Here is a 115,343-nt window from a genome sequence, read left to right as displayed (position 1 = left end):
CCGACGGCATCAAGCGTCATTTCCGCTATGACTGGCGGCAGGTGGCCGCTTTCAATCCGGATTACCTGGCTTACGTCGATGGGGAGCGGGCCCGGCTGGGTGAGGATCACCCGGTTTTCCGGACCCAGTACGCTCTCCTGCCGGTGCGCGGCGGTGGCGGGTTTCTGTCGGAGGAACAACTTCTGGTGATAGAAGGCCGCCATCCGCGGCGCCGCGTGCCGGAAACGGGTAAAACCTATGTCGGCGGGCTGGACCTGGGCGGGGAGGGAACCGGTGTTGCGGATCAGACCGTTCTGACCATCGCCGAGGTACTCGATGCCCCGTTGACCGCCGTTGCCGGTGATCCGGCTGTCGCCGTCGTCCAGCATTATGCCTGGACCGGTCTGGGCGCCAACACCCTTATCCCGCGCGTTGCCGCCATCGCCCGTGATTGAGGCTTGCGCCGCCTCGCCGTGGACGCCACCGGCATGGGCCAGCCGCTCGCCGCCCTTCTGCGCCAATCACTTGGCAGTCGAATTGTTTCCATTGTTTTCACCTCCGGAAACAAAAGCGCCGCGGGCTACGATTTCCTGGCCGCGATCAATACCGGAAAATTGAAGATCTACGCTGCCGATAATTCGGAGGAATACGCGGAGTGCCGCCGCCAGCTGGAGAACGCCTCGGTGGAATTCAGGGGTAACCGGATAATGAACTTCTGCGTGGATCCCGCCCGCGGCCACGACGACTACCTGATCAGCCTCGTCCTCGCCTGCACCGCCGCCCGAGCCCACCGCCCCCGCATCGCCCGGGGGACCAGAACATGACTTCCACACCACCCGCCCCGCCACGCCCCCAAATACTAAATCCTGATATCTAAATACTAAATAAACTCAAAGGACCGAATACCAGAAACTCCAAACCACGAGCCTAAACCTGAGTCTGGCATTCTAGCCGTATTTAGCCTCCCCCTTTCGCGAAAGGGGGACTGAGGGGGATTTTCCCGGATGCCCGCCAGTGGATGATCCAATTCCTTATAAAACAACCAATAAACAGAACCCGCAACTGGCAACTATCAACTATTAACCGGTAACTCGCCCTACCCCTGCGGCGGCAGCTTCTCGTCTTCGGCCGGATGCTTCGGTGCGGGTCCTGGGGCGGCGTCTTGCTCCTTAGCGACGGCGGCGATATCCGCCAGGCGGGCCAGAGCGGCATATTTTTCCATCTGGGCGTTGTCGAAGAACAGCTTGGTGTGCGGGAAGGGGATCTCGATGCCTTCTGCATCGAAAGCGTACTTGAGGCGGCGGCGAAGTTCGCCGGTCACCTGCCACTGCTTCATCGGCTTGACGTCGCCCAGTATCTTGATCTCGATGCCGGAATCGGCGAACTTGTCCACCCGCAAAACCTGTGGTGCGCTGATGATCATGGGGCAGAACTCATTGGCTTTGGACAGTTCGAGGCCAACCCGGTTGATGACGGCAATGGCCTTGTCGAGGTCCGTGGAGTAGGCTACCGGCACGTTCAGGTTGACCCGGGCCCATTCGCGGGTGTAATTGGAAACGGTCAGAATCTGGCCGTTGGGAACGATATGCACGATGCCGTCCAAGTCCCGCAGGACGGTGCGGCGCAGGTTGAAGTCTTCCACCAGGCCGGAGATGCCGGCCATCTTGACGATGTCTCCGTTATTGAACTGGTCTTCCAGCACGATGAATAAGCCGTTCAGGGCGTCCTTGATCAGGCTCTGAGCGCCGAAGCCGATAGCGACGCCCGCGACGCCGGCGGAAGCGATCAGCGGCCCGATGTTGACGCTCAACTCGGACAATATCATGAAGACGGCCATGGCTGTTATCACCGCGCCGAGGGTGCCGACCACCATGCCGGTGAGTGTCTTGACGCGGCGGACGTCTTCTTCCTTGTCATGGTGGGAGCGCTTGCGGAAATCTATGTAGCGCTGAACGACGCGGGTGACGAAAACCTTGACGATATTGTAAAAGAACAGTGAGCCGGCGGTGATGAGAAGTATCGTCAGGCCGTGATCGCCCATCCATGCTGTGAAGTCGTCAAAAAGTATGCCCCAGTCCATTTATACCTGCCTGTCGTGAGTTGATGACCGTACCATTATAGCATCACTGCCCAGCCATGCCACCCATCCAAATCCGAAATCCGAATATCGAAATCCTAAACAATATCCAATGACCAAATACCAAAGGTTCAAAACTGGCCGCTGATTCCGTCTTGGTAGTATTCGTCCCCGTCGTAGGGCGCGGGTCTCAGACCCGCCCGCCAGCACGCCCATTATACCTGGAAAAACCGAACGGGCGCCGATTCGCCACCCTATTGGAAATTTGAATTGGGACTTTAGATATTTGAATTTGTTTAGATATTCGAATTTAGTGCTTCGTCCCTAGTGCTTCCCCTTCGGCGAACTAACATCTTCCCCCAGCCGGTTGACGGATGTAACTCCCTTGACCCCCTCCATCTTGGAGATGAGTCGCGCCAGTTGGGAAAGACCCTTGGTCTCGATGTTAAGCACGATGGTGGTCACCCGGTCCGGGCTTTCCGTGACGTTCATGTTGGTGATGTTGACCTTCTCGTCGGCGATGAGGGTGGAGATGTCGCGCACCAGGCCTACCCGGTCCCAGGACTGCACCTGTAGCTTGGCGGGATAGAGCCGGTCCTGGTGGCCCCAGGCCACGCGGATGAGGCGCTCCGGTTCGTCCTCCCGGGCGACGTTGTGGCAGTCCGCGCGGTGGATGGTCACGCCCTGGGAGCGGGTCACAAAGCCTACTATGTCATCGCCCGGCAGCGGCTGGCAGCAGCCGGCCATCTTGGTCAGGATGTCGCCCAGGCCCATGACCGATACGCCGGCGGCGTCGGGTTTGGTCGGGGCGGTGATCGAAGGCACGAAGGCGGTTTCCGGCGCCGTGGGGCGGGGACCCTCGGCCAGCGTGGCCTGGGTCATGGCGACGGTGTGCGCCGACAAGCCGCCGTAACCGATGGCGGCCAGGAAATCGTCGGTGTTCTCGTAGCCGTGCTGGTGGGCCAGTGACTTGAGTTCCGGTATCTTGATGGCGACATGCCGGAATTCTTTTTCCAGCAGTTCGCGGCCCTTGTCGATGTTCTCCGCCCGTTCCTCTTTCTTGAACCACTGGCGGATCTTGGTGATGGCGTGGGAGGTCTTGACGTAGCCCAGGTTGGCGTTCAGCCAGTCCCGGGACGGCCCTTTGTCCTTCTTGGTGGTGACGATCTCCACCACCTCGCCGTTTTTGAGCTGGTAGTCCAGGCCGACCAGCTTGCCGTTGACCTTGGCGCCGACGCAGCGATGCCCCAGTTCCGTGTGCACCCGGTAGGCGAAGTCCAGCGGCGTGGCTCCCTTGGGCAGGTCCTTGATCTCGCCGCCGGGGGTGAAGACGAAGACCTGATCGTTGAAGATGTCGGTCTTGACCGATTCCAGGAATTCCTCGGCGCCGGAAAGGTCCCGGTGCCAGTCCACCAGCTGCCTCAGCCAGGAGATGCGGTCCTCGGACCGGTCGACGATGCGTTCGCCTTCCTTGTAACGCCAGTGGGCGGCAACGCCGTATTCCGCCAGCCGGTGCATGTCGTAGGTGCGGATCTGGATCTCCAGCGGCGTGCCGGAGAGCGACAGCACGGCGGTGTGTAATGACTGATATCCGTTGGGCTTGGGGTTGGCGATATAATCGTCGAAGGAGCCGGGGATGGGGTGCCACAGGTTGTGGACGGTCCCCAGGGCGGTGTAACACTCGTGGACGTTGTTGACCAGGACGCGGATGGCCAGCAGGTCGTAGATCTCGTCGAAATGGCGGCCGTGGGAGGCGTATTTTTCCGCCTTCTGGTGCAATGAATAGATATGCTTGGCTCGGCCGGTGATCTCAGGGCGGATGCCGGCGCTCTCGAACTCAGCGCGAAGGATGTCGATGACCTTGGCGATGAACTCCTCGCGCTGGGCGCGCTTGCCGGCGATCAGACGGGCTAGGGATTTATAATGCTGCGGCTCCAGGAAGCGGAAAGCCAGGTCCTCCAGCTGCCACTTGATCTCCCAGATACCGAGGCGGTGGGCCAGGGGGGCGTAGATCTCCAGCGTCTCCCGGGCGATATCCTTCTGCTTGTCCGGCGACATAGCCTCCAGGGTGCGCATGTTGTGCAGGCGGTCGGCCAGCTTGATGAAGACCACCCGGAGGTCCTCGGCCATGGCCACCAGCATCTTGCGCAGGTTTTCCGCCTGGCGCTCATAGGTGGTATTGCCGGAAAAACGGGTTTCGCCGGGGGCCGCCAGGGAAAGTTTGGCCAGCTTGGTGACTCCGTCTACCAGTTTGGCCACTTCCTTACCGAACCGCTCTTCGATGTCGGCCAGGGTGACGGTGGAGTCTTCAGGGACATCGTGCAGGAGCGCCGCCTTGATTGCGGTGGTATCGAGCTGAAGTTCGGCCAGCACCAGGGCCACGGACAAAGGATGCTCGATGAACGGTTCACCGCTCTTGCGGACCTGACCTCGGTGGGCTTCTTCCGCAAACCGGTAAGCCGCCTCGATCAGTTCGATCTTGTCCGGAGGCAGGTAGCGGGCGCAGGCGTCGAGTAGTGCGGTTACTTCCATCGATTTACCATAAAGATGATTGGTTCAAGTATAGCGTAAAGGGTTGCCGCCTGTCAGCTATCGATGGACTACCAGCTTCTTAATCAACAACCGATCGATAATTGTAAAACAGAAAAGGGGCTGATTCAGCCCCTTTTCTCCGAAAAAACTGATTTCGACTATTATATATCGAGGTTCTTAACCTGCTGCGCGTGAGCCTGGATAAAGGCCTTGCGCGGCGGAACCTCGTCGCCCATGAGCAGGTTGAAGGTGCCGTCGGCGCGGGCGGCATCCTCCACCTCCACCACCAGCAGGGTGCGGGTGGCGGGATTCATGGTGGTGCTCCACAGTTGTTCGGCGGACATTTCACCGAGACCTTTGTAGCGCTGGACGTCCACGTTCTTGCCCTTGAATTCCCTGAGCGTCTCATCTTTTTCGGCGTCGGAATAGACCCAGCGCTCGTTTTGGCCCTGCTTGATGCGGTAGAGCGGCGGCTGGGCGATATAGAGCCCGCCGGCTGCGATGAGCTTAGCCATGTGGCGGAAGAAGAAGGTTAAAAGCAACGTTCTGATATGGGAACCGTCCACGTCGGCATCGGTCATCAGCACCACGCGGTGATAACGCAGCCTGCCGTGATCGAAATCATCGTCGATGCCGGCGCCGAGGGCGGTGATGATGGCCCTGATTTCCTCGTGTGACAGCATCTTGTCCGGAGCGGCTTTCTCCACGTTCAGGATCTTACCGCGCAGGGGCAGGATGGCCTGGAAGCGGCGGTTGCGGCCCTGCTTGGCCGAGCCGCCGGCGGAATCACCCTCGACCAGGAACAACTCGCACAGGGAAGGCTCTTTCTCGGAGCACTCCGCCAGCTTGCCCGGCAGCGCGCCGCCGTCGAGGGAGTTCTTCTTGATGATGAGGTCCCTGGCCTTGCGCGCCGCGTCGCGGGCGCGGGCGGACATCAGGACCTTGTCGATGATCTTCCTGGCCTCGTCGGGGTGCTCTTCGAAGTACAGCGCCAGTTGATCGACGACGGCGCTTTCCACCAGGCTTTTCATCTCGGCATTGCCCAGCTTGCCCTTGGTCTGACCCTCGAACTGAGGCTCCGGCAGCTTGACCGAGACGATGCTGACCAGACCTTCGCGGGCATCGTCGCCCATGATGTTGGGGTCGGAGTCCTTGACCAGCTTGTTTTTGTAGGCGTAATCGTTGATGACGCGGGTCATGGCGGAGCGGAAGCCGGTCAGGTGGGTGCCGCCGTCCTGGGTATTGATGCAGTTGGCGAAGGCGAAGTTGGTCTCCGTGTAACCGTCGTTATATTGCAGAGCGACCTCGACGATGGAGGTGTCGAATTTCTTGTAGATGGCGATGGGCAGCTTGTGGATGGTGACGCGGTTGTGGTTCAGGTGCCGCACGAAGCCGGTGATGCCACCCTCGAAGTAATAGGTCTGCTCCGCGTCGGTGCGGCGGTCGATGATGGATATCTCCAGCCCCTTGTTGAGATAGGCGATCTCCCGGATCCGCTCGGCCAGTGTCTTGTAATCGTAGGACGAGTCGCCGAAGATCTTGGGATCGAACTTGAAGGTGGTGGTCGTTCCGGTGCCGCAGGATTCACCGACGATGGCGATGGGCGCATCCGGTATGCCTTCTTTATAGGACTGGCGGTAGAGCTTGGCGTCCCGGCGGACTTCCACTGAGAGCCATTCCGACAGGGCGTTGACCACGGAGGCGCCGACGCCGTGAAGGCCGCCGGAGACCTGGTAGGTTTTGCCGCCGAACTTGGCGCCGGCGTGCAGCACCGTCATCACCGTTTCCAGCGCCGAAACGCCGGTGTTCTTCTGGATGTCCACCGGGATGCCGCGGCCGTTGTCCTCGACCGAGATGGACTCGTCGCCGTGGATGATGACGTTGATCTTGTCGCAGTAGCCGGCCATGGCCTCATCGACGGAGTTATAGACGACCTCGTACACCAGGTGGTGGAGGCCGCGGTAATCCGTGGAGCCGATATACATGCCGGGGCGCTTTCTAACCGCCTCACGGCCGCCGAGCACCTGGATATCTTCGGCGGTGTAGCTGGAGGAGCCCTTGGACGCGCCGTTTAGGAGTGTTTCTTCAACCATAGTTTTACCTTAATACGAAATCTATCGGGGTTTGTCCCTGATCCCTGCGGGCAGGGATCCCTTGGTGGGGCGTCGGGTGAGATAATTGTTCGTAAATCATGCTTTTATAGCTATAAGATTATAGCATTTTGGGGCAGGGCGGGGCAATGCGGGACGGATTGGGGAAGCTTGGCTACCAGGTTACGGCTGAATGGCGTCAGTTCAAACCGGGAGGGATCAGGGTAGCACCCACTCCTCGAACAGCGCGTCGAGGTTCTGACTGGAAATGTCTTCGAACCAGTCCTGGAAACCGTCGGTAGTGACGATCTCCCACTTGTGTTCCTGGTAATACTTGCGCAGGTAGGAATCGAATGACAGGCCGAGCGTTTCAGCCAGTTCGACGAAGAACAGCGGGCCGCGGGAATAGACGATGGCTCCGTATTCCAGGCTGGAGTAGTAGGCTGCCGGCATACCGATGGGTATATCTGCCGCGCCCACCCGGTCCCAGCGGTTCTGCCAGTCCCCGGTAGAGTATTCCCAGCCCGGGTCGCCGTAAACGTCCAGGAAATATAACCCGGTGACGTATTGGGTGAGAGACTCATCTATCCAGGGCTGGTTGATCTGGTCGTTGCCGACGGCGTTATAGAACCACTGGTGCCCCGTCTCATGGGCCACCGTCGTCTCCAGTACCAGGTCCAGGTTGTAGATGCCCATGGAGATGCCGAACACCCCGGGGTACTCCATACCGATGCCGCCGCCCTGGAGCGCCAGGGGCAGGATATCCAGCTCGGTATATGGGTATGTTCCCAGCCGCGCGTTGAAACTTTCCAGCGCGTCACGGGTGACATCGAGCGAAAGCTTTGCGCCTTCATTCAGTTCCGATAGGAAGTAGCTGTTGACGGTGGTACCTCCGACGGTGCCGGTAAGCTTTTGGAAACTGCCGCTACCGCCAAGGTAGAAATCCCGCGACGGACCGGCCGCGAAGGTGACGGTCTGCGTCCCGTTATTCACTTCCCGTTCCACTTCGTAGCCGGAGGCGATAAGCGTCAGGTCTTGCGGCGCGTTGACGCGCACCCGGTAAAAAGAGGCATCCAGGAAAGTCTTGTCGCCGTAGGGCGGGGGCGGGTTCAGTCGCCAGCCGGTCTGGTCGTACACCGGTATGACCGGATAGACCGTATCCAGCGACAGGATATCGTTGTAGAAGGCGAACAGTCCAGAACTGGCCGCCGGTGAAGCCGGGATGACAACGGTGAACACCAGTTCCAGGGTTACAACCTCACCGGGAGCCAGCGGCTTGGGCAGGCTCACCCTGAAGTCCCGGAAGCCGGGGATCTGGCTGAATTCCGCTTCTTTGCCATCCACCTTGAGATCAGTGATGGTGCTGCTGCCGCCGTTGACGTTGGGGAAAAGCTGAAAATATATATCGTTAAGGGACACGGTCTCGCGGTTGGTGTAGCGGACCTGTTCTTTCCCTTCCAGGGACAACAGGTCGGCGGCCAGGGTCAGGTCAATGTGATAGATACTGGCTCCCGGCAACGTTTCGAGAGCCGCACGTTCGCCGGGAACCAGCCCGGCCTCATAGACGCTGAGATCATCCCACGCACCGCCGAGCAGGGTAGGTCCGGTTGTATCCCGGGGACCGCAGGCCGCGGGCGCCAATAACAGGACAACGGCGGAACAGGCAACGAGAAGCTTTTTCGACCACTTTGTCATAACACACATAATACTACGCGCCTGGAGGATAGTTGAAATAGTACTGGTGAAGGGTAAAGCCAGGAATCGACCGGAATCGAACACCTCCCCAGTTCAGGTGGTGGGTGTAGCGCGATGGCGCAAGCCTTTGATGAGCGGCAGCCAGAAAAGCGCCATCAGGAAGACGAGACCGGCAGCGCTGTAGCTCTGTTCGGTTTGAAGAATTGGACCGATGGCACCGGGGGCAAAAAACCCCGCTGCGATGAGAGTATACCGCAACAACTTTAGCCGATCGGGTACATAGCTTATCGCGTATGCGATTCCCGTTACTAATACCGCAGCGATCCAGAACGCAGTTGCCTTGTAGTCACCACTCAGGGCAATAATTGCGATAAATCCGAAACTGGCCAGAATATTCACGATGAGAAGAGATTCAAGTTCGCCTTTAGTCGGACTTTTCTCAAATTTGTTACTTTTTGCAATATTCATTTGTGTTGATTATATCACTAGGGTCAAGGTGTATCTCACCTAAATCCCCATATTCATTAATGCCACGCTGCTATGCGGTACGACGGCCGTATAAGGTGTATAGACACGGCATTCCGTGTCCTCACTGCTCGTCACACTGTTGAAATAGGTTGGTCTCGAACCGTAAAAATACCTTATATGGTTGATATTATTCGCAGCAGGGGAAATTGCCACTGCCCATCGCTCCGGCCAGCCAGTTTGGATAGGTGATGCCGTAGCTCGCTATAACTCCGTCGATGGCTGAACGGCCGGCGCTATAACCAGCCGCCTGGTTGAAGTTGTAGTTGATTTCCTCGCCTGACACCGGAGCCAGCACCAGCCGGGAGTTTTCGGCGCCGCCCGGCAACACGAACAGCAGATAGGCCGGCTTCATCTTGATGTCCTTGGTTGTCTCGATGTTGAGTCTGCCGTCAAAGAACTCCGCCGAAGCGCAGCGGATGATGTAGGTTGCCTCAGCGGACAAGTCGCCGGTGTCGGCGTCCGAAATCGCCCTCGGCGAGACGGCGATGTTCACCTCATCGGTGGCAAATTTATCGTCGCAGGCGGCGGTACCCGAAACGGCCGCCAATACCAATATGGCCGTCAGTACCCTAACTAACAGATTTCTCATTCAGGTTTGGTACACTCCCTGCCTCAATTTTATCACCTTGGTCCGGCTTCTTCTTGCGGGAGAAGTAGACCACCAATGGCACCACCCCCAGCGCTAAGCCGCAAGATCCGCAAGCCAGGCAGTTGGCGCCGCAGCGGGAAAGCGCTGCTGGCAGCACCGCCCCCACTCCAAAGGCGTAGGAGAATACGGTGATGCTGGTCGCGTGGTGCTTCAAATGGTTTTTAATTTCAGTAGGTGTTTTCATTTTATGAACCCCTGGTGTACTTGTAGGAGCCGGTGGGACATTCCTTGACGCACTCCAGGCAGGTGTTGCAGGTGTGGCGGTTGACTGCTGGTTGTCCGGACTCGCGGTTTATCGCCCAGGTCGGGCAGACTTCCTCGCACTTGCCGCATTCGACGCACTTGGAGGTGTCGTGCTTGATCTTGTAGGTGAAACCCATCTTGGCACCGATCGAGTGGGAGATGTTGGAGATGGCCCCCAGCGGGCAACCATAGAGGCACCAACCGCGCCCACCTTTCCAGAATAACCCACCCAAAAACAACCAGCCGCCGATGACCATGATGCCACCAGAATGAAAGTAAGCCAGGCTGGACGGATCGAAGATACCGTTCACCAGAGTCTGGAGCTGCGCCGAGGCGCAGTAGCGGCAGCAGATGCTGGCCAAGGCCGAATCGGGGATGAAAGCCGCACCGGCGGCCACGGCGACAAAAGCGGCCAGGAAGCCGTAACGGATAGCTGTCGGATTGACCTTGCGGGTCAGGTTGATCTTGACCTTCTTGGGCGTCGTCCTGGAAGCCAATTCACTAGTGGTGCCCACCGGGCATAGCCAGCCGCAGAATAGTGGGCCAAAGAAGAACGCCCCCACCAGGACAACGCCGAGGAAGCCGATCAAGAACGGCCGGTCGACGAAATTGGTGACATTGCCAGCCACCAGCCAGTCGAAGGGCATGCGGAAGCAGGCTTTGTGCAGGTCGGGCATAGCCGTTGAACCCTGAGCCCAAAAAGCGGCACGGATCAGGAAGGCCGCCGGGTAGACGAATAAGGCAAAGCCAGCAGCCATGGCCACGTAGCGCCAGGGGTGTTTCTTAATGGCCGCTATTATTCGTTTCATCAGCCGTCCTCACTTCGAATTTGATGGGAATGGTGGTCAGCGTCTCTCCGGTGTCGGCATCGAAGACCTCCAAGCTGCCTTGGTACCAGATGTCTTGGGCTTGGATCTCCTTGGGAAAATGGAAGAACCAGTCGACACCCAGTTCCGGCACTTGCTCGCCGGGGGCAACCGGCTCAAGGAAGGTCTGCGTCGCAGGGTCCCAGGGGATCCCGGCATGGACATCCCAATCGATTTCAACACTGTCACTGGTGAACTTAAGACCGATGCGATGCGGCTTGTCGTCCAGGTTGATCAGCCAATGGGTGGACAGCCCCTCGATGCTTCCGTTCAGCCAGCGCTTCAGGATGCCCCGCTCGTTGACGTACACGGTTACCGGACGCACGAAAACCGTAGTACCATCGGGCTTGGGGAGCACCTGCGGCCTGATGATCCGCCCGGCTGGGAAGGGCACGAAGAAATGGGTCAGTTCGTTGGGGTTGAGGACACTCTTGGCGTACAGGCTCGAGCCGACGGTCAACACGATAATAACCACGGCGGCTGTCACTGAGTAAGTGATCCTCTTGAGTTTGGGGGATCCAGGGAATTTTAGTTTCGGCATCACTCTTGTATTTTCTCCGGTTAATAAAAATCGCCCTTTGTGGGCTATTCCCTGACAACATTATCAGCATGCGGTGATTTTGAGAATATTAGGGGAAATACGTATTTTTTCATGCGGACTGCCCTTAATTTAACTAGATGAATTCCCTAAAAATAGGCGGATGAAGACTCTGATAATTAAAGGGGCGAGAAGGGATAGGACAGAAGAGACAGTTGTTTGGAAGAGAGATTTCTGTCTTGCTCCCCCTCTGTCCTACCACGCCATCCGGTACAACCGCTGAAGATCATGCTGCTCCAGCGGCGTCGGATTATTGACGATCCACGGCGAGGACACGGGCGCCAGGCGGGCCAGTTCAGGTATCTTGTCCCTGTCCACCCCCAGCCCCTCCAGCCGCAGCCTCATACCGACGCTCTTCAGCCAGTCCTCGACGGCTTTTTGTCCGTCTCCGGCGCCGAAGACCCGCTCGCCGAGCAGCTGGACACGGTCCGCTCTGGCGCGGGCAACGTCCGCCAGCCAGGCTGGCAGCATCGCCGCCAAACCGTCGCCGTGGGTGATATCGTACAGCCCGGATAGGGGGTGCTCGATGCCATGCAGTGTCATGGAGCCGTCGCCGCCACCCAGGGAGGAAAAGGCGGAACAGGCCATGGTGGAAGCCCAGGCCAGGGCGCGGCGGGCCTCGACATTGTGCAGATTATCCCGGAGCACCGGCAGATACGTGACCACGCTGCGCATCATGGCCTCCCGCCAGCCGTCGTTGAGATCTTCCGGATTGGCGGCGGTGATATAGGGTTCCAGCGCGTGGCAGAAGATATCTACTCCGCCTGCCAGTGTGGGACCAGCCGGCAGGCTCATCGTCAGTTCCGGGTCGATAATTGCGGTTTTGGGTTGCAGTGACGGGCGGGACAGGACGCGCTTCTCATGGCTGTGCCATTCGGTTATGACCGCCCCGGAATTCACCTCGGAGCCGGAGGCGGCCACGGTCGGCACCATCATCAGCGGCGGCACCTTACCGGAGGGGTTGTCGCGGGTGGTGAGATAATGCCAGACGGGCAGATCCCCCGTGGCGGCCAGGGCAATACCCTTGGCGGCATCCATGGCGCTGCCGCCGCCAAACGCGATGACCAGGTCGATATGCTCCTTCCGGACCAATGCGGCTCCTTCATCGATGGTGGCGGCGCGGGGGTTGGGTTCGATCTTGTCGAAAAGAAACGCCTGCATCCCGGCCCGCTCCAGCATATCCGCGGCCTTATCCAGGATACCCAGGCGGCGCATGTTCTTCTGACCCGAGACGATGATAGCCCGGCGTCCCAGGACGCGGGCTTCATCCCCGAGGCGGTTGAAAGATCCTTCCCCGAAGATCACTTTGGTCGGCATGTTGAATTCGGTTAGCATGATTTTCTCCCGCTCTTGATTCTATAAGAACCAATATATCCCTCATATTTAGGTGGGTCAAATGAGGGGTAAACCGCTATCTAAATGATCTTAATTCCTGAAAGTCAATGATTATAAACAGGGTTTCGTGAGCTCAGTTCAGTTCAGTGTAACTACGAACCTTAGCATCAACAATTTAGGTGTAAAGCATCAGGTGAAATACGTAGTCGTACGGATACCAGTACCGAAAAGATGGGGGGATAATTTAGCCAATAGTACTGGTTCCATGGAACAAAGCAAAGAAAGCAACTGGAGAATTCCGAACGCTGGAAGGGAGAATACTAAAAAAATAATCATTCCATTACGAAGCAATCAAATAAAGGAGGAGTAAATGTTAAACCAACAAACAGGTGTTAGTAGAAGGGAATTCATGAGAAGGGCTGGCATCACTGCGGCAGGGGCCGGAGGCTTGCTGCTGGCTGAAAGTACGTTGATGAGAGGAGTCGCCCTCTTCGCTGCCAAGCCCCAACCCGCCGGCCAGGTCCAGCTGAAGAGCAATAAAATCCCTCAGTTTGTAGATCCGCTGCCACGCTTGAGTATCGCCGGTGGCACTATGGAAACTGTGCTCGCGGATACCGGTGAAGTCGTTCTGAACCAGCACACTTTCAGAGCGAATATTATGCCGTCTACATTCGTCCCTGCCAACGGCCAGCCATATGATGGCACCTGGACTTTCGGCTACCGCGTCGGTCCGACAGGGGCGCCTGGGGCGGCAGTGGATACCAATGTCGGCCCGGTTATAGTAGCCAAACGAGGCGTCCCAACCCAGGTACGCTATGTCAACAATCTCTATGCCGATGCGAACACCATCGCCTGGCATGATTGGACAGATCAGACGCTGCATTCGGCCTTCCACCAGGCTTTCAATATGGGGATGCCAATAGGTGCCGACGCTAATACCCATTACATGGGACCGGTACTGACGGTTCCCCATCTTCATGGAGGTGAGGTGCCAGCGCTCATAGACGGAGGACCGGAGCAATGGTTCGCCAGTGATATTCCCGGCACCCTTCCAATCACAATGAACCACGGTCCGGCGTACTACACACATCCCGGCGTGGCGGCAGCTGCCAACGAGTGTGTCTTCCGTTATCCCAACACACAGGAAGCGGCGCCGTTGTGGTTCCATGACCACCTGCTCGGTGGCACGCGGCTCAACGCCACTTTTGGCGGTCTTGCCGGTGCTTACGCCCTTATAGATACCGGGCTGGCACTACCCAACGGCCTGACCCCGGTGGGATTGGACACGACAGGTTTAGGCAATACGGTTAGCGATACTGACAACTTCCTGATCCCGCTCGTGATCCAGGACCGGATGTTCGATACCAATGGTCAGCTCTTCTTCCCCACTGTTGGCGTCAATCCTGAGCACCCATTCTGGGTACCTGAGTTCGTCGGTGACACCATCATCGTCAATGGCAAGGTCTGGCCGTACCTTGAGGTTGAGCCGAGGCGTTACCGCTTCTACATCGTAAATGGTTCGAACTCGCGGATGTACGATATGTATCTCCAGGATTCGGCTTCAGGAATTAAAGGCCCTCGGATGTGGGTTATCGCTACTGATGGTGGCTATCTAGATGTTCCTGTGGAGATAAATCCCAACGCTACCGGCCAGCAGGTGATGGCAGGGCTTGCCAAGAGCCTACCGATAAAGCCGGGAGAGCGCTACGAGGTCATCATCGACTTTGCGGGAGTGGCGCCAGGTACAAACTTGATCCTTCGTAACACCGCTCCCACTGTGGAAGGCAATCCTAAAGCCAGCACCACCGGTCGCATCATGCAATTCCGCGTGGTAGCTCCGGCTGGGGCAGCTGCGGACAACAGCTACGATCCGGCCAGCGCAATCCCCCTGCGTCCACCGATGGTACGACTGGCTAACCCGGCAACCGGCACCTTGAACGTGATTCCTTCCAAGACACGCTTCATGACCCTGAACGAGATTGTCGGTGCCGGCGGGCCGCTTGAGGCGTTGGTCAACAACTCTAAGTGGGGCGGTCATAGAATGGATATGACACCCATACCCGGCTCTACCCCGGTTGGGCCTGCGCCTTTTACCAACTACCTCACCGAGCTGCCCGTCGAGGGCGATACCGAGGTTTGGGAGATAGCCAACCTGACCATGGACTCCCACCCCATCCACCTCCATGCCATTCAGTTCCAGCTCATCAACCGGCAGCCTTTCGATATGGCCGCCTTCATGGCTGCCTATGACATGAGCTTCCCCGGCGGTATGTTCATGCCCGGATACGGGCCGCCGTTGCCGTATGATGGTTCCGACCCGGCTTCGGGGGTTGATATCAATGGAAACTGGATACTGGGTGGTAATCCCGACGTTGCTCCGTATCTTCTCGGTGTACCGTTGCCGCCGCTGGCCCATGAGGCTGGCTGGAAGGACACGGTTATCATGAACCCGGGAGAGGTGACCCGAATCGTCACCCGCTGGGCGCCGCAGGATATACCCGCCGGGGGTGTAGGCGCTTTCGACTTCACCCCAAACGAAGGCAACGGTGTTTACGTCTGGCACTGCCACATCACCGACCACGAGGACAACGAGATGATGAGGCCGGATTGGATAGAGTCCGATCCAGCTACTCTAAGGAGTTATATCCAGGGAACGGACTACTAGCTTATCCTGGTGTTTGGATAAAAGAGAGGAGGCCATTCGGCCTCCTCTCTTTTTTTCTTTGAGTTAAGTGGCGGCTGGTGGGTTTGAAATACAATGGACTCGACCTCTGCCTCAGATGATGATACACCCGGTTGCGCCCTGTCCTGCCGGGTCTTATAATTTCAGATATGAATAAAAGCGGGACGGTTCTGGTCGCGGATCTGGGCGGCACCAAGGTGCTGGCCGGGACCGTGGGGCCGGACGGCTGTCTCCGGCATCGGGTCAAAAGGGAGTCCGAAGGCGCCGGCAGCCTCGATGCTATATTGGGCCGCCTGTGCGGCGCCCTCGACGAGGTGCTCGGTGCTGCGGCCGAACCCCCCGTCGCGGTAGCCCTCGCCGTCGCCGGGGCGATCGATCTCAAGCGCGGCGTCGTCACCAATTCCCCCAACCTGACCGCCACCAATCATACCTCGCTGCGGGACATGCTGGCCGAACGCTATCATCTTCCGGCCGTGATGATCAACGACGCCAGTTCCGCGGCGCTGGCCGAACACCGGCTGGGCGCCGGGCGGGGCACGCGTCACATGATCTTTCTCACCGTCTCCACCGGCGTCGGCGGCGGCATCATCATCGACGGTAAGCTGTACCAGGGCGCCGATGGTTCCGCCGGGGAATTCGGTCATACCACGATCGACATGAACGGTCCCCCTGACACCTGCGGCTCTTTCGGCTGCCTGGAGCAGAACGCCTCCGGCACCGCCATCGCCCGTGAAGCCACGAGGTTACTTAGTGAAGGCCGGCGGTCCAGCTTGGGCCGGATACTCCTCGAGAACGATGTATTGACCGCGGAGGATGTCGCCGGAGCCGCGTCGGATGGCGACGATCTGGCCCGGGAAGTTTTCAATGAAGCCATGCGCCGCCTGGGCATCGGCGTCGCCAACATTGTGAACATTTTTAACCCGGAGATGATCGTCATCGGCGGCGGCGTCAGTCAGACCGGGGACATGCTGTTTGAACCGGTGCGCCGTTTCGTCGCCGAACACGCCTTCAAACTGCCGGCGGGGCGGGTGAAGATTGTCCCGGCTGCCCTGGGCGTTGAGGCCGGGGCCATCGGCGCCGCGTTATACGCCAGGGAGGAATTGAATCTGTGACACATGTGAAGAAAGCTGTCATCGTGGCCGCAGGCGCGGGCACCCGCTTTTTACCTATCACCAAAAGCGTACCCAAGGAGATGCTGCCGCTGCTGTCCAAGCCTCTTATCCATTACAACGTGGAGGAGATCACTTCTTCCGGCATTAAAGATATCGTCTTCATCATCGCCCGCGGCAAGGAGGCCATCGTCGATTACTTTACCCCGGCCCCCGCGCTGGAAACCTTTCTGGTAGCCAAGGGGGATGCGGCCAACCTACGTCAGATCCGCGCCCTGCCTAAGATGGCGCACTTCAGCAGCGTCTATCAGTCGGCGCCGCTCGGACTGGGGCACGCCGTGGGCACGGCAAAGGATGCGGTCGGCGATGAACCCTTTGCCGTGATACTGCCCGACGACATCGTCGATTCCGAGGTGCCGGTCCTGAAGCAGATGCTGGAAGTTTACAAAAAGCATCCCGGCAATATCCTCCTGGTGGAGAAGTGCTTGCCAGAACACACCTGCCGCTACGGCATCATCGACGCCGAAACAGTGGCGCCGGGCGTGTATAAAGTAAAGGACCTGGTGGAGAAGCCGAAATCGGAGGACGCGCCCTCCAACCTGGGCATCGTCGGCCGCTACATCCTCATGCCGGAGATCTTCGACGCCATCGCCGCCACCAAACCGGGCAAGGGTGGAGAGATCCAGCTCACCGATGCCATCCGCATCATCCTGGAAACCCAACCCGTGTACGCCTGTGAGTTCGAAGGCACCCGGTACGATACCGGCAATCCGGAAGGCTGGCTGAAGGCAAACGTTGCCTGGGCGGCGAAGGGGAAATAACCCGGCACGATTCCAATCCTTTCCCAACAACCAGTCATTGCGAGGCCTGTCCTGAGCTTGTCGAAGGGCTACGCCGAAGCAATCCAATGCCACAACAAGCAGAATGAAGCGCCGTTGAATCGAAATCCCCCTTTCCCTTATCGGTCGCTGGACCGTTGCCGAAAGCTGACAGCTTCCGGTTAAATTGACATACCCATACCCCTCGCCTACAATCTTATCTTAAATCAATCTTCGACAGGTGCTGAACTATTATGCCCATGACCGGTGACGAATTACGCCAGCTTTTTCTCGAATATTTCGCGGAGAAAGGGCACAAGATCATGCCCTCCGCTTCACTGATCCCCCACGGAGACCCCACACTGCTGCTGACCACCGCGGGCATGGTGCAGTTCAAGCCCTACTTCCTGGGCAGGGAAAAACCGCCGGCGGTTCGCCTGACCACCACTCAGAAGTGTTTCCGCACCACGGATATAGATTCAGTCGGGGATTCATCCCACCTGACCTTCTTCGAGATGCTGGGCAATTTCTCGGTGGGGGATTATTTCAAGAAAGAAGCCATCGATTTTGCCTGGGAGTTCGTCACCGAGCGGCTCAAGATACCCAAAGAGCGCCTGTGGGTAACTGTCTACCTGGACGACGACGAGGCTATCCGATTCTGGCTGGACAAGGGTGTGCCGGCTGAACGTATCGTCCGCCTGGGTGAAAAGGACAACTTCTGGGGCCCGGCCGGTGATTCCGGTCCCTGCGGCCCCTGTTCCGAGATTCATTACGACTTCGGTGAGGAAGCCGGTTGTGATGATCCGGCTTGCGGTCCGGCCTGCAAATGCGGCCGCTTCTGCGAGATATGGAACCTTGTGTTCATGCAGTTCAACCAGGACACCGCCGGTGCCCGCACCCCCCTGCCACGCCCCAACATCGACACCGGAATGGGGCTGGAACGCCTCACCGCCATCATGCAGGGCAAGTCCACCGTCTATCAGACCGATCGCTTCGACTACCTGCTCGGCAGGGTCGCCGAGGTCTCCGGCAAAAAATACGGGGGGAACGGGGAGACCGACCGGGCGATGCGCATCATCGCCGAGCATTCCCGCGGCATCACCTTCCTCATCGCCGATGGCGTCATCCCATCTAACGAAGGCCGGGGTTACGTGCTGCGGCGGCTGCTGCGCCGGGCGGCGCTCTTCGGGCGCATGATCGGGTTGAAACAGCCGTTCATGGTGCCCCTCATCGAGGCGGTCATCGAGCACATGGGCAAGGTATACCCCGAACTTACGTCACGCCGCGATTTCATCATCGAACTGGTTGCGCGGGAGGAATCCCGCTTTGCCGAGACCCTGTTCACCGGTATGCAACTCCTGGAGGACATGATGGCCGGGGATGAGAGCCGGCTGCGGCGCAAGGTCACCGGCGAGCAGGCGTTCAAACTGTACGATACCTACGGTTTCCCGCTGGACCTGACCGTGGAGATCGCCGCGCAACACGGCTTCGAGGTCGATTCCGAGGGCTTCAACTATGAGATGGCCCGCCAGAGGGAGAAGGCCAGGGCGGGGGCCAAGTTCGTACTGGATAAGGAAAGCCACGGCGGCCATGTTTTCGGCGCCACCTGTTTTACCGGCTATGACCGCCTGTCCCAGTATGGCACCGTCGACGGCTTGATTAAGAACAACGATCAGGTCGATTCACTCAGTGAAGGCGAACAGGGCGGCATTATCCTGGATAAAACGGCCTTCTACGCCGAGATGGGCGGCCAGGTAGGCGATATCGGAGAGATCACCGTCGGCGATAATACCTTTGTCGTGACCAGCGCCATGCCGTTGAGTCCCGGCGTAACCGTACACCAGGGCTATGTCAGCCGCGGCATCATCCGCATGGGCGACGAGGCCATGTCCCGCGTGAACGGCCCCCGCCGCTATGACATTGCCCGCAATCACACCGCCACGCATCTGCTGCAGGCAGCCCTGCGTGACGTGCTGGGGGAGCACGTGCAGCAGCGGGGATCGATCGTCACCCCTGACAGGCTGCGATTCGATTTCTCCCATCTTAAAGGCGTCTCCCCGGAGGAGATCGTTCGTGTGGAAGACCTGGTCAACGAGCGCATCCGGGAGAATCATCCGGTGTCCGCCACCGAGACCGGATACCAGGACGCGCTCAAACAGGGCGTAACCGCGCTTTTCGGCGAAAAATACGGCGAGAAAGTGCGGGTGCTGTCCATCGGCGCTAACAAACCGGTTTCCGCCGAGCTATGCGGTGGCACCCACATCAAATCCACCGGCGAGATCGGCCTTTTCAAGGTTGTGAGCGAGTCCAGCGTCGGCGCGGGACTCCGCCGTATCGAGGCGGTCACTGGCCGCGGCGCCGAGGCTTACCTACGGGATCATTTCAAGTCGTTTAACGAGAAGATCGCGCATCTTCAGGCGGAGATCGACGCTGAAAAAAGTGCCATCACCGGTCTGCAGCGGGACCTGGCGAAGAAAGACGCTTTATCCCTAATCGGCAGCGCCCGTGACGTTGTGGGCGGCAAGCTCCTCGTCGCTTCTGTTGCCGAAGCCAACATGGATACCCTGCGGGATATGACCGACGTTTTGCGTGAAAAACTCGGTTCTGCGGTGATCGTCCTCGGCTCGGTCTGGGCGGACAAACCGGTATTCCTGGCCGCGGTCACCCCGGATATGGTGGATAAGGGCTATCATGCCGGTAACATTATTAAGAGACTCTCGCAGATCGCCGGGGGCGGCGGTGGTGGCAAGCCGAACCTGGCTCAGGGCGGCGGCCGGGACAAAGAACAGCTTCAGACCGCTCTGGCTGCGGTCAGTGAGTTCATCAGGTAGTATTTCGTGCTTGAGCGCGTCATCGGTCTGGACGTCGGCGATAAGTGGGTGGGTGTTTCGCTTTCCGACCCGATGGGCATCATCGCGCGGCCGCTGACCATATTGGAGCGCAGGGATGAGATCACCGACGCTGAGGCGGTGGTGAAACTCATCGACGAACACCGGGCAAGCAAGGTGATCGTCGGATTGCCGCGTATGCTTACCGGCGTCGTCGGCACCCAGGCTGAACGCGTGCAGCAGTTCGCCCAGCGTCTGGCGTCCCTGACCGACTCTCCGATCCTTTTCCAGGACGAACGATTTTCAACCGCGGGTGCCAAAGAGATCATGAAAGCCAACCGCAAAAAGAAAAAGGGTTTTTATTCCAAAGAGAGGGATGATGCCGTCGCCGCGGCGGTCATCCTTCAGGACTGGCTGGATGAGAACCGGCCTCCGGGGATTTGAGCTCATGGAGTTGATCGACCCCCATTTTAAAAAGAATCCCCGCCCTTACATCATCCAGAGTCTGCTTGGGTTAGGGGTCTTTTTCCTGGTTCTCCTGCTGGTGGAACGGATGACCCAGGTAGTCATCGTCGCCGCGCTTGGCGCCAGTGGCTTTATAGTTTTTTCCATGCCACATTCAATTACCGCCCGTCCGCGGCGACTCATTGGCGGTCACGCGGTTGGGCTGGTTTCCGGCACCGCCTGTCATTTGCTCTTCAGCGGACAATTAACGGGTTTAATTGAAGGTTCGACACTGGTGACTGCCTTTGGCCTTGCCGTAACTTTTGCCCTGGCTATGTTCCTGATGGCCGCGACCAATACGGAGCACCCTCCCGCGGCGGCCACATCGATCGGTCTTTTTATCGCCGGGTGGAGTTGGGGGACCATACTGTTCGTGCTGCTTTTCGCTGTTTTACTGGCGGTTATTCACTACCTCCTGAGGCGTTACCTGGTGGATTTATTTTGAGGATAATATGACGGCGATATCTTTTGATCTGGTAAAAACCGGACCCACCCGCGCGGGTAACCTGCACACCCTCCATGGCAGCGTCGAAACGCCGTGTTTCATGCCGGTGGGTTCTCAGGCTACTATCAAGACGCTGACCCCGGATGAGGTCAGGGACATGGGATATGGTTTGATCCTGGCCAATAACTATCATCTCTACCTGCGACCGGGTACCAAAGTGGTCGAGAGTTATGGCGGGCTTCACAAATTCATGGGTTGGGACGGCGTGCTGCTGACCGATTCGGGCGGTTACCAGGTTTTCTCGTTGTCGCCGTTACGCAAAATGAGCGACGAGGGCGTCACTTTCCGCTCTCATATCGACGGATCGGAGCATTTCTTCAGCCCGGAGCTGGCGGTAAAATACCAGGAATCGTTCGGTGCCGATATCATCATGGCGCTGGATGAGTGTCCGCCGGTGGAAGGTTCGCGGGAGGTCATCGCCGCCGCGGTCGCCAGGACCCACTCTTGGGCATTGAGATGCCTGAAAGCTAAGACACGGGATGACCAGGCTCTTTTTCCCATCGTGCAGGGCGGCTTGCACGCCGATCTGCGGCGGCGCTCGGCGGAGGGGCTGGTGGCGGAGGATTTCCCCGGTTATGCCATCGGCGGTTTGGCTATCGGTGAGAGTAAGGATCAGACCATAGAGATCACCGCCGAAACTACCTCCGTCCTGCCGGCCGGCAAGCCGCGTTACCTCATGGGAGTCGGCTCGCCGGAGGATATCGTCCGGGCGGTGGGCGCCGGCATCGACATGTTCGATTCGGCCCTGCCGACGCGGGTGGCCAGGAACGGCGCGTTATTCACCCGGCAGGGGCGTATCGATATCGCCAACGCCCGGTATGAAGGCGATAAGAACCCGATCGATGCCGGTTGTGGCTGTTATACCTGCGCTCGTTTCTCGGCGGGTTATGTGCACCACCTGTTCCGGGCTAAAGAGTTGCTGGCTTACCGGCTGGCGACACTGCACAACCTTTACTATATGCGGCGCCTGATGACAGAGATCCGCCAGGCGGTCATCGATGACCGGTACGATGATTTTGCCCGGGACTTTTTGTCGACTTATCGTACCACCGATGAGGCGGTGCGTCTGAATCAGAAACGGCAATGGCTCAAGGATCGAAACTCCGAAACCTAGTGGCGTATCGATGCAATTGTCGAAATCGGTATAAAAATTGGATTCCGAAAGTAAAACTGAAGAAGCTAAAAAAGACTCCGCCCATTGGGCGGAGTCTTCAATTACTGATCGAAAAGGCAGGTTGCAGAGTTATCTGGTCCTGCCCGCCGCTTTGCGGGCGGCTTTGATGGCGGCACGGCGGGTGGCCGTTTCCTTGCGTTTGCGGCGGGTTAGCGGCTTTTCAAAACGGCTGCGGCGCCGTGCTTCGCGGATGACGCCGTCAAGCTGCACTTTGCGGTTGAAGCGCTTAAGCATCCCCTCGAAAGTTTCATTATATTCCGGTCTGACTTCGGTCAAAAAGAATCACCTACTTCCCGCGTCCAAATAAAAGAGTTGCCGTTAAAGACAACAATATATTCTGGGACTTTCAGCGGATGATGTCAAGCCAGCGCCCGCGCCACCGCCGCCGTAACGTGCAACCGGGAAGTGTCGAATACCGGCACCATCACATCGGACTGTTTGATAAGCAGTGGAAGCTCGGTACAGGCCAGGACGATACCTTCTGCGCCTCGGCTGACCAGGTTTTCGATAATCAACTGGCAGGCCCAGCGTGAAGCATCCTGGATACAGCCGCGGCAGAGTTCGTCGTAGATGATGCTGTTGATAATCTGCTGCTCGTTCGCATCAGGTACCAGTACCTCGATTCCGAACTTTTCAGTTAGTCGGCTGCTATAGAAACCTTCGCTCATCGTAAAACGTGTGCCTAGTAAGCCAACCTTCTTTAATCCCATTTTCTTGACACTTTCGCCTGCAGACTCGGCGATATGAAGCATTGGTAATCCGCTCGCCGACTCCACTTCGTCAGCCACTTTATGCATTGTATTGGTGGCGATAACGAGGAATTCGGCGCCGGCGCTTTTCAGGGATCCTGCCGCTTCGGACAGTTTCACCGCGGCCTCAGCCCACAGCCCGCCGCTCTGTAGCTGTTCGATTTCATCAAAATCGAAACTATGCAGAATGATTTTTGCTGAGTGAAGACCACCCAACCTGCGGGCGACACCTTCGTTGATGAGACGGTAATAGTCCGCCGTGGAGTTCCAGCTCATGCCGCCGAGGAGACCGATGGTCTTCATACAATTCACTCTCTGTGCTTATGGTCTTGCCAATACTCCGGATTAAACGGGATATTTAAATCGAATCGATTCCTAATGAGAAATCTTCGAGGATTCGGGCGTGTTTCGAATTCCGCATTTCATGCTTCGGATTTTATCACGCAAGGTATATTATAGCTATACCGCAGGCGATCATCATGGTGGCCGCCAGTCGCACCATATTCGCTCTTCGTCCGGTATCGGTGCGCAGTAAAAATCCGGGGACCAATCGGTTCATCAATAGAGCCAGGAAAAAGACGAAAATCGGCCGGCTGCCCGTAATGGCCGAGACCAGCGATACCGGTCCGGAGGCCATTGCGTTGAACACCAGCAGGATGCCTGCCATCGCCAGCGCTTCATTAAGCATTATCAGCACCGCGGTGCGGCCGCGTTGGGGTAGCGCCAGGAGTTGCCGGATCACCGCCGGCCGGAGCGAAAAAGCGAAATACATAGTCACCAGGCAAAGCGAGCCTATCCAGTACATGTTCCAGAAGCTGATCTCGCCTAGCGCATACTTGCTCAATACATCCGCGGTAGCACTCAGTAGGGCTGCCGTGACCAGCAACATGATCGGACGTCCCCGCCATTTAATACCCCCGCCGGCCCCCCGCTGAGCCGAAAGCACCACTGTGCCGCCGACGATGACGGCTATCGCCAGCCAATGCAGCCAGGCCAGCGTCTCGCCTAATAGAGGCACCGCCATCAAAGCCACGAACACCGGATAAGTGTGATAGACCGGTATGGCCCAGGAAACTTCCTCGGTGCGGAAGATATTGAGCAGCAGGCCCACGGACACCGCCCGGATGATTCCCGCGCCCACCGCCGCCAGCAATGGACCCATCCCGATATTCTCCGGCAGCGGGAACAGCACCATGGTTGCCAGCGCGAAGATCAAAACGACAGCGCTCACCGGCACCAGAAAAGCCCGTAGCGATGGCATCCGCCGGCCGATGAGGTGGGAGTCGATGATGTTCACCCCCGCCACGGCAACTGTTCCTATCACCGCGATAATCACCCAATCGGTCATGATCGATAAATCCGAAATCCGAATATCGAAGCTCGAAATGGATCCGAATTACCGAAAAATGAGTCACCGAAACACTCTCGGGCTTTAACCATTGGAATTTTGAATTTGTTTTGTATTTCGGATTTCGTGTCTCGAATTTCCGGGGCTGGCGGTCTGGCATTTCGGGCACAGATAGGTTCCCCTCCCCCGCACAACAATCCGTTGTAACGGAGTCCCGCATCTGGGGCAATTCTCCCCGCGCTTGTGTGCGACTTTGAAAGCGAAATGCGCATGCCCCAGTTCGCCGCCGGGGCGGATATAGTTGGCGATGCTGGCGCCTTTGCTCTCGATGGCGGCTTTCAGTATGTGCTGTATGGCGGCATGCAGTTCGCGATATTCTCCGGGGGTCAGGCTGTCCGCCGGCCGTAGCGGGTGGATCTTTGCCTCGAATAAAGCTTCATCGGCGTACATGTTGCCGATGCCGGCGATCAGCGTCTGGTCGAGGAGCGTCGGCTTAATGGGACTCTTGCGTTTTTTTAGGATCGCTTCGAATACCTGAGGGGTAAACTCCGGCTCGAGCGGTTCTGGTCCGAGCTCGTCCAAAACCCCATCACCGTCGATCAGCTTCATCCGGCCGAACTTCCGCGGATCACGAAAGAACACCTTCCCACCGTCGTCCAGGGTGATTTCAACGCGATAATAAGGCGGCGGTTCACCGCCGGCCGCGGCCGCGATGAGAGAACCGGTCATCTTGAGATGTGTCAGCAACCGTTTTCCGTTCGATAGTTGCCAGACGACGAACTTACCCCTGCGGAAGACTCCGGTAACCGTTTGCCCTCTCAGTCCAGCGACAAACTCATCGACGACATGCCCTTTCACCGTCCCCGGCCAGTTGACCGCGACATCTGCGATACGGCGGCCCAGGACGTAAGGCCGTATCTCATTGGTTACCGTCTCAACTTCAGGTAATTCGGGCATGTGTTTACCTCAATTTCCAAATCAATTATTTTTCATTTACGACGAAAATCCCACCCAGTCTCGTGTAGGGGCCCTCTAAGACCTGCCCGCCCCGATCATCGCCAGTTTCGCGTTCGTATACCGAACTGATTATGTCGCAGTCCCGTCATCGTAATCAAGCCGCCACAATACCGGAACCAGGACGATAACGCCCAGAAGAAACCCGCCCAGCACATCCGTCGGCCAGTGAACGCCGAAGTATAGCCGTGAAACACCAGTCAACACCGCCGGCATCACGAGCCCCCATCGCCAGGCAGTAAACCATCTCTGGTCGGAAACGATCGATTTCAACCGGAAGAATAAAAACCCGCAGAAGACGGTAAAATACCCGGTATGCCCCGATGTGAAACTGAAATACCCGCCGTCCGGCCGGGTGCGGTCGACCACACCTTTTACGACGGCGCCAGCCAGCGCTACTGTCGCCAGGGCGGTTACCAGCCACAGCGCTTCGCGCCGGTAGCCTTTTACCCAGAACCAGACCGCGGCCATGCCCGGGAGGATGATGGACGGCCAGGTGTCGCCGATGAATTCGACCGCCCGCATCGGTACATCGAGCGGTGCGGACTGCAGTCCCCGAAAAACATCGAGCAGGACCCGGTCCAGGCGTTGAGCTCCGAAGCCGGCATTGATCGCCAGCAGAGTGAAAATAAACAACGCCAGAATATAAACGGCTGCCGGGAAGGGGCGCAAGGTTATTCCATCTCTCCCCAGTTGACGCCGTATTTAAGATCAACTTTAAGGGGTACGGCCAGTTTCACCGCCCCGGACATCAGCCGTGAGGCCAGCTCGGACATGAACATCAGCTCGTTTTGCGGCACTTCGAAGATAAGTTCGTCGTGCACCTGCAGGAGGAGGCGGCTCTTCAATTTGCGTTCGATCATCTCCCGGCGGACATGCAGCATCGCCACCTTGATGATATCCGCCGAGGTTCCCTGCACCGGCATGTTGATGGCCATCCGCTCGGCCGCCTCCCGCACCTGGCGGTTGGAGGCGTTGATGTCGGGAATATAGCGGCGGCGGCCCAATATGGTCTCCACGTAGCCGCGCGAGCGCGCCTGCTCCTTGGTGGCTTCCAGGTAGCTTTTGATGCCGGGGTAGCGTTCGAAGTAAGTGGCGATGAATTTGGAAGATTCTTCCCGCGTCATCTCGGTCGCCTGTTCCAGACCGTAACCGCTCATACCGTAGATGACGCCGAAGTTGACCGTCTTGGCGAAGCGCCGCATCTCCGGAGTGACCTCTTCCTTCGGTATGTTGTACAACCTTATGGCGGTCGCGGTGTGGATATCCTCGTTATTCTTGAAAGCGGTAATGAGGTCGGCATCGCCGGCCAGGTGCGCCAGCGCCCGCAGGTCGATCTGGGAATAGTCGGCGGCCAGCAATACATAACCGGGCGGAGCCACGAAGGCCCTGCGTATCTCCCGCCCCAGTTCGCCGCGCACCGGGATGTTCTGCAGGTTGGGATCGCTGGATGACAGGCGGCCCGTGGCGGTGCGCGCCTGGTTGAAGCTGGTGTGCAGCCGCCCGTCGCAGGCGTCGACCATCTGCGGCAAGGTATCCACGTAGGTCGATTTCAGTTTGGCTAACGTGCGGTATTCCAAGATGAGGCGGACGATGGTGTGCTGGTCCTTGAGTTCTTCCAGTACCGCCGCGTCGGTACAGTAGCCGGTCTGTGTCTTGCGCCCGGCGGGGAGATGCAATTCACCGAAAAGGACGTCTCCCAGTTGTTTGGGCGAGGCGATGTTGAAGGGGTGACCGGCCTGTTCATGGATATCCTGTTCGAGAGCGTTCAATTGCACGGCCAGGCGTTCCGACATCCGCCCCAGCATCTCCGAATCGATGGCGATGCCGGTGCGCTCCATGTCCATGATTACCGGGACGAGAGGCATTTCCACTTCAGCGAACAGTTTTCGCTGGTTCTCCCGGTCCAGTTCCGGTGCCAGGAGTTCAGCCAGACGGAAGGTCATGTCGGCATCGGCGCAGGCATATTCCGCTGTCTCTGTGAGCTGGCATACGGAAATGCATTTCTGATTCTTACCCTCGCCGATGAGCGCGGTTATGGGAGTCATCTCCACCCCCAGGCGGCTGAAAGCCAGTCCCTTGAGCGAGAGCGATTTTTCCCCTAGCAGGTGTGCCGCCAGCATGGTGTCGAAATCGAGTCCGTTCACCGTGAAACCGGCGTTTTGCAATATCTGGAGATCGAATTTGGCGTTGTGGGCGATCTTGACGATCTTCCGGTCGGCCATGACACCGGCGAGCGCCTTGACCACCTCCGAAAGCTCCAATTGCGCCCCTTCGACCCCGACATGTCCCACCGGCAGGTAGTAACCCTCCCCCGCCGCCGGGGATAGAGATAATCCGACGATCTCCGCCGTCAGCGTGTTCAGGCCGGTCGTTTCGGTGTCCAACGCCAGTTTCTCGACGCGCGATAGTCGCTTCGCCAATTCGGCTAGCTTCTCCATCGTATCGACAAGCGTATAGCGGCATTCGATCGCCGGCGGCTGTGGTACGGGCGTCACCTGTAGGGGCGACCCATTGGGTCGCCCGCCCGGGGTGGCGGTTTCAACTGTCCCGATCCTCGGCAACCGGTTGATCAGCGAGGTGAATTCGAGTTCCTGCAGCAAAGGGATAACCTTATCGCGTTCGAAGCGGCTGATCCGGCATTCTTCGAGGATGAAGGCGATCGGCAGGTCGGTGACGATGGTCGCCAGCGTCAGGCTCTGCCGCGCCGCCGCTTCTTCGCGACGCAGCAGTTCTCTAAGTTTTTCCGGCCGGATGAGTTCGATATTCTCGTAAATGGCGTCGATGCCGTCGAATTCGGTGAGCAGCTTCACCGCCGTTTTCTGGCCGATGCCAGGAACGCCGGCTATATTATCGGAAGCGTCACCGACCAGCGCCTTGTAATCGGCCACTCGGTGCGGCGGCACGCCGAATTTGACCATCACCGTTGCCGCATCGAAGAGCATGGTGTCGGAAAAGGTGCCGCCGGGTTTGGGGTACAACACCTTGACCGCGTCATTCACGAGTTGCATGGCGTCGGCGTCGCCGGTGACGATGATCACATCCGCCCCCGCCGCCTCGGCCCGCCGCGCCAGGGTGCCCAGGAGGTCGTCGGCTTCATAACCCTGCTGCTCGAAGACCGGCATGTCGAAGGCATCCACCAGTTGCCTGACCCGGCCCATCTGAGCGATAAGCTCCGCCGGCGTCTCCGGGCGGTGGGCTTTGTAGGCTGTCGAAAGTTCGTGGCGAAAGGTCGGCCCCTTGCGGTCGAACGCGATAGCGTAGCAATCCGGTTTGAGGTCGGAAAGCACTTTCAAGAGGATATTGGTAAATCCGAAAACGGCGCTGGTCACCTCGCCGGTCTTGCTCACGGTTAGCTGGCGGCTGTACTTGAAAGCGTGGTAAGCGCGGTGCACCAGGGCGCTGGCATCGAAAAGGACTAAACGGGGTTTACTCATGAGCGAATTATATCAGAAAAAGGCGGGGAAAAGAGCAGTGGTGTCACTGTTACATCAGGAATGAACTCGGCTTTGTCCCTCTCGATGGAGGAATAATACCGAGAAAAAGTGCTTTTAGACTGGTGAAAGATGCATCGAGTCGTTCGCCGTGGATAAAATACCCTGATAGCATCCCTCGCGGGCCAGGATGGAGGTGGAGATGGATGGTAGTCCCATATCTAATTCATGGGTGTAGGCGATAACCAGGTTGCCGTAATGGCAGAAAAACTGCCGTGTCGCGGCATCGAACCGGATATTACCCCGTCCCACCACGCCGGTCATCAATCTGGAGTAGCGCAGGCTGGAGTATACGACCGCCCCGGCCTTACCCCATACACCGGAAAAAAATAGCCTGGCGCGGAAGTTCTCCAGCCGGCCGTGATTGAAAAGGACATCGATGGTACCACCGCGGGAGGCGGACTCCTTGAATTGATAGATACGCTGATCGCCGCCGTCGTACAGACGCACCGTTGCCTCGCCTTCTATCTCCGGGGTGTGGGTGACATCTGTCAAACGGTTAGCGCCCACCGTCTTCAGAATGTCTTCCGGACGACGCAAACCGTCGTATTCGTGAAGAACGATGTCGATCAGATTCAGGTAAGAGACCGGCTTCGGAGGATCGTATTGTTGCAGGCGCAATCTTTTACTCCAATGAAATCATGTTAGCACCGAGGGTTGAGAAAATCAAGACTTGGTTATTTATATAACCCGTGTTTGGGTAAAAGATTCTTCCGGCTATGCCGGTGGTGCCTCATCCATCTTCTCTACTTCAATTGTACATTCGGTGACCAGAGCGGCGAAAGCGCCTACCGCCGCTAGCAGCGGCGCCGCCAGTATGCCCACTGCGGCCGCTGGAGCCCCGACAGAAAGAGGGATATCGATTATCGGTCGGCCTTCGTGCACTAGGCGGACCCGTCGGATGTTGCCCTCGCGGATGATCTCCTTGATCTTGGTCAGCACCTTATCTCCGGCAATGGTGAATTTCTCGGTTGACATAAAAACCTCCTTAAAAAGTCTCCTCTTCATCTTATCACTGCGGCGGGCCATTTCATATACCCGGCGAAACCTGAAATGAGAACGCTGCAAACGCACTTCGCTGGATATAAAAAATCGACGACAGAACAAGTTGTTAATGGTTCACCCGCCGGGTGACTCATCGGTTCGGGCTGATTTCGAACGAGGTGCGGTTGCTATCGGCCCGGTTTCAAGCTAGAATATTCAGACTCTTTCCGCATCGCATCTGAGAGGCTTTGATATGGCTATTGAACTCGTCCACATAGGTTTCAGCAACATCCTGGCCATGAACCGCATGATCGCTATCGCGCCACCCGGGTCGGCGCCGATCAAGCGCATCATCCAGGAAAGCCGCAACAAGGGCACTCTCATCGATATGACTAACGGCCGCAAAACCAAGGCGGTCATCTTTATCGACTCGGGACACGTGGTCCTGGCCGCTCTGGCGCCGGAAACCATCACCGGCCGCGTCACCATCGGCCGCGGCGCCGCCAAGACCGATGTCGCCGAGGTACCGCTTGAACTTTAGGCCGCCGGCACCCTCTCCTGTTCTGGTGGTCTTGTCCGGCCCGTCCGGTGTCGGCAAGGACGCTGTACTGGCCCGGATGAAGGAAAACCGGCTGCCTCTGCAATATGTTACTACCGTGACCACTCGCGCTCAGCGTCCCGGCGAGCAGGATGGTTTGGATTATCACTTTTCCAGCCGTGAAGAATTTAAAAAGCTTCTTGATCAGGATGAGTTATTGGAATGGGCGGAAGTGTACGGTAATTTCTACGGCGTACCTAAGGCACCGGTGCGCGAGTCCTTGAAACAGGGGCGGGATGTGGTGGTGAAAGTGGACGTGCAGGGCGCCGCTAGCATTAAAAAGATTGCCCCGGACGCGGTTTTCGTATTCCTCCTCCCGCCGTCATTGGAAGAGCTGACCCGGCGTCTGTCACGGCGGCTCACTGAGTCACCGGAAACCCTTAAGAGACGCTTGGATACGGCGCCCCTGGAACTGGCGCAACTGGGGATGTTCGACTATTTCGTGGTCAACAATGAGGATAAAATCGATCAGGCGGTCGCTGAGATTTCTGCCGTCATCACCGCTGAAAAAGCACGGGTCCACCCCAGGCACGTCATCCTTTAGCCAATTCCTACGCGACCACCGCTAGGGCGACTGCCGGTCGCCCTCCTCGCTCCAAATCGCGATCCGTAATCTGCAATTGCTTTGCCACGACCATCCCGCGACAGATAATCGTCTGAAAACTGAAAGCTGACAGCTGATGGCTGACAGCTTTCCTAAAACAGCTTCAATATAGAAGCCACCGCGTAAGCTATTGCGCCACAGATGGGGAAGGTCACCAGCCATGCGGTCAGGATGTTACCCGCCACGCTCCAGCGTACCGCGGAGAAGCGCCTGGTAGCCCCGACGCCCATGATGGCGGCGCTCATGGAGTGGGTAGTACTGACCGGAATACCCAGATTGGAAGCCAGTTCGATAACGCTGGCCGCCGACGTCTGGGCTACAAAACCCTGTGCCGGTTTCAGATTGGTCACCCGGAAACCCAGCGTCTTCATCACCCGCCAGCCGCCGATAGCCGTGCCGGAGCTGATGGCTGCCGCCGAGACGATGATGACCCACCACGGAATGCCTTCCCATAACCCGGCGTTTCCGCTGTAGATAACCAGTGCCATGGTGATGACGCCTATGGGCATCTGGCCGTCATTCTTGCCGTGGGTATAGGCCATGAAAGCGGCGGAAAGAATCTGTCCATTGGAAAAGATCGCACGCAGGCGCGCCGGCAGGCTGTCTTTGAAGAGCCAGTAAACCCCCAGCATCAAAATAAAACCCCCGACGAAGCCTAGCATCGGTGCCGTCACTACCGCGGAGATGATTCTTCCCATTACCGCCAGGTTGACCGCGTCGAAACCGCCTGCCGCCAACCCCGCGAAGGCCAAACCGGAAACCAGGCCATGAGTCAGGCTGATGGGCAGGCCGAAATAGGTGGCTAACCCGCCCCAGATGACGACAGCCATCAGAGCGGCGATGATGACGCTGAAACTGATGAACTCCGGGTGCAGGATGCCTTTGCCGATGGTAGCGGCTACCGCGGTGCCGGTGGCCGCGCCGGCCAGGTTGGCAAAAGCCGCCATGATGATAGCCGCTCTTGGCGACAGTACCCGGCTGCCGATAGTGGTGGCGATAGCGTTGGCGGCGTCGTTCATGCCGTTGACGAAACCGAGGCCGATGGCCAGCGCCACAATCAGGATAAGAACGCCTAAAGCGGCATCAGGCATTCTTGAGAGCTACCCCCTCGAAGACATTGGCCACGTCCTCGCAGCGGTCGGTGGCGCTTTCCATCGCTTCATAGATCTCGCGCCATTTGATGACATCGGCCATCTCATGCTCTTCGAACAATTCAACTAAAGCCGCCCGGTATTCCTGGTCGGCAAGGTTTTCCAGCCGGTTGATCTCGATACAGTTTTCCAGGACTTTTTTCATGGTGGCTGTTTTGCGCAACTTGGGTGCCGCGATGGCCATTTCCTTGGTCGCCGCCACGATGATATCGGCCAGCACGCGGACGCGCGGCCCCGGGAGGCCTACCTTATAAAGAACCATGTAATCCGCCGCCGAATGGATGAAATCGGTCACGTCATCCAGGGAATGCGCCAGGAGAGCGATATCCTCCCGATCGAACGGCGTTACGAAGCTGCGGTGAAGCATGGCGATGATCTGGTGTGTAACCGAGTCACCGGCATGTTCCAGATCGGCTATCTTCATCACTTTTTCCGGCACGTCGCGCCAGTCGTCGACCAGATCCTTGAGCGCTTCGGCGGTGCGCACGGCGTTAGCCGCGCCGGCTTCGATCAGATCGAAGAATTTTTCCTCACGGGGCATGAACGATAGCTTGACCACGGGTGCCTCCAGGTTACCGATTAGACAAATCAGAAATTGTTGTTATGATAATATGGCGGAGTCAAAAAAACAACCGGCCGCGATATTGAGCGAGCGTCAACATGCATCAGCACCAACACGCCCATCCAACCGCCGGTGGCCGGCTCAAGCTGGGCATCATCATCTCCAGCGTGATCTTCGTCGCCGAAGTAGCCGGCGGCCTGATCTCCAACAGCCTCGCCCTGTTATCCGACGCCGGTCACGTCTTCGCCGACATCGTGGCTTTGTCGTTATCGGCCTACGCGCTGCGGCAGGCTCAGCGACCGGCCTCCCACAAGATGACCTTCGGTTATCACCGACTGGGCGTAGTGGTGGCGGCAGTCAACGCCTTGCTCATCTTCGGCATCGCCGGTTTCATCATTTACGAAGCGGTACAGCGGCTTCAATCGCCGCCAGAAGTGAACAGCCCGGTCATGCTGGCGGTAGCCTTTATCGGCCTGACCGCCAATCTGGTGGTCGCCTTCTGGCTGCGTGAAGCCCAGAAAGAGAGCCTGAACGTCAAGAGCGCCTTCTGGCATGTCCTGGGCGACGCCCTGGCCTCGGTCGGCGTCATCATCGGCGCGCTGATCATCATGTTCACCGGTCTGAGCGCCGCCGATGCCGTGGTCAGCGCCCTCATCGCCGTCATCATCGCTGTGTCCGCCTGGGGCATTCTCTCGGAGGCGCTGGCGGTGCTTTTAGAGGCCACCCCGGCACATATCCGGCTGGATGAACTGGCGGAGGCGCTCAAGTCTGTTCCCGGCGTCGAAGAGTTGCATGATCTGCACGTCTGGAGCCTGACGCCGCAGCTTCACGCCCTGTCCAGCCACATCGTCATCGCCGACCGGCTGACCTCGGAAACGGCCAAGGTCCGGGCCGCGGTGGAGAAGATGCTGGCGGAGCGCTACAGCATCACCCACACAACGCTTCAAATGGAATGCCAGTCCTGCGCCCCCGGCGGCCTGTTATGCTCCCTGGAACCGGGCGCCTGCCCCCTGACTCCCCATCCCTACGAAAACCCTGAGCACTAATTTCTAATCACAAATATCTAATATCTAAACAATGTTCAAATCCAAAGACTCGAATGTTCAAAGCCTGAAAATCGCAAACTTTTGAAATTGGATTAATTTGTTTCGGATTTCGATATTCGTGCTTCGAATTTCCCCAACGGGGCCTTGGGTTGACATCGGCAAGGTTTAGCCCTAAAATGCGCCTTCAGTTGGACCAGCATTGCTTGGTAAATCGCTTGAGAGGGTCATGAAAGCAGAATTACCCAGTCCGCAGCCCCGCAACCCCATCATTACTCGTCCCGGCGACCGTGTCATCCGGGTCTCCCGTCGACCTCGCGGCAAGGTTTCCGGTTTCCTGAACGCTTTGGCGTCCTTTTTTAATCCTGGGAGAACGACGAGGACCCGCTAGGTGTATATCATCATCGCCGGCGGCGGTGTCGTCGGCTCCAACATCGCTTCATTACTCTCGGTGGAAAACCATGATGTCGTAGTCATCGAAGAGTCCGCGGCGTGTATTGAAGATATTCGTCGCCATCTTGACGTCCGCGCCATTAGAGGCAACGCCGCCACGCCCCGTATCCTTCGGGAGGTCGAGGCTCATCGCGCCGACCTGGTGCTGGCCGTTACCGACTCCGATGAAACCAACATGGTCATCTGCTTCATCGCCAAGGAGATGGGCGCGGCGCGCACCGCCGCCCGTATCCGGAATCCTGATTACACCGGTTATTTCCAGTTGCCGGCCAAGAGCCCGGGCGGCACACGCCGCATCGTCCGCCCTAAGAGCCTGGGTATTGATATATTCATCAACCCGGAAGGGGAGATGGCCGCGGAGATCTTATCCATCTTGGCCGGTTTCTATTCCACCCCTGCGGAACAGTTCGGCGACGGTGCTGTGCAGATCCGGGAGTTCAAGGTGGAAGATGACAGCCTGTTTGACAAAAAACTCTCGGAGATCACTCCGGGTATTCCTTTTCATATCGTCGCCATCGGACACGCCGAAGGCGGTGTTATCGCTCATCCGGACGAGGTCCTTCATGAGGGTGATTCCGTCTACGTGGCCGCCACCGGCTCCCAATTGGAACGTATGGGTCGGCTGTTTGCCACTCCCAAGCGTCCTGCCCGCAATGTAGCTATTATCGGCGGTGGCCGCATCGGTTTCCTGGTTGCCGAGGGTCTGGAGCGTCAGGGCGTCCGGGTCAAGATCATCGAACGCGACCAGGAACGGGCGGAGGAGATCGCCGCCAAGTTGGAGCACGTGTCTGTCATTCAAGGCGAACCTACCGAGCGGGAGTTTCTGGTGCAGCAGGGCATCGAAAACGCTGACGCTGTGGTAGCCGCTACGGAAAACGACGAACTCAACATCCTGGCCAGCCTGCTGGCTAAAAATCTCGGTGTCGGCCGTACGCTGACCGTTATCAACAAGCCGGACTACATTCCCCTCGCGGAGGCCGCCGGCATCGACGTGGCTGGTTCACCCGCCATTATCACCGCCCGCAAGATCGCCCATTATGTGCTACGCGGTGGAGCCATCGCCGCTGCGGTGCTGGAACAATCCACGCTTGAGGCGATCGAATTCGTCGTCGCCCCCGGCGCTCAATTCGCCGGTAAGACTATGGCAGAGATATCGCTGCCTGCCGACGCCATCATCGCTGCCTTCATCCGCAACGGCCGCGCCGTGGTGCCTCCGGATGAGGGAACCGTCGAGCCGGGGGATCACGTCGTCCTCGTGTCCACCCTCGCCGCCATCCCGGACGTGGAAAACCTCTTCAAGTAAAGCCGTTATGAGTCTGATATCCATCGTCCATTTTCTTGGTTTGTTGACTGCCCTGGTTGGTGGCGCTATGGCCGTGCCGGCTGTCTTCAGCCTGACCCAGGGAGACAGGGCTGCCGGCGCTCTGGCCGCCGCCGCCGCGCTGACGATTCTTTGCGGCAGCCTGATGTTTTTCCTGACTCGTGAAGGTAAAAAACAACTCGCTCAAAGGGAAGTCTTTGTCCTGGTGGTCGCCGCCTGGTTTACCGCAACCGCCTTCGGCGCCCTGCCTTTTTATTTTTCCGGGGTGCTACCAAACTATCTGGACGCCTTCTTCGAGACGATGAGCGGCTTCACCACCACCGGCGCTACGGTGATGACTAGCATCACCGGCCAGTCGGAAGGCATCCTGCTCTGGCGCTCCCTGACCCAGTGGCTGGGCGGTATGGGTATCATCATGCTTTTCGTCGCCTTGTTTCCTTTACTCGGCATCGGCGCCGCCCAGATGGCTGAGGCCGAGATGTCGGGGGAAAAAGGCGAGCGTCTGACATCCCGCATCCGGGACACCGCCAAAGCCCTGTGGATGATCTACGTTGCCTTCACCCTGTTGTGTTTCGCTGCGTTGGTGGCGGCCGGCCTTCCGCTTTTGGACAGCGTCAATATATCGCTGACCACTATGCCTACCGGCGGTTTCGCACCGGTAAATCTCAGCATCGAAGACTACGGGAGTATCCCAGTACAGTTCGTCGTCAATTTCTTCATGTTCCTCGCCGGAATCAATTTCGCACTTTTCTATTATCTTTTCATGAAACGGCGCCCGGGTAAGCTGTTTCGCAATCCGGAATTCCAGCTCTATGCCGGCTTGATGGGGGCGGCAGCTCTGATCCTCACCTTCAATCTGGTGTCGAACGACGTCATGCCTTTCGCTGACGCGTTGAGGCAAGGCGCTTTCCAGGCAACCGCAATCATGACCTCTACCGGTTATTCAACCGCCAATTTCGACGAATGGCCCGCTCTTAGCCGCGCGCTCTTATTAATGCTCATGGTTATCGGTGGTTCGGCCGGTTCCACCGCAGGCGGTCTCAAAGTCATCCGTCTCCTGGTACTGTTCAAGTACTCCTACCGCCGGGTCATCCTGGCCTTCAATCCCAATGCCGTTATCCCCCTCAAGGTCGGCGACACCGTGCTCGCTGAAAAGACCGTTTCCCGAATCATCAGCTTAACCGTGATTTATTTTGCCGTTATGTGGGGCGGGTTTCTCATCATGAGCGCGCTGGGACTGGACATCGAAACGGCGCTTTCTGCCGTCGTCACTACTATCAGTAATATCGGTCCCGGTCTGGGTGGGGTCGGTCCTTATGAGAGTTTCGCCTGGATCCCGGACCCGGGTAAGATGGTGCTCATCGTCCTGATGCTGGCCGGCCGCCTGGAGATATTCACTCTTATGGTCATTTTCGTCCCGTCGTTCTGGCGACGTTATTAACCGGTTCTACCCTCCCGTCATCGTCTTTGCCCCGATGAAATCGGGGATCCCTCTGGTGAAACGATCTAGACGTTCCATCACATCGCGTGCTGTGCTTGACTCCAACCTGACCTGCAATCTCCCTCGTATAATTCTCGTCGTTCTCCGCGGGAGAAAACGATTCTGGTTTCAATTCGCGTCTCTCCCTTTCGTAAAGGGAGATTAAGAGGGATTTACGGCGCCACCATAATACCGAATGATATCGCATAAATATTTTGAAAACCCGCCAAAATCCCATTGACAATAGCACTACGACGGGCTTATCATATGTTCTCTATCTCCCATATCCAAGCACCGATACCGTGTCTCCGAGTCATTCCAAACCATTTAATAAGGAAAACAATTGAATCAATTGTCGTACAATCACGCCAACCCTCATTACTCGCCACCCGCGGCTCGTAACTCACGACCCGCCAAGGGAATTGTTTTATTTGATTCTATTATTGATTTGGAACAATCTCACGTTTGGACAGCCGGGTGCCCAGTCGTGAAAAATCGGATTGTTTCCAAAAAAAGGATCTGTGAAAAAACAAAAAACAATTCCCGCGAGCGTTTTACGTTCGATGATACGCATTAGATTCGCAAGTTCATACACGGTTGTTGTCAAACCGGCCATGGGCGCTTATAATACCCTTACGTGTGCAAAGACACTTTAATACATGACTGAATACCACACACTGCTGGTCCCGGTAGCCGGGCGAGCTGAAGATGAGGACGCGCTGGAGCTGGCCTGCCACCTGTCACGGTGCGCCGGCAATGCCCGGGTGGTCGTCACCCATATCATCTCGGTGGACCGTTCGCTGCCGCTGGACGCGGAGATCGATTCCGAGATCGCCAAGGCCGAGGGTGTCCTGTCGAGATTTGAAAACTTGGGAAAAAAATACAACTGCTCCGTCGAGACCAACCTCCTCCAAGCCAGGGCGGTGGGCCCGGCCATCGTCGACGAGGCGGTGGAACAGAAAGCCGACACCATCGTCATCGGTTCCGACTACAAGACCCACTTCGGGGAGTTCAGCCTCGGCGAAGTGGTGCCCTACATACTCCAGAACGCCCCCTGCCGGGTCATTCTCAGTCACCGGCAGCAGTCCATTTAAGGAGTTTTCCGGATGAAAGTGATCATTATGGGCTGCGGACGTGTCGGCGCTCAACTGGCGTCCCTCCTCGACAAGGAAGGACACAGCGTTGTCGCCTTGGATACCGACGCCTATTCCTTCCGCCGTCTCCCGGCAGATTTCAAGGGCACCGCGCTACTGGGTAACGGGCTTGACGAGGATGTCCTTAAAAAAGCCGGCATCGAAGAAGCTGACGCCTTCGTGGCGGTGACCCAGGGCGACAATCGCAACGTCATGGCCGCGCAGATGGCCCGTAAGATCTTCAACGTTAACAAGGTGTTGTGCCGCATCTATGACCCGCTGCGCCGTGACCTCTACACCATCCTCGGACTGGAAGCCCTCAGTCCCACCACCATCTTCGCCGAAATGCTGAAAGAGAAGCTGGAGACCTAGATGTATATCATTATTGTCGGCGGCGGCCGCCTGGGCTATTCCCTGACCAAAGCCCTGCTGGCTGAAGGGCATGAAACCCTGCTCATCGAACGTAATTTCGAGGTCTGCGAAAAGATCAATAAGGAACTGGGCAACATCTGCCTCCGCGGCGATGCCTGCGAGACGGGCATCCAGGCCGAAGCCGGTACCGGGCGCGCCGACATGCTGATCGCTGTCACCGGCGACGACGAGGACAACCTGGTGGCCTCCCAGGTGGCCAAATACCGCTTCAACGTCCCCCGCACCATCGCCCGCGTCCGCGACCCCCGCAACGAGTCGATTTTCAAGAAGCTGGGTGTGGACGTGACGGTCAACTCCACCAACATAATCCTGGAACGCATCGAGCACGAGGTCCCTTCCCATCCCCTTACCCATCTCTTCTGCATCACCGGCGATCAGCGGGATCTGGAGATCATGGAAGTCCGAGCCCGTTCCGGAGTGGCGGTGGGCAAATCGCTGAATGAAATCAACCTGCCGGATAAGGTGGTATTAGGATTGGTAATCAGGGACGGCGGGAAACCATTTGTGCCTAGGGGAGACACTGTTTTCCAGTCCGGCGACCACATAATCGCGGTAGCGCCAGCCGCCGTCGGGGAAGACTTGCGTCTGTTGTTCAACGGCGCTTAAGTCTTAACCCGATTTTGCGGTCGGACAACCCGCTAAAGAATACGCTACCCTGTGATAGAGGATCCTATTTTGCGCTATCTCCTGGCCGGGCCGGACGATTTTTCGCTCAAAGCCAAGCTTAATTCCATCAAAGCATCGCTTGGTGACCCGGCGATGCTTTCCACGGCGACCAATATTTTCGATGCCGCCCGGCTCAAGCCGGCGGAGTTCCGGTTGACCGTGCATGCCGCGCCCTTTCTGTCACCGGCGCGCCTGGTCGTTGTCAGCGGGCTGTTTAGCCGTTTCCAGCCGGCCTCAGGCGACGCAGGCGGCAAAAAGAAGACCAAACCCGAGGACATCGAGGAATTCGCCGGGATCGTCCGTTCATCGCCCCCGTCGACGACGCTCATCCTGACCGAAACGTCACTCAACCGCACCAACCCGCTCTTCAAGTCCATCTCCGACGTTTTGGAGATGCATGAGTTTCCGCCGCTGGATAAGCCCCAACTTAAGGAATGGATCGGGCGGCGGGTGTTGCATGCCGGTGGACAGATCAGCCCCGGTGCCATTAACCTGCTCGTCCAGTATGTCGGCGCCGACCTGTGGTCCCTAGCCACCGAGATTGATAAACTGACTCTCTTCGCCTGCGAACGAGTCATCACCGAAAATGACGTAAAAGCTCTGGTAGGCTCAGCTCAGGAGGCCAATATCTTCAGCTTGGTGGACGCCATTTTCGAGCAGCGCCTCAAAACCGCCACTACTTCGCTGGAAAGTCTCAAGGCCAGCGGCTTCTCCGCGGGTTATGTCCTTTCCATGCTGGCTCGGCAACTCCGGCTGGTAATTCAGATCAAAGACCTGAAAAGTCGCGGTGAGAAAGATATGGAAATCAGACGTCGTTTGGGCCTCAACGCGGATTTTGTCTGGAAGAAAGCTTTAGATCAGGCAGGACGGTTCTCTATCGACCGTTTCAAAGACATTTACAGGCAACTCCTCGAAGCTGATATTGCCGCCAAGACCGGCCGTATGGACGAGACGATGTCCATAGACCTCCTGGTGGCCGAATTGGCGACCAGGTCTTAGACTATAGTCTCAACCCTGCTTTTGAGGTAAAAAAGAAGGGGGAGTCTCTCGACTCCCCCTCTGTGGGACGATATTAAATTGTTTGGGTTTAGGCGTTCTTGTGGCGGACGACCAGCTGCCAAGTTACGGCCAGCAGGATTATGGCGGGCAGGCCGGTGACCAGGAGGAACATGTTGGCGGCGGTGGGTTCCAGTTCAGCCAGCGAACCGAAGTAGTTCTGGACGGTGAAGAGGAGCATGGCCACACCGATGAGACCGATGATCCATTCGTACCACTTCATGCTGATGCCTTTGCCCTTCATGAGGCTGACCAGCCAGATGAGAGCCGCGCCGAGGAGAAGACCAATTACTAACCACATAGTTCCGGGACCTCCTTACTATTTCCTTATTATTCCCTAACTTTTCACTTATTATAAGGGCTTTTTGCTGGCGTGTCAATACCCCATGGCTTAACAAAATGAACGTAAACCATATTTTACGTCTAAGCATTTATGCTGAATTTTTCAAAAACCTCCGCTTCAGTGCTCCTAATTATTAGGTCTTTGATTCCTCCTTGTTGTTCAACCTTTCGGGTAATCGTTTCCTTTTGATTGATGTCATGGTTGAAAAAACAGGATCCTTGGCTTCGGGGCGCGGTCGTGATATAATGCCAGTTCAGTTTGTCAGACGGAGATTATTCAGATATGACTAAAAAAGCAACTGTTGAGAAGAAACCGGTCGATCTCAAGACGTTCATCGAGAATGTGAATAAGAAGGACGAGGTCAGCGGTCACAAGATCCACTTCGCCTTCTGCAACCGCAAACGCAAGGGCGGATAACCCTTCGTTTCCCCTTCCCCCGGGACATACACGACGCTGGCAAGATCAATTGCCGGCGTCGTTTAGCTTCTCTCGAACGGGTGCCCCTCGCGGCTGAAGTCCGGTAAGTAAAAATCCCTGGCGCTGTCATCCTGCAGCCAGCCGTTCTCCATCCCCAGTACATCCAGTAAATTCACCACCCGGCGGTACTCCGCCGCGGTGATGCTGCGCGCCAGTATCGGCATTTCCATCGCCCGGTGGCGCGGGGTGTATTGAGCCATGATGCTCACCGGTACCGATGTCGAAAGCTCTGAGGCGATCCATTTCATGGAAGCCTCACTGCCGGCCAGCTCATCAGGCAATATCAGGTGGCGGATAATCAGCCCCCTGACGGCGATATCGTCATCATCGAGTTCCAGTTCCCCCACCTGCCGGTACATCTCCCTGATGGCGGCGCGGGCTGTTTGCACGTAATGCGGCGCTTCCGACAGCCTGGCAGCCACCGTGTTATCGGCGTATTTCAGATCCGGCAGGTAGACACTGACGACGTCTTCCAATTCCGCGAGCGTCTCCAGTTCGTCGTACGCATTGGTATTGTAGACGATGGGTAGAGTGAGTCCCCGGGGCACCGCCTCGCATATTGCGCGCATGATCTGAGGCACGTAGTGCGACGGCGATACCAGGTTGATATTGTGGCAGTTAAGCTCGTTCTGGACATAAAGCATGCGGTTGGCCAGGCGGGACGGGGTAACCTGGTTGGGGCGCTGGCGTTCCGGATCCTGGGATATCTGGGCATTCTGACAAAAGACGCACCTCAGATTACAGTTGCCGAAGAAAATGGTGCCGGAGCCCCGGCTGCCGGACAGCGCTGGTTCCTCGCCGTGGTGGGCGCAGACTGAGGCCACCGCCACCAGTTTGCCGGCGTTGCATGAGCCGATCTCATGACTCAGGCGGTTGGCGCCGCAGCGCCGGGGGCAGATGTCGCAGCTTTCCAGCCGGGCTTCCAGCCGTTCGACGCGGCGTTCAAGTTCTCCCGATTCAAATAATGCAACATACGGTGGCAGTTCAACCAAAATGATTCCTCAACTTAGGTAGTCGTTTAAAGCAATTTGCCCTGCTCCCGTAGCAGGTGTTCAACGTTCCGGCGCACCGTGGCGCAGTCGGCTTCGGTCTTGAGATCAAGGAGCTTGATGACGCCCGGCCAGACCTGTTCCTCGGTTTCACGGCTGATGAAAGCCACCGAGCCTTTTTTAACGTCAGCCTTGCGGAAAAGAGGTTTTTTGTCGATGGAATCCCAGTAGGGGATGACGCCAAATTTGACCAGCCAGTTCATGGCATCCTGACGTGTGAGAGCGACGCTCATATTACAGTTCCGCCTCCTTTTTTGCGCGCCTTAACTTTAGCGTTAAACCATTTCGGGACGCAAGCTCATCGAACGAATGACGCAGCATAATGGCCCGGGCTTTAACTTCCGGCGTCCGGGACAACTCCGCGGACAGGCGGTTTACCGCCGCCTGCAATTCAGCCAGCGGCAGCAGTTGCACCGCCAGGCAATAAAAACCCTTGCAGCGGCCGTCGTTGTGGGTCTTGAGCAGCCCTTCGAGAAAACTCACCCGGGCGTCCTGCCGCCGGGCGAATTCAACGATGCCTAACTCACGGATGAGCTGGTGGTTGGTCGGCACCGGCTGGTAGGAAATAAAGGAATCCACTCTGGCCGATTCTTTTATCACCCGTTCCAGCGCACTGCAGCCGTCAGATTCCGGACACTGGGCGCAGCACTCCAGACCGTGACCCTGGACGCAGCATTTCTGGAGAGCGCAGCCCCATGCGCCGAAGTCTTTAGCCGCGCAGCCGGGGCAGCGCGAAGAGCCGTCGGTGTGGTGGCGGGGGCACAACCCGCAATCCAGACCGCAGGCACCGACCGTCGGGAAACGTTTGACTGCTGTTTCAACCATGGCTACTCCGGCAGCTTCCAGGATTTGGAGACGGCCTCACGTAAACGTTTGAGGCATTGTTCCCGTCCCAGCACGATCATCGTCTGGAAGAGCGGCGGTGAGACGATCAAGCCGGTGAAGGCTACGCGCAGGCTACCGAAGAGTTGCCCCGGTTTGAGTTCCAGTTCCTCCGCCAGGCTGCGCAGATCTGCTTCCATACTCTCGACGGTGAAATCGCCGAGCTTTTCTAGTCGCTCAAGCGAACGCTCCAGCGCCGTTCGCGTGGAAGCCGCCGTCATCTTCTTGCCCAGCAGCTCGATCGGTTCATATTCGAGGTTTTCTATGAAAAAGAAACGGGTCATCTCCGGCTGATCGCGGAATTCTCCCAGTTTTTTCACCCGCTCCTGCACCAGCGCCAGCGCACTCTTGATATAATCCCGGTCGAAAGCACGGGACTCCGGCACCCCCGCCTCCAGGAACGGCCGCGCCCGGTCCGTGAACTCATCGAGAGTCAGCGCCCGGATATAGGAGCCGTTCATCCAATCCAGTTTTTCGACATTGAAAATGGCGCCGGTCTTTGAAATGCGTTCAATGGAGAAGTTATCGATGATCTGCTTGACGTCCATGATCTCGGTTTTATCGTCGAGCGACCATCCCAGGAGCGCCAGGAAGTTGACCATGGTCTCCGGCAGGTACCCTTGTTCCTCGTAGTCCATGATGGAAACCGCGCCGTGGCGCTTGGACAATTTGGAGCGGTCGGTGCCCAGGATCATCGGCAGGTGGGCGTAGAGAGGCGGTTCGTAACCCAGGGCCTGATACAACAGCACATGCCGCGGCGCACTGGAGACCCATTCCTCCCCCCGGATGACATGGCTGATGCGCATGTCATGGTCGTCCACGATATTGGCCAGGTGGTAGGTGGGGAAGCCATCGCTCTTGAGCAGGATGAAATCATCCAGCAGGGCATTCTCGAAAGAAACCTCGCCGCGGATGAGGTCGTTGAAGACCGTTCTTCCCTTCAGTGGTACCCTGAACCGTACTACCGGGGTTATGCCTTCCGGCGTAATCTCGCATTTGTCGCGACAGTGCCGGTCATATCCCGGCGGCTGTTTGGCGGCGGTCTGCGCAGCCCGCATTTCCTCCAGGCGCTCGGACGAGCAGTAGCAGCGGTAGGCATGGCCGCCGGCGATAAGCTTTTCCGCCGCTGCCTGATACTTTTCCAGACGCTGTGACTGAAAATATGGCCCGTAGTCCCCGCCCTTTTCCGGCCCCTCGTCCCAATCCATGCCCAGCCAGCGCAGTCCGCCGAGGATGGCTTCCACCGAGCCCTCGACGTATCTGGCTTGATCGGTGTCCTCAATACGAACCAGAAATTTACCGCCCTCATGACGGGCGAACAGCCAGTTGAAAAGGGCGGTACGGATATTGCCCACGTGGGGGTGGCCGGTGGGGGAGGGGGCGTAACGCACGCGGATATTATTGTTCATAAATGCGGACCTCGATAAAATTCAGATACCGGCCGGAGGAGCGCTGGCGCTGACTTCCGGCATCGGCGGTAGTTTGACGACGTAGGTTTCAGCGAACTTGTCATGCCAGCCTTGACTCCGTTCGTCGAAAGCGATCCATAAGAAACCTAAAAATAATGGCAAGGCTGATATGATGTAGCCTAAATAGCGTATGATGCTGCGGTTTAGATTGATATCGGTGCCGTCGATATGGATGACTTTAATCCCCCCAACCATCATGCCCAATGTCTGGCCCCGCCAGATCCAGAAAGCGATGAAATAGACGCCGGAGAGGACGATGGAGACCGGGTTGATCAAAGCAGCGAACGGCGAGAGTAAAATAGGGACTTCGATGAATCGAGTAATGTCCCACAAGTTCCCAAACCCGAACCAATGGAAAGGTGTGAGAAAGGATGAAATTGAAAGCAACACCGTGACGTCGATGATTAAGGAACCAGCTTGCCGCCAGAAACCGGCGAATTCCAGGGCGATAGGGCCTTTGGGACGTTCTGACATAAAAAGGAGAGACTCCTCAAGACCTTATAGGTCAATCGGCGCTTATTATACAACGGGGACTGCCCGGTGGCTAGATGAGGCTGGAAAGCGGGACGGCCAGATCTGGCGGTAACTCGGAGGTGAAATCCAACGCCTGGCCGGTAGACGGTTGTTTGAAGCTCAAGCGGTGAGCGTGGACGAACTGCCGGGGGAAGGACTCCGATTTGACACCATAGGTCTCGTCGCCGACCACCGGGTAGCCGATAGCCGCCAGGTGCACCCTGATCTGGTGAGTCCGGCCGGTAAAGATACGGACTTCAAGCAAAGTGTAACCCTTATAGTACTCCACGACATTGAACTGGCTCCGTGCCTCGCGCCCGTCTTCAGTGACGGCCATTTTTTTACGGTTGAGTTTATGGCGGCCGATAGCCGCCTCAATGATGCCGCTGGATGGTTCCACCCTGCCCTTGACCAGCACCAGGTAGACTTTGGTCACTTCACGGCGTTTGAATTGATCGGAAAGGGCGGCCTGCGCCCAACGCGAACGGGCCACCACCATGAGTCCCGAGGTATTCTTGTCCAGGCGGTGAACAATGCCCGGCCGGTCGCCTTCTTCCCCAGCCAATTCCGGAAAGCGGGACAATAAAGCATTCAGAAGGGTGCCGGAAGCGTGTCCCGGCGCCGGATGAGTGGTCAGCCCGGCCGGTTTGTCGATGACCGCCAGGTCATCATCCTCGTAGAGAACTTTCAGGGGGATGTCCTCCGCGATGATCTCGCTCGGTGGCGGGGGCGGGATGTTGACTTCGACCCGGTCGCCCGATTTGAGAGGATGAGATGGTTTGACGGACTTGCCGTTGACGGTGACCTTATCGCCGTCGATAAGCTCCCGGACGTGGACGCGTGACAGTTCTGGTATTTGGCCGGCGATGAATTTATCCAGGCGGGCGCCGGGGACCCCGACGGTCAGTTCTACTGTTTTGGTCAACTATTGGCTCCTTGGGTATTCAGACCTCAGGTAAAGGAAAACGAGAATGGTCATGCCGATCACCATCGACGCATCGGCGATATTAAAGGCCGGCCAGATGCCGGCCTTGAGGAAATCAGTGACGTAGCCATAATAAGCACGGTCGATCAGATTGCCCAGCGTTCCCCCAGCTATAAACCCGAGCGTCAGCCGCCCCCAGATATTATCCAGGAAGCCGATGCGGCGGGAAATCGCAAGCCAGATGATGATCACGAGAGCGATAGAGCTGACCGCGATAAGCCAGGGGCGGGCATCATCCAGGATGCCAAATGCGGCGCCGGTGTTTTGGATATGGACGAGACGGAGAAAACCTTCAGCCGGTATCGACTCTCCAAGCGCCATCCCGCCGCGCACCAGGTGCTTGGTCAACTGGTCCAAGGCGATAACCGTTAAGAATACGAGGGGGAACATGCGTCTCAGCTAGGTGAATCTCTGCTTGGCCTTGCAGGCGACGCACAGCCTGGCATAGGGCAGCGCCGTCAGCCTTGCCGGGTCCATCGTCTGGCCGCACATCTCGCATTTGCCGAAGGTGCCTTTTTCAAGTTTATGCAGGGCATGTTCAACCTCAGCGATCTGATCCAGGACGCGTTTTTCCAGCGCCAGCCGATTTTCCAGGTCGGCGGTTTCGGTGGCTTCTTCCTCCCGTTTGCCGAACGGGGAACCCTCACGCCGGTCTTCCTGCGGCGCGGTCGCTTTCAGCGCTTCGAGCTGTTCTATCAGCCGTTGATGATCGCTCTTCAGCCGGGTGTTGATCTCCCCGTAGAAGCTCGCTTCTTTTTTGGTCGTCATGATCGTCCTCTCGGATTTTAAGATGCCGGTCTATGCGGCTGCGACTGACTATATCAAAGTGTTCGGAACAATGGATGAACGATGATTATGCAGGGCGCCGGTTATCTATGGCCGGTCGAAGCGTTGAAACGGGGGACGCTATTCCACCGGATTAGGAAACCGGTTACTGCGCTCGAACCGTTCGGGTTCACGCCCCATGAGTTAGGATAATGCATCGTATCTTAAGTGTAAACGATAAAAGCCGTTATAGCAACAGCCGTTTGGTATAAGGAAGGACCTCAACGTTTATCGCTACCATGTGCTATACTATGACATCATTTTTTTAACGGTGAGCCTATGAGATCCAAAGACCTGTTGTCCATTACCGACCTCGAAAGCCATGAGATCCGGCTGCTCTTGTCCGATGCCGCCGCCATGAAAGCGGAGGGATGGCAGACCACGCTTTCCGGTAAGACGCTGGCGCTGCTGTTTGAAAAGCCGTCGCTCCGGACCCGCGTCAGCTTTGAACTGGCGATGAAACAACTCGGGGGTCAGGCTATCTACCTCTCTCCGGCAGAGGTGGGGCTGGGCAAGCGGGAGAGCATCGCCGATGTAGCCCGGGTACTGTCCCGGTATGTGGACGCCCTGGCTGTACGCACCTTTGCGCAGAGCAGTTTGGAAGAACTAGCGCGCCGGGCTGAGGTTCCAGTCATCAACGCCTTGTCAGACGCCGAGCATCCCTGTCAGGCGCTGGCCGATCTTTTAACTATATACGAACATAAGGGTGATTATCCCGGCTTGAAGCTGGTCTATATCGGTGACGGTAATAATGTAGCGGTGAGTCTTGCTCTCGCCGCGCTATCGGTGGGACTGAGTTTCACCATCGCCGCACCCCGGGGTTACGAACTGCCGGCGGAAGTGATGCGTCAGGCACAGGCATTGGCTGTCGAAAACGATTGTGTTTTCGACGCGATGACCAACCCTGAAGCAGCAGCCCGGGGAGCAGATATTATCTATACAGACGTTTGGGTCAGTATGGGGCAGGAGGCTGACGCTGAAGCTCGCCTTAAGGATTTTGCCGGTTACCAGGTCAACGAACAGCTGGTGACACTGGCCAAGTCGGATGCCATTATTATGCATCCCTTGCCAGCCCATTATGGGCTGGAGGTAGCGGAGGGACTGCTCGATATTCCGCAGTCAGTCGTCTTCGATCAGGCGGAGAACCGCCTGCACGTGCAGAAGGCTCTTCTGGCCGATATGCTGGGCGGGTTGCTCTTACCCTGGCCTATGTAAACATACCGGGGGTATGCTGGATGGATCACCGGTGGTGTCCAAACCATGGAAACCGGCGCCCTGCGCTAAACGTGGTATAATAAGATATTCAGTATTTCAAGCGCTCCCTTGTGTATGAGACTTATCGCGGATACTCCGGGTATTTGAGAGTCTGACAGGGATATCCTTGTGAATCGAACGGAAATTAGAATTTCAATATATGAATAATGTGCCCAGTGTTGCTATCGTCGGCCGGCCTAACGTCGGCAAGTCCACTCTATTGAACCGGCTGACAGGGAAACGTCAGGCCATCACCGAGGATCTACCCGGCACGACCCGGGATCGGCTTTTCATCCCTTTGAGTTACGGCGGGCGCGATTTTATGCTGGTGGATACCGGCGGTCTGGCCGGGGCTCCGGAAGATGGTATCGCCCGGTCGGTCAACGATCAGGTGAGGGAGGCCATGAAGCAAGCCTCGGTTATTATTTTCCTCACCGACGCCAAGACCGGCATTACGCCGCAGGACGAGGAAATCGCCGATGAGGTGCGCCGCAGCGGCAAAGCGGTGATCATGGCTGTGAATAAGGTCGATAATGCGCGCTTATCTGACCATGCCGTGGAGTTTCACTCGCTGGCGCTCGGTGAGCCGATGCCGGTTTCCGCCTACCACGGCCGCGGCGCTGAAGATCTCCTCGACCGGGTGGTCGAACTCTTGCCGCCACCGGAATCCGCGGTGTCCGAACCGGAGAGGCTGCGTATCGCCATCGCCGGGCGGGCTAATGTCGGCAAATCGTCGCTCTTGAACACAATTACCGGAGAAGAACGAGTCATCGTTTCCGCCATCCCAGGCACCACCCGCGACGCCATAGATACATCTATTGACTTTAGTACTGGCGGTGTGGTACTTATAGATACCGCTGGCATCAGGCGACGGGGCAAGGTCGAACGCGGCATCGAGGAATACAGCGTTATCCGCTCTTTGAACGCCATCGATCGCGCCGACGTGGTGCTGATCGTGCTGGATGCCGGTGAAGCGGCGACCGCCCAGGACACCCATATCGCCGGATACGCCAAGGATAACCATCGGGGCCTTATACTGGTGATCAACAAGTCCGACCTTTTGGAAAATGTGGACATGACCGAATACGACAGGAACATGGCGGCGCGTTTCAAGTTCATCCACTATGCCCGGCGCCTGTACGTTTCTGCCCGAACCGGTGAAGGAGTAGACCGCATTATTCCCGCCGCCTTTGAAGTTCAGGCCGAGCGCAGTAAACGCATCCCCACTCCCGAACTCAACAGCCTGGTCCGCCACGCCATGGCCAAGCATGCCCCGCCCAGCATCGCCGGCAGAACACTCAAAGTTTTATATGCCACCCAGGTGGGCGTTTGCCCGCCGGAAATAGTCTTCTTTGTCAACGACCCCGATCTGGTTCATTTTACCTTCCAGCGCTTCCTGGAAAACCGTCTGCGCGAGGTTTTCGGCTTTTCCGGCACACCCATCAAGTTTACCTTCAAGGGCAGGGGTGAGAAAAAGTAGATGTTAATTACCGAACTGATATTTGTGACCATCGCCGGGTACCTCATCGGCAGTATACCTTTCGGCTATCTTATTGCCCGGCGCAAAGCCAAGATCGATATCACTACTCAAGGCAGCGGCCGCACCGGCGCCACCAATGTGCTGCGCACCCTGGGACGCAAGATGGCCGCCCTGGTGGCCTTCCTGGACATGCTCAAGGGCGTGACCGCCGTGCTGCTGGCGGGCGTGGTGGTGGGCCATGGATACATGCTGGTCGGTGATTACCACCTTGGTATCCTGATGGCCCAGGTTATGGCCGCCCTGGCGGCGGTAATCGGGCATATCTACCCGGTATTCAACCAATTCAAAGGCGGCCGCGGCGTGGCCACCTATTTCGGCGGATTCATCGCTTTATACCCGCTGGCGGCGATTTTTGGCGGGGAAGTCTTCATCATCGGTGTCGGCCTGACCGGCTTCGCCTCCCTGGGTAGCCTGGCCGGGGTGGCCGGGGCCTATGCCATTATGATACCGTTGTCTTTGAACAACGGATTGCCTATGGAATACCTGGTCTATGCCTTGCTCGGTTCAACCATTATCATCATCATGCACCGTGATAATATCCAGCGTCTGATCGCCGGCAAAGAACGCAGGATCAGCGAAAAAGCCCGCTAATGCCCGCGCCGGCGCGTAAACCTCAAAGGCAGTTGTTGAATGGCTAAAGTTGCCGTTATCGGCGCTACAACCTGGGGCATCACTTTAGCTGCCGTGCTGGCCCGTAAGGACGCCGGGATTCGTATTTTAGCCCGGACCGAGGACGAGGCGTTCCTAGTCGGCCAGAGCGTTTTTAAAACCCCCAAATTGCCGGATAAATTTGTCCTGCCGCAATCCATCAAAGTCACCGCCGACGCCAATGAGGCGGTACATGACGCCGATGCCATTATCCTGGCCGTGCCCTCCCAAGCTATGCGGCATAATTTGAAGCTGATAGCCCCGTACCTCAATAAACGAACTCTCATCATATCCGCCGCCAAGGGGCTGGAGATAGCTACCGGCAAGCGAATGAGCCAGGTGATAGCCGAAGAGACTAAAAAAGAGCATCATGACAACATTTGCGTGCTTTCCGGCCCCAATCTGGCGTGGGAGATACTGGCCGGGCGACCGGCCGTGACCGTTATCGCCGCCGAGAAAGAGTCTCGGGCCCGGCGCGGTGTAAAGATGGTGACGGTGCCCGATTTCTGCGCTTTCACCAATACCGATGTGGTCGGCGTGGAACTGGGCGGAGCGCTTAAAAACATCATCGCCTTAGGCGCCGGCATTGTCGATGGCCTGGGATACGGTGATAACACTAAGGCCGCCCTGATGACCCGCGGTCTGACCGAGATCACGGCGCTGGGTACGGCCCTCGGCGCCAACCCGCTGACCCTTTCCGGTCTGGCTGGACAGGGAGATCTCATCGCCACCTGTTCCAGTAACCTCTCCCGCAACCACCAGGTCGGGGTGCGGCTGACGCGGGGGGAATCGCTCAAAGATATCGAGGCCACGATGAATGGCATCGCCGAAGGCGTGTCCACCACACTGGTAGCCTGGAACCTGGCGCAAAAACTGGGCATAGAGATGCCCATTACCGAACGCCTCTATCAGGTTCTTTATCAGGGCGAAGATGTCCGTGTCGCCGTTAAAGACTTGATGGCTGCGGTTGCGGGTCACGAGTTGGCTGGGCGCAAGTGGGGACTTTTCACTCTTTTTCGCCGCCGTAAGAAACCTGAGATTACTTTCTAAAGCTAACTGCATGTGCATCACCAACAACGTTAACCGTGTATAATCCGCCTTCCTAATTATTCTGATACTATCAGCGCCGCCTTTAAAAATGACCCGTAACTTGACATGTGGGGCAATCAATTCTATTATTTAGTACCATTCGTAACTATAAAGTGACCATCGCATATATCATCAACACGGCTTCCTATTATTCCGTAACGGGCCGGTCCGCGGTCGAACAACGCTGATTTAATTGCTGGGTAAGGAGTGCTCATGGAAACAATAGCGCCGGTGAAAGATCCGGGATTCGATTCGGAAGAAGCTAAAAAACGGAAAAAGTACATGGTAGACCTGTTCGTGGTACAGGCAAAGAATTATGATCTCCACGATGATATATATGGCTTCTACGCTCATCGTTTCTGGGTGCGCACCATGGTCAAGATCGTCGAGCGGTTCATGAAGGGCAAGAAGCGCGCCGATATGCTGGACATGGGCTGCGGTACCGGCTTTGTCACCTATAACGTTGCCCGGAAGATGCCGAATATCGATATCGACTCTTTCGACCTGTCGCCAGACATGATCAAGGTGGCCAAACAGCGCTATGATAAGGGGTTCAAAGGCCGCAAGATCAAGTTCTGGGTGGCCGATGCCGAGGTTCCCTTCGGTGACAGAAAATACGACATCGTGACCACTTCCTTCGCCTATCGCAACTTCGCCAACAAGCACCTGGCCACCAAGAATGTATTCAATGCCCTCAAGCCTGGCGGCATCTTCATCATCCAGGATCTGACCAAACCCGAACGGCATCCGATGAAGGGCCTGTACGCTTTTTACATGAAGTTTATTCTCCCTATCTTCGCCAGGATCCTGGGTACCGAGAAATCCGCGGCGGGCTGGCTCAAAAAGAGTACCGACATGATGCCCACCAACGCCCAGATCCAGAAAATACTGGAAGCCAACGGTATGGTCAACTGCTATCATAAGAGCCTCTCCGGTGGTATTGCCTGTATCATCGTCGGCTTTAAGCCGGGGGCTTAAGAGATGGCGACTGGGACAATGGATCAACACCTTAAGGACCCGGGCTTCGACTCTGAGGCCGCTCGTAAACGCAAGGCCTACATGCTGGAGCTTTTCGGCTACCAGGCACCGAAATATGACCTTCATGATGACATCATCGGTATGGGCATCCACCGCCGCTGGGTTAAAGACGTGCTCAAGGTCATCGGGCATTTCAAGCAGGGTAAGGAAAAGCTGAAAATGCTGGACCTAGCCTGCGGCACTGGATTCGTCACCTTTAATACCACCAGGCACTTTCCGGATATCGAGATCGATGCCTTCGACCTGGTGCCGGAGATGGTCGGAGTCGCCAAGAAACGCCAGGCAAAAAGTTTCAGCGACCGGAAGATCGATTTCTGGGTCGGCGATTCCGAGGTTCCTTACGGCGAGAACAAGTACGACGTGATTACCACTTGCTTCGCTTTCCGTAATTTTGCCAATAAAAACCTGGCGGCGAAGAATGTCTACGCAGCCCTTAAACCCGGCGGAATGTTTATCATCCAGGATATGACCAAGCCGGAAAAACAACCGCTGCGCGGGTTATACCTTTTTGCCCTGAAATATATGCTGCCTGTCGCCGGCAAGATACTAGGTACGGCTAAAGGTTCACCCCGCTATCTCTATAATTCGGTGATGCTGTTGCCCAAGAACACGGATATCGCCCGCATACTGACCGATAATGGTTTTGCAGATGTATGGCACCGTTATCAGAGCGGCGGCATGGGAACCGTTGTGGTGGGTTATAAGAAATGAAGTGTGAAATGACTGAACTTAAAACTCTGCAATACGATATCGGTGGCGGACGCTACCGCCCCATTTATATCGGCCGGGGTATTATCGATCACCTTGCGGAGTGCGCCCGGACACTTGACGCCGATAAGTTCTTCATTATCACCGATGACAATGTTGCCGGCGTGTATCTAGACGAGGTCAAAGCCCAGCTTGAGCAGGTCGCCGAAACTCATGCGTTCGTGTTTCCTGCCGGGGAGCAGTCCAAGACCCTCTCGACCCTCGAATCGCTCGGCGCCAAGGTCCTAGATGCCCGGGCTACTAAATCCAGCGTCATAGTCTGCCTCGGCGGCGGCGTCGTCGGCAACCTGGGCGGCTTGCTATCGGCGCTTCTTTTCCGCGGTATCCGTTTCTTTCATGTTCCCACCACTATGGTAGCCCAGATCGATTCGGCTATCGGCCAGAAGCAAGCGGTCAATTACAAACGGGGCAAGAATCTCTTCGGTCAGTATTACCCGCCGGAATTCGTCTTTATCGACTTCGCCTTCCTCAGGAAACTGCCGGAGCGTCAGATCAGAGCCGGTCTCGCTGAATCGGTCAAGCACGGCCTTTGCCAGGAAGAAACCTTTTTTGAGTTCATTGGTCGTTGCGCACCGAATTTTTCCTGGGAAGACATCGAATATATCTCTGCTCATACCATCGAACTTAAATTGGAGTTACTGATCATCGATCCTTACGAGGGTAAGCTCGACCCGCAACTGGAACTGGGGCACACCGTCGGTCATGCCCTGGAGATCCGCAAGAACGGGCAACTGCTGCACGGTGAAGCCATCGCTATCGGTATGACCGTCGAAGCCAAGATCTCTGCGGCGCTGGGTTTCATGTCGCCGGAGCTGGCGGCCCGAATCGAAGCCATTTTCCAAAAGATCGGCCTGCCGACCCGTATCCCAGCCGATATCTCTATCGACGAGATTTTGGAGACTCTGACCTTTGACAACAAGCGGCGCACTGCCATCAACGACTTCTTCCTTTTGGAAGCGTTCGGCTGTTTCCACAAGGAGAACGGCAAGATCGCTTGCAAGGTGCCGGAGTCACTGTTGAGGGGAGTCCTTGAGAGCGCTTACTAGCCCGGCGGCTGTACCTTTCAATTACTGGGTGCAGGCGGCGCGTCTGAAATTCCTGCCCCAGGGCGTCTTACCGGTAACCATCGGTGGGGCCGCGGCTTTTGCTGCCGGCGTTTTCAATTCGGCACATTTCATCATCGCTTTCCTGGCTGCCGCGGCGGTGCAGATCGGCTTGACCATGTTCAACGACACGTTGGACTTCAAATATGGCACTGACCGCTGCACAATCGATGCCAAGAATCCGTTTTCCGGCGGGTCGGGAGTGCTGGCCTCCGGCTGTATTAAGCCCAGGCAGGCCATGACGGTCATCGTCGGACTATATTTGGCGGCGCTTGTTGCCGCAATCTATTTTGCTGTTACCGTCGGTGTTTGGAGCCTGGGACTGGCCGGCGTCGGCGCCGCTATTTCCATCCTGTATTCCGCCAAACCTTTCCGCCTGGCCTATCGGGGGCTGGGGGAACTGGCGATGCTTATGGGTTACGGCCCGGTGATCACCGGCTGGAGCTATTACGTTCATACCGGCAGTCTTACACCCGAGATCTTGTTAATCGGCCTCATACCCGGCCTTTCGATGTGGACGATGATCATTATCAACGAGATTCCCGATTATGCCGAAGACCGGGCTGCTGAAAAACGCAACCTGACCTACCGCCTGGGGCAACAACGGGCTAAGAACCTGTTCATCATTTCGCTCGGTGCTATCTATGTTTATATCGCGGTGCTTATCGGCACCTCGGTACTGCCACCGGCAGCGGCATTAGCTTTTGCGGGGATTCCGCTGGCATTTTCAGCGGCAAAAGCCGCGCATCGGCACTATCTTGACCCCATCAAGGTCGCCGGTGCCAACAAGTATATGGTCATGGTTTACTCGGTCACTAATTTGACTGTGGCGCTCGGGTTTTTGTTAAGATGAAAGGCTGATATGGTAGAACCGCGTTTTTTTGAGACAATCGCTCCTATTTATGATTTTCTAACCAAACTCTTTATGGGCGGGACCTATGAAAGCATGCGTAAAAGGATGCTTAACGAGGATACCTCTCAGATGGAGATATTGGATCTGTGCTGCGGCACAGGGTACATCTGCAACACCATCGAGGCCAAGAGAATCGTTGGGTTGGACCAGTCCGACGCCATGCTGGCGCGGAACGCCAAGGTGAAACGGGACAACAAGACACTCATCAAGGGCAACGCTTACCAGATGCCCTTCAAAGAAGAAGAGTTCGACCGCATCTATAACTCGAGCGCTTCCCATGAATTCAAGCTCTTCTCCCGTCTGCTCAAGAAAAGCTATGAGATACTCAAACCCGGCGGAAAGATCGTCATCTTTGATATCTATCAGCCTAAAAACCCCGTCCTGTCCTTGTTCATGAACACCTTCGTTCGTTATGCGGTGGAACGAGGCATCATGTTCGTTCATACCAAAGAAGAGTGGCGCCAGATGCTGCAGGAAGCCGGATTCGTAGTCGAGGAATTGGACGTCATTCGCGGTTTGTACATTTTTGCCCGGGCTTCTAAACCACTTAATACAGCTGTCAATCAACCGAATTCCTGAGCGTCACTGTTAATTACCTTGCCGGGGATGTTATAATATCAACACATAAAAGGAGGGAACTATCAGTATTATGGGATTGACACTGGGTGAAGCCATCCGGCATATTGTCAACAAGAACTACGCGATAGTAGCCGCTGACCTTTTTGACGAATGCTTCGGACGGAAGTACGGCGAAGTTGCCAAGGTGCCCGCTAAAGAGAAAACTACCTGGCCGATCAAGATCGAAGATAAACTCAAGGCAATCCATCAAGCCAAATTGGCTGAAGGCGAATTCAAGTGGACGCGTCAGGATATCGGCTCCGATACTTACCTCGATGTCAAACTCTGGTTGGAAGATGAAATCGGCGTGCCCCATAAAGAAGTTGACCGGGACTTTAAATTAGGTGTTAAATAATACATCTTGTTTCCTACCAGCCACCAGCCGCCATCGGGCGGCTGGAAGTTTTTTCAGCCGCTTTTTTACATCTGATTTGACACTCCGGACGGCCCCGCCTAGAATCTGAATAACCCGTTCGAAAATGCGTTCAATCACCCATTTTATTAACTGTAAGGAAAATAACTGATATGAGCCTGAAAGAAAGCCTGCCGGCCGAACTCAAAGACGCACTGCGCGCCGGGAACAAGGATAAACTGGCAGTTCTCCGGTTGATCCTTTCCGCAGTGAACTATGCCGAGATTGAACAGCAAAAGATACTGGATGATCCCGGGATTCACGCCGTCATCGCCAAGATGGCGAAGCAGCGACGCGAGAGCATCGAGGCTTTCAAGGCGGGTAACCGGCAGGATCTGGTTGACAAGGAGCAGACCGAACTCGAAATCCTCGAGAGCTACTTGCCTCGCCAGCTTTCCCGCGATGAGATTACCGCTGAAGCAAAAAAGGTCATCGCCGAGGTGGGAGCCAACAAACCGCAGGACATGGGCAAGGTCATGGGTAAGCTCACCCCTTTGCTCCGGGGCAAGGCCGACGGTAAAGAGGTGGCGGTGGTGGTGACGGAGTTGTTGCGGCAGTAACTGTCTGTCGCCAGTAGATATAAGGAGGGGCTGATATCAGCCCCTCCTCCTGTTTTAACATGACGTGAAAATCCATGTGTATAGATAAAAAATTAATATATTAAGGCGGGTTAATAAAAAATACGCCAAAAGGCGTATGTACAACCCTGTGTTAAAGGAGTATAGTTTACGAGATTACGAATAATCGAATTTTAAAATCAGGGGGTGGTATCTGAATAAAGATATCTGGGATCGTTAAATAGTAGTTGAAGAAGACCACGGTATTCACAATTTTATAAGAGAGGGAAGCACTAATATGAAAAACACATTCCATTCTACCCTTAGCCGCAGAGATTTTATGAAGGGTCTGGGTCTAGCTGGTGCTGGTATAGGTGCAGCTGCTGCCGCTTCACCTATATTCCATGATTTAGATGAGGTAGCCGGCTCTTACCAGGAGAAAAAAGCATGGTGGATTAAAGAACGTGATTACGAAAACATAACCACAGAGGTAGACTGGAAAGTCTATCAAAACTATGACACAAGCGTGCATGTTCCCGTCCCTGTAGCTCAAGAAGTCAAAGATGCCACTGCTGCAAGGGTCGCGAAAGACAAAGCTGATGGTCTGGCAGGCAAACTTCCTGGTTATGACCGTCGTGGTTTAGCCTGGTATAGTGCCTCAGGTCGTGGTGGCACTGATCCGGCCTGGGATGGTGAGACCAGTTTTTGGAAACCGTCGGCTACTGATGTAACATCGCCCTATAATGAATCTCCAGAATATAATCTGCAAGTACTCAGAGCAGCCTTCCATTCTTTTGGAACAGCTGCGGTCGGTGTTATTGAAATAACCGATAACATGAAGAAGCTATTCAATAAAGACTTAATATCATGGGAGGATCGGGACGATGCCGTACAGGACGGTAAGGTCTACCGTATTCCTAACAAATGCAAATGGATGATCGTCTGGGAAACCCAGCAGCCACAGGTCCAGAGTACCTACAACTATTCAGCAGATCCGACTAATCCATCGGGATATGGTTCTTCGGTTCCGATTGGGCGCATGGATTCGATTGGATACAACACTGCTAAATTTACCCGGGCGATGGCGACATCTTTCGTCAAAGGTCTAGGGTATATGACGTTACGACCAGGCGGGTCAATGCCTTCACAAAATACGGCATATGGAATATTTGCTGGCATTTCTGAGCAGGCCAGGCCAAATTATCGCATGAGTCCTGGTTGGGGACTGGAAAGCCGGTATGCCAATTCAGCCATTACTGACATGCCATTGGCGCCAACCAAGCCGATTGATTTTGGTGGGCATCGTTTCTGCCAAACTTGCAAAAGGTGCGGCGAGGTTTGCCCGAGTCAATCCATTGATATGAGTGATGAACCCAGTTGGGAACCTAAAGTTCTCAGGAGTAATCCTGGTATCAAGGCTTTCTGGATGAACTGGGATACTTGCTCTGGTTTTGGCGCTCCCGTCAACTGCGGTATCTGTCAACCGACTTGTCCTTTCAACCATCCTTCAGAGGCCATAATCCATCCCGTGGTACGGGCAACCGCATCAGTTACCGGGGTATTTAATGGATTTTTTGCCACAATGGATCGGGCCTTTGGTTATGGTAAAGTCAAATCTGCGGAAGAGATGGAAGCTTGGTGGACGAAGGATCTTGCGACGTATAAAGGTGACACCATTTTTGGCGCCGGCAAGTATATGTGGTAATCCCATATTCTGGGATAAATTGGGGGGCGGGCGATTCAGCCCGCCCTCTTTTTATTTTGATAGAATGCTTGTATTCAAGAGATCGTTGAAATATTGTTATACTGTGAGAACAGAATCTTACGAGGAAATTTCATGGGGAAAAGAACACCTGATGAGCGTAATGAAGTTGAAGGATTGTTAACCGCTCAGGCATTAACGGAATTGGGTTGGCAATTCAGGATAAGTCGTACATTTCTGGCCTGTCATCAATTGGGAATCTTTGAAGCATTAAGAGTGGATCGGAGTGCGGCGCAGGTCGCTGGTGAGCTTCAGATTAATCCGGAGATGACGGAAAAATTGCTGATTGCTTTATGCGCTCTGAAGATATTAAATCGAGATGGTGGAGAGTTTTCGCTTACCGAACTAGGTCGGGATACTTTATTACTTGAAAGCCTGCGTTATATCGGCGGAGTGTTGGACTTTGATGAACACATGTGGTGGGAATGGTCGATATTACCGGATTTGGCACGAGGCGGTGAAGCATATACCAAACGGCATCGGCTGATGAAGCAATTACAGCAGGGTGCGGGTTATATACTCCCTTCAACCAGCGTCTTCCCGATGGCTATGCATGGCAAGGCAATTAACGGCGGCGCGCAGTTCATGGCGGCAAATATTGACTTAAGTGATCGACGGTTATTGCTTGATATCGGCGGCGGGCCTGGTACCTATGCCATAGTATTGTGCGAACGATTTTCGAAACTCAAGGCAGTTATCTGGGATACGATGGAGACGCTTGAGATCGCGCAGCAGGTTATCAAACATTTTGGGCTCGAGGATCGCATCACCACCAGGTCCGGGGATTGGGATACCGATGAATTTGGGCCGGTTTGCGACACCATCTTATTATCTAATGTGGCTCATGGACCGGAAAGTAATGCGGAAGGCAAGCTCGTAAAAGCTTTTCGAGTACTTGAGCCGGGTGGGTTACTTATTGTCCAGGAATTTCTACTCAATAATGAAAAGAACGGTCCTTTGCCCGCAGCTCTGTTTAACATTATGGTCGGAGCTTATTCCGAAGAGGAACTAATCAAGCTGGTCGATGATGCTGGTTTTTCTGAGGTTAAGTTGGTGGCACGTGATAATGGGGTGGGAAGCGGCATTATTACGGCAATAAAGCCCGGTGTCAATGGGTGATTTAAGGAAAAGAACTATGGACTTAAACAAAAGATTTTCCATTGCCCATTTTGATAGCTGGCCGGGGGCTGACACTTATTATGATGTCATCCAAAATTCGACGCCCGGTTTTCGGCATGAGATATATGACATCTACTTCGGGAAGATGTTCCGGTATCGCTATCACGAGAATGAAGTTTATGATAGTCACCAGAGACTACACGAAGTCAATTATGGCAATGTGATGGGTGTGGAAGCCACGGATGCCCAGGTGGATAATTTATTCAGAATCCAACGGGAATTCGGCATTGATATCTCGCTGACCATAAATCAGTTAAACATTCCAATTGAACTATTTTACAGTAAGAACGATAAGGTAGTTAGAGCTTTTATTGAATGGCTAGGCGCATTCTATCAACGCGGTTTGCGCAGCTGCACACTCGCCAACAATCATATGATGAGGATTGGCGTGTTGCAGCGACAGTTTCCGGAAATGAAATGGAAAAACACAGTAAATCAACAGGTGGCGACTGCGCAACAGGTACTTGATTATCTCCATTTAGGTTACAACGTTGTTCAGCTCGACCGCTCCTTAAACCGTAATCTGATCGAGCTTCGGCGGATAAAAGATGCCGTAGAAAACTTCAAGACGAGGCATCCAGATAAGTATGTAAAAACATGTATGCTGGTGATGGAAGATTGTCTGCCTTTTTGCCCGTTCAAACGGGAACATGATGATCTCCAGATCTATCATAAAAAGGTGAACTACTGGTTGAGCGCCCCTGGAGAGAGTACTTGCGATCGGTGGCGGAATTCTGCAACCGGGAAGAGCCTGACGCCGCGTTCCGGCACCAATTGCGTCTGGGTGAGTCCATCGACTTTTAAGGAATATGCCGAGCTTGTTGATATCTTTAAGTTCAGTGGCCGGTTGACGGCGTTTACTCGCCTAGAAGGCGAAGGCTCTTTACAGTACGGTTGGAGTGCTAAGGATAACGCTGTTTCATGTTTTTCCGAAATACTTGAAAATAATCTGGCACCTGTGAGTGGCTGGGCATTGGGAGCTTTTAAGATGGCGCCGTTTGAACATGATCCGGACAAGATTAGGGAGGACCTGCGCGACAGTATTTGGCTAACCGAAAATGGGTTGAAACTGGAGCAAACCCTTAAGAACTGCCGGAATCAATGTTATGCCTGTCATATGTGTGAACGGACTTTCGGGTCGCCGCAGGTTGACTCCATGATCGAATTATAGGCACTTCAGACTATACAGCTACATCTGCATCATACTCCAGGGCATCGATTCTGAGGTTTCGAATCTGCGTTGGGCGTAATCTTCGGTAGACAGCCCTGCGGCCTTCATTGACCGGCGCCAGCCGGCCAGGGATATCTTGTCGAGCTTCTCTATGACCGGTGTCAGGCGTTCGTCGCCGCGGGAGAGGGCGGCTTGCACACGGCCCCAGTCGGCGTTATCCGCTTTCACCTTGACGCCACGAGGTGAAAGAGACCGCTCCAGCATGTCGAAGCGCTGCACGATGATAGCGGTGTCAGCCATGGGCTGCCGTTCGAAAGTCGTCTGCGGCTTGGGGATAAAGGCTGAGACGTTCAGAGACAGCAGCAGCCGATGCTTGTCGGCCTCGGATTTACAGCGGAGGGTGAGGGCGATGAGTGCATTCACATCCTCGTCGGTTTCAGCGGGCAGGCCGATCATGGCGTAGAGCGTCAGCTGCCTGATGCCGGCCGCACCGATCTTGCTCACCGCCTCGACCACGTCATCGTCGGAGAAGTTTTTGCCGATACTGCGGCGCAGTTCCGGCGTGCCGGCCTCCGGGGCGATGGTCAGGCTCTTGACGCCACCCTTGACTAACTCGTCGAGGACGTCCGTCGAGATGGGTTTGACCCGCATCGAACCGATGGACAGGCCGAAACCCAACTCCCGGAGACCTCGCAGCAGCTCGACGATCTGCGGGTGTTCGCCGGCGACCGGGCCGACCAGGGCGATGCGGTCGCGGTATTTCAAATTAGCTTCGGCTTCTTTAAGCAGCAGCTCGACGGACCGCCAGCGAAAGGGGCAGAAGGCCCCGGCTACCAGGCAGAAGCGGCAGGAGTAGCGGCAGCCCCTTTGCACTTCCAGCAGGTACATGTTGCCGAAATCGGTGTCATCGGTGAAGATAGCGGTACCGACGGGAAAGTCATCGAGGTTGGCGGTGAACTGGCGTTTGACGGGGGTCACGGGTCGTGAGTTGCGAGTTGCGAGTTGGGGGACGTAGATGCCGGGGATCGTCGCCAAGAGACCGAGTAGCTCCTGGCGGGGTCGATTGATGCCTTCTGGAAGGAGCGTTGCCAGGGCGGGCAGGATCGCCTCCGCCTCGCCGACGCAGATGGCGTCGAAGAAAGCGGCTACCGGCGCCGGGTTGGCGGTCAGCGTCGCCCCGCCGCCGATGATGAGCGGATGGGACTCATCGCGGTCGCGGGAATACACCGGGAGACCGGCCGCCCGGAGGATGCGGGGGATATGGAAGTAGTCCAGTTCCCAGGACACCGAGAAGGCCAGGACGCTGAAATCGGTCAGGGGGCGACGGCTCTCAACGGACAGGGCACCGCTGGTGGACAGTTCGGTTTCATCCCAGAAGACGCGCTCGGCGATGAAATCCTCGCGGGCGTTCAGCCACTTGTAGAGGGCGTGCACCCCCAGGTTGGACATGCCGATGCGATAGCTGTTGGGAAAGACGATGGCTACCGGCAGCTGGCCGCCCCAGTCTTTGACCACGGCGCCGGTTTCGGCTTCCAGGCGGTTTTTGAGGACTCTATTCCAGACCATCGAGCCCCTGCGGGGAAATCCTAAATCCTAAATTCCAAATCCTAAACAAATACTAAATTCCAAATACCAAAGGTTTTAACCACGTACCAAGCAGGGGGCGGCTGCAATTCGTTACCTTCAGGCCAGATCCGCTTCTTTTTCCGGCAACTGCTTCTGTTTCCAGGGCTGCCAGGGTTGCAGGGGCGGCTGTTGGGGCTGAGGCGCCTGAGTTTGAGGCTGGGGTGCCTGAGCCTGGGGTTGAGGTGCCCTGGGTTGAGGCGGCACTGGCGGCGCAGATGGCGGCGGTTGCGGAGCCTGAGGCGGGGTCGATGGCTGCTGAACAGGCTGCGGCTGGGCGGCCGGCGGTGGCTGCTGCGGTGGCGGTTGCTGTTGAGCCGGTTGCGGTTGTGGTGTCGCTTGCGGCTGTGCGGGTTGCGGCTGAACCAGCGGGGGGCGCTGGGGGCGGCGGGGTTTCTGCTGGCGGCTGGGCGTCGGCATCTTCCAGGTGCCGCGAAGCAGGTTGCCGTCGATGACGTGGACGACATCGGCGACTTTGCGCAGGATGACGGAGGTTCGCTCCTCGCCGAAGAGGGCTACTTCCACGTGCTTGCCGTTGTCCTTGACCGCCTGGAGCGCCCCGACGAAATCGGAGTCCCCGGCAACGAGGATGGCGGTATCGTAATTGTTTTTATAGCAGTGGGTCAGCATGTCGGTGGCCAGCATGACATCGACGCCCTTCTCGTAGGGAGGGGTGTTCGGCCAGGCGCTGGTATAGACCAGGCGGCCCAGTCGCAACTCGGTGTAGGGGATGGCCTCCACGCTGTCGAAAAAAACCTTCTGATCTTTGAATCGCTCCGGCTCTTCGCGCTGGCCGACCTCGACGTTGTAATAGTAGATGCGCACCAGGCGGCGCTTGTCCACCAGCTTGTCGCAGAATTTGCCCAAGTCGATGTCGCTGCGGTGAAAGTGCGCTTTCAGCGAATGGTACATATTGGAGCCGTCGATGAAGATCATGACGCGATCGTTTTTATCTAAGTCCGCCAATTCAGGTTCCTCCCAGATGATAAGCCATTATATGACGTTGGAAGCCCAAATGCGAACGGGCCGGCCATCGCCGGTGGTAAAGATGAGTGATACTTAGAAGATTTGCTGAAAAAATTTCGGAGTCGTATTCCAAAGTGCAGAAACGAACCCATTTTTCTAGCTTTGGGGATGACCGATATGGGAGAGCAAATGACAGTGTTTGTTTTTTCACCGATGCTATTTTTAGGAAACAATCCCGATTTTTCACGATTGGAACCCGACGTGCTAAACGTGAGATTGTTTCGTTGTGACAAGTAAAAACAATCGAAACAATTCAGGCGGTGATCCGTGGGAATCAAGCGAAGAAGTCCGTCGGGCGGCAGAGTACGTAAAATCAGCAAGTCCATCCTGTAAAACACTTATCGGAGAACGTATTGTAGCACACCTGCACACTTGGGCTGTCAATAGGATTTTGGCGGGTTTCGGAAATATTATGCGAACTGTCAGCCGTCAGCTGTCAGATTTCAGCTGCGTGGGGGGATTCGGGGTCGGGCGTGGCATGCGACTTAATTTGGCATTGGATTGCTTCGGCGGTAACCTCGCAATGACTTTTTGTGGTTATTCCAGGCGGGGGCCGGTGATGTCGGCGTTGTTGTTGTAGCCGCGGATCTCCCAGTACCCGCGGAAATCCTGATCCGACGACAGTTCGATGCGGATTACCCATTTGGCCCATTTGTAGCCGTATTTGCCTTCGGCGACGACCTGGAAGGGGAAGCCGCGGTCGGGGGGCAGGGTGACGTCGTTCAACTTCAGGGCGATGATGACGTCCTGGCTCCGGATATAACTCATCTCGAGTGAGGTGTAGCCGCCCGGGGCGTCGGCGGTGTAGAAGATGACGGTGGTCGCGGCGGGATCGGCGCCGGCCATGTCGAAGATCGAAGAAAGCGAGGGACCGGTCATTTTAGCCACGAAGCTCCAGCCCTCGACACAGTGAAGGGTGATCAGTTTGGACACCTGGGGCAGGTTGAGGAGATCCTGGTAGCTGAGGGTCAATGGGGAAGCCGCCAGTCCGTCGACGGTCAGGCGGTAGGTTTCCCGGTCGATTACCTGCGTGCCGGCCAGGGCATTGTTATTCTGGTTGTTGATGGGGGTGAGGGTGACGCCCTGGAACTCCGTGGCTTCGACCTCGCCGGGGGGCGGGATGAAAGGCTGGGAGCAGCCGGCGGCTATAATGGCTGTGACGAGTGACAGGGCGACAAACAGGTATGATAGTTTGGCTTTCATTTTTTGCACCCTCCCTCGACACACCTCTTTTTTTAATTATAGCGGAGAATTGGCGGAAGTTGGTTAAGACGGTGGGGAGGACATGGCACGCCGTGTCCCTACGGAGTTCCTCTATCGAGCATCAGCAGGTGCCTGGTTCCATCACCTTTGAGATGACGCTGATGTCCTGCCGCTGCGTCCAACCGAGTTTTTGCCAGAAATTAATGCCGGCTTCGTTGGTGTTAAAGATGAAGAGGTGGCATTTTTGTATGCCTCGGGCTTTTAGAGCATCGAGACATTTTCTGGCGAGGGTGCAGCCGACGCCTTGCTGCCGGTAGCCGGGATGCACCGCCAGGTGGTAGAGGTAGCCGCGGCGGCCGTCGTGGCCGCCTAGAACCGTGCCGATGAGCCTGTCCCCGTCGAAAGCGGCGAAGCTGGTACCCGGGTTCCGGTCGAGGAAGGACCGGATGGCCGCCTCCGAATCCGCGTCGCTGAGGCCGATGCCTTCGCATTGCTGCCAGAGGGCGATGGCGACGGGGTAGTCCGCCGGGGAGAAGGGTTGGTAGGTGATGGTCATGGTTTCACTCTCCGTATGGGGGAATAATATCATAAACCCAAACCCAAAAGCAGGCTTCATCCTGTCGTGGTTCGGTGCTATAATCGCCCAATTGAACACCTTAGGATGAGCCAGGAGTTTCCCCCATGGCAGACCAACCTGTCAGTAAGCTACAGTATTATCTTAATTTGGCGAAACAAGGAACCGCTGACGATGTGAAGGCGATTCTAAAAGACCTGCATGTTGAAATGACCTTCAATGATTCAAGGTTCATCGACTACTCTCTGGGTTTGGTTAGTTCTCCGGAAGGTTTAGAAGTGATCAGGGATTATCTGTTCACCGGGAGTCAAATACAAAGAAACTATTGCACTCTTTTTTTCAACCGAAGGGGCGATTGGGATATCGTGAAAAAAGCATACACGATGGGTCTTATCGACGAAATCCAGGCATATTCCAAATAACAGGGTGGGGCGACGCCTGGCGTCGTTCCTGCGGCCGCACATCCCCGGCGAGGCGTAACGGGGCGGGCGACACCCGGTGTCACCCCTACGGATCGACGATGTTTGGGAACGTCGGAAGCCGTCTAGAAACAGCCCTCGTACTCGCCGGGGGTCAGCAGCACCTGGAGTTCTTCCTCGAAGAAGAACTCCTTCTTGCCGAAGGCCGGTTTGAGGTCGTCGAACCAGGTGGCGCGTTCGTCGTAGGCGGCAAAGAAGGGGCGGGCGGCCCAGTCGGGGTCCCTGCCCTGGACCATGCGGAGGACGAACACCTTCTCACCGGCGACCTCGGCGACGCCGAGGACCTGGACCTTGCCCGGGAAGGCGGACATGCTGGGGCCTCCGGCGGTCCGGCAGATACCTGAGACCGACTGGAACGCCTGCCGGTAGATCTCCCAGGCCCTGACCAGCGGCACCGAAAAATAGCGCTGCGCCCCGGTGTCCCGGGCGATGAACATGTAATAGGGCACGCAGTTCAGGGCAACCTGCCTGCGCCACAGTTCCGCCCAGATTTCGGGCGCATCGTTGATGTGTTTCAAGAGCGGCGACTGGGTCCTGATGACCGCGCCGGTTTCCTGGATGCGCCGGATGGCGTCCCGGACGATCTCCGGTTCCAGTTCCACCGGGTGATTGAAATGGGCCATGAACGACAGGTGTTTCCCAGCCGCGCGGACCTTGCGGAAGAGATCCAGCATCTCGGCGGCGTCGGGATCGGTCACGAAACGGTAGGGCCAGAAGGTCAAAGACCGGGAACCGATGCGGATGGTGCGGATATGCGCCAGTTCCGGCACCAACAGCGCTTCGATATATCGCGCCATGACAAGAGCCTTCATGGTCATGGGATCGCCGCCGGTGAAAAGGACGTCGGTAACCTCCGGATGCGCGGCCAGGTAGCTCACCAGGGATTCCACCTCGCAGGAAGATATCTTGAGCTCTTCCATCTTGGTGAACTGCGGCCAGCGGAAGCAGAAGGTGCAATAGGCGTGGCAGACCTGGCCTTGTCCCGGGAAGAACAGCACCGTCTCCCGGTACTTGTGCTGGAGCCCCTGCAACGTCTCGCCGTCCATGACGGGGGTATTAAATTCCTGCTGCCCGGCGGGGTGGGGGTTGAGACGCAGCCGGATCTTGCGCACGGCGTCCTGGATGGCCTGGGAATCCGCGCCACTGTCATGGAGATCCCGCATCAGCCGGTAATCGGCCGGGGCCAGCATGGCTTTCTGCGGAAAGGTGGCGATGAACATCGGGTCGTCGGGGACGGCGTTCCAATCAATCAGTTCGTCGATGACGTAATTGTTGGTTCTGAAGGGCAGAACCGAGCCGACGATCTCGATATCCCGTATCTGCTCCGCGGACAGCTTCTGGACCTGGGGGATGGTCTTGAAGTTGTGGAGCGAGTAGGCTTTATATTGCATAGTTATAGAATCCTTGCTGTAGAAAATTGGCCGCAGGTCAGGCACGAATGCGGCCTGTCTGTTCAGAGAATTGACGGAGACCGGTGAGAAACCCGAGCCCGGCGCGGTACTAGCGGTACTATCTGTTTTCCGAGCTTATGGATTGTACCATTTTTTGGAGGAGAGCTCCAATTTTTGGGGCTTGACGTTCGACAACACTTCTCAGTCGTTTACAGCGGCGATGCGACGCTCGCTATCGAGGCTCATAATTGGGATTATTCAGTGGGAGTGCTATCATCTCTGAAACGGTGAAAACGGAGTTTGGAACCCGATGGATAACAGAAAAGACCTCATCAACGCCTACAAGCAGCGCAAGATTACCGGCGGCGTCTTCAAGGTGACCAATACCACAAGCGGCCGCTACCTGCTGGACTCCGCCGCGGACATCCAGGCCAGGCAAAACGCCTTCAATTTCTCGGTGACTACCAATAATCCCTTCGACTACAAGATGCGGAAAGACTGGCAGGAATCCGGCGCCGCCGCCTTCACCTTCGAGGTGCTGGATACGCTGGAGAAAAAGGAAAGCCAGAGCCAGGAGCAGTTCATCGAGGACTTGAAGATGCTGGAGGGGATTTGGGTTGAGAAGCTGGGTGGGATGGGGCGGTATTAGTGGGGATGGTCACATGTGGCTTCGTTTTAAGTGGAAGAGTATAATTGGCATGAGACCGAATCTGGAGGTTTGATATGGAAAAGAAACCCGTAAAACCAGTTAAACCAGTCGTAAAGCCGGCTGTAATCAAGGCTGGTCCGGTGAAGAAATCCGGGATCAACCCAAAAGGCATAGCTACTTCAGGCCCTTGATTTTAAGGTGGCGTGAAGATACCCAAGACAAATTTATTTGAGCGCCTGTTTTAGGTAGCTCCCGTTTCTAATCGAATTTAGATGTCTTTTATGAAAACTTTGTCTATCAGGCAAAGCGCGAGTTGTTTTGTTGAGAAGTGCTTTTTGCTTGAGCATAATAATCTGCAATTAGCCTATTTTCCTAAGAATCATCGGGTCTTGAGCCTGAATCAGGCTGCAATTCCTATTATGAAAGCTCTCAACGAAGAGGGTTTTGTCCCCAGAACTTCCGCGGACCGAAAATTCATCAATTCATTGTCAATTCTAGGTTTATTAACCTCAGGGCCGGTACCGGGCAGTCCCGATGTTCAAGAACCAACAGAGTATCGACCTACGCGAGTGGGTCTGCTTCTTACGGACGTTTGTAATCTAAATTGCGTGTACTGTTATTCCCATAACAACGATGTACCCCAAACCATGAGTGAGCCCGTTGCCCGTGCTGCATGCGTATTTCGGAGCAAAGTGGCCAGCGTTTCGGAGCAACTTGGCCACCCTGTCGGACTAACTTGGCCACCGTCACGGAGTAAAATGGCCGAGGTGGAGAAGGGCACCTGAAATCCAGGTAACCATCACGGGGTAAAGCGACGCTGGGGCAACGAAAGCCATAGAATCTCTGGAAAAAGAGGTTCTATGCCGAACAAGAGGTTGCCCATGCGTAAGATAAAAGAAGTCCTGCGTTTAAGATATGTGTGCGGTCTCAGCGAACGCGAGATCGCCCGCAGCTGCAACGTCACCCGAAGCACAGTAGGGAACTATCTCAGGCGCGCCACCGTCGCCGGTCTGGATTGGGCTGGGGCGGCCGAGATCACTGAGACCGAGATCCAGGCTCGGCTTTTCCCGGTCATTGTCCCGGCGTCTGCGGCGGCGCGGCCGCCGCCGGACTGCGAGTACATCTATAACCAACTGCGTGGCTACAAGAACGTCAATCTGACGCTGATCCAGCTATGGCTGGAATACAAAGAAAAGCACAGTGACGGCTACCAGTACACCCAATTCTGCGAGTACTATCGCCGCTGGCGCGGCAAGCTCGATTTCTGCATGCGCCAGGAGCACCGGGCCGGAGAGAAGCTGTTCATCGACTACTCAAGCGGCCACTCCGTCGTCGACCTGGCCACCGGCGAACTCCTCCCCACCCAGCTCTTCGTCGCCGTCTGGGGCGCCTCCAACCACACCTACGCCGAGGCAACGCTCAGCCAGACGCTACCGAATTGGATCGGATCCCACGTGCGCGCTTTCGAGTTTTTCGGCTGTGTGCCCCGGATGCTGGTACCGGACAATCTCAAGAGCGGCGTCAGCAAAGCCTGCTTCTACGAGCCGGAGATTAACCCGACCTACGCCGAGATGGCCGAGCACTACGGCTGCGCCGTCCTGCCGGCGCGCCCGCGGAGTCCTCGAGACAAGGCCAAGGTGGAAGGCGGCGTGCTGGTAGCCCAGCGCTGGATACTGGCGGTGCTAAGGGAACGCACCTTCTACAGCCTCTCCGAGCTCAACTCCGCCATCCGCGAGTGCCTGGAGCGAATCAACGCCCGCACCATGCGCCGGATGGGGAAGTCACGAAATGAACTCTTCGAAGCACTCGACCGGCCGAGTGCCCTGCCTCTACCGCCGAAAGCCTACGAGTACGCCGAATGGCGCAAGGCCAGGGTGAACATCGACTACCATATCGAGGTGGACGGGCACTTCTATAGCGTGCCTTTCCAATTGCTGCGTGAAAGACTGGACGTCCGGCTGACGGTAAGCACCATCGAGGTGCTGCATAAGGGCGAACGAGTAGCCGCACATGCCCGCTCTTGTGTCCGGGGCCAGCCTTCAACGCTAAGAGATCACATGCCGCCGTCGCACCGCCAGTATGCCGAGTGGAGCCCGTCGCGCTTCATCCAGTGGGCAGGCAAGACCGGGGCGGCCACCGCCCAACTGGTGGAGAAGATACTCTTGTCCCGCACCTACCCCGAGCAGTCTTATCGCGCCTGCATGGGCATCATGAGACTGACCCGGCAGTATGAGCCATCCCGCGTCGAAGCCGCGGCGAGAAGAGCGCTTGAATACAACACCTGCACCTACAGGTCGGTATGCTCCATCTTGGCTTCGGGACTGGACTCCCGATCGGAGCCGAAGCTGGAACGGCGGCATGCGACTTTACCGCTTCACGACAACATCAGGGGACCCGAATTCTACAACTAGAAGGGAAGCACTCATGCTCAACGAACAAACCATCGCCATCATGAACTCGCTCAAGCTTTTCGGCATGGCCAGGGGACTGAGTGAGCGCCTGGCCGGGACCGCTCATGCCGAACTCTCTCACGCCGACTTCGTCGGCCTCTTGATCCAGGACGAACAGACCTATCGCGATAACCAGCGTCTGACGCGCCTTTTAAAGAATGCCAAACTGCGGCAGCCGGCGACACTGGAAGATATCGACTACACCCACACCAGGGGCCTCTCCAAGCAGGTGATGCTGGACCTGGCGACCACCCAATGGCTGGATGCCCGCCGAAATGTGATGGTCACCGGGCCGACCGGTGTCGGCAAGTCTTTCATCGCCTGCGCCTTGGGTAACTCAGCCGCTAGAGCCGGTTACACCGTGTTTTACACCCGGGCGCCAAGGCTTTTCGAGAGCCTTCAACAGGCGCGAGGCGACGGCTCCCACCTCAGGCTGCTGGACAAGCTATCGAGGGTGCAACTGCTCATCGTCGATGATTTTCTGCTCACTTCTCTGGTGGACTCTGAGCGCCGCGACCTGCTGGAAATCATCGAAGCCCGCTACGACGCCGGCGCCACCGTCGTGGCCAGCCAATGTCCTGTCTCTGACTGGCACCCGGCGATCGGCGATCCCACCATGGCCGACGCCATCTGCGACAGGCTGCTGCACAATGCTTACCGGCTTACTCTCAAGGGCGATTCCATGCGCCGTAGGCAGGAGGCCGCTAACCATGCAGAATCATCCGCGGAGAGAGGAGGAAAGCAGTGAATTGAAAACTTTGTTCCGCATAAGCTAAACTAACCACCGATCCCAGCGTCGCCCGCCCTCAGATCCACCCGGCCAATTTCACCGTGCTCGTGGCCAATTTGGAGCGAAATGGGTGGCCAACTTCACCGAAATCCGCACTGCAATAGATTTTATCATCAAAAATGCCTCCGAAGGTCATTCCATGGCCCATCTGCAGTTCCATGGCGGCGGCGAACCGACCTGTGCCTGGTCTATGGTACAGACAACCGTCGAGTACTTCGAATCCAGAGTAAAACTGGAAGGCATTGAAAAGTACATCGGCATTACCACTAACGGAGTTTTCTCACAACAACGATTAGGCTGGCTGGCTGAACATGTGGATGAGTTCTGCATCTCCTGGGACGGCCCAAAAGAAATTCATGACAAACACAGACCGAAGCGTAACGGACAGGGAAGTTACGAAGACGTCCTGAGAACGTTTGATTATCTCGATAAAATCGGCAAAAAGTATTGGATATTATCCACGGTTACCGCAGACAGCCTTCAATACTTTCCCGGCATAATAAACGTTCTGGCCGGTCGAGCAGGTTTTGAGGCGATTTACCTTGAGCCATTTTATCAAAATGGTAGGGGAGAGGGGCTTGATATCCTGGATGCCGACCGTTTCCTGGTGGCATTCAGATCAGTAAAGAAGTTGGGTCAGGAATATGGTCTTAGAATCGAGTTCAGCAGTGCTCGCGGTGGGTCCATTCGAAAAAGCTATTGTTACGCCACCGATCCCGCCTTTAACGTAACTCCGGCCGGGATGGTCACTGCCTGTTATATGAGAACCAACCCGCAGGACCCTCAGTCCGGACTGTTTTTCCATGGTAGCTATGATAACGACACGGGACACTTTATTTTCAACACTGAAACACAATCTATTCTGAGATCAAGAAACATCGATAGCCTCAGTGAATGCCGGGACTGCTTCTGTCGTTACCATTGCGCCGGCGGGTGCCTTAATCAATCCGGGGGAATCGATCAGGTTAGCGCTTATCGCTGTTATATCACCAAGAATTTGACATTGGACCAACTGGTCGAATCACTTCAGTAAAACCCACATACCGAGCAAAATTTTCCTAAGTCTTGCATATACACCCTGACGAATGAATAAGTGGACGCTGGAGGGTATTTGGGCTGAGAAACTGGGTGGGGCGGGGCGGTATTAGGGGCGTTGCTGATTTTGAAGAGCAGTATTGTTAAGTGTCGGCAACTTCTGTGCTGATTTGAAGGAATTCTGATGTGATACCAGCGAAAGCATTAATCATATCAGGATCGAAATGACTCCCATTCCCTTCAAGAATGATCTCGACAGCTTTTTCGTGAGACAAACCTTCTTTATACACCCGTCTGCTGATTAGAGCGTCATAAACATCAGCAATTGCCATTAGACGGCCGGAAACCGGGATATCTTCGCCGGCTAACCCATTCGGATATCCTGTTCCATCCCACCTTTCATGATGGCAATACGTTATTTCACGGGCAAAATTCAAGAACGGCATTGTCACACCAAGGCGTTCTTCAGCTGATAAAATAGCGTTTCGTCCCAGTATTGTATGGGTTTTCATGAGATTGAATTCCGCTTCTGTAAGACGGTCCTTTTTTAATAAAATATTGTCAGGTATGCCTACCTTGCCGATATCGTGGAGCGGAGCTGATTTGACGATCAAACTAATAGACTGGTCATCGTTTAGAACATTGTTGAATTTGGGGTGATCTTTGAGTGCCCTGGCAAGAACTTCTACATAACGTTGAGTACGTATGATGTGATTACCGGTCTCGTTGTCCCGGGTTTCGGCGAGTGATGTTAGCGCCAGCACCGTTGCTTCCTGGATAGCGACGACATCTCTGGTTCGTTCCTGAACTTCCTTTTCAAGCAAAGCGTTTTTATCTTTCAAGAAGTCTCTGAAATTCTTGAGTTCCAGGTGAGTTTGCAGACGGGCCTTCAGGATCGGAGGGCTGATGGGTTTGGTGATATAGTCCACCGCCCCCAGTTCGAAGCCCTTGATTTCGTCCGCAATCTCGGACTTGGCTGTTAGGAAAATCACCGGGATATCTTTGGTCTCCGGTTTGGATTTCAGTTGCCGGCAAGCCTCATACCCATCCATTACAGGCATCATCACATCAAGCAGAATGATATCCGGGACTGTGCCTGTTGAGGCGATCCTGACAGCCCGTTCCCCATTGTTTGCTATCTTTACCGTGTATTTGTCCTTCAACAGATCTGTCATAAGGACTAGATTATCAGGAGTGTCATCCACGACAAGAACCGTCGGTTTCTCCACCAGTCGGGCATCTCTATTCATAACTCACCTTAATCCGGCGAATGTCGATTTATTTACCCAGAGCCGCAGCCACTCGTGAGATCAGATCGCTGGCATTTACTGGTTTAGTGATGTAGTCGACTGCCCCCATATTAAAGGCGAGAGTTTTATTCAACAGATAACCTTCCGCTGTCAGCATTATCACCGGGATACTATTAGTCTCAGGTAATTGCTTAATGGCATTCAAGGTCGCGTATCCGTCCATTTGAGGCATCATAATATCCAACAGTATTAAGTCAGGGATCACTCCTGATTCGATCACCTTTAATGCGCTTTTGCCATTTGTGGCGATTTTGAGAGTGTAGCTGTCACGGAGTAAGCCGCATACCAGGCTGATCACATCCGGGGAATCATCGACGACCAGGACCAGTGGTTTTGAAGCAATCGGTTTATTACTCATGTGGACTCCTGTTATTTATTATCCGGTTTATTCATTTGTTCCCTTATCGACGTGACGGCACTTTCAAAATCATAATTCTTAATGCTGTTCTCGATAGCTCGATAATGCTCATCGCCAAATAGTGCGCGTAAAGGTCCTCGTTCTTGTTCAAACAGCTCGGCGGCCTCACTGTCACTTTCTTCCAACAGGCTTAACAGTTCTCGGCGAACTCCCAGAGTGTGTTCACGGTCAAATTCTACCGATTCTACTTTCTCAACTTCCCCATCGGATCGTCGCAGCTTTTCCCTGAGATTGTTCAACAGCTCCGACTGAGTAAACGAGAACGATACGAATACTTCCTCTATCGTTTCCAGTGGGGCTCGGTTTTTGATGTGACTTTCCAGTTGTCCAGCAAGTTCCTGTATTCCGGAAGCTCCGATGTTGCCGCTGACTCCTTTGGCGGTATGAGCTATCCTTTCAGCGGTTTCGAAGTCTTTCGCATCCAGACTCGTGCGGATATTCGATACGACATCGGCCTGACTTTCAATATATTTGTTTAACATCTTCAGGTACAAGGACTTGTTACCCATCATCCGGTCAAGAGCCCCTTGTGTGTCCAGCCCACAGACAACAGGTATTTCCCTCGTAGCCTGGCTGACCTGATCGGTTTCTTTTGGGAACTGGATAGCGGGATTTATTGTAATGGGACACTTGTAATCTACGCTGCCAACCCATTGGATCAACTTACTCATCAGGTCGCTGGTGTCGATAGGTTTGGCAATATGATCGTTCATCCCACATTCGTAGCACCTGTCGATATCACTTTGCATAACATTGGCAGTCATAGCGATGATCGGGAGATCTTTGAACTTCGGGTTATTTCGTATTTCACGGGTAGCCGTGATGCCGTCCATCACCGGCATCTGCATGTCCATGAGCACTATGTCATATTGGTTTTTCTCAATCTGGTTCAGGGCTTGCCGTCCATTTTCCGCGATATCAACCAGAAATCCGGCGTCACAAAGGAGTTCTGTTGCCAGTTCCTGATTAAAAACGTTATCCTCAACCAGAAGAATTTTCGCGCCTTTCAAGGGTGCCAGCCGATCCTGAAGATTTCCATCTTCAGGATCGGCTTCGTGTTTTTTGAGGGAAGCTTCCTGTGTATATCCAAACATTTGAATTATGGTATCAAATAGCATGGACTGACTGATCGGTTTGATTAGGACGTCGTCCAATCCTGTTTCTTTCGCTTCCCGAAAGACTTCCTCCCGGCCATACGCCGTTATCAAAGCCATGTGATGTTTGGTATCCGGAAACATGTTCCGGAGTGTTCCGGCTGTCTCGATGCCATCCATTCCGGGCATTTGCCAATCGATCAGGATAACATCGAAAGGATGACCACTTTTGATCGCGCTCCGCACTTCATCCAAAGCCTTGTTTCCGGAAGAGACTTCACTTACTTTCAGTTCCATACTGGCCAACATTTCTCTCAGCACCTTGCGGCACATTTCATTGTCATCGACCACAAGCACCTTTTTCCCCTTGAGTTCAGGGGCCACACAGAAACATTTTTTGCTTTCGGTTCCCTTACCAAGTTTGGCGGTAAACCAAAATGTACTGCCTTTGCCAAATTCGCTTTCGACACCCACCTCGCCGCCCATGAGGTTCGCCAGCTTTTTAGATATCGCCAGCCCGAGGCCGGTGCCGCCAAACTTTCTGGAAGTAGAAGTATCAGCCTGTTGGAACGATTGGAAAAGCTTTTTTTGTTGATCAGGGGTCAGTCCGATCCCGGTGTCTTTGACGCTAAATCGCAATATCGCCTCTTGGCCGAGATTTTCTTGTACCCGGACTGAGATGAGGATTTCGCCCTGTTCGGTGAATTTAACCGCATTGTTGGCATAATTTATTATTATCTGGCCTATCCGTAATTGGTCACCTATCAGGACGCGAGGGGTATCCCTTTCAATCTGGATTATTAGTTCGATGTTTTTCGACATCGCTTTGTCGGCTACGAGGTTTGAAACATTTTGGAGGACATCATCCAATTTGAATTCGGTTTTTTCTATTGAAAATTTACCGGCTTCGATCTTTGAAAAATCCAGAATATCGTTAATTATTTCAAGCAGGTGTTGTCCTGACTGGCGGATCTTGGATATATAGTCTCGCTGGCGTTTGTCCATCTCCAGCTTCATGGCGAGATTGGAAAAACCAATAATTGCGTTCATAGGTGTCCTGATTTCATGGCTCATATTAGCCAGGAAATCAGCTTTCGCTCTAGCGGCGGTATCAGCCTGCTGTCTGGCCTCATCCAGGTCCTCCAGAATGTTCAGCATAGCTTTCCGGGTTTCACTCAATTCTTCTATCTGGCTTTGGAGATCCTCAGTTGCTTTTTTATTCGAGTCAAAGGAACACCGCAACTGGTCGGTCATACTATTAAAGGCCTTGGAAAAGTCCCCCATGAAGTCGATCCTTTGAGAAAAGTCACCGGCCGCTATCTTTTCGGTGACCCAGGTCAGGTTTCTCAAATTGGCATGGAGACTTTTGAGCGAATGCAGGATGACAAGTTTACCCTTAGGTACAGCTTTGTCGATTTCACCCCTCCCCAACTCAAAAACGAACCCAGTCGCTTCATTGTATTCTGTAACGAATCGATTGAAATATTCCAGCAACTGACCAAATTCATTGCCTTCATACTCTTTTCCACAATCGACTAACTCGGGCTTTTTACCATTCAATATCAGGTAAAAAGCTTCCGTTAGTTTGTCCAGATCGTTTTTTTTAACTTGGAGCATTGTATACAAGTCCTAAGCTACTGGTTTTACTTCAAATCGGCATACCCGATCACCTGAACACCAGCAATCGACTTCCTTGACGTTGAAATCCTTCCCGGTGAACTCTTTCAACAATCCGGCGATGAATCCCTCATCATAAGTGCAAATGGTTTCGTCGCTAATGGGCAGTCCGGAGCAATCCAGATCCTCGGCCACTGTGAGCGTGAATTCCAGCTTGTCCAGATCTGATTTCTCAATTCTTAATATTCCGATTTTCAATTTAGTCAGCAATTCTTCCAGTTCCTGGATAAACAGAGTGAAATCGGATTTTTCGTTGATGAGATTTTTGAACAGCTCCTGTCCGGCTTTTTCTCCGGCTTTATAAAATATTCGTTCCGCCGCCTCAACGCCGAATTCCTGTATTAAGGCATCCCGCAATGTAAATTGCATCAGGCGATACACCGCAACTACAGTACCGGGACCAAGATTGGGCCGACCCAATTCAATATCTCCCAGCATACTCCAGTCAAATAAAGATTCCGCCCGTGGTTCTTTAAACATTATTCCCTCCAATATTCCGATTTTGTTTTTATACGACTATCTTGTATTTGGGATCCAGGCCGCTGTTCGTCAAGAGTGTATTGATCTCGTTTTTCAATTCAATCATCTTTTTTTCTCTCTCAACAGTGAGGCGGTTAAATCTCTCAAGCTCCTGCATTTTCTCCGTGAGTTTATTTTCAACCTTTTGCCGCTCCGTTATATCCTTGAAAGCAACAACCGCGCCGATCAGTCTATTGTTACGAAATAGCGGGTCGCTTGAATATTCGACCGGAAAATTTGATCCAGTTTTATTCCAGAATATATCTTTCTGTAGGGTTAGTTTCACACCTTTGGCATACGAATCGCACATAACGCAGGATTCGATTGGATAAGGAGTGTTGTCGCTGTAAGAATGGTGGATTTTACCATGAACAGGCGCGCCGATTAACTCCTTTTCTTCATATCGAAGCATTTTTAAAGCCGCTTGATTTATGAAGGTCATACGTCCGTTGGTATCTACGCCGAAAAATCCTTCACTGGCAGATTGAAGCAAAAGATGACAGCGTTCTTCACTGCTATGGAGCTCTGCCGTTCGCTGACTAACCAGGGACTCAAGTTGTTCCTTCAGGGTTTCTATTTCTTTGCGAGCTTGGATCTCGTCTTCCGCCAGGCTCATCGCGGCGTCGTGTTGTTTCTGTATTTCCACCATTTTTAAAGCAATACTTGCCTCAGCCTGCAATGCCCTGTTTCGCTCAAACGAAATTGACGCTACGGTTTTTGCCAAGCCTGTCAAAAAACCCATTATCGAATTCAGGTTTTGTTCATCGACAACCGGTACTTCCTTGATGCTTTTCCTATACTCCGTCTTATCAAAGCCGTATTTTTCCGCTTGCCTGTCAAAGAAATCCATGTCCGGCGGTTGGGTAAGAAATTGCCCTATGAAGAGATTGGCTACATGTTTATCAAACACATAAATCGGCGATGCGGCATCAACCAAACCGTTTTTACACTTGTAGATTGAAAAATCCTTTCCCTGGTTCAAGTTCAGCGCAAGTTCAGTGTCGCTTTCTATACATCTGCTAAGGCTATCGGTGTTATTACGATGGAATTCTGTGCAAGCCCGTTGCCAATGCGACGCAACAAGCACCTGACCTTTAAGATCGATTACAGCCGCGGCGATCCCCATCGAATTGCAGTAGTTATCGATCAGTGTTTTAAGTCGGACGACATCCAGGAGTTCTTCCAGGTGCACTTCTTCTACATCAGCCCTTACCGGTTCAAAGGGAGTTCTATTTTCTTCGTCCCCCGTCTCAGATGTCTCACAACTTAAAAAAATCGGTGGTTTTCCAGACTCAATTGCCAGGTTATTCAGCTGCTGTTTGAGTTCCCGTATACGTTCCTCGCGGCGTAAAGCTAGCTTATTGAAACGTTCCATTTCCAGTAATGTTTGCTGTTGAAGGCGTTGATTTTCAATGGATGCATTTATACGTTCGGAGATATCTCTGACCATACTCTCAGTGCCGATTACCTGTCCGGCGTCATCACGAACCAACTGAATATTCATGGAAACCCAGAAAGCGGTATTGTCTTTCCTTTTCCCCTGGCATACATAATCAGTGATACGCCCTTCTGATCTCAGGCGTTTTATCAACGCTTCTCTTTCGGCATGGTTCTCATACAATGACTCGGCGGGCAAACCAATCATCTGTTGCTCATTCTCATATCCATACATCTTTGCCGCGCATGAACTGACGATGGTGAATTTTCCGCCGAGATCGGCCTGGAAATAGGCATCGAGGAGATTATCCAGGATTCCTTGTGTTTGTTTGAGGCTTTTCTGGAGAGAGAGCTCGTTACTCTTCTGTTTGGAAATATCGGTAAAAAATTCCAGGAGAAGATCTTCCCCACCAAGATTGATGTTTTTAACGGATTTGATTATTGGGATCAGATTACCGTCAATCTGTTTTAACATGCGCTCGCTATTGTCAATTGTCTGATGCAGGTCTAAAATCGGGCAGGCGTATTGCTCTGCCGTGCAGAAACAATCAGTACAGGATCGGCCAGATACCTGCGCGGAATTCTCAAATCCCATCAATTCACAAGCTGCTATATTAGCCCAAACTATTCTCTTGTTTTTGGAGACTAAAACAACACCGAATAGAGATTGATCCAAAATTGTGTGGATGGTGGGCGTGTTTGTGAGAATATCGTCTTTATCAGAGTCATTCTGGCACTGGATATCGAACAGGGCGGACTTTCTTCTGTTATCATCCAATTGTATTCACCTTCAATTCTACTTGGCGATCACAATTTAAGATCTCTTTTTATCTTTGTCCTATTGTCAGGCAACATCCTTCGTGGTAAGGAGCTAATTATATTGTAACCGGGAGCATAACATTTGTATATAGTATTTTTACCATATAGTTGAAAGATGAAAAGGGGAAATAGAGAAAAGTGTTAGAAAATTCCTAGTGTAAAAGAAAACCGGGGTCGAACAGGGCCCTAATAATGGTTGTGCCTGTTTTGATGTGAGGGTCAATTCAAGTTGAGCAGAAGACTGTCGGCATATTATAGATGAGGCGGGGTCAATGGAAATCTCTATCATCTGTTATCAGGCATCGCGTACCAATCGCACCAGGTTATCAATACGGATAACATCGCCCTGCGGGCCGCGCCCCAAGGGGAAATCGTCAGCATTTCCAGCCTTGGGATCGCTCCGCTGGCTGCCGGCACCGTGAACTCCAATAATTGGTAGGCACCCGACATAGCCGGTATTGCCGCGTACGTAAAAGACGTAAAAAATCTTACCCTGGGCCGGATAACCTTTAATCCGGTTTATTCATTTGTTTCCTGATTAATGTGACAGCACTTTCAAAATCATAATTCTTAATGCTTTTATCGATAGCCCGATAATGCTCATCGCCAAATAGTGCGCGTAAAGGTCCTCGTTCTTGTTCAAACAGCTCGGCGGCCTCACTGTCACTTTCTTCTAACAGGCTTAACAGTTCTCGGCGAACTTCCAGAGTGTGTTCACGGTCAAATTCTACCGATTCTACTTTCTCAACTTCCCCATCGGATCGTCGCAGCTTTTCCCTGAGATTGTTCAACAGCTCCGACTGAGTAAACGAGAACAATGCGAATACTTCCTCTATCGTTTCCAGTGGGGCTCGGTTTTTGATGTGACTTTCCAGTTGTCCAGCCAGTTCCTGCACTCCGGTGGCTCCGATGTTGCCGCTGACTCCTTTGGCGGTATGAGCTATCCTTTCAGCGGTTTCGAAGTCCTTCGCATCCAGGCTCGTGCGGATATTCGATACGACATTGGCCTGGGATTCGGCATATTTTGTTAGCATTTTAAGGTACAGTCCCCGGTTTCCCATCATCCGTTTTACTGCGTTGCTCGTATCCAGATCACAGATGATAGGAAGCTCGACCGGAGACTCCGATGCTCTGTCCGGAGGCCGTGTTTCAACGATATGAACCTGCTCGTCCCCAGGCTTTTTTTCGATCCACTTTACCAATTTGGACATCAATTCATCAGTATCGATAGGCTTTGCTATGTGGTCATTCATCCCGCATTCTATGCACCTATCAATGTCCCCCTTCATGACATTGGCTGTCATGGCGATGATCGGTAAATTATGGAATTTTTCCGTTTTCCTGATTTCACGGGTTGCCGTGATTCCATCCATCACTGGCATCTGCATGTCCATGAGAACGGCATCATAAGACCATTGTTTCAGCATTTCAATGGCTTGTTGGCCATTATCTGCCGTTTGAACCTCGAAGCCCGCCGCGGTGAGCAATTCGATGGCGAGTTCCTGGTTTACTTCGTTATCTTCAACTAATAATATTTTGCGACCTTTAAGGGATGATGATATTTGATAAGCGGTTGACGTTCCCCGGCATTCAGCGGCAACCTTTTCAGTATCGCATCCCAGCAGATGCATCATTGTGTCAAAGAGGGTAGACGGTGCGACAGGCTTAACCAGCACGTCCTCTAGACCCGCTAGCCTGGCCTCATTGAAGAGCTCTTCGCGACCGTGTGCCGAGACTAACACCAAATGCGGGTTTTCAGTCAGGCCCATTTTACGGATAACCCTGGCGGTTTCAATGCCATCCATCGATGGCATTCTCCAATCGAGAAGGATGACGTCATACGGTTTATTCGAATCAATCGCAGACTTGATTTCCGTTAAAGCTGCACTGCCGGAATCAGCTAAACTCACCCTAAAAGTCATGTCTTCAAGCATATCCTTCATGACTGACCGGCAGTCTTCGTTATCGTCCACGACAAGTATCCGCCGCCCGCATAAAACGGGCTTCGGCAGGAGACTCCTACCTGTGGCCGTTCCCTTCCCCAGTCGTGCAGTAAACCAGAAAGTGCTGCCTTTCCCAAACTCGCTTTCTACACCAACATCTCCACCCATAAGGTTGGCCAATTGCTTGGAAATGGCCAGTCCTAATCCTGTCCCTCCGAATTTCCTGGATGTAGAAGTATCTGCCTGCTGGAATGATTGAAAGAGCTTACCGATTTGCTCGTCTGTCAGACCGATACCAGTATCTTTAACGGAATATTTTATCAGCAGGTTGTCCGCGGTTTCTTCCTCAATTTTAACCGAGACCAAGACCTCACCCTTTTCAGTAAATTTGACGGCATTATTAGCGTAATTTACTAACACCTGCCCTATACGTAAAGGATCTCCGATCAGGTACTTGGGGATATCCCGGTCGACCTGGAATATTAGCTCAAGGTTTTTTGAAAATGCCTTTTCCGAGATAAGATTGGATACATTCCCCAGCACTTTTTCTAATTCAAATTCCGTTTGTTCCAGATACAACTTGCCTGCTTCAATTTTGGAAAAATCAAGAACATCGTTAATGATGCCTAGCAGGTGGGTACCCGATTGTTGGATTTTCTGGATATAGTCTACCTGTCGTTTATCCAGATTCGTTTTTAGAGCCAAACCAGAGAAACCAATAATGGCATTCATTGGCGTCCGGATCTCATGGCTCATATTTGCCAGAAAATCGGCCTTGGCCTTGGCTGCCGAGTCAGCCTGCTCTTTGGCAATAACCAGTTCATTGGTACGTTCAGTCACTTGCCGTTCAAGGTGATTTTTCTGTGTGATGATCGATCTTGTACGCCATTGAAAAGTAGCCATCACGGCCACAATTAGTAAGACTCCTGACAAGCCGCGAAACCACAAGGTCTCCCACCATGGCGGTAAAATGGTGATGTGCAATGCGACGCCTTGTTCATTCCACACGCCATCGCTATTTGAGGCCTTAACCCGGAACAAGTATTGGCCGGCATCAAGATTGGTATAACTTGCGTAATGCCTCTGGCCGGCATCAACCCAATCAGTATCGAACCCCTCCAATTTGTACGCGTAGCGGTTCTTTGCCGTATTGGTATAATCCAATGCGGCAAACTCAAACGATATAAACTTGTCGTTATGTGTGAGTTCAATGGTTTCCAGATATGAATCAGAAGTTGATGAAGGGACGGGTCGTTCAAAAACCTTGAAACTGGTTAGCACAACCGGTGGAGGTGTCGAGTTATTATTGATCTCAGAAGGGTAGAAATAACTATAACCGCCAACGCCCCCAAAAAAGAATTGCCCGGATCGGCTGCGAAATACCGCACCATCCTTAAAATGATTGGATTGCAGGCCATCCGTGACATCATAAGTGTGGAAGGTTTGGCCCTTGAGATCGAAACGAGCCAGCCCGGCAGAGGTGCTGATCCAGAGCATCCCAGTGTCATCCTGGAGCAACGCGGCGACATCGTTGTTTGGCAGACCTTGCTCAACCAGGTAGCGTGTGCACACTCCGCTGTTCGGATCCAATTTGTTCAAGCCACCATTAGTGCCAACCCATATGTTTCCCCTGGCATCCTCCAGCAATGTCGTAACTTCATCATTGCTGAGACTGTTGGGGTTGTTCACGTCACGCCGGAAAACCGTGAAGTGAGGTTTGCCAGATGAATCAATCACCAGTTTATTGACCCCTCCACCCCATGTGCCGATCCACACCGCGCCATCCCGACCTTGTAATAGACTAAGCACACTTTTGTTGCTTAAACCATTCAGGGTTTGAGGATCATGCATAAAATTGGTGAAGGTTTGATCATTTGGATTAAAAAGATTCAACCCATTATCTGTGCCAATCCACAAACGGCCGTCCCGATCCAGTAGCAGGGCGTACACCTGATCATTGCTCAGGCTGTTCGGATCGGCGGGGTCATTCTTATACACCGTGAATTGAGCCGTTTGTGGGTCGAAATAATTCAATCCGCCCCCCTTGGTACCCAGCCAGAGCGAACCGGTCCTGTCGATTTGCATTGAGAGTGCTGAATCGTTGCTAATGGTGCTGTTCTTCATGTCATAATATGCAAACAGTCCGCTGTCAGGGTTATAGACATTCAACCCGCCGCCATCCGTTCCGATCCAAAGGTTACCAGCGTTGTCTTCCGCGAGCGAGAACACCGTCGTCCCATGCAGGGTGTTGGGCAAATTCGGGTTAGAGGCAACGTGTTGAAATTTTAGAGGTTTGAGGTCAAGTTTATTCACCCCACCGCCGCGAGTTCCAACCCATAATATCCCTGAACGGTCTATGAATACATCCCGGATATCATTATGGCTAATGCTGGCGGGATTATTCGGATCATAACCGTAGGAGGTAAATTGCTGGGTTTTTGGATCGAACACATTCAGGCCGCCGGTATCAATTCCTTTTGTACCGATCCACAGACGTTGATACTGGTCTTCGCAGATTTTATAAGCGATATTGTTGCTCAAACTACTAGGGTTATTGGGATCGTGCACATACCGGGTGAAATCATCGGTGGCAGGATCGTAGCGGTTTAAGCCACCGCTAGTGGACACCCAAACAGTCCCAGCCTGATCAACGAAAATCCAGCGCGATTCGTTGTTGCTCAGGCTGCGGGGGTTTTGGGGGTCATTTTTGTAGTGCGTGAATTTTCCGGTTGCACGATCGAACATATTCAATCCGTCATTCGTGCCTACCCACAGGTTGCCAGCTTTGTCTTCCGCGACTGACCATACACGATCCTGGCTCAGGCTGTGGGGATCATTGTCAGAGTGTTGAAAATGAGTGAAGGTTTGGGCATCCGGGTCAAAACGATTCAGTCCCCCTGCGTATGTCCCAAACCAAATAATCCCGCCTGTGTCCTGATAGATCACATGTGCCCGGTCATCACTCAGACTGTTCGGATTCGCTGGATCATTCTTGAAATGGGTGAAGGTGTCGGTCCGTGGATCGAAACGATCTATCCCAGCTCCCCAAAGAGAACACCAGATAAATCCATCTTTATCTTCTAAAATTTGACTTATATTATTGCCGGCGATCGAAGAGGGATCCAACGGATCATTTTGATAGACTTTCATGACATAGCCATCATATCTTATCAATCCGCCTTCCCCGGCAAACCACATGAACCCCTGTTTGTCCTGGATAATGGAATATACCACATCATTTGGTAAACCCTGCTCTGAAGTGATGTGCTCGAATGCTACTCCGACTTGGCTGCCCGATCCTTGCAAAGGTGAGGGGAATATAAATCCAACAGAGCTTAACGTCAGCAATGTTACCGCGGCGATCATATTGCGAACTTTTGCCAGGTTTCGTCGGTTCACAGTGTTCCAATGTGGATTACTTGTTTTACCCATTGCTCAACACCAGTTTACCTTTCATTTTTCTGCCAAATTCGCAGAGTTTATGTATCACTCTGTGCCTTATAGCAATTGTGGGTTCCGCCTCCAGAGCCAACATATTAATAACCTGGGCTTTGGAGGATAGTAATCGAACTATGGTTTGAGAAGAAGGGGCTGATTCCTATGCTCCAACAGTTTCTGACATCATATCACACTTGAAGATGGTTTAGGTGTTCTATTGATAACAGCTGAGGGGGAAGACGTGAAAGATATAATTCCAATTCGCCGTCTACCAAAACCAACATTTTCTGCTCAAACACACTGAGAACCTAACATCATCAGCAACTATACTTTGAATCTCAACGAGTTTAGCAACAACCGTCTGATCGAGCCTAAAGTCTCCGGGAAATCAGCGTCCCATTTCGCGGCAGCCACAAGAGTCAGAAGAATAGGTACGACCAACGGTAAAAGCTGTTTCAAATAGCTCCACATTCCTCAGTTATAGAGGACAAGTATCTCAAGAGTCAGGGTTGTTGATATTGGAGGGGGAGGTCTTCACCTTCGAGGTGCTGGATACGCTGGAGAAAAAGGAAAGCCAGAGCCAGGAGCAGTTCATCGAGGACTTGAAGATGCTGGAGGGGATTTGGGTTGAGAAGCTGGGTGGGGCGGGGCGGTATTAAACAGAAGTTAAAGCGGTTTCAATAAGATCCCGTGAATGGAAATTGGCCTTTAGCTTTGACAAATCATTTCGTATGGCTGATAATCCGTTTTTGACAGACATCCTGGGTCACCAAATACTACACAGGAAGGTAGATTTTGATCAAAAAAACTCCCCGATCAGTGATTATTCTGGTTCTAACGGCAATCCTCCTGATGGCTTCGAGTTGCGGTCCGGCGGCCGAAGGGAATACGAACACCGGCAATGTCCCTCCCGCCACAACACCACCCGCCACAACACCGCCAGTCACGACAACGCCAGCCACGACACCACCTGCCCCCACTACCACTCCACCTGTCGTTACAAGCAATTTCATGTGTGAGCTTAAAGAATACCCCGCTACCGTATGGCCGTTATTCAATGTCCAAGACAGGCAGAATAATTTCTGGATGGAAGTTTATTATCCGGCTGATTTCGTTTATCCCGATGTCACGTTCTATTACGGAGTCCAGTATGGCGCAAAAGGTACGGAAGCTGAAGTTATCAAACATTATCACGACCTGGTCGAAGCGCATCAGATAAACGCCTTCAGCGATGTACAGGGAACCATAGGTAAATGGGAAGTTCACGCTAATGTCGAGTCATCTTTTTATACCGGTGAGCAGGTGGTTAGTGTGATGGTGGGCAACAATACGATCAAATACGAAAGCAACCCCTTGTTTACCGATTTTCCCACTGCCAGTTTCCCGGCTTTTCAGCAAAGTGCTCCAATGTCCGATCTGTTTCATTGCTGGTCAACGAATATCGAGTATCAACGACGCTACAAAAACAACGGCACTGCCACGGATGCCCTGAATCATTACCGTAACCTGATGTCCGGCGCCACCGGCTTCACTGAAAACGCGGTGACGGATTCTTACGGTACCACCACAACGTTGAAAGGCAATCTTGTCGGTTATACCGTTGAGATCGCGATTCGAACATCTAACAATACGATTACAGTGAAACTGGAAAAACCACACAGTTAAGAAGCACTGAGTGGGTAGAATGGCTTATATAGGCCCGCCTGATCAACTCAGGCGGGCCTATTTATCGTGGCACCCAGGGATATTGTTATATAAAAGTGAAAGTGAATTACTCCCGATTCTCTCCTATTGTTTTGAAGAGAGATTCCAATTCGCTCTCATGTCCGGACAATATATATGGTTGGACCAGTTTGCTCCCGCACTCCAAGGATCCACCGTCCCTGTTACACACCAGCCAAACCTTCCAACACACCGAAATTCACGATTAGCGTAAGAAAAGCGATGCAAAAGCCCAATCCCAGCCCTTTAACTATTTCACCCTTGCGCTGAAGCATAACAACAATCAGGGCAATGAGCGCTGCAACGCACAACCAAAATTCCAGGATTATCAGGTTGTTGGCGGTGTCTGAAACGCCCTCGCCGATACTGGCATTGTGCACCAGCTGAGCAATGATAGCGGCGATGGCAATAATAAGGTTGGGGATTAGTATCGCCAGAGTCGCTATCGAACGTTCCCTGGGCGCGCCCGCAGGTGGACGGAGTTTCCACGCCAGGAAAAAGACCGCGATGGCTAGGGGCACAACAATAAGCATACCTGATCCTCGCCAAGTTTATTCTTTCCTGTTGTCTCCGCGTAGTCTACATCTAATCTAGCACTTCGTAAACCCACACCCCGGGCAAATGAAGCACCCCTCCTGGTAGACCAGGATGCTACCGCATTCCACGCACTGACCAGCGATGTTCTTGACCAAGCCCAGGTCTTTGACGGCCTTCTTTTCCCCGTGGCCGTTGCCGCCGGGCGGAGTCACGAGTTGCGAGTCGCGAGTGGCGAGTGATTCGCGGGCGGTCAGGAAGTTCTCCAGTACGGTGGCGATGGCGTCGGCGCAGGAAAGGACGCTCTTGCCGCCGTCCCAGGCGATGGAGGGGCAGCGGATGCCTTTCAGCTGCTTGGCGACGGAAGCGGGTTCTATGCCGCTCCTGAGGGCTAAGGAGGCCAGGCGGCAGGTGCTCTCAAGCTGGGCGGCGGCGCATCCGCCGGTTTTGCCCAGGTGGGAGAAGACCTCACATACGCCGGTGTCATCCGAGTTGACGGTGATGTAAAGGGTGCCGCAGCCGGTGTTGACCTTCTCCGTGAAGCCGGTGGTCACCTTGGAGCGCTTGCGGGGTTTGGCGGGCTGGGGGGCTGCGGGTATCTTTGACCCTTCGACAGGCTCAGGGCGAACGGAAGAGGAATCGGATTTTGGGGAGCCGGTGGACATGGGCTGGTCGGCCTTGCAGCCGTCGCGGTAGATGGTGATGCCTTTCAGGCCGTCTTTGTAGGCCATGAGATAGACGCCTTCCACGTCCGGCACGGTGGCGTCGGCGGGGAAGTTGACCGTCTTACTGACGGCGTTATCGGTGTATTTCTGGAAGACCGCCTGCATCTTGACGTGGCCTTCTGGGGTGATGTTGTGGGCGGTGACGAAGAGTTTTTTAATGTCGTCCGGGACTTCCACCATGCTCTCCAGGTGGGAGCCCTCGGCCAGCTTCTTCATCAGGTCCTCCGAGTAGAAACCGTCCGTTTTGGCGGCGCGCTCGAAGTAGGGGTTGACCTCAATCATCCTGGTGTTGTCCATGATGTTGCGGGTGAAGCACAAGGCGAAGTGCGGCTCGATGCCCGATGAGCAGCCGGCGATGATGGACAGGGTGCCGGTGGGGGCGATGGTGGTGCAGGAGGCGTTGCGCATCCTGACTTTTCCATCGTAAATGGAGCCGTCGTAGGCGGGGAAGACGCCGCGAATGGCAGCCAGTTCCTCGGAAGCCTTGTGCGATTCTGACTGGACGAATCCCATGACCGCTTCCGCGGTGGCCAGGGCTTCCGGTGAGTCATAGGGGATGCCGAGGTCGATCAGGAGATCGGCGAAGCCCATCACCCCGAGGCCGATCTTGCGCGTCTGGCGGGTGCGCTCGGCGATCTGGGGGAGGGGGAACTTGTTGACATCGATGACGTCGTCCAGGAAGCGGACGGCGGTGCGGATGGTATAGCCCAGCTTGTCGAAATCGACAGACTTCTTGCCATTGCCCTTGACCATGCGGGACAGGTTGATGGAGCCCAGGTTGCAGGACTCGTAGGGCAGGAGGGGCTGCTCGCCGCAGGGGTTAGTGGACTCGATGCGGCCGAGGTGGGGGGTGGGATTCTCCGCGTTGATGCGGTCGATGAAGACGATGCCGGGATCCCCCGTCTTCCAGGCCAGGTTCACGATCTTGTCGAAGATATCCCGCGCCTTCCGGCTGGCGAAAACCTCGCCGTTGTGGGGGTTGACCAGATCGTAATCGGCGCCGGAGCGGACGGCTTCCATGAACTTGTCAGTGATGGCTACCGAAAGGTTGAAGTTGGTCAGCACGCCGGCCTGCTGCTTGGCGGTGATGAAGCGCTCGATGTCCGGGTGGTCGATGGACAGGATGGCCATGTTGGCGCCGCGGCGGGTGCCGCCCTGCTTGATGACATCGGTGGCCACGTCGAAGGCGCGCATGAAGGAGATGGGGCCGGAGGCGACGCCGCCGGTGGTGCCGACGCGGTCCGACTCCGGGCGCAGCCGGGAGAAGGAGAAGCCGGTGCCGCCGCCGGACTTGTGGATCATGGCGGTGTGCTTCACGGCGTCGAAGATGCTCTCGATGGAGTCCTCGATGGGCAGCACGAAGCAGGCGGAAAGCTGGCCCAGCTCACGGCCGGCGTTCATCAGCGTGGGGGAGTTGGGCAGGAATTCAAGGCGGGCCATCAGGCCGTAGAACTCGTTCTCCAGTTCACGCACGTCGCAGTTGGTGTCGTAGATGAGTTCCGCGGCGGCGACGGTGCGGGCGACGCGGCGGAGCATGTCCTCCGGCGTCTCGACGGGGTTGCCCTGCTTGTCTTTCTTCAAATAGCGCTTTTTGAGCACGGCGAGGGCGTTATCGGCAAGCTCCACCTTTTCAGGGATGGCGGCTTTTTTATTCGATTTTCTGGTTTTGATGGCTGCGGGCATGGCTTTCTCCTCTTTAACGGGTTTGGGGGTGGACTGAGTGGGAGACCCTTCGACAGGCTCCCCGATTTCATCGGGACAAGCAGGGCGAACGGAAGTTGAGGACCCTTCGACAGGCTCCCCGATTTCATCGGGACAAGCAGGGCGAACGGAAGTTGAGGACCCTTCGACAGGCTCAGGGCGAACGTAGGTTTGGGCCGGTTCAGCGACGGTCGACGATTTTTGGGTGTCGTCGATGATGTCCTTGACTAGGGCCTCGATCTCGTTTTCGGTGGCGGCGATGGGCTGCTTGGCGCCTAAGGGCATGAAGGCCTCCATGCCGGGCAGGGCGACGGGCTTTTCCAGCCGGTCGATGACCCGGGCGGTGATCTCCTCGACGCGCGCGCGTTCGGAGATGCCCATGGCGGAGGCCTCGTTGAAGATGATCTGGGCGATGCGGTTCTTGTCCACGATGGGTTTAGCTGATGATTGCGGCGTCATGGCCTTTACTCCGTTTGATTTTCTTTTCCGTGTCGGTGAGCAGCAGTGGCAGTTGGGCGCGGGCGCCGGGCGCGTCGCGGTCGATGAGCCGATCCACCATCTCCTTGAACTCGGTAACATCGGTGAACTTGCGGTAGACCGAGGCGAAGCGGATGTAGGCGATGTTGTCGATGGCCTTCAGTTTCTCCATCACCTTGTCGCCGACGGCGGTGGAGGGGATCTCGGCGCGGCCGGTCTCCAAAAGCTCCGCCTCTATGTCATACGCCAGCTTGTCCACGGTCCCCACCGGCAGCGGGCGCTTTTCACAGGCCTTGTGCAAACCGGCCAGGAGCTTGTCCTTGCTCCATTCCTCGCGGCGGCCGTCCTTCTTGATGACGTAGGCGGCGGTGGGCTGGATGCGCTCGTAGGTGGTGAAGCGGTGGCCGCAGCCCAGGCATTCCCGGCGGCGGCGGATGCCGTCCTCCACCTCTCGGGAGTCCACGACCTTGAAATCATTTTGCTGGCAGTTTGGACAATTCATACGATTAAATCACAACCGTTTGGCATTTGGTATTTGGAGCTTGGAATTTACTTCAGGCACTACCTGTTGTGTTGCTGGTATAAGGTACCACTAGATGTAGGGGTTGTCAATAGGTAGAAAGTAGGGGATTCAAAGCTGGGGACGATGGGGGAGGTGGGAAAATATTTTTTGGAGGCGGTGGCTGATTTCCGATCTAGGCGTGGAAAACGCAAAAATTAGGTAAAAGTACGCATTGTGGTAACAATCCAGACAAGGGATACTGAACACGATTCTGTGATTGAGTTAGTTGTCCCTGTGTATCTATGGGAAAGGACCTATTTAGCAGTAAGGTTACCAATAAAACGCTTGACAATGGGTGTACAATCAAATGGTCTAGGCTCAAATCACTGGTGTTCCCTGTTACGAAAACGGCGCATGCTCTGAAATAATGCCATACGGGAGAGGTGAACGATGAAACCTAAGGCGACCCTCTATGTTATCCTGGCTCTATTACTGGTGGCGATACCGGTATTGAGCGCCTGCACCACACCGGAACCCGAACCCACCGCCACTACTACCCAACCGCCTCCCACCACAACCCAGGCACCGGATAACCCGCTGCCCACCGTAGCCGGTATTGACGCGCTGCTGGTGTATTACAGCAAGTGCGCTTCCTGTCACGGCATCCAGCGGCAGGGCGGGGTAGGGCCCACCTTGATTTCGGCGAATCTGACTGCCTTCACACATCAAAGCCTGAGCAGTTTTACCGGATTGCACTACCGGTCATTCTACGGAGCGGCTCTTGATCCGGCGCTCAGTAATGTGTTGATCAACTACCTTAAAGCGACTCCCTAGCCATTTTTGAAATCTGATAGCACCCTGAAGATCAGAACGGCGGGATTTTGTACCCGCTTTAGGAGGAATAATGAACATTGCGAATCTGACAAGACCTGAATTAAGCCGCCGGGATTTCGTCAAAGTTGCCGGCATAACGGCAACTTACCTGGGGTTGAGCCAGGCTCTCGCACCTCAGATCATTCAGGCTCTGGAGATGCAGGCTCAGGGTAAGAAACCGGCGGTCATCTGGCTGGACGGCCAGGCATGCTCCGGATGTGCGGAATCTTTCTTGAACAACCTGGAACCGACCGCCAGTTCACTCCTCCTGGATACGATATCGCTGCGTTATAACGAGGCGGTGATGGCCGCGTCAGGACACCAGGCGGAAGAGGCGCTTGCAGCCACCGTCGCTGAGGGCGGTTATGTCCTGGTGATCGACGGCAGTATTCCGCTGGCGGAAAACGGCAAGTTCTGTATGGTCGGCGGCAGGCCGTTCACCGAGATCGTACGGGAAACGGCCAAAAACGCCGCGGTCATCATCTGCGTCGGATCCTGCGCTTCCTTTGGCGGCATCCCCCGGTCCGGTCCGACCGACGCTGTCGGTTACCTGTATCGCGGCAAAACGCTGCATGGCTTTTTCAATGATGTCGGCCCAAAACCAGTCATTAACCTGCCCACCTGCCCGCTGCACAACGAGCGGCTGGTGGCCACTATCGTTCATTACCTCACCTTCGGCACCGCGCCGGAACTGGACGCTTTCCAGCGGCCGCTGGCTTTCTACGGCAGGCTGCAGCATGACAATTGCTCCCGCCGCGGCAATTTTGAGAAACGCCGGTTCGTCACCGACTTCAACAACCCGGCTCAGCAGGGTTATTGCCTGATCCTCAAGGGCTGCAAGGGGCCTATAGCCTTTCAGGACTGCCAGACACGCCTGTGGAACAACCGCGCCAGCTACTGCATCAACTCCAGTTTCCCGTGTATTGCCTGTTCGCAGCCGGAGTTTTACCAGGATACCAGTCCGCACTTTGCCCACGAGTATGATTTCGGAGTTTAGTAAGAACTGATACGACGACGTCGCGGCGGCGCCGCGGACGCAAAAATGTTGAAAAGGGGATCCGAATATGGTGCGCGTTATTGTTGATCCGGTAACAAGAATCGAAGGTCATCTGAAGATCGAGGTTGAAGTCGAAAACGGTGTGGTCACCGATGCCTGGTCTTCCGGTACCATGGCCCGCGGTTTCGAGGTATTGCTGCAAGGCCGCGACCCCTGGGATGCGCCGTACGTCACCAGCCGCGTTTGCGGCGTTTGCGAAGGGGTTCATGCTATCGCTTCAGCCCAGGCGATGGAACATGCCTTTGGCATCGAGATGACCGAAGCCGGCCGCCTGATGCGCAACCTTTTCTGCGCCGGTTATTATTCCCATGACCATTATGTTCATTTCTATATTCTTTCGGCGCTCGACTATCTCGACATCATGGCTATCGCCCGCTACAACGGCTCAGATCCCGGCCTGCTGGCGGTTAAGAGTAAGATCGTCGGTCTGGTCAACGCCGGAGATACGTCACCCTTCACCCCCCGCTACACGCCGGACGCTTTCTCGGTCTCCGACCCGACCACGGTTACCACCCTGGTATCGCATTACATTAAAGCGATTGAAATGAAAGCCAAATCTCAAAAGATGCTGGCCTACATCACCGGCATCCAGCCGCATCCCAACACGGTGACTGTCGGCGGTTGCCTGGGCACGCCGAGCCGGGAACAGCTCCTAGACTTCCGCGACCTGTGGGTGGAGCAGATGGATTTTATCAACAACGTTTACGTGCCGGATGTCATCGCCGTGGGTACTGGCCCGCTCTTCCCGTTGGCCAGGAGCGCCTTTGGCGCTACCGCCGGGAATTACCTGGCTTATCCCATGCTGCCACAGAACCCCTCCGCGACCCCGGCGGATATCTCTTTCGGCGGATCCAATCCGCTCTTCCGGAGCGGTGTGATCATGGCACAGGGAGCCAGAGGTTCACTGACCAACATCAATAACACCACTATAACCCCGGTGGATTTCGGCGAGATCACCGAGTCGGTGACCAACTCATGGTACGACTATCCCGCCGGCAGCGCGGCAGCCCGCCATCCTTCTCAAGGAGTTACCCAGTTCAACGTCAATAAACCGAATGCCTATTCGTTCCTGAAATCCCCCCGTTATTCCTCTGAACCTATGGAGGTGGGTCCGCTGGCCCGGGGCCTGGTCAACCGCTTTCCACAACTGGTAGATTTCTTCAACGCTGGCGGCCGGGAAGGCGTGGTGGCCCGTCATTTATCCCGGGCGATCATTTCCAAGATGGTCATGGATGAAGGCCTGGCCTGGATCGACCGTCTCATCGAACTCCGGACGGCCGGACCGCTGGTTGGCATGAATGAGAAGCCGGTGCCGCGGGCCGCATCAGGTTTCGGCGTCTGGGACGCCCCGCGCGGCGCCCTGGGCCATTGGGTGGAAGTGGAAAATCACCGCATCAAGAACTACCAACTGGTGGTGCCGTCCACCTGGAACGCCGGTCCGAGGGATGAGAACCAGGTGCGCGGACCTTACGAGCAATCACTCATCGGCGCGCCGGTGCCGGACATCGACAATCCGATCAATATCGTGCGCATCATCCGCTCCTTCGACCCGTGTTTGTCCTGCGCCGTGCACATCATCGACCCGCATTCAAACGTCGTCAGAGTCCACAAGATCTCCTGATCCATGCCGGAACGCGCCGCTGAAACAGACAATATCCTGGTGCTGGGGGTTGGCAACGAGGCGCTGGGCGATGAAGGGTTCGGCATCCACGTTGTCCGGAAGCTGAAGGAAAATGGGTTTCCTGAGCACATCAGGATCGAAGCCGGCGGTGTCGCCGGCTTCGATCTTTTGGGACTGCTTTCCGGCGTTGACCGGCTGATAATCGTCGATGTCATGGTTTGCGACCTGGAGCCGGGCGATATCGGCCGGTTTAATCTGGACGCCGAATTCAAGGCCAGCGGCCGGGTCCCCATGTCGTTCCATGAACTCAGCGTTCTCGACCTTTTGCAGATCGCCGAAGTTGTCGGCCTCAATCCCAGGGTGGAATTCCTGGTGACCAAGCCGGTCAAGCTCGAGTGGGGTTTCGAACTGTCCCCGCTGGTGCAGCAGGCGGCGGACAAGGCGGTAGATTACCTGGTGAAAGAGCTGGCCGGGACGATTTCTGAATCATGAACGATTGATACTCTCGAAAATTCGTAATCAGATACATCGAGATTTTTTATCACGCTCAGAAAGACAATGCTCTCTTTTTAAGGCAGAACCTGCTGGTCGCCCTAGGGCGAAGACGAATCCAGCGATGAACCGCCATCGACGGTCAGGGTGACGCCGGTCACGAAATCAGCGGCTCCGCTGGCAAAATAAAGAACCGCACCAGCCACATCGCCAGGCTTTCCCCGGCGGCCTATCGGGGCCATGGCAGACACCGGTTCCATTGCAGTCTCCCCGGCCTCGTGACCCTCGTGCACTTCGTCCCCTTCGTCCCCTTCGTCCCCTATTTCTTTCACCGGCGGGATGTCTATGGCTCCGTGAACGACTGCGTTGACGTTGATCCGCTCCGGCGCCCATTTCCCGGCCAGTTTCCGTGTCAATTGGGAAACAGATTCCACCTCGTGGAAAGAATCGATCCCGGCGACAGTTACGATCTTGCCACCATGGTTCCGATCAGCCATCGCCCTGGCTGCTGCTTCGGAAAACAGCTCAGTTTCCCGCAGACCGATCTCGACAGGGTTATCGTCTTCAGTCGTTTCTTCGTCCTCTGCGGGACGGATCTCGGCGGTGGTTACCAGGATGTGCAAGCCGCCGTACACCGCCAGTGCCATCCAGATGGCTTTCTCCGCCTCCGGGATTTCTCCGGGGACGGCCTGGTGTTCTTTGGCTTTACAGCCGGCGACCCTCAGATCCGCCACAACGGCCCGGGCCTTTTCAAGGTCGGTATCCGATACGATGACGGCGGCGCCGGATTCGGCCAGGCGCATAGCGATCTCCCGGCCGATGCCCAAGGCGCCGCCGGTCACGAAGGCCACTTTTCCCGACAGATCGAAAAGTTCTTTCATCTTCCTATCCATAACGGTTTCTCCTAATCGCCGGTAGCGATCAGTAGATTTTACCACGAACAGGAGTCAGCGCTTGCGCCACTTGCCCTGGGAGAAGGCCATGGGGAAGAAGACCTTGCGCAGTTCCTCTATGGCGAAGAGGGTGAAGCCGGCGCCCAGGGCGATGCCCCAGTGCGCCAGGTCGAGAGGCACCGTATTGAAGGCGGCCTGCATGAACGGGGTATAGACGACCGTCAGCTGCAGTACGAAGGCGATGCCGACGGCCATGAGCAGCCAGCGGTTTTTGAACAGGCCGATCTTGAAGATTGTTTTCTCATCGGTGCGGGCGACGAAACCGCGGAACCACTCGATGGCTACCATCGAGGTGAAGGCCAGGGTGCGCGCCTGGTCCAGGTCCATGTGCTGCCGCGCCCAGTAGAAGATGCCGAAGACCATGCCGCCCATCAGGAGGGCGGTGTAAGCCACCCTGAAGAGCAGGCCGGGGTACAGCAGGCCGACCCTGGGGGAACGGGGGGGAGTGGCGAGTTCGTCACCGCTCTTGGGTTCCAGGCCCAGCGGAATGGTGATGGTGGTATCTGTCATAACGTTGATCCACAGAATCTGCACCGCCAGCAGCGGCGCCTGGCCCAGAACGGCGATGGTCACCGTCAGCGCCAGGAGTTCGCCGATATTGGTCGAAAGAAGATAATAGAGGACGTTGCGCAGCCGGTTGAAGATGGCCCGGCCTTCCTCCACCGCGGAGATTATCGAGGCGAAATTATCGTCGGTCAGCACCATGTCCGCGGCCTCGCGGGCGACATCGGTGCCGGCTTTGCCCATGGCGATGCCGATGTCCGCCGACTTGAGCGCCGGGGCGTCGTTGACGCCGTCGCCGGTCATGGCGACCACGTGACCGTGGTGTTTGAGAGCATTCACGATGCGCAGCTTGTGCAGCGGTTCGATCCGGGCATAGACGGTGATGCGGCGTACCTCCCGCGCCAGCGTCTCATCGTCCATCTCCGCCAGTTCCCGCCCGGTGACGGCCCTGCCTTCGCCGAGGCCGATTTCTTTGGCCACCGCCTGGGCCGTGGCGATGTGGTCGCCGGTGATCATGATCACCCGGATGCCGGCGCTGCAGGCCTGCCTGATGGCCTCGGTGGCTTCCAGCCGGGGCGGGTCGAAGAGTCCCACCAGGCCGGCCATGACCAGCCGGCCTTCGATGTCCCCAGGTTTGAGTGCGGTGGTTTTCGACTCGGTTTCGGCGTAAGCCAGTCCCAGCACCCGCATGGCCTGGCCAGCCATGCCGTCTATCCGCGCCTGATAATCCGCTTTGGCGGCATCATCAAGGGGCACAGCGTGGCCGCCGCTCCAATAATGGGAACTCAGTTCCAGCAGTTTCTCAGCGGCGCCTTTGACATAAACGCGGCGGTCGCCGTCCTCCTCGTGCAGGGTGGCCATGTATTGCAACTCGGAGGTGAAGGGGATTTCCGACAGGCGCGGCGCCTCAGCTTCCAGTTTTTCCTTGACCAGACCGATCTTGGCGCCGGCGATGAGGAGGGCACCTTCGGTGGGATCGCCGAAGAGCGAACAGCAGTCTTCTCCCAGGGTGACTGTGGCGTCGGAGGACAGAACGCCGATGCGCAGTGCCAGGGCGATGGCCTCATCCTTCTCCGGCGATAGCAAAATATCGCCGTCCAGCTTGAATTTACCCTCCGGGACATAGCCCTCGCCGGAAACCTCGATCATCCGCCCGTCGGAATACAGGCGCCGGAGGGTCATCTGGTTCATGGTCAGGGTGCCGGTCTTGTCGGAGCAGATGACGGTGGCCGAACCCAGGGTTTCCACGGCTACCAGGCGCCGGATGATGACGTTGCGGCTGGCCATGATCCTCATGCCTATGGCCAACACCACGGTGACCACAGCCGGCAGGCCTTCTGGTATGGCGGAAACGGCGGCGGCTACCGCCAGCAGGAACATTTCCAGCAGTTCAAGACCGCGCCAGAGACCGATAACGAAGATTACAGCCACGACACCCAGCAGCACCATGACCAGGTAGGTGCTGATGCGGGAGATGCTTTTCTGCAGCGGTGTTTTCTCGGATTCGATGGACTCCAGACCGGTGGCGATGCGCCCCAGTTCGGTTTCCATACCGGTACCGGTGACCACGGCCACCGCCTTCCCTTGAGTGGCGGCGGTGCCCAGGTAGAGCATGTTGTCGCGGTCGGCCAAGAGGGTGTCTAAAGGCAGCTTGCCGGTGACTTTAGCGACGGGTTGCGATTCACCGGTCAGGGCGGATTCGTTGACCTCGAAACCAGCCAGTTCCATGACGCGGGCGTCGGCCGGGACACGGTCGCCGGCTTCCAGGATAACGATGTCTCCGGGCACTGCCTCCCGGCTCAAAATGGTCCGCAGTTTGCCGCCGCGGCGGACACGGGTGCGGGGCGCGGCCATATCTTTCAGGGCCGCCATGGCTTTTTCCGCTTTGGTTTCCTGGATGTAGCCGATGGTGGCGTTGATCAGCAGGATTCCCCCGATGACCGCGGCGTCGATATAGTGACCGGTGGCGACGGAGACCGCCGCGGCGGCTACCAGCACATAGATAAGCGGATTGACGAACTGGGAGAGGAAAACCAGGTACGGCGACCTGGGAGGCTTGGAAGATAACTCGTTGGGGCCGGATTTTGCCAGCCGGTCCCTGGCCTCTGCCTGGGTTAGGCCGGCCAACCGGCTACCCAGCTTGGACAGCGTGTCGGCGGTAGAGAGACTGTGCCAGTTATCAGCCATGAGATTATTTTAACACGGCAGCACCAGTTACCAGTTAATAGTTACCAGTTGATAGTTGTGGTTTTGAAATTTAGGTATTTGGTCATTGGAATTTGTTTAGGATTTAGATATTCGGATTTCGGATTTTGGGGCGTGGGGTATTGACGGCGGGTGTATAATTGTAGTAAATGATAAGAATACTACAATTAACCCGGAAACAGTGCGGGGAATGTCTTTCATAATGCTGGCCAAGGAGGATTATCAGCTTGGTAACTGAGACTGGCTCACCCGGCATCATAGAAATCGATCATCTGACCAAGATGTATGGCAAGAACCGGGGCATCACCGATGTTACCCTGAGCGTCCGGGAAGGGGAGATCTATGGCTTCATCGGCCCTAACGGCGCCGGCAAGACCACCACGCTGCGGCTGCTGGCCGGTCTGATCTTCCCCACCAGCGGCAGCGCCCGCATCTTCGGCAAGGATGTCGTCAGGGAAGGCCACATCATCCGCGCCGATATCGGCTACCTGCCCTCGGAAGTGTTCTACTACGAGAACATGAAGGTCATCGACCTTCTGAAATACTCCGCCAGTTTTTACAAGAAGGACAGTGGCAAGCGGATGCACGACCTGGCCGAGCGGCTGGAACTCGACACCAGCCGCAAGATCGACGAGCTGTCTTACGGCAACAAGAAGAAGGTGGGCATCGTCCAGGGTCTGCTCCACTCGCCGAAACTGATCATCCTCGACGAGCCGACCTCCGGCCTGGACCCATTGATGCAGCGTGAGTTTTTCGAGATCATCCGCGAGGAGAATGAACGTGGCGCCACGGTGCTTTTCTCTTCTCACATCCTCTCCGAAGTGCAGCGGCTGTGCGATCGTCTGGCGATAATCAAAGAGGGTTCTATCATCAGGATCGATGAGGTTTCGGCAATCAACACGGAAGCGTATAAGAAATTCAAGATAATCGCCGATAATTTGGGTATGAGTGATTTACCGGAGTTGGATATCAGCGATTTCCATCAAAAAGAGAACGAGTTGACCTTTATCTTCCGCGGCAACATCAACGACATCATAAAAGTCGTCTCCCGGCATCAGATTAAGGACATCCAGATTGAAGAGCCGACTCTGGAAGAAATTTTCATGCACTACTATGAATAGCCGCACGACGGGCGAGAGACCGATACAATGAATATTTTCAGCTACGAGTTCAGAAAAAGGCTGCCGTCCACGCTGATCTGGGTAGTCTCACTGGGTATCTATATCTATGTCACTTTCGCTTTCTTCGAATCGTTCAGCAATACCGCCATCCTGGAACTGCTGGATACCTTCCCCGACGCTTTCAAAAAAGCCTTCGGCCTGGACCAGGACCTGTCCACTATCATGGGCTATTTCGCTTTCGTCGGCATCTACTTGTTCCTGGCCGGCGCTATCTTCTCTTCACATCTGGGTCTCAATGCCGTTTCCGTCGAGGAAAGAGACCTGACAGCGGATTTCCTGATCTCCAAACCGGTGACCCGCAACAGGATAGTCACCGCCAAGCTGCTGGCCGGAGTGAGCCACCTGCTTATTTTCAACCTGGGCATGGGACTTGTTTCCTATTTTGGCATGGAGGCATATAAAGGCGAACAGGAATATGCCATGAGTACCTTTTTACTGATCATGGGCGGACTGTTCATTTTCCAATTGCTGTTTTACACCTTCGCCTTCCTGCTCTCGGTGCTGATGAAACGCATGGATTCCCCGCTGCCCGTATCACTGGGGTTGTCTATCGGTCTGTTCGTCCTGTATTCCTTTGACGCCCTGATCCGGGACACTCCCATCAAGTACGTGGTACCTTACGACTACTTCGACCTGGGTTATATCATCGAGAACGATGCCATCAAACCCTATGGGCTGGCCGTGAGCCTGGGGGTTATCCTGGTGAGCGTCGTTGCCGGGTATGCGCTTTACAACCGGCGCGATATCGCCACGGCCATGTGATTGTGGGAGCGATTTCATGAACATTTTCAGGCGGGAATTCAAGGCTAACCTTAAGGCGCTGATCATTTGGTGTGTCAGTTTCCTGATGCTCATGGGATTAGCCTCCACCGAGTTTGCTGTCTACCAGGGCCAGGCTGATGAGGTTAACGAATTCCTTAACTCGCTGCCTGAAGCTCTCAGGCAGGCTTTTTCCCTAGATACGGTACGCCTGGACATCCCTGAGGGTTATTACAGTTATCTCGCCGGGTTCATGATTCTGGCGTCGGTGATTTATGCCGGTTTGGCCGGCGCCCAGATACTGTCCAGGGAAATGAACAAGAAAACAGCGGAAACCACCTTCACCCTGCCGGTGACCCGCAAGCGGATCATCTCCATGAAACTGATGGTGGCCGTGTTAAATTGCTCTATCCTGACCGCGGTCACCTTCGCTGGCTCGCTGGCGGCTTTTGCCCGCTTCGGTATCGGTGAGTCCTTCGTGATCGGGATAGGCCGCTTCATGCTGGTCGTCCTGGCGCTGCAATTGCTTTTCCTGCTGGCGGGGCTCTTCTTTTCGGTACTTTCCAAAAGACACAAGCGGACAGGGACGATAATGGCCTCGATGATCGTAGGCGTCTATTTCCTGTCGTTCATCGCCAAGCTGAATGAGAGTACGGAATTCCTGAAGTATTTCACCCCGTTCGAATATTTCCCGGCCGCCGCCGTCATCCAGGGCCACAACCTCGAACTGTTCGGATTTATCGTCGTGCCGCTGCTTTTGCTCGGGTTTTTTACCGTGTCTTATCGCCTGGTGGCGACCAAGGATCTTTGATCCGGCAATTATCTTCTGAGGGGGAGTGTTGAAGATGAACATTATCGAAAGAAGACGAAGTGCCGCCGGGCGCCGCCCCAAGAGAGAACTCATCATCGAGACCACCGTGGAGCTTTTCCGCCATGCCGACGATGTTCGCAAGGTCTCCATCGAGAATATCGCCGCCTCAGCCCGTGTTTCACCCACCACCATCTACAATCAGTTCGGGACCCGCGACGCGTTGGTGATAGAGGCGTCTCGGGATCTTATCAACGATATCCTGGAGCGCTCTCGCGCCATTTTACGTTCCGATAAACCCTTCCCCACCAAGATGAAGGGGATGATTACCGGCAAATTGGAGATCGCCCGCAAAGCCAATGACGAAGTCGTCGGCAAGCTGATGAGCCAGGACAGGAGCATCGCCCCATATCTGGAAGAGCTTTTCCAGAACGAGGTCAGATATCTTTGGCGGGAGATGCTCGACCAGGGCAAACGTGAGGGCTTCATCGACCCGGTGCTGGACGAGGAGTCTTTCTTCATCTACATGGACGTCATAAGGTCCGGTTTCGCCGCCAAGGCCGAACTACTCAAGGACTGGAAAAACAACATGGACCTGATCGAGAAATTGACCAACTTGGTATTCTACGGCTTTTTCAAAAAGGAAATCGACCTTTTCGGAACGAAGGAGTGAAAATGAGCATCGCGACCAAATCCATCGTCGTAGAGAACCTGACTTACAGCTACGGCAACCTGCTGGCTGTCGATCATATCAATTTCGATGTAGGCCAGGGTGAAATACTGGGTTTTCTGGGCCCCAATGGCGCCGGCAAGACGACGACGGTGAAAATGCTCACCGGCCAGCTTCTGCCCAAGGACGGCCGGGCGACGCTGCTGGGTTACGACGTGGCCCGGCAGACGATGGAGGTGCAGTCCCGCATCGGTGTCTGTTTCGAGCAAACCAACCTCTACGAGCAGATGAGCGCCGTGGATAACCTCTCCCTGTTCGCCGAGCTTTTTGGCGTTAAAGACTTCGACGGTTTCGCACTGCTGAAAAGGGTGGGACTCTCCGGGCGGGAGAAGGACAAGGTCTCCGGTTACTCCAAGGGTATGAAGCAGCGCCTGATGATAGCCCGGTCCATGGTCAACCGGCCGGAGATACTTTTTATGGACGAGCCGACCAGCGGCCTGGACCCCGTTTCCGCCGAAGCCATCCGCCATATCATCAAAGAGGAACGGGACCGCGGCGCCACGGTGTTCCTGACCACTCATGACATGTGGGAAGCCGACAAACTGTGCGACCGGGTGGCCTTCATGGAGAGCGGCAGGATAGCCGCGCTGGACACGCCGCACTCGCTAAAGCAGCAATACGGCAAGCGCTCCCTCATCGCTGAGATCGCCTCTCCCGACGGGCATCTGAACCGGCGTGAGATCGCCCTCGATACCGAAGATACCGTGGACGCCATCCAGGATATGTTCGGCTCCGGCAAGGTGGTGACCATGCATTCGGAAGAGGCCACGCTGGAGGATATCTTCATCCAGATCACCGGCCGGAGGCTCTCCGAATGAACACCCGCACCATCGCGGCGTTGCTTAAAAAGGACTTCGCGCTGTTCACCGGCAACCGTTTCTATCTGCTGATCACCGTCCTCGGCCTGGTCTTTTACATCGCCACGTATTTCATCCTGCCGGCGCGGCTGGATGAAAAGTTCTCCCTGGCGCTCTACGCCCCGGTGGTGCCGCCGGCTTTTGAGCAACTGGCCGCCGAGGGCGCCGAGGTTACTTTCTTCGATACCGAGGAAGAGCTCAGGACAGCAGTCCTCGATGGCGATTTCGAGGTGGCCGTAGCCTTACCGCCGGAGGTCATGGATATCTGGGCGGCGGGGGGCAAACCGGATATCACCGTCTATTACGCCTCGACGGCCCCGCCGGAGATCGCCGATGCCATCGTGACACTGGTCAGGGAACTGTCCTATATCCAGACCGGCCAGGTACTCGCCTTCGACACCACCGAGGAAGTCCTCGGGCCGGATCTGCTGGGCGCCCAGATAGCCCTTCGGGACCGCATGCGGCCGATGCTGGCCATCCTTTTACTGCTGATGGAGGTCATGACGCTGGCCTCTCTCATCGCCGTGGAGATAGAGCAGGGTACCGCACGGGCGCTCCTGGTTACCCCGATGCGCACTTCCGACCTATTTGCCGCCAAAGGCATCATCGGCGTCGGGCTGGCCCTGTTCCAGGCGCTCTTATTCATGACCCTGGTCGGCGGCTTCGCCCGTGAACCGCTGCTCATCCTGGCGACGCTGCTGATCGCCAGTTTCTTCGTCGTCGGTGTGGGTTTCCTGCTGGCCTCGGTGACCCGCGATACCAACTCCGTCACTGGCTGGGGGATGGTGATCCTGATTGTCTTCGCTATTCCCGGTTTCGGCGTCGTCATACCTGGGCTGCTGGCCGGCTGGGCAAAAGTCATCCCGTCCTATTACCTTATCGACACCATCAACCGGGTGGTCAATTACGGCGCCGGCTGGAGCGACGTCTATGGCAACCTGGTTATCATGGCCGGACTGACCGCCGTGCTCCTGGGCGGAGGACTCCTGGCGCTGAGGAGGCGTTTCCAATGAAACTGAACCGGGTAGGCACGCTGGTCAAGAACGAGGTCCTGCACGGGCCCAAGGACGTGATGCTGGTCATCTCGGTGGTCATGCCCATCATGATCGCCCTGTTCGTCAACCTGGCCTTCGGCAATATCTTTACCGATCGCGCCAAGCTGGGGGTTTATGATGAAGGCAATTCCCAAGTGGCCGGGCTCCTTGAGTCGGCCGAAAGCCTGAGCTTCAGGAGTTACGACTCCGAAGCCGCCCTCCGCGCCGACGCCGCCGACGGCTCCATCGACATGGGCCTGGTGCTGCCGGCGGATTTCGACGCCACCCTCGACAGCGGCACGGTCAGGTTGAAGGCCTATGTCTGGGGTGAGAGCCAGGCCAAGAACCGGGCGGTCATCCCCATCGCCCTGGCCGACGCGGTGCGCACCGCCACCGGCGCCGTCGTGCCGGTGAATATCGACACCGTGGCCCTGGGCGACGAGGCCGGACTCCCCTGGAGCGACCGGCTGCTGCCGCTGGTGGTGCTGTACGGCGTCTTCATCGGAGGTTTGATGGTGCCGTCATCGGCGCTCATCCATGAGAAGCAACACCGCACCCTGGAAGCCCTCTACGTCACTCCGGCCACCCTGGGTGATATCTTCCTGTCCAAAGGCTTCATCGCCGTAACGCTGGCCACCATCATGGGCATCCTGAGTCTCACCCTGGCCGGTGCCATGAGCGGCCCGGTGCCGCTGGTAGTGCTGGTGCTTTTCCTGGGCGCCATCATGGCCACGGAGATCGGCCTGCTGGCGGGGGCCTGGGTGGGAGATATGAACAGCCTCTTCGCCGTCATGAAGGGCGGCGGCATCCTGCTCTTCGCCCCTGCCATCGTTTTCATGTTCCCGGGCATACCGGCCTGGGTAGGCTACATCTTCCCCACCTATTACATGGTGCGCCCGGTTGTCGATCTGACCATTTCCGGAGCCACGTTCGGCGATGTAGCCCTTTACATCGGTATTCTGGTGGGGTTGGTGGGGTTGGGGGGGCTGGCGGTGGCGTCGGTGGTGAGGAGATTGTCGACGCAGGCTTTGCGACTCAATGGTTAGAAATCAAGATACAAGAGACAAGATAGAATGACCAAACCTGTTTGTAATTTGTATCTTGGTTATTGGTTATTTGACCGATGGTAGGAGGGTTTAATGGAAGCCTCTGATTACTGGGGTATCGGGTTGATTGTTTATGCCGTCCTCGTTTTTGCGCTGACGGTATTCAAACCCGGCCCGATCTGGCGCATGGGTAAGATACAGGCCTTCGTGAAGCTCCTCGGTGAGAAAGGGACGGTCATCTTCTTCTGGGTTTTCGCTTTGATCGTGGCGGGGATCGGAATCGCGCTGCTCCTCTGATCGTCGAATCCCCTGATCTCTTGACGCCCGCCCTCCCCACGCCTACAATCGAGTTATGAGTAAATACGATGTCGTCATCATCGGCGGGGGTCCGGCGGGGCTTTTCGCCGCGCTGGAGCTTGCTGAGAAGAATTCCCTCAAGGTGCTCCTGCTGGAGAAAGGCCGGGACATCGACGAGCGGACGAACATCGTCTCCGGGCTGGGCGGCGCCGGCGCTTTCTCCGACGGCAAACTGACTCTTTCTTCCAAGGCCGGCGGGCACCTGGCCGAATATCTCGGCGAGGCGGCGGCGGAAGAACTCATCCGCTACGTCGATAAGCTGTGGCTGGATTTCGGCGCTCCGGATGAGATCTATGGCATGGGGGAGGGTGTAGCGAATATCGAACGGCGCGCTTCTCTGGCCGGTCTGCGGCTGGTGCCGCTGCCGGTGCGCCACCTGGGCACCGAACGCTGCCCGGCGGTGCTGCGGGCGATACGCGACCACCTCACCAACCGCGTTGAGATCAGAACCAATACCGCCGCTCGTCGTATAATTGTCGATGACGGCAGACTCACTGGCGTCGAACTGGATGACGGCGAGATGATCGAAGCCAAGTATGTCATCGCCGCGCCGGGGCGCGAGGGCGCCGACTGGCTGATGCAGCAGTCGCGGGCGCTCGGTCTGTCTTTGGCCACCAATCCGGTGGACGTGGGCGTGCGGGTCGAACTGCCCAACGCCGTCCTAGATAACCTGACCAGCGTCCTCTACGAAGCCAAGCTGGAATTCCTGTCCCGCGCCTTCGACGACCGTATCCGCACTTTCTGCATGTGTCCGCAGGGCACAGTGGTGCGGGAGACCACCGGCGGCGATGACCCGGTGATCACGGTCAACGGCCAGAGTTACGCCTCCCACGACAGCCCCAACACCAACTTTGCCCTGCTGGTCAGCACCCAGTTCACCGAGCCGTTCAAAGAGCCCATCGCCTACGGCAAATATATCGCCCGGCTAGCCAACATCCTCTCCGGCGGCGTGCTGGTGCAGCGCCTGGGCGATCTAAAGAAAGGCCGCCGCTCGACTCCGGACCGCATCGCCCGCGGCCTGGTGCGACCCACCCTGGCCGAGGCCACCCCCGGCGACCTGTCCTTCGTGCTGCCATACCGCCACCTGACCGGGCTCATCGAAATGCTCGATGCCATGGACAAGCTGTCCCCCGGCGTGGCCTCCGATCACACGCTGCTCTACGGCGTCGAGGTGAAGTTCTACTCATCCCGCCCCAAGCTGACCGCCGGTTTCGAGACGGAAGTGCCGGGGCTGTTCGCCATCGGTGACGGGGCGGGGTTATCGCGGGGATTGATACAGGCGAGCGCGTGCGGGGTCGTGGCGGCGCGGGAGATCATGGGGAAAAATACGGCATAGCCGGACAATGGATATATATCAGGAGGAACAGATGTCGGAACAGCAGGGTAAACGAAAGAGCGCCAGCGGTGTTCTCATCCCGGCCGGACTTTTCATCGGCATGGGCATCGGTTTTGCGGTGGACGAATTGGTGGCCGGGATGTTTATCGGCCTGGGTGTGGGCTTTCTGCTCATGGTATTGGTTCAGATGTTCATTCGTGATTGATTTTGGAGGGTGGGGCAACCATCAATTGCCCCACCACTTATACTATTTCTGACGGCTGGCGACGTAGTATTCGATGGCTCTGGTCATGAACTCCGCCATGTCCGGGTGGTACTTGCGGTAGAAGGCGGCGAAGCGGTTGTCTTCTGAATACATCCGGCCCAGGCCGAGGATCATCTCGTCGGTGTAGTGGTGGAAGTTCTCCATCAACTCCCGCCAGCGGGCTATGCCTGACTGGGCCTCCGGGCTTTCCGGCCCCTTGCCCATATCCGCGGCGATCTTCCGGTAGATGGTGTCGAACTCCGCCTGGACGGCATCCATCTTATCCTTGCCCATGGCCATAACCTTAGCCTCGGAGTCGGCCACCGTTTTTTCGCCGTACTTCTCCCGGGCTTCCTTGCGCATGCTGTCTATCTCTTCATCGCTGAAGCCTTTGTAGTATTCCTTGATATCCATGTCTTTTTCTCCTTTCAGTTTGCGGATGGTCTTGTCCACAGTCGCCAGCAGTTCGCCGAGGCGTTCGGACTTCATCTCCAGCAGCTCGCGGTGGGACTGAAGCGCCGCCAGCATGTCGAAGTTTGGTTTGTCCATGATCGCCTTTATCGCCGACAGCTCCAGCCCCAGTTCCCGGTAGAACAGGATCTGCTGTAACCGAAGCGCCGCGGCCTCGTCGTAGCGGCGGTAGCCGGCGCCGGAATAGGACTCTGGCTTGAGCAGGCCGATCTTGTCGTAATACTGGAGCGTGCGCGCGCTCACCCCGGACAAGCGGGCCAGTTCACCGGTGGCGTAGGTGGCGGGTTGGGTCAAGGTCATCCTCCTTTTTTCGTTTTTCATCGATCGATATAAGGAGTATAGACTATGACGCAGCGTAATAGTCAAGGGGGGAAGGATGGACGAATACTACCAATAATACCAATAGTCAAATAATCCAATATTACCGATAGGGGGGCGGGGGACGAGTGTGAGGGTTAGCCCTTCAGGTCGTCGAGTGCTTTATTCGCCAGCGCGTCGGCTTCGCGGTTGCGCTCGCGGGGGACGTAGCGGTATTTTACGCTTTTGAATTTGGGTTCCAGGGCTTTTACTCTGGCATAGAGGGGCGCCAGGCCGGGGTTCTTGACCCGGTACTGGCCGTTGAGCTGCTTGACGACCAGTTCGGAGTCGGCGTTGAGGGACAGTTCCGTGGCGCCCAGTTTCAAAGCTTCTTCCAGTGCGCAGATGACGGCGTGGTACTCCGCCTGGTTGTTGGTCATGCTGCCCAGGGGGCGGCATATCTCCTTTACCACCTGCCCGGTGGGGGTCCTGAGCAGGACGCCCAGGGCGGAGGCGCCGGGGTTGCCGCGGCAGGCGCCATCGGTGTTGGCGATAAGGTGAGTCAAAATGCTTTACTCCAGATATAAGATACGGTTGCAGGAAGGGCAGTGGACCGGCTCGCCGGAGCGGGCGCGGTGCATCCAGGCGGTGGTCACGGCGATGCCGCAGCCGCGGCAGATGGACTGCTCCACCTTAGCCACGGCGCACCCCCGCTGTTTTTTGATCCATTCGTACTCGGTAACGGCTGACGGCGGTATCTCGGCCAGGAGCGCGGCACGGCGGGATTCCAGTCCGGCCAGTTCGTCGCCGAGTTTCTTAAGCTGTTTTTCCAGTTTCTGCCGGTTGGTCTCCAGGGCTTCCTTGTGCCGCTGCAGGGTTATCTCGGCGGTATCGATGGCGTTTTCCGTGGTTTCGATGGCGTCCATCAGTTCCAGCGCCTTTTCCTCGTAGGGAGCGCGGTGGCCTTTGAGCAGATCTATGTCTTTCTGCAGAGCGGTCAGTTCCTTGGGGCTCGTGACCCGGCCGCTGTAAAGCTGTTCCTCATGGTTCATGATGCGCACGGAAAAGTCGTCGGCTTCCGCCGAGGTTTCCCGCAGTTCGTGGCGCAGGGTGTCGAGTTTGGCTTTCAACCCGGCGATGGCGCGGCGTTCGGCAGCCAGCGGATCGGCGGCCAGGTCCGCCTTCACGGCGGCGATGCCCGCCTGCGCGGCCTCGATGGCGAGGTCGATTTCCTGGAGCTGATAGAGTAGACGGGGGATGTTCACGGGTCTATTTTAAGGGGTGGGGACGGATAATGCCAATATACTGATTTGGATATCCCGTGGGAACGAGGGAAGCTCGGCGCCAACAACGGATCGGACACAAACGGAAGAAGGCCGGTGAAAACCGGCCTTCTTACTATTCTTTTTCCGATATTCAGTTTTTAGTGGCACACAGAGCAGAATGGCTGATACTCCGGCAGACTCAGATGGGCTTTACCGGTGGGCTGCGGCGGCAACAGGGGTTCCGAAGTTGTGGGCGGAGGAGGCGGGGGAGGAGTTACCGTCGGTTCCGGAGTCGGCGCCAGTGTTGGAGGTGGCGTCGGCGTCGGAGTTGGTGTCACCGTTGGAGGCGGCGTTGGCGCTGGAGTCGGCGTCGGAGTTGGCGTCAGCGTCGGAGGTAGAGTCGGTGCCGGTGTCGGGGCCGGAGTGGGTGTCGGATCAGTCACCGTCGCGGGTACCGTTGGCACAGGCGTTGAAGGTGAAACCGGGAAGAGCGGGCCGTTATCAGGTTCCGGCGCCAGGCCGGGCTCTTCGGAAGCTGCCTTGGTGGTGATCACGTACTGTCCCGGGTTCACCGCATCCGGGGTAGCCGCGACGACAGCTGCCGCCATTCCCATCCATGAAACACAAACGACGATGATAGATGTCAGAAGTATGTGTTTTTTCAATATCTGGTTTTTCTCCTTTAGCCGCGGATCAATCGTAAGGTACAAATTATACGCCGGCCGCAGCTCCGTCCATTATAAAGCTTAATGCTTTGAAGGTAAGTGATATTTGTCACGTTTAGCTTTGGGACAGGGTGGAAAATTGAGGTGGGACACCAGAAAATCCGGTGAAGCGACGCGGAAGAGACCCGCGGTATTACGGATGCCGCGGGTATGTTTCAAAAGGTAGTTTTTTCAGTCGGGACCGCCCTTAGTAGTGCTCCAGGTCCTCCCCCGGCCCCTGTTCGGAGAAGGGGTTCTCGTCAGCCAGTTCCGGTGCCTCCGGATATAGCGGTGTCTGGTCAAGGAACTCTTCCAATACCCGGATGCCGAATTCACTCTGGCTGATGTCTGTGAGTTCGGTGTCGGGGCTTTGCTGTTTCAGCCATCGCCGCAGTTCGTCCTCCCAATCCGCCACCGGCGTGAAAGCCACGGCTCCGGTCGGTCCCTCAAGTCGCTCGTACCATTGCGTCCAGGCCCAGACGAAGGTGCGGCCCAGGTCCGGTTTACGCCAGTTGGTGGAGTAGGCCACGGGTGTCGTGCCCCGGAAACGGTCTTCCTCGAATTCTTCAGCCAAAGTTAAAGCTCCTGTATATGTTGATTCCCGAACCGCGCGTCGCGTTCCATCTATAACAATATATGGTTTTAGACGGCTTGGCTATTAGTAGAAACACGTAATTTTGGGTGTGGGGTGGCGGATGACAAAAAAAGAGCCCCCTCGTGAGAGGGGGCTCTTGCTATCGCGTGAATAAAACCTAGTAGCTGGCGCTGCGGCGGTAGATGACGTATGCCAGGCCGCCGATGATGATCACCAGGAAGACACCGCCGACCGCCCAGGCCCAGACCGGGACATCGGCGAAGGAGAAGCCGACGGTGAACGAGTTAGCGGTAGAGGGGGCGCTGATGTTGCCGGCGCCGTCGGTGGCGATGACACGCCAGTAGTAGGGCGCGTCCTTGGACACCGTCTCCAGTTTTTCTTCCTCGGTCATGGTATAGGAGGAGGCGGTCAGGCCTTCTTTCTGCAGCACCAGGGCGTTGAAGGTGGAGTCGGTGCCAATCTGCAGGGTATAGACTACCCCGGAGTCGTCGGTGATGTCGTTCCACTCGAAGGTGATGGGCTGCTTGGCCTTGTTCTCCTCGGTGAAGATGACCAGCTCTGGCGCGGCCGGAGCCACGGCCTCCATAAAGAAGTTGAAGGTGCGGGTGTTGGTGCCGTCGGTGACGGTTATGACATAGGTGCCGGCGGCCACGGCGGGCGCCTTGAAGGCGGTGGTGAACGCGCCGGTGGCGTTGGAGGTGGCGGAGGCGATATTGTTGTCGCCGAACTTAACGGTAATAGCTGAATTAGGCAGGAACCCCGTACCGGTGATAGTCAGATCCTGGCTGACATGTCCCGGTGCGGCCTCGGTGGTGATCGGGTCGAGAGTCGCGCTCAGGGTAGCGGTGAACGCGGCCACCGCGGTATTGTTCTGGCTGTCGGTCGCCCGGACGGTGTGAGTGCCGGACATGCCGCCCGGCACGGTGAAGGAGGCGCTGAACGTGCCGTTGGTCAGGGTGGCGGTGGCCATAACCACGTTGTCGTAGGTGATGTTGACGGTGCCGGTGGTCATGAAGCCGTTGCCCTGGACGTTGACCGTACTGCCGGCGGTGCCGGAATCAGGCGACAGGGTAATCTTAGCTGCGACCGAATAAACCTCTTCAGCCGGGCCGATGGCGTCGCGGGCGGTGATGGTATGTTCGCCGGAAGTGGCGTTCGGGATGGTAAACGTTTTAGTGAAGCCGCCGGTGGCATTGCTGGTTACGGCGGCCACGCCGGAGATGGCGCTGCCGTCCCATTCGAAACTGACGCTGGTGTTGGCGCTGAAGCCGGCACCGGTAACGGTCACCTGAGAACCGACGGCGCCGGTCGCGGGATTGATAATGATTTTGGGTGTGACGGCGAATACCTTGCCCGGGGTCACCAGTGTGGATGTCACGTCACGGGCGATGATCGTGTGGTTGCCCCTGGCGGTGGCGGGAATAGTGATGGTCGTGGAAATGGAGCCGGGAGTTGTGGAGGACGCGGCGTTGGCGGTCACCGCCTTAATCAGGTTAGCCGCGTCAACGGTGTCGAAGTAAAGCTGGACAGACCCGCCCGCGGTAAAGCCGCCGCCGGTGACGGTGACGATATCACCGACATGGCCTTCGGCTACCGATAAGGCGATTCCGGCATTCACAATGAAGTTGGTGTTGGAGAATAATCCGCTCGCCGTTTCCTTGGCGTAAACAACATGGTTACCAGCAGTTGTCGAAGGAGTGGCGAAAACGTTTGTGGTAAAGGTGCCGTTCGCGTTGGTGGTGGCCTGGGACAGGACGGGGTTGGTCAGGCTGTCAAAATGAATGGTGACGGCTGTGAACGCGGTGAACCCCACGCCCTGTACCGACATTTCACTACCTACTGAACCCTGTGTCGGCATAACGAAGATCTTAGAGACAACCTGGAAGTTCTTGGGCACCGCGGTATCGCCCGCGCTTACGATATTCAGGGCATAATTGCCGCGAGGCACCAGCGGTACCGAGAAAGAGGCTGCGATGGTCCCTGTGCCGCTGGACGTGCCGGTGGCGACCTGGTTGCCCTGGAAGGTGATCGTGAAAGGATTATCGGGCGTAAAACCGGACCCGGTTACCGGCACGACATCCAGGGGGAACCCGCCCACGGCCGCGGTCCAGGTCCCATCCGCCGCGCTCACCGGTGCCGCTGTCGCCGTTAAAGCCAGGGCTGCCAAGAGCATCACCGGCAGGCGGCGTAAAAGTGCTTTAAACTTGGATTTCAATGTATATCCTCCTGATTTTCAAGTACGGGTTCAAGCACGGGTATTATAGCAAGGCTAACAGGTCAATGGAAATCCGGCGCGCGATTACCGGATACCCGCTTTCTACTATATTACTAAAGTTCCGGAAAACAAAAAACGGTTCATTTGGTTATAATGCCGGAGGGGTGGAAAGGATAGGGGGGAGGGGGGCGAATACTACCAATACTACCAATAATCAAATACTACCAATGGGTACAAGTTAATTTGGGGTAGCATGGCGGGGCGGGGAGGACGTTGCTGTGTTATACTGACGCTTACGTACGGTTACGGCGGATGAAAAAGAATGTCATACTGCTCCCGTTTCTCCTCATCATTGCCGCGGGCGGCTGCGCGCCGCCGGGGACGCCGCCCCCCGCCTCACCGCCCCTCACCACCCCGCCCCCCGATCCTGAGAGCCTGATACCGGCCTCCCAGGTCAAGATAACCCCGGAGACCGACGTCTATCCCCCGCTCCTCCATTCCACGGACTTCGCTTCTCCGGTTCCCCTGCCTTATCCGGTTAATACCGCCGGGGCTGAGGACTCCGCCTTCATCATGCCGGACGGTAACACGCTTTACCTCTGGTTCACCCCGGATCCCAACCTCCCCGCCGGCATGCAACTGGACCAGGGGGTAACGGGGATCTACGTTTCTCACCAGACCAGTGGGGTGTGGAGCAAACCGGAGCGGGTGGTGTTGGCGGATCCCGGCATCCAGGTCATGGACGGCTGCGCCTTCGTGCAGGGGAACACCATGTGGTTCTGCACCATCAGGACCGGCATGACCGGCATGACGTGGTTCGTCGCGCAGAACACCGGCGGCCAATGGACCGGCTGGCGCTCCGCGGCTTTCGACCCGTCGTACCAGGTCGGGGAGTTGCACATCACGGCGGATGGGCAGGAGCTTTATTATCACTCGGACCGGCCGGGCGGCTTGGGCGGCTACGACATCTGGGTTTGCCGGAATGAGAATGGCGCCTGGGGACCGCCGCAGAACGTGACTGTCATCAACAGCCCGGAAACGGACGGCTGGCCCTTCCTTACGGCAGACGCCAATGAGATGTGGTTTACCCGGACCTACCTCGGCTCTCCAGCCATCTTCCGCTCGGTGCGGATGGCCGGCGGAGAGTGGCAGGCGCCGGAGCTGATAATCTCACAGTTCGCCGGTGAAGCCTCCCTGGACGCCGCGGGCAACCTCTACTTCACCCACCCGTACTACAAGGACGGAGTCAAGCTGGAGACGGATATCTACGTGGCTTACCGGCTGGAGTAGGGGTTTACCCTCCCCCTTTCGCGAAAGCCAGTCCTGAGCTTTGTCGAAGGAGGGGACTGAGGGGGATTTTCCCCAGGTGCTCACATATTGCCTGAACTGCGCCATCGAGGTTATTCATGACATCGGCGTTGGAAAGCCTTATCACCGTCAGACCGAGGCGTACCATGTACTCATCCCGCGCCTTGTCATGCAAGGCAGTATCTCCGGAATAATGATGGCCTCCGTCAACTTCAACCACCAAACGGGCCCTGGGGCAATAGAAATCGGCGATATAATTTCCGATTGGTTTCTGCCGGTAGAACTGATATCCGATCTGCTTCATCCTGATCTTTGACCAGAGGCGCAATTCCGCATCGGTCATGTGTTTTCTGAGGGTTCTGGAGATTTCCAGGAGCTTATGGTTGTAAGGGAGCATCGTTAAATCCCTATTAGTCTCCCTTTACCAAAGGGAGAGACGGACAGCCAGTGTATGCTAAAAGGAGCACTTTTTCAATAGTTTAACGGGTATTCCCCCGCCCAGCTATCAGCCATCAGCTTTCAGCTCTCAGCCCCCACCCCGCAACCCGCCACTCGTGACTCGTGACTTCGCCCCCTATTTGACACTTCCCTCCCCGCCTCTCAAGTTGCCACGGCGGCTGAGGCGGTTTATACTTGAAAACAGGATCCATGGCCGGGAGGAAACATGTTAACCGATTATTTTAAAGCGGCGATGAAAAACGCTAAATATGAAATACTGCCTGATGATAAATCCTATTATGGTGCCATTTCCGGTTTCCAGGGAGTCTGGGCCAACAGTCCGACGCTTGAAGGTTGTCGGCTGGAGCTAAGGGAAGTACTTGAAGACTGGGTAATGATCAGCATCGCCCGCCATTTGCCGTTGCCCGTAGTTGACGGCATCGAACTCAAGATACCGGCCGAAGCCACCTGATGCCATCGTTCGGTCCAATCTCACGGAAAGACTTGGTCGCCGCGCCGCGGAATGCCGGGTTCGACGGCCCGTTTTCCGGAGCTCGGCACCAGATGATGATCAAGGGGATAACGCGGCTCAGTATCCCGAATCCTCATAGCGCCAACATTGGCAGGGAATTGTTGTCACGCATTTTGAAAGAAGCTGGTATTAGCCGCGATGAATGGGAAAAATTGTAGTTTCGCCGCCCAACTTTCAGCCATCAGCCCTCAATCCTGCCCCCGCCGATAACTGAAAACTCGCCCTCCGCGCCGTGTCACGTTTTTGATGACAACAAATCGTTGAAAAGTTCATCATTGTAACTACTTCTTTCGTTTTCCCTTCAGGTGTTTAATAGTTATTACAAAGTTGTTATAAGTTATTAAAAACAAGAGGATTTGTAGCTGGATTGGTGGTGTTGAGGAAAAACACGTTTGCGAGCTAGTACGACCGTACCATCGTCCTCCTCCAAAACGGTTTTCTGGATAAACTATAATACTATTGACTATACTCAACCCGTCCAACTATAATCATTCGTACTCTCAGAAAACAGAGTTGAAATCTGGTGAGTAAATAGAAAAAACTATAAACGGAAAGGTGGTGACAAACAGATGAAGTTTTTAAATCTCAAAAAATTCCGCAAAGGCCAGAAGGGCTTTACCCTGATTGAGCTCTTGGTTGTCATTGCCATCCTGGGCGTCATCGCCGCCGTCGCCGTACCGAATATCCTTGGATTCATCGGTTCCGGTGAGACTGAAGCCGCCCGCGCTGAGCAGCATAACGTGCAGGTAGCGGTTGCAGCCTATATGTTTGATAATGATGGTGCCATTCCCGCTGACGTTGCCGCTGTGGCAAGTTATATGATTAACGCCGTTAGCTACACTTGGGATATCAACCAGACGAGTGGTGCAGTAGAGCCAGGCACAGGTAACCCACTTGCATAAGCAATAATTGCTTTTCATGTCTAAAAAAGGCCCCCTTAAACGGGGGCCTTTTTTTGGTCCGCTACCCACTGGTCTTGACACAATGACATTGCCGGGTATAATAATCTGGAGTTGTAGTCGTGTTTTG

110 protein-coding genes and 1 pseudogene (1 of these 111 running past the window's edge) are annotated in these 115,343 nt (G+C 55.6%); 58 read left to right on the top strand and 53 right to left on the bottom strand.

From position 1 onward, the window contains the following. Both ABFB09_RS01590 and ABFB09_RS01585 read left to right on the top strand, forming a co-directional pair. A protein-coding gene (locus ABFB09_RS01590) for a hypothetical protein (protein ID WP_346999385.1) crosses the window boundary here: on the top strand, window positions 1–434 show its 3' portion. The gene continues 553 nt to the left of window position 1, outside the view; only the last 434 of its 987 coding nucleotides appear in the window; the start codon falls outside the window, past its left edge; it ends in the stop codon at window positions 432–434. A gap of 3 nt (window positions 435–437) precedes the next feature. Continuing rightward, window positions 438–803 (top strand): hypothetical protein, encoded by a 366-nt coding sequence (locus ABFB09_RS01585; protein ID WP_346999383.1) that lies wholly within the window; start codon window positions 438–440, stop codon window positions 801–803. 272 nt (window positions 804–1,075) lie between these two features. On the opposite strand, the gene ABFB09_RS01580 is transcribed toward ABFB09_RS01585, so the two are convergent. From ABFB09_RS01580 to ABFB09_RS01535, 10 genes are all read right to left on the bottom strand, one after another. Next, complete coding sequence (locus ABFB09_RS01580; RefSeq protein ID WP_346999381.1) at window positions 1,076–2,059, bottom strand: mechanosensitive ion channel family protein; 984 nt, start codon at window positions 2,057–2,059, stop codon at window positions 1,076–1,078. Window positions 2,060–2,380: 321 nt separating this feature from the next. Further along, window positions 2,381–4,588 (bottom strand): bifunctional (p)ppGpp synthetase/guanosine-3',5'-bis(diphosphate) 3'-pyrophosphohydrolase, encoded by a 2,208-nt coding sequence (locus ABFB09_RS01575; RefSeq protein ID WP_346999379.1) that lies wholly within the window; start codon window positions 4,586–4,588, stop codon window positions 2,381–2,383. A gap of 161 nt (window positions 4,589–4,749) precedes the next feature. After that, window positions 4,750–6,681 carry a DNA topoisomerase (ATP-hydrolyzing) subunit B gene (gyrB, locus tag ABFB09_RS01570; RefSeq protein ID WP_346999377.1) on the bottom strand — a complete coding sequence of 644 codons (1,932 nt, stop codon included), beginning with the start codon at window positions 6,679–6,681 and terminating at the stop codon, window positions 4,750–4,752. A 216-nt stretch (window positions 6,682–6,897) separates the two neighbouring features. Further along, window positions 6,898–8,373: a M1 family metallopeptidase gene (locus ABFB09_RS01565; protein WP_346999375.1), complete on the bottom strand. Its 1,476-nt coding sequence runs from the start codon at window positions 8,371–8,373 to the stop codon at window positions 6,898–6,900. Window positions 8,374–8,466: 93 nt separating this feature from the next. Continuing rightward, window positions 8,467–8,841 (bottom strand): hypothetical protein, encoded by a 375-nt coding sequence (locus ABFB09_RS01560; RefSeq protein ID WP_346999374.1) that lies wholly within the window; start codon window positions 8,839–8,841, stop codon window positions 8,467–8,469. Window positions 8,842–9,028: 187 nt separating this feature from the next. Beyond that, window positions 9,029–9,490 (bottom strand): hypothetical protein, encoded by a 462-nt coding sequence (locus ABFB09_RS01555; RefSeq protein ID WP_346999373.1) that lies wholly within the window; start codon window positions 9,488–9,490, stop codon window positions 9,029–9,031. Continuing rightward, window positions 9,471–9,734, bottom strand: coding sequence for a hypothetical protein (locus ABFB09_RS01550; protein WP_346999372.1), 264 nt, complete (start codon window positions 9,732–9,734; stop codon window positions 9,471–9,473). Before ABFB09_RS01550 ends, ABFB09_RS01555 begins: the two co-directional genes overlap by 20 nt. Before the next feature lies 1 nt (window position 9,735). Then, a complete protein-coding gene (locus ABFB09_RS01545; protein WP_346999371.1) occupies window positions 9,736–10,602 on the bottom strand; it encodes a 4Fe-4S binding protein in 867 nt (288 codons plus the stop codon). Next, the gene (locus tag ABFB09_RS01540) at window positions 10,577–11,200 is read right to left on the bottom strand and encodes a hypothetical protein (RefSeq protein ID WP_346999370.1); all 624 of its coding nucleotides are present in this window, start codon (window positions 11,198–11,200) and stop codon (window positions 10,577–10,579) included. Before ABFB09_RS01540 ends, ABFB09_RS01545 begins: the two co-directional genes overlap by 26 nt. A gap of 252 nt (window positions 11,201–11,452) precedes the next feature. Then, complete coding sequence (locus ABFB09_RS01535) at window positions 11,453–12,592, bottom strand: iron-containing alcohol dehydrogenase (RefSeq protein WP_346999369.1); 1,140 nt, start codon at window positions 12,590–12,592, stop codon at window positions 11,453–11,455. A 409-nt stretch (window positions 12,593–13,001) separates the two neighbouring features. Between ABFB09_RS01535 and ABFB09_RS01530 the strand changes: the two genes are divergently transcribed. The 7 genes from ABFB09_RS01530 to tgt all read left to right on the top strand — a co-directional run bounded on the left by ABFB09_RS01530 (window position 13,002) and on the right by tgt (window position 22,153). Further along, window positions 13,002–15,257: a multicopper oxidase domain-containing protein gene (locus ABFB09_RS01530; protein ID WP_346999368.1), complete on the top strand. Its 2,256-nt coding sequence runs from the start codon at window positions 13,002–13,004 to the stop codon at window positions 15,255–15,257. 167 nt (window positions 15,258–15,424) lie between these two features. Continuing rightward, the gene (locus tag ABFB09_RS01525; RefSeq protein ID WP_346999367.1) at window positions 15,425–16,387 is read left to right on the top strand and encodes an ROK family protein; all 963 of its coding nucleotides are present in this window, start codon (window positions 15,425–15,427) and stop codon (window positions 16,385–16,387) included. After that, window positions 16,384–17,205, top strand: coding sequence for a UTP--glucose-1-phosphate uridylyltransferase (locus tag ABFB09_RS01520; RefSeq protein WP_346999366.1), 822 nt, complete (start codon window positions 16,384–16,386; stop codon window positions 17,203–17,205). The genes ABFB09_RS01525 and ABFB09_RS01520 overlap by 4 nt, the downstream gene beginning before the upstream one ends. 251 nt (window positions 17,206–17,456) lie before the next feature. Then, complete coding sequence (gene alaS / locus ABFB09_RS01515; RefSeq protein WP_346999365.1) at window positions 17,457–20,033, top strand: alanine--tRNA ligase; 2,577 nt, start codon at window positions 17,457–17,459, stop codon at window positions 20,031–20,033. A gap of 6 nt (window positions 20,034–20,039) precedes the next feature. Next, window positions 20,040–20,474, top strand: a complete 435-nt coding sequence (gene ruvX / locus ABFB09_RS01510) for a Holliday junction resolvase RuvX (protein ID WP_346999364.1) — start codon at window positions 20,040–20,042, stop codon at window positions 20,472–20,474. After that, the gene (locus ABFB09_RS01505; protein ID WP_346999362.1) at window positions 20,449–20,979 is read left to right on the top strand and encodes an HPP family protein; all 531 of its coding nucleotides are present in this window, start codon (window positions 20,449–20,451) and stop codon (window positions 20,977–20,979) included. Before ruvX ends, ABFB09_RS01505 begins: the two co-directional genes overlap by 26 nt. Window positions 20,980–20,986: 7 nt before the next feature. Next, window positions 20,987–22,153 carry a tRNA guanosine(34) transglycosylase Tgt gene (tgt, locus tag ABFB09_RS01500; protein ID WP_346999361.1) on the top strand — a complete coding sequence of 389 codons (1,167 nt, stop codon included), beginning with the start codon at window positions 20,987–20,989 and terminating at the stop codon, window positions 22,151–22,153. A 129-nt stretch (window positions 22,154–22,282) separates the two neighbouring features. On the opposite strand, the gene rpsU is transcribed toward tgt, so the two are convergent. From rpsU to ABFB09_RS01460, 8 genes are all read right to left on the bottom strand, one after another. Further along, window positions 22,283–22,489, bottom strand: coding sequence for a 30S ribosomal protein S21 (rpsU, locus tag ABFB09_RS01495; protein ID WP_346999360.1), 207 nt, complete (start codon window positions 22,487–22,489; stop codon window positions 22,283–22,285). An 83-nt stretch (window positions 22,490–22,572) separates the two neighbouring features. Beyond that, window positions 22,573–23,265, bottom strand: a complete 693-nt coding sequence (locus tag ABFB09_RS01490; protein ID WP_346999359.1) for an aspartate/glutamate racemase family protein — start codon at window positions 23,263–23,265, stop codon at window positions 22,573–22,575. A 136-nt stretch (window positions 23,266–23,401) separates the two neighbouring features. Next, a complete protein-coding gene (locus tag ABFB09_RS01485) occupies window positions 23,402–24,310 on the bottom strand; it encodes a DMT family transporter (protein ID WP_346999357.1) in 909 nt (302 codons plus the stop codon). An 84-nt stretch (window positions 24,311–24,394) separates the two neighbouring features. Further along, complete coding sequence (mutM, locus tag ABFB09_RS01480; protein ID WP_346999356.1) at window positions 24,395–25,267, bottom strand: DNA-formamidopyrimidine glycosylase; 873 nt, start codon at window positions 25,265–25,267, stop codon at window positions 24,395–24,397. Window positions 25,268–25,396: 129 nt separating this feature from the next. Further along, window positions 25,397–25,996, bottom strand: coding sequence for a phosphatase PAP2 family protein (locus ABFB09_RS01475; RefSeq protein WP_346999355.1), 600 nt, complete (start codon window positions 25,994–25,996; stop codon window positions 25,397–25,399). 2 nt (window positions 25,997–25,998) lie between these two features. Continuing rightward, complete coding sequence (gene polA / locus ABFB09_RS01470) at window positions 25,999–28,761, bottom strand: DNA polymerase I (protein WP_346999353.1); 2,763 nt, start codon at window positions 28,759–28,761, stop codon at window positions 25,999–26,001. 114 nt (window positions 28,762–28,875) lie between these two features. After that, on the bottom strand, window positions 28,876–29,439 hold the full coding sequence (locus ABFB09_RS01465; protein ID WP_346999352.1) for a hypothetical protein: 564 nt from the start codon (window positions 29,437–29,439) through the stop codon (window positions 28,876–28,878). A gap of 96 nt (window positions 29,440–29,535) precedes the next feature. Next, window positions 29,536–29,796 (bottom strand): DUF4342 domain-containing protein, encoded by a 261-nt coding sequence (locus ABFB09_RS01460; protein ID WP_346999351.1) that lies wholly within the window; start codon window positions 29,794–29,796, stop codon window positions 29,536–29,538. Window positions 29,797–30,055: 259 nt separating this feature from the next. Here ABFB09_RS01460 and ABFB09_RS01455 point away from each other — a divergent pair, with 259 nt between their 5' ends. Together ABFB09_RS01455 and ABFB09_RS01450 are read left to right on the top strand one after the other, a co-directional pair. Continuing rightward, entirely contained in the window at window positions 30,056–30,343 is a 288-nt protein-coding gene (locus tag ABFB09_RS01455; RefSeq protein WP_346999350.1) for a DUF370 domain-containing protein, read from the top strand. Next, complete coding sequence (locus ABFB09_RS01450) at window positions 30,333–30,944, top strand: guanylate kinase (RefSeq protein ID WP_346999349.1); 612 nt, start codon at window positions 30,333–30,335, stop codon at window positions 30,942–30,944. Before ABFB09_RS01455 ends, ABFB09_RS01450 begins: the two co-directional genes overlap by 11 nt. 152 nt (window positions 30,945–31,096) lie before the next feature. On the opposite strand, the gene ABFB09_RS01445 is transcribed toward ABFB09_RS01450, so the two are convergent. Next, window positions 31,097–32,095: an inorganic phosphate transporter gene (locus ABFB09_RS01445; protein WP_346999348.1), complete on the bottom strand. Its 999-nt coding sequence runs from the start codon at window positions 32,093–32,095 to the stop codon at window positions 31,097–31,099. After that, window positions 32,088–32,714: a DUF47 domain-containing protein gene (locus tag ABFB09_RS01440; RefSeq protein WP_346999347.1), complete on the bottom strand. Its 627-nt coding sequence runs from the start codon at window positions 32,712–32,714 to the stop codon at window positions 32,088–32,090. Before ABFB09_RS01440 ends, ABFB09_RS01445 begins: the two co-directional genes overlap by 8 nt. Before the next feature lie 101 nt (window positions 32,715–32,815). Between ABFB09_RS01440 and ABFB09_RS01435 the strand changes: the two genes are divergently transcribed. The 7 genes from ABFB09_RS01435 to holA all read left to right on the top strand — a co-directional run bounded on the left by ABFB09_RS01435 (window position 32,816) and on the right by holA (window position 40,244). Next, complete coding sequence (locus ABFB09_RS01435) at window positions 32,816–33,763, top strand: cation diffusion facilitator family transporter (RefSeq protein WP_346999345.1); 948 nt, start codon at window positions 32,816–32,818, stop codon at window positions 33,761–33,763. Window positions 33,764–34,151: 388 nt separating this feature from the next. Beyond that, window positions 34,152–35,516: a Trk system potassium transporter TrkA gene (gene trkA / locus ABFB09_RS01430; RefSeq protein WP_346999344.1), complete on the top strand. Its 1,365-nt coding sequence runs from the start codon at window positions 34,152–34,154 to the stop codon at window positions 35,514–35,516. A 7-nt stretch (window positions 35,517–35,523) separates the two neighbouring features. Beyond that, window positions 35,524–36,975, top strand: coding sequence for a TrkH family potassium uptake protein (locus tag ABFB09_RS01425; protein ID WP_346999343.1), 1,452 nt, complete (start codon window positions 35,524–35,526; stop codon window positions 36,973–36,975). A gap of 698 nt (window positions 36,976–37,673) precedes the next feature. Further along, window positions 37,674–38,108 carry a universal stress protein gene (locus ABFB09_RS01420; protein ID WP_346999342.1) on the top strand — a complete coding sequence of 145 codons (435 nt, stop codon included), beginning with the start codon at window positions 37,674–37,676 and terminating at the stop codon, window positions 38,106–38,108. 12 nt (window positions 38,109–38,120) lie between these two features. Beyond that, window positions 38,121–38,519: a TrkA family potassium uptake protein gene (locus ABFB09_RS01415; protein WP_346999341.1), complete on the top strand. Its 399-nt coding sequence runs from the start codon at window positions 38,121–38,123 to the stop codon at window positions 38,517–38,519. Further along, window positions 38,520–39,185, top strand: a complete 666-nt coding sequence (locus ABFB09_RS01410; protein WP_346999340.1) for a TrkA family potassium uptake protein — start codon at window positions 38,520–38,522, stop codon at window positions 39,183–39,185. Window positions 39,186–39,254: 69 nt separating this feature from the next. Beyond that, window positions 39,255–40,244, top strand: a complete 990-nt coding sequence (holA, locus tag ABFB09_RS01405; RefSeq protein WP_346999339.1) for a DNA polymerase III subunit delta — start codon at window positions 39,255–39,257, stop codon at window positions 40,242–40,244. Between the two features lie 88 nt (window positions 40,245–40,332). Here holA and ABFB09_RS01400 read toward each other — a convergent pair whose 3' ends face one another. Then, a complete protein-coding gene (locus tag ABFB09_RS01400) occupies window positions 40,333–40,602 on the bottom strand; it encodes a dehalogenase (RefSeq protein ID WP_346999338.1) in 270 nt (89 codons plus the stop codon). 324 nt (window positions 40,603–40,926) lie between these two features. Here ABFB09_RS01400 and ABFB09_RS01395 point away from each other — a divergent pair, with 324 nt between their 5' ends. After that, window positions 40,927–41,061, top strand: a complete 135-nt coding sequence (locus ABFB09_RS01395) for a hypothetical protein (RefSeq protein ID WP_346999337.1) — start codon at window positions 40,927–40,929, stop codon at window positions 41,059–41,061. 62 nt (window positions 41,062–41,123) lie between these two features. Here the strand turns inward: ABFB09_RS01395 and ABFB09_RS01390 are convergent, their stop codons facing one another. The 8 genes from ABFB09_RS01390 to ABFB09_RS01355 form a co-directional block, all read right to left on the bottom strand. Beyond that, complete coding sequence (locus ABFB09_RS01390; protein ID WP_346999468.1) at window positions 41,124–42,116, bottom strand: radical SAM protein; 993 nt, start codon at window positions 42,114–42,116, stop codon at window positions 41,124–41,126. Window positions 42,117–42,139: 23 nt separating this feature from the next. Further along, window positions 42,140–42,403 (bottom strand): hypothetical protein, encoded by a 264-nt coding sequence (locus ABFB09_RS01385; protein ID WP_346999336.1) that lies wholly within the window; start codon window positions 42,401–42,403, stop codon window positions 42,140–42,142. Between the two features lies 1 nt (window position 42,404). Beyond that, window positions 42,405–42,995, bottom strand: coding sequence for a DUF3795 domain-containing protein (locus ABFB09_RS01380; RefSeq protein WP_346999335.1), 591 nt, complete (start codon window positions 42,993–42,995; stop codon window positions 42,405–42,407). A gap of 2 nt (window positions 42,996–42,997) precedes the next feature. Continuing rightward, window positions 42,998–44,461, bottom strand: a complete 1,464-nt coding sequence (gene gltX, locus ABFB09_RS01375; RefSeq protein ID WP_346999334.1) for a glutamate--tRNA ligase — start codon at window positions 44,459–44,461, stop codon at window positions 42,998–43,000. A 21-nt stretch (window positions 44,462–44,482) separates the two neighbouring features. Next, complete coding sequence (locus tag ABFB09_RS01370) at window positions 44,483–44,995, bottom strand: RDD family protein (protein WP_346999332.1); 513 nt, start codon at window positions 44,993–44,995, stop codon at window positions 44,483–44,485. 70 nt (window positions 44,996–45,065) lie between these two features. Further along, window positions 45,066–45,959: an RluA family pseudouridine synthase gene (locus tag ABFB09_RS01365; protein WP_346999331.1), complete on the bottom strand. Its 894-nt coding sequence runs from the start codon at window positions 45,957–45,959 to the stop codon at window positions 45,066–45,068. After that, entirely contained in the window at window positions 45,960–46,409 is a 450-nt protein-coding gene (lspA, locus tag ABFB09_RS01360) for a signal peptidase II (RefSeq protein WP_346999330.1), read from the bottom strand. Window positions 46,410–46,418: 9 nt separating this feature from the next. Continuing rightward, a complete protein-coding gene (locus ABFB09_RS01355) occupies window positions 46,419–46,787 on the bottom strand; it encodes a TraR/DksA family transcriptional regulator (protein WP_346999329.1) in 369 nt (122 codons plus the stop codon). Window positions 46,788–47,123: 336 nt separating this feature from the next. On the opposite strand from ABFB09_RS01355, the gene argF reads away from it, so the two are divergent. The 14 genes from argF to ABFB09_RS01285 all read left to right on the top strand — a co-directional run bounded on the left by argF (window position 47,124) and on the right by ABFB09_RS01285 (window position 60,896). Continuing rightward, window positions 47,124–48,059 (top strand): ornithine carbamoyltransferase, encoded by a 936-nt coding sequence (gene argF, locus ABFB09_RS01350; RefSeq protein WP_346999327.1) that lies wholly within the window; start codon window positions 47,124–47,126, stop codon window positions 48,057–48,059. A 199-nt stretch (window positions 48,060–48,258) separates the two neighbouring features. Further along, window positions 48,259–49,578, top strand: a complete 1,320-nt coding sequence (gene der / locus ABFB09_RS01345) for a ribosome biogenesis GTPase Der (RefSeq protein ID WP_346999326.1) — start codon at window positions 48,259–48,261, stop codon at window positions 49,576–49,578. Next, entirely contained in the window at window positions 49,579–50,229 is a 651-nt protein-coding gene (gene plsY, locus ABFB09_RS01340) for a glycerol-3-phosphate 1-O-acyltransferase PlsY (protein ID WP_346999325.1), read from the top strand. A 39-nt stretch (window positions 50,230–50,268) separates the two neighbouring features. Then, on the top strand, window positions 50,269–51,336 hold the full coding sequence (locus ABFB09_RS01335; RefSeq protein WP_346999324.1) for an NAD(P)H-dependent glycerol-3-phosphate dehydrogenase: 1,068 nt from the start codon (window positions 50,269–50,271) through the stop codon (window positions 51,334–51,336). A gap of 252 nt (window positions 51,337–51,588) precedes the next feature. Beyond that, window positions 51,589–52,353 (top strand): class I SAM-dependent methyltransferase, encoded by a 765-nt coding sequence (locus tag ABFB09_RS01330; RefSeq protein WP_346999323.1) that lies wholly within the window; start codon window positions 51,589–51,591, stop codon window positions 52,351–52,353. An 18-nt stretch (window positions 52,354–52,371) separates the two neighbouring features. Then, window positions 52,372–53,124, top strand: coding sequence for a class I SAM-dependent methyltransferase (locus tag ABFB09_RS01325; RefSeq protein ID WP_346999322.1), 753 nt, complete (start codon window positions 52,372–52,374; stop codon window positions 53,122–53,124). Between the two features lie 8 nt (window positions 53,125–53,132). Beyond that, window positions 53,133–54,227: an iron-containing alcohol dehydrogenase gene (locus ABFB09_RS01320; protein ID WP_346999320.1), complete on the top strand. Its 1,095-nt coding sequence runs from the start codon at window positions 53,133–53,135 to the stop codon at window positions 54,225–54,227. Continuing rightward, entirely contained in the window at window positions 54,211–55,137 is a 927-nt protein-coding gene (locus ABFB09_RS01315) for a prenyltransferase (RefSeq protein WP_346999319.1), read from the top strand. The genes ABFB09_RS01320 and ABFB09_RS01315 overlap by 17 nt, the downstream gene beginning before the upstream one ends. A gap of 9 nt (window positions 55,138–55,146) precedes the next feature. Next, entirely contained in the window at window positions 55,147–55,776 is a 630-nt protein-coding gene (locus tag ABFB09_RS01310; RefSeq protein ID WP_346999318.1) for a methyltransferase domain-containing protein, read from the top strand. A gap of 70 nt (window positions 55,777–55,846) precedes the next feature. Next, complete coding sequence (locus tag ABFB09_RS01305) at window positions 55,847–56,170, top strand: hypothetical protein (protein ID WP_346999316.1); 324 nt, start codon at window positions 55,847–55,849, stop codon at window positions 56,168–56,170. Between the two features lie 170 nt (window positions 56,171–56,340). Next, complete coding sequence (locus ABFB09_RS01300) at window positions 56,341–56,787, top strand: GatB/YqeY domain-containing protein (protein ID WP_346999314.1); 447 nt, start codon at window positions 56,341–56,343, stop codon at window positions 56,785–56,787. A gap of 295 nt (window positions 56,788–57,082) precedes the next feature. Further along, a complete protein-coding gene (locus tag ABFB09_RS01295) occupies window positions 57,083–58,489 on the top strand; it encodes a reductive dehalogenase (RefSeq protein ID WP_346999313.1) in 1,407 nt (468 codons plus the stop codon). 132 nt (window positions 58,490–58,621) lie between these two features. After that, the gene (locus tag ABFB09_RS01290) at window positions 58,622–59,665 is read left to right on the top strand and encodes a methyltransferase (protein WP_346999312.1); all 1,044 of its coding nucleotides are present in this window, start codon (window positions 58,622–58,624) and stop codon (window positions 59,663–59,665) included. Window positions 59,666–59,681: 16 nt separating this feature from the next. Next, on the top strand, window positions 59,682–60,896 hold the full coding sequence (locus ABFB09_RS01285) for a hypothetical protein (RefSeq protein WP_346999310.1): 1,215 nt from the start codon (window positions 59,682–59,684) through the stop codon (window positions 60,894–60,896). Between the two features lie 18 nt (window positions 60,897–60,914). Here ABFB09_RS01285 and ABFB09_RS01280 read toward each other — a convergent pair whose 3' ends face one another. The 4 genes from ABFB09_RS01280 to ABFB09_RS01265 all read right to left on the bottom strand — a co-directional run bounded on the left by ABFB09_RS01280 (window position 60,915) and on the right by ABFB09_RS01265 (window position 65,304). Beyond that, window positions 60,915–62,462, bottom strand: coding sequence for a radical SAM protein (locus tag ABFB09_RS01280; RefSeq protein ID WP_346999308.1), 1,548 nt, complete (start codon window positions 62,460–62,462; stop codon window positions 60,915–60,917). Between the two features lie 117 nt (window positions 62,463–62,579). Continuing rightward, entirely contained in the window at window positions 62,580–63,485 is a 906-nt protein-coding gene (locus ABFB09_RS01275; RefSeq protein WP_346999307.1) for an NYN domain-containing protein, read from the bottom strand. 597 nt (window positions 63,486–64,082) lie between these two features. Then, window positions 64,083–64,748 carry a molybdopterin-dependent oxidoreductase gene (locus tag ABFB09_RS01270; protein ID WP_346999305.1) on the bottom strand — a complete coding sequence of 222 codons (666 nt, stop codon included), beginning with the start codon at window positions 64,746–64,748 and terminating at the stop codon, window positions 64,083–64,085. A 121-nt stretch (window positions 64,749–64,869) separates the two neighbouring features. Continuing rightward, the gene (locus ABFB09_RS01265; protein WP_346999304.1) at window positions 64,870–65,304 is read right to left on the bottom strand and encodes a GNAT family N-acetyltransferase; all 435 of its coding nucleotides are present in this window, start codon (window positions 65,302–65,304) and stop codon (window positions 64,870–64,872) included. A gap of 125 nt (window positions 65,305–65,429) precedes the next feature. On the opposite strand from ABFB09_RS01265, the gene ABFB09_RS01260 reads away from it, so the two are divergent. Further along, window positions 65,430–65,744, top strand: a complete 315-nt coding sequence (locus ABFB09_RS01260; protein WP_346999302.1) for a hypothetical protein — start codon at window positions 65,430–65,432, stop codon at window positions 65,742–65,744. Window positions 65,745–65,866: 122 nt separating this feature from the next. Here the strand turns inward: ABFB09_RS01260 and ABFB09_RS01255 are convergent, their stop codons facing one another. Then, window positions 65,867–67,192 (bottom strand): lysine 2,3-aminomutase, encoded by a 1,326-nt coding sequence (locus tag ABFB09_RS01255; protein WP_346999301.1) that lies wholly within the window; start codon window positions 67,190–67,192, stop codon window positions 65,867–65,869. 310 nt (window positions 67,193–67,502) lie between these two features. On the opposite strand from ABFB09_RS01255, the gene ABFB09_RS01250 reads away from it, so the two are divergent. The 4 genes from ABFB09_RS01250 to ABFB09_RS01235 all read left to right on the top strand — a co-directional run bounded on the left by ABFB09_RS01250 (window position 67,503) and on the right by ABFB09_RS01235 (window position 72,114). Next, entirely contained in the window at window positions 67,503–67,841 is a 339-nt protein-coding gene (locus ABFB09_RS01250; RefSeq protein WP_346999300.1) for a GIY-YIG nuclease family protein, read from the top strand. 860 nt (window positions 67,842–68,701) lie between these two features. Beyond that, window positions 68,702–70,252, top strand: coding sequence for an IS21 family transposase (gene istA, locus ABFB09_RS01245; protein ID WP_346999299.1), 1,551 nt, complete (start codon window positions 68,702–68,704; stop codon window positions 70,250–70,252). Window positions 70,253–70,265: 13 nt separating this feature from the next. Then, window positions 70,266–71,039, top strand: coding sequence for an IS21-like element helper ATPase IstB (gene istB, locus ABFB09_RS01240; protein ID WP_346999298.1), 774 nt, complete (start codon window positions 70,266–70,268; stop codon window positions 71,037–71,039). A gap of 112 nt (window positions 71,040–71,151) precedes the next feature. Then, window positions 71,152–72,114, top strand: a complete 963-nt coding sequence (locus tag ABFB09_RS01235; protein WP_346999297.1) for a hypothetical protein — start codon at window positions 71,152–71,154, stop codon at window positions 72,112–72,114. A 145-nt stretch (window positions 72,115–72,259) separates the two neighbouring features. Here ABFB09_RS01235 and ABFB09_RS01230 read toward each other — a convergent pair whose 3' ends face one another. The 7 genes and pseudogenes from ABFB09_RS01230 to ABFB09_RS01200 all read right to left on the bottom strand — a co-directional run bounded on the left by ABFB09_RS01230 (window position 72,260) and on the right by ABFB09_RS01200 (window position 84,765). Continuing rightward, complete coding sequence (locus tag ABFB09_RS01230; RefSeq protein WP_346999296.1) at window positions 72,260–73,366, bottom strand: two-component system response regulator; 1,107 nt, start codon at window positions 73,364–73,366, stop codon at window positions 72,260–72,262. A gap of 28 nt (window positions 73,367–73,394) precedes the next feature. Continuing rightward, window positions 73,395–73,784, bottom strand: coding sequence for a response regulator (locus ABFB09_RS01225; RefSeq protein WP_346999295.1), 390 nt, complete (start codon window positions 73,782–73,784; stop codon window positions 73,395–73,397). An 11-nt stretch (window positions 73,785–73,795) separates the two neighbouring features. After that, window positions 73,796–76,555: a response regulator gene (locus ABFB09_RS01220; RefSeq protein WP_346999294.1), complete on the bottom strand. Its 2,760-nt coding sequence runs from the start codon at window positions 76,553–76,555 to the stop codon at window positions 73,796–73,798. Window positions 76,556–76,567: 12 nt separating this feature from the next. Then, window positions 76,568–77,095, bottom strand: a complete 528-nt coding sequence (locus tag ABFB09_RS01215) for a V4R domain-containing protein (protein ID WP_346999292.1) — start codon at window positions 77,093–77,095, stop codon at window positions 76,568–76,570. Window positions 77,096–77,123: 28 nt separating this feature from the next. Further along, window positions 77,124–79,349 (bottom strand): PocR ligand-binding domain-containing protein, encoded by a 2,226-nt coding sequence (locus tag ABFB09_RS01210; RefSeq protein ID WP_346999290.1) that lies wholly within the window; start codon window positions 79,347–79,349, stop codon window positions 77,124–77,126. 336 nt (window positions 79,350–79,685) lie between these two features. After that, window positions 79,686–79,820, bottom strand: a pseudogene (locus ABFB09_RS01205) (DUF1566 domain-containing protein); the annotation flags it as partial. Between the two features lie 79 nt (window positions 79,821–79,899). After that, entirely contained in the window at window positions 79,900–84,765 is a 4,866-nt protein-coding gene (locus tag ABFB09_RS01200) for a two-component regulator propeller domain-containing protein (RefSeq protein ID WP_346999289.1), read from the bottom strand. A gap of 515 nt (window positions 84,766–85,280) precedes the next feature. Between ABFB09_RS01200 and ABFB09_RS01195 the strand changes: the two genes are divergently transcribed. Both ABFB09_RS01195 and ABFB09_RS01190 read left to right on the top strand, forming a co-directional pair. Next, a complete protein-coding gene (locus ABFB09_RS01195) occupies window positions 85,281–85,430 on the top strand; it encodes a hypothetical protein (RefSeq protein ID WP_346999288.1) in 150 nt (49 codons plus the stop codon). A gap of 136 nt (window positions 85,431–85,566) precedes the next feature. Next, a complete protein-coding gene (locus ABFB09_RS01190; protein WP_346999286.1) occupies window positions 85,567–86,436 on the top strand; it encodes a hypothetical protein in 870 nt (289 codons plus the stop codon). Window positions 86,437–86,657: 221 nt separating this feature from the next. Here ABFB09_RS01190 and ABFB09_RS01185 read toward each other — a convergent pair whose 3' ends face one another. The 3 genes from ABFB09_RS01185 to nrdR form a co-directional block, all read right to left on the bottom strand. Next, a complete protein-coding gene (locus tag ABFB09_RS01185) occupies window positions 86,658–87,026 on the bottom strand; it encodes a hypothetical protein (protein WP_346999285.1) in 369 nt (122 codons plus the stop codon). A gap of 57 nt (window positions 87,027–87,083) precedes the next feature. Then, entirely contained in the window at window positions 87,084–89,435 is a 2,352-nt protein-coding gene (locus ABFB09_RS01180; protein WP_346999466.1) for a vitamin B12-dependent ribonucleotide reductase, read from the bottom strand. 454 nt (window positions 89,436–89,889) lie between these two features. After that, on the bottom strand, window positions 89,890–90,432 hold the full coding sequence (gene nrdR, locus ABFB09_RS01175) for a transcriptional regulator NrdR (protein ID WP_346999284.1): 543 nt from the start codon (window positions 90,430–90,432) through the stop codon (window positions 89,890–89,892). Between the two features lie 450 nt (window positions 90,433–90,882). On the opposite strand from nrdR, the gene ABFB09_RS01170 reads away from it, so the two are divergent. From ABFB09_RS01170 to ABFB09_RS01155, 4 genes are all read left to right on the top strand, one after another. Then, the gene (locus ABFB09_RS01170; protein ID WP_346999282.1) at window positions 90,883–91,266 is read left to right on the top strand and encodes a cytochrome c; all 384 of its coding nucleotides are present in this window, start codon (window positions 90,883–90,885) and stop codon (window positions 91,264–91,266) included. 70 nt (window positions 91,267–91,336) lie between these two features. Next, the gene (locus ABFB09_RS01165; protein ID WP_346999281.1) at window positions 91,337–92,302 is read left to right on the top strand and encodes a hydrogenase small subunit; all 966 of its coding nucleotides are present in this window, start codon (window positions 91,337–91,339) and stop codon (window positions 92,300–92,302) included. Between the two features lie 67 nt (window positions 92,303–92,369). Further along, window positions 92,370–93,983, top strand: a complete 1,614-nt coding sequence (locus ABFB09_RS01160; RefSeq protein ID WP_346999280.1) for a nickel-dependent hydrogenase large subunit — start codon at window positions 92,370–92,372, stop codon at window positions 93,981–93,983. A gap of 3 nt (window positions 93,984–93,986) precedes the next feature. Then, window positions 93,987–94,475, top strand: a complete 489-nt coding sequence (locus ABFB09_RS01155; RefSeq protein WP_346999279.1) for a hydrogenase maturation protease — start codon at window positions 93,987–93,989, stop codon at window positions 94,473–94,475. Between the two features lie 101 nt (window positions 94,476–94,576). On the opposite strand, the gene ABFB09_RS01150 is transcribed toward ABFB09_RS01155, so the two are convergent. Next, the gene (locus tag ABFB09_RS01150; RefSeq protein WP_346999278.1) at window positions 94,577–95,368 is read right to left on the bottom strand and encodes an SDR family oxidoreductase; all 792 of its coding nucleotides are present in this window, start codon (window positions 95,366–95,368) and stop codon (window positions 94,577–94,579) included. A gap of 54 nt (window positions 95,369–95,422) precedes the next feature. After that, window positions 95,423–98,119, bottom strand: coding sequence for an HAD-IC family P-type ATPase (locus ABFB09_RS01145; RefSeq protein WP_346999277.1), 2,697 nt, complete (start codon window positions 98,117–98,119; stop codon window positions 95,423–95,425). 299 nt (window positions 98,120–98,418) lie between these two features. Between ABFB09_RS01145 and ABFB09_RS01140 the strand changes: the two genes are divergently transcribed. The 10 genes from ABFB09_RS01140 (at window position 98,419) to ABFB09_RS01095 (ending at window position 106,450) form a co-directional block, all read left to right on the top strand. Next, window positions 98,419–99,258, top strand: coding sequence for an ABC transporter ATP-binding protein (locus ABFB09_RS01140; protein ID WP_346999465.1), 840 nt, complete (start codon window positions 98,419–98,421; stop codon window positions 99,256–99,258). A 27-nt stretch (window positions 99,259–99,285) separates the two neighbouring features. Continuing rightward, window positions 99,286–100,080, top strand: coding sequence for an ABC transporter permease subunit (locus ABFB09_RS01135; protein WP_346999276.1), 795 nt, complete (start codon window positions 99,286–99,288; stop codon window positions 100,078–100,080). Between the two features lie 16 nt (window positions 100,081–100,096). Continuing rightward, the gene (locus ABFB09_RS01130) at window positions 100,097–100,888 is read left to right on the top strand and encodes an ABC transporter permease subunit (RefSeq protein WP_346999274.1); all 792 of its coding nucleotides are present in this window, start codon (window positions 100,097–100,099) and stop codon (window positions 100,886–100,888) included. Window positions 100,889–100,922: 34 nt separating this feature from the next. Next, entirely contained in the window at window positions 100,923–101,558 is a 636-nt protein-coding gene (locus ABFB09_RS01125; protein ID WP_346999273.1) for a TetR/AcrR family transcriptional regulator, read from the top strand. A gap of 2 nt (window positions 101,559–101,560) precedes the next feature. Next, the gene (locus ABFB09_RS01120) at window positions 101,561–102,433 is read left to right on the top strand and encodes an ABC transporter ATP-binding protein (protein ID WP_346999271.1); all 873 of its coding nucleotides are present in this window, start codon (window positions 101,561–101,563) and stop codon (window positions 102,431–102,433) included. Then, window positions 102,430–103,485 carry an ABC transporter permease gene (locus ABFB09_RS01115; protein WP_346999270.1) on the top strand — a complete coding sequence of 352 codons (1,056 nt, stop codon included), beginning with the start codon at window positions 102,430–102,432 and terminating at the stop codon, window positions 103,483–103,485. Before ABFB09_RS01120 ends, ABFB09_RS01115 begins: the two co-directional genes overlap by 4 nt. Then, window positions 103,482–104,552: an ABC transporter permease gene (locus ABFB09_RS01110; RefSeq protein ID WP_346999269.1), complete on the top strand. Its 1,071-nt coding sequence runs from the start codon at window positions 103,482–103,484 to the stop codon at window positions 104,550–104,552. Before ABFB09_RS01115 ends, ABFB09_RS01110 begins: the two co-directional genes overlap by 4 nt. A gap of 93 nt (window positions 104,553–104,645) precedes the next feature. Then, the gene (locus ABFB09_RS01105; protein ID WP_346999268.1) at window positions 104,646–104,849 is read left to right on the top strand and encodes a hypothetical protein; all 204 of its coding nucleotides are present in this window, start codon (window positions 104,646–104,648) and stop codon (window positions 104,847–104,849) included. Between the two features lie 55 nt (window positions 104,850–104,904). Further along, window positions 104,905–106,245 carry an FAD-dependent oxidoreductase gene (locus tag ABFB09_RS01100; RefSeq protein WP_346999266.1) on the top strand — a complete coding sequence of 447 codons (1,341 nt, stop codon included), beginning with the start codon at window positions 104,905–104,907 and terminating at the stop codon, window positions 106,243–106,245. A gap of 31 nt (window positions 106,246–106,276) precedes the next feature. Continuing rightward, window positions 106,277–106,450: a hypothetical protein gene (locus ABFB09_RS01095; RefSeq protein ID WP_346999265.1), complete on the top strand. Its 174-nt coding sequence runs from the start codon at window positions 106,277–106,279 to the stop codon at window positions 106,448–106,450. A 42-nt stretch (window positions 106,451–106,492) separates the two neighbouring features. On the opposite strand, the gene ABFB09_RS01090 is transcribed toward ABFB09_RS01095, so the two are convergent. The 6 genes from ABFB09_RS01090 to ABFB09_RS01065 all read right to left on the bottom strand — a co-directional run bounded on the left by ABFB09_RS01090 (window position 106,493) and on the right by ABFB09_RS01065 (window position 112,036). Continuing rightward, complete coding sequence (locus ABFB09_RS01090) at window positions 106,493–107,254, bottom strand: MerR family transcriptional regulator (RefSeq protein ID WP_346999264.1); 762 nt, start codon at window positions 107,252–107,254, stop codon at window positions 106,493–106,495. Window positions 107,255–107,415: 161 nt separating this feature from the next. Continuing rightward, window positions 107,416–107,823, bottom strand: a complete 408-nt coding sequence (locus ABFB09_RS01085) for a ribonuclease HI family protein (RefSeq protein ID WP_346999263.1) — start codon at window positions 107,821–107,823, stop codon at window positions 107,416–107,418. A 6-nt stretch (window positions 107,824–107,829) separates the two neighbouring features. Beyond that, window positions 107,830–108,522: a hypothetical protein gene (locus ABFB09_RS01080; protein ID WP_346999262.1), complete on the bottom strand. Its 693-nt coding sequence runs from the start codon at window positions 108,520–108,522 to the stop codon at window positions 107,830–107,832. 158 nt (window positions 108,523–108,680) lie between these two features. Next, entirely contained in the window at window positions 108,681–109,187 is a 507-nt protein-coding gene (locus tag ABFB09_RS01075; protein ID WP_346999261.1) for a hypothetical protein, read from the bottom strand. A 247-nt stretch (window positions 109,188–109,434) separates the two neighbouring features. Beyond that, window positions 109,435–109,800: a hypothetical protein gene (locus ABFB09_RS01070; RefSeq protein ID WP_346999259.1), complete on the bottom strand. Its 366-nt coding sequence runs from the start codon at window positions 109,798–109,800 to the stop codon at window positions 109,435–109,437. Window positions 109,801–109,978: 178 nt separating this feature from the next. Beyond that, window positions 109,979–112,036, bottom strand: a complete 2,058-nt coding sequence (locus tag ABFB09_RS01065) for a hypothetical protein (RefSeq protein ID WP_346999257.1) — start codon at window positions 112,034–112,036, stop codon at window positions 109,979–109,981. Between the two features lie 312 nt (window positions 112,037–112,348). On the opposite strand from ABFB09_RS01065, the gene ABFB09_RS01060 reads away from it, so the two are divergent. Beyond that, a complete protein-coding gene (locus ABFB09_RS01060) occupies window positions 112,349–113,326 on the top strand; it encodes a hypothetical protein (protein ID WP_346999255.1) in 978 nt (325 codons plus the stop codon). Window positions 113,327–113,330: 4 nt separating this feature from the next. Here ABFB09_RS01060 and ABFB09_RS01055 read toward each other — a convergent pair whose 3' ends face one another. Continuing rightward, window positions 113,331–113,741, bottom strand: coding sequence for an endonuclease domain-containing protein (locus ABFB09_RS01055; RefSeq protein WP_346999253.1), 411 nt, complete (start codon window positions 113,739–113,741; stop codon window positions 113,331–113,333). 267 nt (window positions 113,742–114,008) lie between these two features. Here ABFB09_RS01055 and ABFB09_RS01050 point away from each other — a divergent pair, with 267 nt between their 5' ends. The 3 genes from ABFB09_RS01050 (at window position 114,009) to ABFB09_RS01040 (ending at window position 115,216) form a co-directional block, all read left to right on the top strand. Further along, window positions 114,009–114,254, top strand: a complete 246-nt coding sequence (locus tag ABFB09_RS01050; protein ID WP_346999251.1) for a type II toxin-antitoxin system HicB family antitoxin — start codon at window positions 114,009–114,011, stop codon at window positions 114,252–114,254. Beyond that, complete coding sequence (locus ABFB09_RS01045) at window positions 114,254–114,472, top strand: type II toxin-antitoxin system HicA family toxin (protein WP_346999249.1); 219 nt, start codon at window positions 114,254–114,256, stop codon at window positions 114,470–114,472. Before ABFB09_RS01050 ends, ABFB09_RS01045 begins: the two co-directional genes overlap by 1 nt. Window positions 114,473–114,883: 411 nt before the next feature. Further along, on the top strand, window positions 114,884–115,216 hold the full coding sequence (locus tag ABFB09_RS01040) for a type II secretion system protein (protein ID WP_346999247.1): 333 nt from the start codon (window positions 114,884–114,886) through the stop codon (window positions 115,214–115,216). Window positions 115,217–115,343: the final 127 nt, after the last annotated feature.

The organism is Dehalogenimonas sp. THU2 (assembly GCF_039749495.1).
Classification (GTDB): domain Bacteria; phylum Chloroflexota; class Dehalococcoidia; order Dehalococcoidales; family Dehalococcoidaceae; genus Dehalogenimonas.
Note: the sequence above shows the minus strand (reverse complement) of the source record. Positions and strands in the feature narration are given on the sequence as shown.

Excerpts from the sequence above, each read along its gene's own strand:
- ABFB09_RS01580 (WP_346999381.1), bottom strand. The coding sequence starts at position 2,059 with ATGGACTGGGGCATACTTTTTGACGACTTCACAGCATGGATGGGCGAT.
- ABFB09_RS01575 (WP_346999379.1), bottom strand. The coding sequence starts at position 4,588 with ATGGAAGTAACCGCACTACTCGACGCCTGCGCCCGCTACCTGCCTCCG.
- gyrB (WP_346999377.1), bottom strand. The coding sequence starts at position 6,681 with ATGGTTGAAGAAACACTCCTAAACGGCGCGTCCAAGGGCTCCTCCAGC.
- ABFB09_RS01565 (WP_346999375.1), bottom strand. The coding sequence starts at position 8,373 with ATGACAAAGTGGTCGAAAAAGCTTCTCGTTGCCTGTTCCGCCGTTGTC.
- ABFB09_RS01560 (WP_346999374.1), bottom strand. The coding sequence starts at position 8,841 with ATGAATATTGCAAAAAGTAACAAATTTGAGAAAAGTCCGACTAAAGGC.
- ABFB09_RS01555 (WP_346999373.1), bottom strand. The coding sequence starts at position 9,490 with ATGAGAAATCTGTTAGTTAGGGTACTGACGGCCATATTGGTATTGGCG.
- ABFB09_RS01550 (WP_346999372.1), bottom strand. The coding sequence starts at position 9,734 with ATGAAAACACCTACTGAAATTAAAAACCATTTGAAGCACCACGCGACC.
- ABFB09_RS01545 (WP_346999371.1), bottom strand. The coding sequence starts at position 10,602 with ATGAAACGAATAATAGCGGCCATTAAGAAACACCCCTGGCGCTACGTG.
- ABFB09_RS01540 (WP_346999370.1), bottom strand. The coding sequence starts at position 11,200 with ATGCCGAAACTAAAATTCCCTGGATCCCCCAAACTCAAGAGGATCACT.
- ABFB09_RS01535 (WP_346999369.1), bottom strand. The coding sequence starts at position 12,592 with ATGCTAACCGAATTCAACATGCCGACCAAAGTGATCTTCGGGGAAGGA.
- ABFB09_RS01530 (WP_346999368.1), top strand. The coding sequence starts at position 13,002 with ATGAGAAGGGCTGGCATCACTGCGGCAGGGGCCGGAGGCTTGCTGCTG.
- ABFB09_RS01525 (WP_346999367.1), top strand. The coding sequence starts at position 15,425 with ATGAATAAAAGCGGGACGGTTCTGGTCGCGGATCTGGGCGGCACCAAG.
- alaS (WP_346999365.1), top strand. The coding sequence starts at position 17,457 with ATGCCCATGACCGGTGACGAATTACGCCAGCTTTTTCTCGAATATTTC.
- ABFB09_RS01505 (WP_346999362.1), top strand. The coding sequence starts at position 20,449 with ATGAGAACCGGCCTCCGGGGATTTGAGCTCATGGAGTTGATCGACCCC.
- tgt (WP_346999361.1), top strand. The coding sequence starts at position 20,987 with ATGACGGCGATATCTTTTGATCTGGTAAAAACCGGACCCACCCGCGCG.
- ABFB09_RS01490 (WP_346999359.1), bottom strand. The coding sequence starts at position 23,265 with ATGAAGACCATCGGTCTCCTCGGCGGCATGAGCTGGAACTCCACGGCG.
- ABFB09_RS01485 (WP_346999357.1), bottom strand. The coding sequence starts at position 24,310 with ATGACCGATTGGGTGATTATCGCGGTGATAGGAACAGTTGCCGTGGCG.
- mutM (WP_346999356.1), bottom strand. The coding sequence starts at position 25,267 with ATGCCCGAATTACCTGAAGTTGAGACGGTAACCAATGAGATACGGCCT.
- polA (WP_346999353.1), bottom strand. The coding sequence starts at position 28,761 with ATGAGTAAACCCCGTTTAGTCCTTTTCGATGCCAGCGCCCTGGTGCAC.
- ABFB09_RS01460 (WP_346999351.1), bottom strand. The coding sequence starts at position 29,796 with ATGTCAACCGAGAAATTCACCATTGCCGGAGATAAGGTGCTGACCAAG.
- ABFB09_RS01455 (WP_346999350.1), top strand. The coding sequence starts at position 30,056 with ATGGCTATTGAACTCGTCCACATAGGTTTCAGCAACATCCTGGCCATG.
- ABFB09_RS01445 (WP_346999348.1), bottom strand. The coding sequence starts at position 32,095 with ATGCCTGATGCCGCTTTAGGCGTTCTTATCCTGATTGTGGCGCTGGCC.
- ABFB09_RS01435 (WP_346999345.1), top strand. The coding sequence starts at position 32,816 with ATGCATCAGCACCAACACGCCCATCCAACCGCCGGTGGCCGGCTCAAG.
- ABFB09_RS01425 (WP_346999343.1), top strand. The coding sequence starts at position 35,524 with ATGAGTCTGATATCCATCGTCCATTTTCTTGGTTTGTTGACTGCCCTG.
- ABFB09_RS01420 (WP_346999342.1), top strand. The coding sequence starts at position 37,674 with ATGACTGAATACCACACACTGCTGGTCCCGGTAGCCGGGCGAGCTGAA.
- ABFB09_RS01415 (WP_346999341.1), top strand. The coding sequence starts at position 38,121 with ATGAAAGTGATCATTATGGGCTGCGGACGTGTCGGCGCTCAACTGGCG.
- ABFB09_RS01410 (WP_346999340.1), top strand. The coding sequence starts at position 38,520 with ATGTATATCATTATTGTCGGCGGCGGCCGCCTGGGCTATTCCCTGACC.
- ABFB09_RS01400 (WP_346999338.1), bottom strand. The coding sequence starts at position 40,602 with ATGTGGTTAGTAATTGGTCTTCTCCTCGGCGCGGCTCTCATCTGGCTG.
- ABFB09_RS01395 (WP_346999337.1), top strand. The coding sequence starts at position 40,927 with ATGACTAAAAAAGCAACTGTTGAGAAGAAACCGGTCGATCTCAAGACG.
- ABFB09_RS01385 (WP_346999336.1), bottom strand. The coding sequence starts at position 42,403 with ATGAGCGTCGCTCTCACACGTCAGGATGCCATGAACTGGCTGGTCAAA.
- ABFB09_RS01380 (WP_346999335.1), bottom strand. The coding sequence starts at position 42,995 with ATGGTTGAAACAGCAGTCAAACGTTTCCCGACGGTCGGTGCCTGCGGT.
- gltX (WP_346999334.1), bottom strand. The coding sequence starts at position 44,461 with ATGAACAATAATATCCGCGTGCGTTACGCCCCCTCCCCCACCGGCCAC.
- ABFB09_RS01370 (WP_346999332.1), bottom strand. The coding sequence starts at position 44,995 with ATGTCAGAACGTCCCAAAGGCCCTATCGCCCTGGAATTCGCCGGTTTC.
- lspA (WP_346999330.1), bottom strand. The coding sequence starts at position 46,409 with ATGTTCCCCCTCGTATTCTTAACGGTTATCGCCTTGGACCAGTTGACC.
- ABFB09_RS01355 (WP_346999329.1), bottom strand. The coding sequence starts at position 46,787 with ATGACGACCAAAAAAGAAGCGAGCTTCTACGGGGAGATCAACACCCGG.
- argF (WP_346999327.1), top strand. The coding sequence starts at position 47,124 with ATGAGATCCAAAGACCTGTTGTCCATTACCGACCTCGAAAGCCATGAG.
- der (WP_346999326.1), top strand. The coding sequence starts at position 48,259 with ATGAATAATGTGCCCAGTGTTGCTATCGTCGGCCGGCCTAACGTCGGC.
- plsY (WP_346999325.1), top strand. The coding sequence starts at position 49,579 with ATGTTAATTACCGAACTGATATTTGTGACCATCGCCGGGTACCTCATC.
- ABFB09_RS01335 (WP_346999324.1), top strand. The coding sequence starts at position 50,269 with ATGGCTAAAGTTGCCGTTATCGGCGCTACAACCTGGGGCATCACTTTA.
- ABFB09_RS01330 (WP_346999323.1), top strand. The coding sequence starts at position 51,589 with ATGGAAACAATAGCGCCGGTGAAAGATCCGGGATTCGATTCGGAAGAA.
- ABFB09_RS01325 (WP_346999322.1), top strand. The coding sequence starts at position 52,372 with ATGGATCAACACCTTAAGGACCCGGGCTTCGACTCTGAGGCCGCTCGT.
- ABFB09_RS01320 (WP_346999320.1), top strand. The coding sequence starts at position 53,133 with ATGACTGAACTTAAAACTCTGCAATACGATATCGGTGGCGGACGCTAC.
- ABFB09_RS01310 (WP_346999318.1), top strand. The coding sequence starts at position 55,147 with ATGGTAGAACCGCGTTTTTTTGAGACAATCGCTCCTATTTATGATTTT.
- ABFB09_RS01305 (WP_346999316.1), top strand. The coding sequence starts at position 55,847 with ATGGGATTGACACTGGGTGAAGCCATCCGGCATATTGTCAACAAGAAC.
- ABFB09_RS01300 (WP_346999314.1), top strand. The coding sequence starts at position 56,341 with ATGAGCCTGAAAGAAAGCCTGCCGGCCGAACTCAAAGACGCACTGCGC.
- ABFB09_RS01295 (WP_346999313.1), top strand. The coding sequence starts at position 57,083 with ATGAAAAACACATTCCATTCTACCCTTAGCCGCAGAGATTTTATGAAG.
- ABFB09_RS01290 (WP_346999312.1), top strand. The coding sequence starts at position 58,622 with ATGGGGAAAAGAACACCTGATGAGCGTAATGAAGTTGAAGGATTGTTA.
- ABFB09_RS01285 (WP_346999310.1), top strand. The coding sequence starts at position 59,682 with ATGGACTTAAACAAAAGATTTTCCATTGCCCATTTTGATAGCTGGCCG.
- ABFB09_RS01280 (WP_346999308.1), bottom strand. The coding sequence starts at position 62,462 with ATGGTCTGGAATAGAGTCCTCAAAAACCGCCTGGAAGCCGAAACCGGC.
- ABFB09_RS01270 (WP_346999305.1), bottom strand. The coding sequence starts at position 64,748 with ATGAAAGCCAAACTATCATACCTGTTTGTCGCCCTGTCACTCGTCACA.
- ABFB09_RS01265 (WP_346999304.1), bottom strand. The coding sequence starts at position 65,304 with ATGACCATCACCTACCAACCCTTCTCCCCGGCGGACTACCCCGTCGCC.
- ABFB09_RS01260 (WP_346999302.1), top strand. The coding sequence starts at position 65,430 with ATGGCAGACCAACCTGTCAGTAAGCTACAGTATTATCTTAATTTGGCG.
- ABFB09_RS01255 (WP_346999301.1), bottom strand. The coding sequence starts at position 67,192 with ATGCAATATAAAGCCTACTCGCTCCACAACTTCAAGACCATCCCCCAG.
- ABFB09_RS01250 (WP_346999300.1), top strand. The coding sequence starts at position 67,503 with ATGGATAACAGAAAAGACCTCATCAACGCCTACAAGCAGCGCAAGATT.
- istA (WP_346999299.1), top strand. The coding sequence starts at position 68,702 with ATGCCGAACAAGAGGTTGCCCATGCGTAAGATAAAAGAAGTCCTGCGT.
- istB (WP_346999298.1), top strand. The coding sequence starts at position 70,266 with ATGCTCAACGAACAAACCATCGCCATCATGAACTCGCTCAAGCTTTTC.
- ABFB09_RS01230 (WP_346999296.1), bottom strand. The coding sequence starts at position 73,366 with ATGAATAGAGATGCCCGACTGGTGGAGAAACCGACGGTTCTTGTCGTG.
- ABFB09_RS01225 (WP_346999295.1), bottom strand. The coding sequence starts at position 73,784 with ATGAGTAATAAACCGATTGCTTCAAAACCACTGGTCCTGGTCGTCGAT.
- ABFB09_RS01220 (WP_346999294.1), bottom strand. The coding sequence starts at position 76,555 with ATGCTCCAAGTTAAAAAAAACGATCTGGACAAACTAACGGAAGCTTTT.
- ABFB09_RS01215 (WP_346999292.1), bottom strand. The coding sequence starts at position 77,095 with ATGTTTAAAGAACCACGGGCGGAATCTTTATTTGACTGGAGTATGCTG.
- ABFB09_RS01200 (WP_346999289.1), bottom strand. The coding sequence starts at position 84,765 with ATGGGTAAAACAAGTAATCCACATTGGAACACTGTGAACCGACGAAAC.
- ABFB09_RS01185 (WP_346999285.1), bottom strand. The coding sequence starts at position 87,026 with ATGCTTATTGTTGTGCCCCTAGCCATCGCGGTCTTTTTCCTGGCGTGG.
- ABFB09_RS01180 (WP_346999466.1), bottom strand. The coding sequence starts at position 89,435 with ATGCCCGCAGCCATCAAAACCAGAAAATCGAATAAAAAAGCCGCCATC.
- nrdR (WP_346999284.1), bottom strand. The coding sequence starts at position 90,432 with ATGAATTGTCCAAACTGCCAGCAAAATGATTTCAAGGTCGTGGACTCC.
- ABFB09_RS01170 (WP_346999282.1), top strand. The coding sequence starts at position 90,883 with ATGAAACCTAAGGCGACCCTCTATGTTATCCTGGCTCTATTACTGGTG.
- ABFB09_RS01165 (WP_346999281.1), top strand. The coding sequence starts at position 91,337 with ATGAACATTGCGAATCTGACAAGACCTGAATTAAGCCGCCGGGATTTC.
- ABFB09_RS01160 (WP_346999280.1), top strand. The coding sequence starts at position 92,370 with ATGGTGCGCGTTATTGTTGATCCGGTAACAAGAATCGAAGGTCATCTG.
- ABFB09_RS01155 (WP_346999279.1), top strand. The coding sequence starts at position 93,987 with ATGCCGGAACGCGCCGCTGAAACAGACAATATCCTGGTGCTGGGGGTT.
- ABFB09_RS01150 (WP_346999278.1), bottom strand. The coding sequence starts at position 95,368 with ATGGATAGGAAGATGAAAGAACTTTTCGATCTGTCGGGAAAAGTGGCC.
- ABFB09_RS01145 (WP_346999277.1), bottom strand. The coding sequence starts at position 98,119 with ATGGCTGATAACTGGCACAGTCTCTCTACCGCCGACACGCTGTCCAAG.
- ABFB09_RS01140 (WP_346999465.1), top strand. The coding sequence starts at position 98,419 with ATGTATGGCAAGAACCGGGGCATCACCGATGTTACCCTGAGCGTCCGG.
- ABFB09_RS01135 (WP_346999276.1), top strand. The coding sequence starts at position 99,286 with ATGAATATTTTCAGCTACGAGTTCAGAAAAAGGCTGCCGTCCACGCTG.
- ABFB09_RS01130 (WP_346999274.1), top strand. The coding sequence starts at position 100,097 with ATGAACATTTTCAGGCGGGAATTCAAGGCTAACCTTAAGGCGCTGATC.
- ABFB09_RS01125 (WP_346999273.1), top strand. The coding sequence starts at position 100,923 with ATGAACATTATCGAAAGAAGACGAAGTGCCGCCGGGCGCCGCCCCAAG.
- ABFB09_RS01120 (WP_346999271.1), top strand. The coding sequence starts at position 101,561 with ATGAGCATCGCGACCAAATCCATCGTCGTAGAGAACCTGACTTACAGC.
- ABFB09_RS01115 (WP_346999270.1), top strand. The coding sequence starts at position 102,430 with ATGAACACCCGCACCATCGCGGCGTTGCTTAAAAAGGACTTCGCGCTG.
- ABFB09_RS01110 (WP_346999269.1), top strand. The coding sequence starts at position 103,482 with ATGAAACTGAACCGGGTAGGCACGCTGGTCAAGAACGAGGTCCTGCAC.
- ABFB09_RS01105 (WP_346999268.1), top strand. The coding sequence starts at position 104,646 with ATGGAAGCCTCTGATTACTGGGGTATCGGGTTGATTGTTTATGCCGTC.
- ABFB09_RS01100 (WP_346999266.1), top strand. The coding sequence starts at position 104,905 with ATGAGTAAATACGATGTCGTCATCATCGGCGGGGGTCCGGCGGGGCTT.
- ABFB09_RS01095 (WP_346999265.1), top strand. The coding sequence starts at position 106,277 with ATGTCGGAACAGCAGGGTAAACGAAAGAGCGCCAGCGGTGTTCTCATC.
- ABFB09_RS01060 (WP_346999255.1), top strand. The coding sequence starts at position 112,349 with ATGAAAAAGAATGTCATACTGCTCCCGTTTCTCCTCATCATTGCCGCG.
- ABFB09_RS01055 (WP_346999253.1), bottom strand. The coding sequence starts at position 113,741 with ATGCTCCCTTACAACCATAAGCTCCTGGAAATCTCCAGAACCCTCAGA.
- ABFB09_RS01050 (WP_346999251.1), top strand. The coding sequence starts at position 114,009 with ATGTTAACCGATTATTTTAAAGCGGCGATGAAAAACGCTAAATATGAA.
- ABFB09_RS01045 (WP_346999249.1), top strand. The coding sequence starts at position 114,254 with ATGCCATCGTTCGGTCCAATCTCACGGAAAGACTTGGTCGCCGCGCCG.
- ABFB09_RS01040 (WP_346999247.1), top strand. The coding sequence starts at position 114,884 with ATGAAGTTTTTAAATCTCAAAAAATTCCGCAAAGGCCAGAAGGGCTTT.